Below are 115,343 nucleotides of genomic sequence, written 5' to 3'. Positions count from 1 at the left end.
CACCGAGGAGATCGACTTCGGCGAGCTGCACGTGTTCGTCGGACCCGACTTCGTCATCACGGTCCGGCACGGCGCGGCCCCCGACCTCTCGGCGGTCCGCCGCCGCATGGAGGAGACGCCGGAGCTGCTGCGACTCGGCCCGGAGGCGGTCCTGTACGCCATCCTCGACGCGGTCGTCGACGGCTACCTCCCCGTCGTCTCCGGCGTCCAGAACGACGTCGACGAGATCGAGACCGAGGTCTTCCGCGGCGACCCCGAGGTATCCCGCCGTATCTACGAACTCTCCCGCGAGATGGTCGAGTTCCAGCGCGCCACCCGCCCCCTCGTCGGCATGCTGCACGCCCTGATGGCCGGCTTCTCCAAGTACGGCACCGACGACGAACTCCAGCGCTACCTCCGCGACGTAGCCGACCACGTCACCCACACCAGCGAACGCGTCGACGGCTTCCGCCAGGCCCTCACCGAGATCCTCACCGTCAACGCGACCCTCGTCACCCAGCAACAGAACGCGGAGATGCGGGCGTTGGCGGAGGCGGGGTTCGAGCAGAACGAGGAGATCAAGAAGATCTCGTCGTGGGCGGCGATCCTGTTCGCGCCCACGCTGGTGGGGACGATCTACGGGATGAACTTCACCCACATGCCGGAGCTGCGCTGGGGGTTCGGATACCCCTTCGCGATCGCACTGATGGCGGTTGTCTGCACCAGTTTGTACGTCATCTTCAAGCGGCGGGACTGGCTCTGAGCAATCGCCTCACGAGCGCCCGCACATCCGGCTCAGCGGTGCGGGCAGCCCGGGTTCGGACAGCCCGGTGGCGGGTCCTACGTCCGCTCCTCCTCCTCTTCGTCGCGGGGCACCAGGGCGCCGTCCAGCCAGGCTGTCGTCAGTTCGACGCGGGAGCGGCGGCCGGTGCGCTGGAAGAGCCGGGTGAGGCGTTGTTCCACGGTCTTCTCGCTGCAGGCCAGGCGGGCGGCGATCTGACGGTTGGTCGCGCCTTCACCGACCATCGTGATCAGTTGTACGTCCTGCTCGCTCAGGCCCGGCCGGGCCGGGCGGCGGGGCCCTGGCAGGCCGTTGCGTTGAGCCGTACCGGACAGCGGGGTGCGGCCAGGGCCCGCTATGCCCAGCCGGGCCGTCTCCCGTGCGATGTCGGCCAGCCAGGGCTTGGGGTCGGTGTCGAGTTCCGCCAGGACGCGGGAGCACTCCAGGGCCAGTGGGAAGTCGCCGCGCCCGCTCGCGGACGTGTGGGCCGCTCGCGCGCTCTCCGCGTCCCGGTGCACCACGCCTCGCGCCAGAAGCAGCGCCTCGTACGCCAGGGGAGAGCCCGTCTCGTCGTGCAGAGCCGCCAGTTCCCGTACGACGCGTCGGGCCTCCGGCCGGTCGACGTCGAGACCGCCGCCGGGACCGCCGTCCGGACCGTTGTGCGGACGGCCGTTCGGACCGTTGTGCGGACGGCCGTTCGGACCGTTGTGCGGTCCGTTGTCCAGGGTGAAGCGCAGGATGCGCAGCAGGAGCCGTTCCGTGCCTGCTGCCAGGCCGGCCTCCTCCCGCGCCCGTGCCACATCCCGCCAGGCGCCCTCCAGGGCCTCGTCCGGGCGTCCCGACCAGGAGCGGACCGTCAGGCGGACCCGGGCGGCCAAGGGGTGGGCGAGCGTGTCGGGGATCAGTTCCAGCCAGCTGCGGGCCCGTGCCAGGTCGCCCCGGAAGCAGTGGATTTCGGCTGCCAGGGCGCGCACAGCCGGGTGACCGGCAGTGGAGGCGGGGTGCGTGGCGCGGGTTCGGGCCTCGATGCGTCGGGCTGTGGACAGGGCGGCGTCCCAGTCGCCCGTGTGGTAGGCGAGGACCATGGCGTGGTGGCGGGCGGCGGCGCTGTTCCCCGTGGCGCGGTAGCGGTCGCCGAGCACCGCTCGGAGGCCGCCTGCCAGGTCGCCGTACGATGCGGCTGCCCGCAGCCGGAGTTCGCCCGCCCCGTCCAGCGCCTCCGGGGGCAGGGCACGGCGGGCGCGGTTCCACAGGGTGCGGTTGCCTGTGGCTGCGGACAGCAGGCGCAGTTCGGCCGGGGTGGGCAGCGACGCTTCGGAGGTGCGGGCCGGTGTCGCGGTCGGAGAGGGGGCAGGTGGAGCCTCCGGGCCGATTCCGTACCGGCTTGCCGCCGCGAGCAGTTCGGCGGTCAGCGCGCGGTGGCCGGGGGGATCGGCCGGGAGGGTGTGCTCGTGCAGGGCGGACAGGGTCCAGGCCTGCGCGGTGAAGTGCAGAGATGCGGTGGCCTCGGCGCTGTGCCGGTCGGGCCGGGCGGCGTCCGGAGCGGTTTCCAGGGCCGCGCGCAGGGGTTCCTCCAGTTCCAGGACCTCGGCGTGGGCCGCGCGGGCCAGACCCAGCGCGGCGGCCCGGCACAGTACGGCAGGGGTGCGGGGGTCGTCCGGGGGCAGGCGGCGGAGCGCCGATGTGTAGGCGCGCAAGGCGCGGGGCTGGTCCGCGCGGGTGTCCTTGCGGGCGGCGGCGAGGAGCAGCGGGATGGCTGTGGCGTCCTCCAGGGCCTGGCCCGCGGCTGTCACGTGGTCGGCGAGCCGGGGGTGGCCGGTTCCTGCGGCGGCCGGGCCGAGGCGGTCGACCAGTGGTCGTATCACGGCCGCGTGGAGTGCGGGGACCGTGCGCGAGGGGTGGCCGGGGTTGGGCAGGGTCAGCAGTGCGGTGGCCAGCGCGGGCACCGCGAAGGCGATACGTTCGCCCCGGTCGCGGTCCAGGGTGAGTACGCCGCTTCGGAACAGGGCGTCCGTGGCCTGGGCCGGCGTCCCGGTGTGCGAGGCGCCGGTGTCTGTGCCGGTGGCTGTCAGGCGGTGCAGGTCGGGCAGGAACAGGTCGGCGCGGTGGGTGAGGTGGGCCAGGGTGGCTGCCGCTTCCGTCACCGTGGCGCCGGGGTGAAGGCGTCCCTGCCGGCTGAGTCGAATCAGGCTGAGACGGATCAGGTCGGCGGCGTGTGCGGTGACCGGTAAGGGGAGGGTGACAGCACCACGGGCCTGCGGGGGACCCAGTCGGCCGTCCACCTCCGGCAGTGCGGCGCTGTCCGCCAGGTCGGCGAGGAGGGCCAGGAGGGCTTGGGGGTTGCCCGCCAGTGTGCCGAGGTCATGGGTCACCGCTTCGACCAGTTCCCGTTCCACAGGGCGGCCCAGGCGACGCTCGACGAGTGCGGCCACGGCTCGGGGATGCAGGGGCTGCAGGTCGAGGACTTGGTCGACCGCGGCAAGCAGGGGCGTGCCGCTGTCCTCGCGGTGAGTCGGCGGGTGACCAGGTGCGTGCGGTGGCCCGGCGGCCAGTACCACCGGCAGGCCCGCCGGGCGGAACACCCGCAGCAGCAGTGCGAGGGCGGCGACCGTCGCGGGCGGCAGCCGTTCCATGCCGTCGCCGATCAGAGCGAGCGGGGATCGGTGGGCGGCGGTCGTCAGTGCTTCGCCCAGCGCGGCCAGGACGGCGAGCGCGGCGGGTGAGGCCTGGGGATCCGCGTGGGGCGCGGGGCGGTCTTCGGCCAGTCGTGACCGGGCGCGGCGTACGGCGTTCAACCGGGCCGAAAGGCGGGTGTCACGGATCTTCGCGAGGAGCCCGCACACCGCGTCGGCGAGCGGTCCGGCGGCGACCGCCGCCCCTTGCTCGTCCCGCTCACCGGGGTTCGGCGGCCCGTCGGTGCTCCAGCCCTCGAAGGCGTCCGGTACGGGCAGTCGCAGCACGCGCACACCGTCACCCACCGCCGCCGACCGGGCCGCCTCCAGCACCGTGGTCCTCCCGGAACCGGGTCCGCCGGTGACGAGCAGGGTGCTGGGTTCGGTGGTGGCGCGCAGGACACGGGCGATCGCGGCGATCTCGGTGTCCCGGCCGATCGGACCGGAGTGCGCCACGGGCAAGGGGTTCGGCGGCACGGCGACTCCTCGCTTCGTTCGTCGCTTCCTTCGCCCGGACAGCCGGGCCTCGCCGTTCGATCTCCGACGGCGTCCCACGACCAGCGGGGATCGCGTGGCGGTCCCTGCCGTTTACGCACCGGGCGCAGCAATAATTGCAGTCGCCCTTAAGGTCCGGTCGACCGGGTTTGCCCTGACGGGGAATCGGCCTGCCAGGCAACCTACGCGGCACTAGGAGAGCACGGACTGTGGCAGGTCGGAGAAACACCGAGTTGGTCCCTGGCGGCACTGCCGCCCGGCTGGACCATTCGTACGAGCAAGTGGTCGGCCGGGATGAGGAGTTGAGGGATGTCCAGGCGCGGCTGAGGGATCCTGACGGGCCGCGTCTGGTCGTCGTCCGGGGTGAACGGGGCGTGGGGCGGAGCGCGTTCGTGCGCACGCTCTGCGAGCGGCTCCGGGCGGAGGGGGTCGCGGTGCTGCCGCTGGCCTGTGCGGCCGGGGACACGGAACACCCTCTGTTGCTGGCGTTGCGTCTGGTCCGGGCGCTGCCCATGGCGCGGTCGGCCGGGCCCGGCCCCGGCCCCGGGCCTGGGGTGCCGGGGGCCGGGGCGCCGGGGGCCGGGCGTGGCCGAGGCAGGGTGCGGTCCGACACGGATGCGCTGGCCGCTGTCGAGGCGGGGGATCCGGTGGCGATGGGCCTGGTGCTCGGTGCGGCAGCCGCATCGGGGCGGGCAGGGGGTGCACGGCCGGCGGTCGTGGTGATCGAGGACGCCGAACATGCCGACGCCGACTCCCTCGGCCTGCTGGGCGGAAACGGCGGCGACGGTCTCCTTCCGCCGGACGTCCGACTGTTGGTCACCGTCGTCGAGCGTGGAGCGGCGTGCGAGGGCGGGACAGGCGTCGGGGGCGACGGCGGGGTCGAGGGCGAGGTCGAGGTCGAGGTCGAGGTCGAGGGCGGGGTCGAGGGCGGGGTCGAGGCCGAGGTCGGCAACGCGTCGGCCCGGTCGGGGAGTCGGCGGCCCGTGGAGCGGCTGGCGGGCGAGTTGTCCTCGTACTCCCTCGTGCTCCGGCGGCTCGGTGAGCCGGAGGTCGCCGCCATGGTGGCCGGGCGGTTGCAGGCGACTCCGCAGCCGGATCTGGTGCGGCGGGTGCACCAGTTCGGCCGTGGTGTGCCGGCGGCGGTCGACGCCCTGCTGACCGGGTGGGTACGGGAGGGCGCGATCCGGGTGGCCGACGGCCACGCCTTCCTGAGCGTCCGCGTTCCGGTGCCGCTGCTGCCCGACGACCACCCGCTCGTCGCGGAACTGCGGGCGCTCGGTGAGCCGTACGGGACGGTGGCCGGGGCGCTGAGCATCCTGTGGCCGCTGGGCCGGGCGGCGCTGACCCGCACGGCGGCGGTGACCGGGCTGTCCGCCGAGGAGACACGGGCCGCGCTGCGTGCACTCGGCCGCGCGGGGATCGTGGCGGAACTGAAGGAACCGGCGCGGCCGGAGGAGGGCGCGGACGGCTCGGAGGGGCCGTGCGACGGTGGTCGGGGCGTCCGGGGCTGGATGTTCTGCCTGCCTCTGGTGGAACACACCGTCCGGGAAGGGCTCGGGCCGCTGGAGCGGGCGCGGCTGTCGGCTGCGGCGGTGTCCGAGCTGTGGGGTGAAGGGGCCGGGGGCGAGCGCCTGCCCGCGGAGGCGGGCGGCGGCAGCCTGCTGGCGGAGGCCGATGCGGTGACCTATCCGGCCGACCGGATCGCGGACGCGGGTGTGCTGGTCGACCGGGGGCGGGCCGTCGACGAGCTGGTACGGACCGCGGATCGGCTGCTTCCCGATGTCCAGGGGCCGGTCCTGCTGCGGTACCTGCGGGCGGCCCTCGACCTGATCGAGGATCCTGGGGCGCGCGAGCACATGCTGCTGCGGTACGCGAAGGCCGCCTACGTGGTCGGCGACTACTCGCGCGCGCGGGCCACGGGTGAGGAGATCCTGCGCGACCCCGCCGACAGCCTCACCGATGACCTGCTCCAGGACGTCGCCCTGCTGCTGGTCGCGTCGACGGCCGCCTCGGAGGACTGGGCGCAGGTGTCCCGGATGGCTTCCGCGCACTGGTGGCGGGACCTGCCGCTGCCCCCGATAGCGGCCCTGACGGGCCAGGCGCTGGCGCTCGGCAACACGGAGCGGTGGCTCGAGGCGCGTGATCTGCTGGCGCGGACCGAGCCGATGTGGCGGACCGGCACCCGTGAGCAGTGGAACCCCGAGTGGTTCCGGGTCTGTGCCGAGTGGGTGCTCGGACGACCGGAGCGGTTCCGGCAACTGATGAGCGCTCCGTACGGGCCTGACATGACGCTCGACTCCAAGCACGCTCTCAGCATGGCCGCGGCCGATCAGCTTCTCGGCGCCCGGGATCTGCACGGTGCGACGCGACTGCTGGCCTTCCGCGGTCTGTCGCCGGAGTGGATGCCTCCGTACACCCGCTTCCTGTGGCTGCACCTTCAAGGGCGTTGGGACGAGGCGCTGGCGGTCGCGCGCTGGATGCTGGCGAACCGGCAGGCGTTCAACCCGGCGCCGAGCCACCATCTGCTCCCCGCCCGGACGGCCGCCATGCTCCTGGCCAAGGGGCGCGCCACCAGTGCGCGACGGCTGCTGGACAGCGCGCGCAACCTCCAGGAAGGGCCGCTGGAACTCTTCCTGGACCAGGCCGAGGCCGAGGTGCTGCGTGCCCTCGGCGAGACGGGCGAGGCCGAGCGGATCCTGCGCCGCGCACTGGCGGTGGCGGGCGAGCGCGGACATGCCTACGGCACCGACGAGTTGTGGGCCCTCCTGGCCGAACTCCTTGCGGAGGCCGGGCGGGTCCCCGAGGCGGCCGACGCGCTGGCGAACCTGGAGTCGCTCGCGGAGCGCACCGGGGGCGAACGGACCCGGTTGTTGTGGTGGTTGACGTCGGCGCGGGTCGCGGCTGCGGGCGGCCCCGGTGGTCCTGGCGGTGGACGGGAGTGGTTGCCGGCCGCCGTGGAGCTGGCCCGCGCGCGTGAGCAGCCGTTCGAGACGGCGGTCGTCCTGATGTCCGCCGCCCGTTCGGGGACCGGCTACGAGGAACTGCTGTACGAGGCGTACGACCTGTTCGGCGAGGTCGGTGCCGCACTGTGGCGATTCCATGCGCGTACGGCGATGCGCGAGGCCGGGCTGGCCGTGCCGGGCCGTCGGCAGGTGACCGTCGAGAACGAGCAGTTGCTCGCCACTCTGATCACGGAGGGCCTCAGCAACCGCCGGATCGCCTCGGTGCTGCGCGTGAGCGAGGACGCGGTCGCCAACCGGCTGACGCGGCTGCTGAGCCGTACCGGACTGCGGTCCCGTACGGAGGTGGCCACTGCGGTGCTGACCAGCAGTGCTCCGGCCTGGCCGGCGCGGTGAGCCTGTCGGGTGGCAGAACTCGCGCCAGGTTTCCCTATTCCTTGGTGCACGGGGGGTATTTGCCTACCGATCATGGGGCGGGAACATGACAGCATCGGCCTCCCGTTGCTCAGACTCCCCAACCATGACATCTGTGACATGTGCGATATCCGTGCCCTTCACTAAGCCTGATGTCGTGCCGTCACTCTGGTACCCAGTGGAGGGCGAATGCCCCGGTCGGCGCCCACACTCACCGTTCGGGTGGCGATCCACGCCCCCGATGCCGTCATACGTGCCGGACTGGCCAACCATCTCCAGTTCGACCGGCGGATCACCGAGGTTCCGCCCAGCAGAACCGGCGAGGCCGACGTGACGGTCGTGGCGGTGGACTCCGCCGACGCCGGCACCCTGGACGTGCTCGCCGCGCTGTCCGACCGCCGTGAGTCACGCTTCGTGCTCGTCGTCGGCCGGCAGTGGCAGACCAACATCTTCACCGCCGTGGACCGGGGGGTACGTGCCGTGGTGTGGCGGGACTCCTTCACCCCCGCCGCGTTCGTGCGGGCGCTGATCACCGTCGCGGAGGGCGGGGGCAGCTTTCCGCCGGCCCTGCAGGGCGCACTCATGGAGCAGGTCCAGTGGACCCACCGCGAAGTCCTCACCCCGCACGGCCTGACGGCGTCGGGTGTCACACCGCGTGAGGCGGATGTGCTGCGGCTGATCGCGGACGGCAAGGAGCTGTCGGAGATCGCGGAACTGCTCTCGTACTCCGAGCGCACCATCAAGTACATCCTGTCCGGTCTGATGAAGCGTCTGGAACTGCGCAACCGCGCGCACGCCGTGGCCCACGCCATACGCTCCGGCCTGATCTGACCCGGCACACCGGCATGTCCTGCCCGGTGTGCCGACTCGGACCGGTTGGGCTCAGGTGAGGTCACGCCAGGTCAGTTGACGATCCACTCGTGGTCGTCGGTGGGGCTGCACGGGTAGACGCCCAGCCGGGTGTCGGGGCCGCCGGAGCCGTCGGCGCCCCACACCTCCAGGCACATGCCGTTGCTGGCCTTGTTGTGGATCCAGTACTGGCCGTTGGCCCGGCTCTCCAGCCACCACAGCTGGTTGTCGGCGGTGGTTCCGGTGCAGGTGCCCTCCCTGACGTGGGTGCGCATGGCGACCGCGCCGGTTCCCGGGAGGTCCATGCACAGGCCGTCCTTGACGTTGCGGATCTGGAAGACGTCCGCCCCGTCCGCGCCCGCACCCTTGTAGCGCACCTCGAAGTCCCACATCTGGTTGTCGACGGTGCCCCGGTAGCAGTACTCCTGGAACACCCCGGCGCCGAGCTTCCCCTTGGCCGAGCCGCCCAGGTCGGCGCACATGCCCGTGCTCGCGTTCTTCAGCATGACGTTCTTGCTGTTGGCGATGTCGACGGCGGGCTGCGCCACCACCTTGGGGGACGAGGCCGCCCTCGGGGTCCGTGACGCCGTGGTCGTCGTGCCGGAGGCGGAGGTGGACTTCTCCGTCCCGGTGGCGGCGGGGCTCTCGCTCTGGCTTCCCGGCTTGTTCCGGCCCGTGTCCGTGGAGCCCGCACCGCCGGCGCTCGTGGTCGGAGTGGGGCTCACGGTCGGTGACGCGGTGCCGTAGGCCGGTGTGGGCGCACCCGGTCGGAGCTCCTTCGGCAGCACCACACCGGAGGCCGGTTCGGTCTGCTCGGCAGACCGGTCGTCGTCATCCCCGCCGATGAAGAGCAGCGGTACGGCGAGCAGCAGCGCGCCCAGGATGCCCGCGCCCGCCAGCAGGGCCTTGGCCGGGCGGCCGGAGGGCGGCTCACCGTCGTCGCCGTCGGCCCCGACGCTTGCGGTGACCTGCGTGTCGTCGTCGGAGGCCGATGCCGCGGCTGCGGTCGATGCGGTCGCTGCGGTCGGGGCAACTGATCCGACCGGGGCGGCCGACGCGGCTGCCGCCGCCCCGGACGTCTCGGACCGCCCGCGCTCCCGGCCGACCGAGGCCCCGGGGGACGACTCGGACGACTCCCCCGCCGGGCCGCCGGACCGGGCCCCCGACGGAGCCGGAGTACTGCCGGACGTCCCTTCCGGAACGGACGCCCGGGACGCCTCCTCCGAGGAGGCGGAAGGGGAACCGGAGGCCTCCGGCGGCATGAGGGACGCATCCGGCTCCCCCGGTGCGGCGGGCACCGCGATGGCACGGCGTACCGCGGGGACACCGGGTCCCGTGCGCTCCTGACGAGGCATGTCGTCTCCGTTCTCGGATCTTCAGTCGGCGTGCGGCGCCGTACGGGGCGCCTGCGGGGTGGTGTGCGCCGGGCCGATCGGCCCGTGGCACAGGCCCGGCCAGGCGAAGGCACCGGGCGCGGGGGATCGGCCGCGCAGCGTGTCGTCCAGCCGGGCGAGCACGGCGCGGTCGGCGTCGTCGAGTTCGGGACGCTGCGGGAGGGGGTCGCCCGGGGCGCCCTGGGCGTCGGGCGGCAACTCGCGGAGCATGATCAGCGGGGCCGGGCCGGACCGCCGTAGGTCGAGCACGCGCAGCCGGGTGCCCGGCGCGAACAGCACCTGTTCGACGGCCGCTGCGTTGCTCGGGCGGTCGGTCAGCTGGCGGACCCGCCGCCCGGTGGCGGACCAGATGACGTACTGCGGCCCACCGGGAAGCGGTCCGCCGAACCCTACGGGTACGGCGCCCAGCGGGGCCGGGTCGCGCAGGAGGGCGCCGGCGACCAGGCCGTCGAGGGGCACGTCTCCGGCACCGTGCACGGCGACACCCCGGTAGGAGGGCAGACGGCGGAGCGCCGAGGCGAGGCAGGCGACGTAGGGCAGGAGGCGTTCGTCACCGGATCGCAGCCCCCGGACGACCGCTTCGGGGGAGAGCGGGCCGTCCGGGGAGTTCAGGTAGATGTGCAACGCGATCACATCGGCGCGGGCGGCCTCCTGCTCCTGGGCGCGCAGAGCGGGCATCCGGATGAGGGCCCGGGCCACGGCAGCCCCGTGCCGCTCCCACACGTCCTCGGCCAGCTCCCGGAACGCCCGCCGCTCGTCCTCGGTGCTGATGTGCCCGGGGTGGAACGGGACGGTGGGCCCTTCGGGCGCGGGCAGCCGGGACCGCTCCGGCAACTCACCGGCCGTGGGCGGACGTTGGCGCTCGGGCAGCTCGGTGGGCTGCGACATGTGCGGCCCACGGGAGGAGGCCGGATGAGCCTCCCCGGCCCCTGCCGAGGGCGACGGCGTGGTCGCGGTGCTCGGGGCGGGCGCGCGCCGGGCTTCCGCCGGGTCGCTCCCCTCCGGCCGCACCGGGGACGATCCCGGTACGACCGGCGGCGCAGGCGCCTCGGCGCGCTCCGGCGCCGGCGCGGCGGCGCGGTTGCGGGTGTCCGTCGCCGCTACGGGGGCGGCGGCGGGTTGAGCCGCCTGTCCGATGCCGGCCAACGGCCCATCGGCTGCGGTTGGTTCGGAGGGTTCGGAGGGTTGCGGCGTGGTTGTGGTGACCCGGACGGGCGGGAGTTGAGGTTCCGCTGCCTCCGGGTGCTCCGGAGCGCCCGGCGCCGGCGCGGCGGCGCGGTTGCGGGTGTCCGTCGCCGCTACGGGGGCGGCGGCGGGTTGAGCCGCCTGTCCGATGCCGGCCAACGGCCCATCTGCTGCGGTTGGTTCGGAGGGTTCGGAGGGTTGCGGCGTGGTTGTGGTGACCCGGACGGGCGGGAGTTGAGGTTCCGCTGCCTCCGGGTGCTCCGGAGCGCCCGGCGCCGGCGCGGCGGCGCGGTTGCGGGTGTCCGTCGCCGCTACGGGGGCGGCGGGTCGTGCCGACTGGTCGATGCCGGCCAACAGCCCGTCAGGCGCGGTGGGTTCGCCGAGCGGAGCGGGCGTCGGGAGCTGAGACTCCGACGGCTTCGGCGGCTCGGTGCGTTCCGGGCGTTCCGGGCGTTCCGGGCGTTCCGGCGTGCCCGGCGTCGGGCGGGAGGGGTTTCGCTCCGCGCGGAGCGGCCCGTCGGGTGCTGGGTGCTCCTGTTGTGGGATACGCCTCTGCGGTACGGGGGCAGCCGGCCGCACGGGAGGTTCAGGCTCGGCCAACGGCCCGTCCGCTGCGCTGAGTTCGGCAAGGACCTGGCGCGCGGCACCGGCGAACGGCGGCCGGGCGGGGGTGGGCGCGGCGGGTGCCGTTGCCCTTGGGGCGGCCGGAGCCATGCCGGACGGCATGCCCTCGGCCGATGCGGCAGCCCGTACCGCCTGCTGGGCCGGATTCCCCCCGGCCTGGGGCAGCCGGGCCGGCTCCTCGGTCGGTGCCGCCGCCTGGGCAGGCGAACTCCCGGCCGCCGCCGTTGTCCGGCCGTGCGGGTCCCCCGCCGGTGCCGGCGTCCCGTGCGGATCCCCCGCCGATGCCGTTGTCCGGCCGTACGGATCCCCCACCGGTGCCGGCGTCCCGTGCGGATCCCCCGCCGATGCCGTTGTCCGGCCGTACGGATCCCCCGCCGGTGCCGGCGCGGCGTGCTGAGCACCCGCCGGTGCTGCCGCCCGGGCAGACGTGCCCTCTGCCTGTGCCGCTGCCTGGGCGGGCGGAACTCCGGTCGGTGTCACTGTCCCCTGCGGATCCCCCGGTGGTGCGGCCTGGCCGCTGTGCTGGGCACCCACCGAGGCGGACGGGCCGCCCTGCCGGGCCGCCGCCGGTGCCGCCGGGCCGCCTTGTCGGGCCCCCGCCATCCGGCCCTGCTGGGCACCTGCCGGTGCCGTCAGGCCGCCCGGCTGAGCCGCCCCCGCCGCCCGGCGCGGGGCCGGGAGAGGCGGGGCGGTGAAGCGGACGGCGCGGATGCCGTGTTCGGCCGCCATACGTCGGAGTTCGACGCCCCCGTCGAGGCAGGTGCCCCGTATGTACAGCCGTACCCGGCGGCGGACGTCGGGCCACAGCGAGGTCAGCACCCGGGACAGCACGGGCCAGAGCGAGGCGTCGAGTTCCTCCCCGGGGCGGCCGATCTCGATGGTCGGGCTCTCGGCGTCCACCGGCTGGTGCACCGGTGAGGGTTCCCCCTCCGTCCCGGAGATGTACAGCCCCGCCCGCGTCACCGTCGCCTGCCAGTGCTCCGACAGCCGCACGACGCCCGTCCCCGTCTGCTCGCCGGTCACCGGCGACTCCCAGCGCAGCAGCCGCGGCGTGGGGACGGTGCCGTCCTCCGCCGGGGGCAGGCACATCACCGAGTCCACGAAAGGCCGCCACTTCGGCTCCCCGTCGGCGCCCACCAGCACCGACCGCACCGGCGCGGCCCCGCCGCCGGCCCCGGGGCCGAGGAACGGCAGCCCGGTGTACACCACCACTCCCGCGCCGAGCCGCTCGGCCACCGCCTGCCCGGTACGCAGCACGTCCCGTGGGCCGCCCGGAGCCAGCCGCACGGTGGACCGTACTGCCGTGGGCAGTTCGCCCAGCAGATCGCTCACTTCCCCGCCGAGGATGTCCTCGTCCTCCGGCATGCCCAGCAGCACCAACGGCCCCCGGGGATCCACCGGGACGGCGTAGCACAGGTCTCCCGGACGCGGGGCGGCCGCCTGCCCGGAGCGCGCCAGCACACCGGCCGGGATCGGATCGATCAGGTAGCCGCCGTCGGTACGTGCGGGCAGTGCCTCCACGGCGGGCTGCCAGTCGGGTGCCGGCTGGCGGGCGCCGAGTCGGTCCGGCTCGGCGCCCGGCGCGAACCGCCACCAGCTGCCGTGCGCGAAGAGCGTGCCACCGGGCACCACGAACACGGGGCCGTCCGGCGCGATCACCGTCAGCTTCCAGCCGTCCGCGAGACGGCGGGCCAGCGCCGGACGGTCCGGACGGCCGCCCCCGGTCCCGGACATGACGAGCCGGACCGTATCCACGCGGTCGTCGCGCAGCACCGAGAGGAGCGTGCTCAGCCGGGCCCACAGCCCGGCGGCCCGCGTCGCGCCCGCCCCGGCGACGACGGTCACGGTGTGCTCGGCCTCGCCGGCCAGCGCCCGCACCAGGTCGGCCAGGTCGGTGGGATCCAGCGTGTCGTCGTCGGGGGTGCGCAGCAGCCGCAGGCCGTCGTACTCCTCCACCAGCAGCCCGTCCCCGGCCCCCGGCCCGGCCGCTCGCGGCGACTCCGCCCCGGGTACGGCGGGCACCTCGCGGCGGCGCTCCCTGCCCTGGCCGAACCAGCGCGACCGGCGGCCGCTCCGGGTCACCGGCGCACTGCCCGGAACCGGGACAAGGCTGCGGTCTCACTCATGATGGCTCGTCACCTTGGGTGGTTGCGGGAGGTGTTGTGAGGTACGGGAGCCTCGGTGTCGTCGCCGGCGGATGGGGCAGGCGGGCATGAACACCGGCAGCCTAGGGAGCCAGGGCGGCGGCGCACCGGCGCACCGGCGTGTGATTGCACCTGGGGCCACCCAACTCTGCCCGCCTCGGCGGTGGCCGCCGGTTGATCACGGATCAGGCGCCAGGAAGGTTTTCCCGAGCCGCGCGTGCCCGCGCTGCACGAGGGCGGTGGTCGCCGTCTGTCCTGCGGGGCAGTCCGGTGGATCAGTTACCCCATGCACTCGGTGCGGAGGCGGGCTCGGCGGGGGGCTCGGAGGCGGGCTCGGCAGGGGGCCGGACGTCGTCCTCTGCTATGCCGAAGTCGAAGTCGCTGAGGTCGAGGTCGAAGTCGGTGGCGGCGTCGTCGGCCGAGGTGGGCGGGTCGTTCGCGAGGGCGCCGCTCTCCGTCGGCACCCTCGACGTGGCTGCGGTCGCGGCTTCCGCTTCGGCTTCCGTTTCGGCTGCCGCCACCGCTGCCCGGAGGGCGTCCGTGTCGACGACCATGCTCACCGTCGCCGACGGGTTGACGCACAGGCTGTGGTCGGCGGGCAGGCGGTCCAGCAGGTCGGGGGTCTTGATCAGCTCGAAGGACAGCTCGCCGTAGCGGTGCAGGAAGGCGGGGGAGCTGAACGCCAGGATGACGGCGGTGCCATCGGGCTTCGCGGCGGAGACCGGGGTGCCGTCGAGGGCGACGAGGACGGCCAGTTCGGCGGTGGCCAGTTCGCGGGTGACGGTCTCGGCGGGGGCGTAGCCGGTCGTGGCCAGTTGGATGGCCGCGTCGATCACGTCCAGGGGTTCGGGCCAGCCGTGTGCGTCCGGGGACGGCTTGTACGCCTCGTTGTCCTGCCACTCGATGATCTCGCCGTCCAGGTCGGTGCGCCACTGCCCGACCACCGCCCACTCCGGCGGCTGACCCTCGCCCCGCCAGGTCGGGTCGACGTAGTAGAGCCAGTGGTCGGGGAGGAGCTTGGCCGCCTTGACGAACTCCTCGGGCGGGGCCGGGTCGATGGCGGTGGTGGCGTCGGGATCAGTGGCGGTGGCGGTGGCGGTGGCGGTGGCGGCGGTCGCGTCGGCGTCGGTGGTCGGCGTGTCGGTGGTGGGCGTGTCGGTGGTCGGCGTGTCGGTGGTGGGCTCGCTCATGGGTCCTCGGGTTCTCGGGCTGTCGGTCGTCGGGTCGTCGCTGGTCCAACCGGGCATCGGGGTCAGGGCGTCGTGGCCGGCTCGCTCCCGTCCGTCCGCTTCGCCAGTGCCGCCGCCAGCCCTTCCATGGCCAGCACCATGCTCACCGCGGCCGAGCTGTTGAGGCACAGGCTGTGCCCCTCGGGAATCCGGTCGAGGACGTCGGCGATCCGCACCAGCTCGAAGCCCAGCGGCCCGGTCCGGTGGAGGTGGCCCGGCGAGGTGTAGACCGGGACCACCGCCGTGCCGTCGGGGGCCGACGCGCGTACCGGCTCGCCCTCCGCCGTGACCAGCATCGACACCTCGGCCCCGGCCAGGGCGGCGGTGACGTCCGAGGCCGGGCCGTAGCCGGTGGTGGCGAGCTGGATGGCGCGGTCCACGTCGTCGGTGGGCTCGGGCCAGCCCCGGGCGCCCGGCGACGGCCGGTAGTCGTCGTTGTCCACCCACTCGACGATCTCGCCGTCGGCGTCGGCGCGCCACTGGCCGACCACCGCCCACTCGGGCGGCGGGGCCTCACCGCGCCAGGTGGGGTCGGTCAGGTAGAGCCAGTGGTTCGGCGCGGCCTTGGCGGCCCGGACGAAGTCCTCCGGCGGTACGGGGTCGATCGCGGGTCCGGCTGCGTGGTCGACCGGGGCGACCGGGGCGGCGGGGGCTTCGCCGTTGGACTCACTCATCTTGTCCTCGTTCGCTGTGCTCGATGTGCCTGCTGTGCCTGCTGTGCTTCCGTCGGGAACGCCACGGCACGTCATCCTCCGGCCACGGCAGGCCCGGGCCACGGCCGCGGGACGTGGGGCGGGGCGTCCTCGGCGAAGTGTGGTGCGCCGGGCAGCGCCACCTGCCAGCCTCCGTCAGCAGCGGATCCGGGCTGCGCGGTGAGCACCGTACGTCCGTCCCCGCTCTGCTCGGACAGGTGCGTCGGGACATCGGTCCACCACACGGGACGGCCCAGGTACAGCGCCAGCCACTCCGCCAGCTCGTCCATGCCGGGCCCCCGACCGTAGAGGGCGAGGGGAACGTCCGGGTGAAGGCGCATCAGGGCGCGGTCGTTCCCCATCACCTCCCGGTACTCGGTGCCCGGGATGCGCAGCGTCCAGCCTTCGAAGGTCACTACGACATGGTCCGGCTTGTCCTCGTCCACCACGACGCCCACCGGATACGGGACCCGAGGCCACGGCGCCTCCACCAGGCCGGCGGACGTGTGGATCTGCGCCAGGTTCACCGGCTTCCGCTCCGCACCCGTGAAGTCACGGCCGTACCCTTTTTTCACCTCGGTCTCAGCCTCAGCCTCGGTCTCAGCCTCGGTGTCGGTGTCGGCGTCGGCGTCGGCGTCGGCGTCGGTCATGTCGGTATCGGCGTCGGCGTCGGCGTCGGTCATGTCGGTATCGGTATCGGTCATGACCGAGGTGACCGTGGTGATGGCGGTGGACCCGAGGATCCCGTTCCGCTCCAGGTGGAACGCGGCCGCCACGTCCGGGTCGGTGGCGTCCCGCCCCGCCGCGAACGCGTGGGTGAGCAGCAGCCGCAGGTTGTCGAGTTCCCATTCGTCGACGTGGAGGGTCGAGCCCAGATGGAGCACCCGTACGGCGAGTTCGTTCAGGTTCGCACCGGGCTCGTCCAGCACCTCCCCGGCCTTGACCCGCGCCCAGAACATCCGTGACCGCTCCGGCTTCCGCACCGCACGGGGACCGGAGAGCCCCAGGGCGTGGACGGTCTCGCCCACCATGGCGTCCGTATTCACCCACTTGGCAGCCTCCAGCACCGCCTTGGGCAGCGTCACGAACTCGGACTCGCTCATCCGGGCCGGGGGCAGTTGGGCCGCGCGCCGGGTGGCCCGCTCCGCCGCCGCGGCGGCCAGCACCTGTACGGCGACCTCCTGGTCCAGCCCGAACCCGCCGGCCTCCGGACGTTCCGCCACCACCCGTTCCAGCAGATCCAGTGTCAGCGGACCCGCCTGCGCGAACGCCGGGTCGGCCCGCCACATCTCCTCCACCGCCGCCACCCCGGACAGCAGCTCCCCGAAGTCGGAACGGTCCTGCACCCGGACGCCGAACACCGACTTCAGCGCCCGCACCAGACGCAGAGTCCGCGCCCGGAGCCGCGCCCGCTCCTTCTCGGTCAGTGGGCCGTCCCCGACGTGCAGCCCGGCCGACCGCGCCAGCGTGTCCAGTTCGGTGTCCAGCGGCTCCGGCCGGAACAGCAGCCACACCCGGTACCGCCCACTGGCGTCGGTGTCCAGGTACCGCACGTACTTGCCGTCCTGCGCGGCCATCCGCTGCGGGCCCTCGGGAGCACGCACCCAGCGCCGCGCCTGGTTCGCGATCTCCTGCCCCACCGCGACCTCCGCCAGCGGATCGGGCACGAACACACCGGTCAGGGCCGGGCTTGCGGTGTCGGGGGCCGGCAGGGCACGGTTCCTGGGGGTCCCGGACCAGCAGATGCCGAGGTCGATCCAGTGCTTCTCAGACAGATGGGACGTCTTCCACGCCGCCCACCGGGCCACCGTCCTCTTGGGGACTTTGCGTACGCGGAGGCGGCCGGTGGCCCTGTCCCGTACCACCAGGTCGACGTAGTCCGGTCCGCCGTGCGCGGTCACGCGGTGCGCCGTCTCCTCGGAGAGCGGTTCGTCCTCAGGGCCCGGAGTCGGCAGCGGGCGCTCCGGGCTCACCTTGTCCAGGGCGCTGTTGTAGTGGACGAACGTCGTCGCCCGGCCGCCATAGTCCTCCTCGAAGCCGTTCGCGTACTCCTTCGGTGGGAACGAGGCGTCGCCGATCAGCACGTCCGTCGACTCGTCGACGATGGGGAAGGACACCACATCGGCCCACCAGCCGGGCATGCGGTCGTCGAGAACGGGCCCCTCGCCCGGCCGGATCGAGACCCAGGCGCCCTTGGGGACTCCCGGCCGTCCGGTGACCGTGTCGATGCCGGCCGTCGTGTTCAGCCCACCGGTCCCACCGGTCCTACCGGTCCTACCGTTCCCGTCGGCCCGCCGGGTGACCCGCACCTCGCCGCTGTGCACCCGCAACTCCAGGCCGGAACGCTCCGCGAGCCGCTGGAGCCGCTCGCGGTGGCGGCCCAGGAAGGGGACTGCCAGCACGACCAGGGTGCCCGGCTTCAGACGCGCCCGCGCCAGGTCCGCCGCCACCAGCTCGACGAACTCCTCCAGTTCCACGTCCTCCGTCGTGCCGTCCACCAGCTGCACCACCACCCTGCCGTTCCGCTCCTCGCCCCCGACGACGTACAGATCCTTGTCCTTCGGCCACGGCGTCGCCCGCCGGGGACCGGCGAGGACGGTCAGCGAGCCGTCCGAAGCCGGTACGAGGACATCGCTTCCGGCGGTGTCCAGTTCCAGGCCCCCGATGGCCTCCATGACGTCCGGACCCAGCCAGTTGAGACCGTCGATCCGGTGTCCCCCCACCGTGAACCAGGTGCGCCGGGCCCGCCCCGTCGCGCCCAGCCCTTCGAGGCGGTACGCCCCCAGCTCCGCCACGCTTCCCGCCCGTCCGGCCTGCTCGGCCGCCCGGACCAGCTCGAACAGCCGCGTACGTGCGGCTTCGTCCACCCGCGCGCCGGCCGGCAGACCCAGGACATGGCGGGCCACCACGTCCACCCGGAGCGGACCGCTCCGGAACCGCCGGTCGCGACCGCGCAGCACGTCCAGCGTCTGGAACGCCGCCGCGTCCCCGGGCAGGGCGACCGCGACCGTCGCCCACCGCGCCAGGTCCGCCTGCTCCACGCCGACGAGTCGGGCCGCCTCCTCGGACGGCCACTCGGAGTGCTGCCGGGTGATCGTGAAGTCCGCTACGTCCAGGGGCTGTTCACCTGTGGGCAGGTCCTGCTGAAGCTTCTCCAGCGCCTCGCCCAGGAGGCCGGTGAACTCCTGGTGCGCGTTCCGCGCCCGCTTGGTGCCCTCGGCGTCGGTGCCGTACCCGGTGATGTGGGCGGGCGGGAGCGCGACATCCGCCCGCCGGTTCCGCAGACCGGCCAGCGCCATTTCGTACGCCAGTTCCCGGACGGTCTGCCGCGGCTCCCCGAGCAGATGCTCCGTGCCCTGGGCCCAGAACACCACGGGGGTCAGCTCCCGGAGTGGCCGCAGCGGCCTGTCCTCGGGCCGAACGGCCGGTGGCGGCTCGAACGGCGCGACCGGCGCGACCGGCTCGACCGGCGCGATGAAGATCCGTGGAGCAGCCCCCTCCAGGCCGGGCATCCTCGGACCGGGCATCGCCTGCCCCGACGACGACGCCCGGGGCGCCGGCCGCCCGGACGGCTCCCACTCCATCGCCCCGGATCGGGCTCCGGATTCAGCGCCGGGCGCAGGCGCCTCGGACGCAGCTCCGGCGTCGGACGCATCGCCCGGCGTGGAGCCCTCCGGAGGTCCCCCCGGAGGTCCCTCCGGGGTGTCGAAGAAGGGGGCGAAGCCCTGGTCGTCGTGAACCCCCAACCTGTTGCGCGCGGTCGCGAGGTGGTTGGCAACCGTCTTGGCCTTGATCTTGAGCATGCGGGCGATATCCGGGATCGCATACCCCTGGTGGGCGAGCTTGACGACGCGCTTCTGTGCCTCGGTGAGTTTGGACAGGTCTCCGGGCGAGGGTGCCTTGCTGGGTCCCGACGACGCCTTGCTCGGGAACCCGAACCGCGCGGCGAGTTCCTGGCGCTTGTGCGCCCCCTTCGCCGCGGTGATGCCCAATTTTTGGTAGACGTTGGTGAGGTGCCATTTCACGGTACTGAGCTCAAAGCCCGTGGTTGTGGAGATCGCCTTGCCGCTGTGCCCCCGGGCGGCGAGTCTGGCGATCCTGTACTCCGTGTCATTGAGTTCGCGCAGTTCTCCGGGCAAGGGCGCCCTACCGGTTCCCGACGACGTCTCCGCCACCGCCCCCTCTGCCGCGGGCACGCCGTCCCCGAGCCCCCTTCCGCCCGGTGCCGGTGGTGGCACCGGGAGCGGGGCATGCCGGACGGACCGCGGCTCGACCGGAACCGCCTTCTGCCAGATCTCCGCGCCGACGGGCGCTCCGGTGAGCACGGTGAGCACGGTGAGCACGGGGAGACCTCCGTCGGCGGGGTCGGACCATACCGTGGGGAAAGGGGTCCACCACACAGGATGGCCGGTCAGCCGCGTCGCCAGCCGCGTGGCCAGCTCCGCCGTGCCGAGCCCCGGTCCCGAGAACAACAGGAGTACGGGAGTGTTCGGGTCCTGGCCCGTCAGAGCGGGGTCGTTCGCCGTCAGCGCCAGGAACTCGTCGACCGACAGGTCCTCCGTCAGATCCCCGAAGGTCAGCCGGAGACGGTCCGGATCCCGCTCGTCCAGCGTGATGGTCACCGGGTAGGGAGCCGGCGTGTCCACCTGGCCCGGGCCCGGGTCCTGGTCCTGGTCCTGGTCCTGGTCCTGGTCCGGGTTCCGCCACGGCGCGAACTCCATACCATCGGGGGTAAGGAACCGTGCCAGATCCACCAGCGGGGGCTGGTCGCCCACGAAGTCACGTCCGCGCCCCGGGACTCCGTCCTGGACCGTGTGCACGGCAGTGGTCCCGTAGGCTCCGCGCGCCTCCAGGTCGTACACGACCGCCGCACCCGGGCCGGACACCTCCCGCCCCACCAGGATCGCCCGGGTCAGCAGCTTCAGTGCCTGTTCGCGGCTCATCCAGTCGGGCTCGATCCCCGGATCCATACGGAGCAGTCGGCTGACGAACGCGTCCTCGTCCGCCCCGGCCGCCTCCAGGACCTCCTCGGCCCTGGCCCGCGCCCCGAACATCCGCGACCGCTCCGCCGCACCCACCTGATCGGGACCGGACAGTGACAAGGCGGCCACGGCATCGTCTTCCGCCGCGCCCCCGTGCAGCCATTCGACAGCTGCCTCCCAGGCCGTGGGACTTCCCGCCCACCCGGCCGCTCCGGCATCCCGCACCAGCCCGAAGAGCATCCCCCGCGCGGCGTCGTCCATCGGTGTGCCGTCCGTCAGACGCAGAACACGACGGGCCACCGCGGCCAGGTCGAACGGACCACCACGCAGCTCGACGTCGCGCGCGCGCAGCACATCCAGCCTCGCCACCGCCGCCGCTTCCGGGGTGAGGGTGAAGCCGACCGTAGCCCCCCGCATCAGCTCCTCGTACGGCACACCGGCGAGCGCGACCGCGGCATCGGACGGGCGGTCACCACCCGGCTCCGCATGGACGGTGAAGTTCTCCGCGCGCAGCCGCGGCGCATCCTCGGGGAGACCCTGCTGAAGAGTATTCAGCGCGTCGTCCAGACGGCGGATGAAAGCCCCGGTGGCACGCTCCGTACGCAGCAGACTCATGTCATGGCCGTGCTTTGTGCCGCCGTACCCGGTGATGTGGATCGTCGGGAGTGCGACCCTCGCGTTCCAGTTCCGCAGACCGGTCAACGCCGTCTCGAACGCCTTTGCCTCAAGGCTGTTCTGTCCCTCCCCGGACACGCGGTCCGTGACGGGGTCGAACTCCACACCGGTCAGCCCCGACAGCGCCCGAAGCGGCCCGGCCCTTCGCGGATCAACCGGATCCGCCGCCGCTTCCGGGGGGAAGGCGACCTCGACCGTCACCTGCCGTGCCGACACCGCGGGTGGCACATCGGTGAGTTCGGTGGAGGGCCGGAGACCACTCCACCCCGGGGGGATCATGAAGTCCGCCGCGTGCAGCCTCGGCACGTCCTCGGGCAGCCACTGCTGAAAAGTGGTCAGCACATCGTCCAGATAGCCGGCGAACACGTCGGACGTGGACTGCGCACGCCGCATACCACTGCTGCTGTAGCCGTAAGAGGTGATACGGACCTCCGGCCGCGCACCTCGAAGACCGGCCGCCGCCACCTCGAACGCCAACTCCTTGAGGTCCCTCTGCGCCTTCGGGAACATCGTCTTGTAGTCCCGCCTGAACTGCGCCGCGACCAGCCGCCGACGCGCCGGGAGCGGGGCGGCCGTCGGCGGATCGACCGGCGCGGTGAACGCCGGACTCGCGGCAGCGTCCTCCGGGCCGGACTCCTCCGGGTCGGACTCCTCCGACCCGGACTCCTCCGGGTCGGACTCCTCCGGACCGGGCATCGACGGCCCCGGCGTCACCGGCCGCTCCGACGACGGCCCCGCCACCGGTGTCTCCACGGGCTCCCACTCCATCGCCCCAGCCCCGGACGCACCCTCCGGTGCGGAACTCTCCGGACGTCCCTCCGGGGTGTCGAAGAAGAAGGCGAGTTCCTCGCGGGAGTTGATGTCCAACTTGACGTACGCGCTCCAGAGGTGGTTCGAGATGGTCTTGATCTCTATGCCGAGTTCATCTTTTATTTGCTTGTTCGACAGTCCCGCGGCGGCGAGTTCGGCGACCCGCAATTCAGCATCGCTGAGTTTGGACAGGTCTGCGGGCGAGTATGTCCTCCCGGAGTTCGCCGCCGCTTTCCCCGAACGGGGGCGTCCATCCAGGCTCTCCAGCAGGAGGGCGACTTCCTGGCTCCTGGCCGTCCGACTTCCATGGATGTCCCATTTCTCGTACACCTTCGAGATATGAGTGTTGGCGGTACTGACCTTGATGCCCATTGCCTTGGCGATCGCCTTGTTGTCGAGCCCCTTGGCGAGGAGTTCGGCGGCCTGGCCTTGTGCCTTGCTGAGCTTGGGCAGGATCCTGGGCAAGGGTGCCCCACCGGTTCCCGGCGACGTCTCCGCCACCGTTTCCTCCGCCCCCGCCTCCTCTGCCGCGGATGCCTCCAAGGCCGCCAGACTTTCCACGGGCCCGGCCGCTTCGGCAGTCCGTACCAGCCTGAACAGCTTGTCCCGTACGTCCGCGTCGACCAGCGCGTCCTCCGGCAGACCCAGAACACGACGGGCCACCGCGTCCAGATCGAACGGGCCGCCACGCAGTACCTCGTCATCCCGGCGCAGCACATCCAGCGTCGCCACCGCCGCCGCGTCCCTGGCGAGGGTGATCCCGACCGTCGCGTGCATCGAGAGCTGCTTGGGCGACATACGGAGCGATCCGGCCACGGCAGTGGACGGGTGTCTGCCACCCGCCTTCTGGAAGATCCCGAAGTCGGCCACGTTCAGCCGTGGCGCGTCCTCGGGCAGAGCCCGCTGGAGAGTCCTCAGCGCAGTGGTCAGACGGGCGGTGAATTCCTCGAACACACTCGCCGCACGCGCCGGACCACCCACAGCAGCCGTGCCGTAACCGGTGATGTCGATCGTCGGCAGCGAGACCTTCGCCTTCTGGTTCCGCAGACCGGCCAACGCCACCGCGAAAGCCGGACTCGCAAGGTCACTTCTCGCTTCATCCGTCAGGCGCAGACGGGAGATCCTCGCCAGCATCAGCGCCGGCAGCGCCCGAAGCGACCCGGGCAGGCGCGCATCGACCGGTGCCGGATCCGGGGAGAGGGTGACCTCGACCGTCGCCGACTGCGCCAGCGTCTTACGCGCCATGCGGAGCAGTTCGACATCGGCGCGGGGCGGGTTGTTCTCCCCCGCATTCCGGGAGATCGCGAAGTCCGCCACGGTCAGCCGTGGCGCGTTCCCGGCCAGAGCCTGCTGAAGCGTGTCCAGCGCCTCGGCCAGATGGCCGGTGAATTCCTCGAACACACTCGTCGTGCGCTCCGTGTCAGCACGGTTCTTGCCATAGCCGGTGATACGGACCGCCGGCTGCTGCCCCCGCAGACCGGCCGCCGCCACCTCGAACGCCAACTCCTTGAGGTCGCTCTTCGACCGGTCCAGCAGCAACCCGCGGACTTCCCGCACTCTCTGGAACTTCACGGCGATCAGCCGCCGCGCCGGAAGCGGGGCGGCGGGCGAGCCGCCGGGAGAGCCGGACGCGTCCGGGCCCGGGGGGGCCGGGGCCAGGTCCGAGTCCGAGTCCGAGTCCGAGTCCGAGTCCGAGTCCGGGTCCGAGTCCGAGTCCGGGTCCGAGTCCGGGTCCGAGTCCGGGTCCGGGTCCGGGTCCGAGTCCGGATCCGCCGGGTCCGGGTCCAGGTCCAGGTCCGCCAGGTCCAGGTCCAGGTCCATGTCCATGCCCGGGTCCGAGTCCGGGTCCGGGTCCGGGTCCGAGTCCAGGCCCGAGTCCAGGTCCGAGTCCGAATCCGGGTCTTCCGGGTCCATGTCCGGCAGGTCCATGCCCGCGCCCACCTCATCGGGACCGGACAGCGGCAGGGTGCCGACGGCCTGGGCCTCCGTACCGCCCCCGGGAAGCCTTTCGGCAGCCGCTGCCGAGGCCGCCTCCAAGGCCGCCAGACTTTCCACAGGCCCGGCCGCCTCGGCATCCCCCACCAGTTCCAGCAGCTTCCTCCGCGCGGCCTCGTCCACCGGCGTGCCCTCCGGCAGCCGCAGAACACGACGGGCCACCGCGTCCAGGTCGAACGGACCGTCACGCAGCTCCCGGACACTCCCGCGCAGTACATCCAGCGTCGCCACCGCCGCCGCGTCCGGGGCGAGGGTGATCCCGACCGTCGCCTGGTCTATCAACGTCGCGAGCGGTACGCCGGCACGCGCGGCGGCCTCCATGGAGGGCCACTCTCCCCCCGGCCGCTCGGAGATCGTGAAGTGCTCCGGGCGCAGCGGTGGCACATCGTCGGCGAAACCCTGCTGAAGAGTGTCCAGCGCATCGCCCAGAAGGCGCTTGAACTCCTTGGACACGCGCTCCGCACGCGTCCTGCCACCATCACCGTGAACCTTTGCGGTGCCGTACCCGGTGATGTCGGCCGGCGGCAGCGAGACCTTCGCCTTCCGGTTCCGCAGACCGGCCAACGCCAGCCCGAACGCCAGCTCTTTGAGGGTGCTGTCCCTCTTCCGGGGCAGTCCCCGGTTGCCGACCAACGACACAGGGGTCAGCGCCGGCAGAGCCCGAAGCGGCACAGCCCTTCGCGGAACCGGATGCGGCTCCGCATCCGCGGAGAAGATGACCTCGACCGCCCCCTGCGGCTCCGACTCCTCCGGCGGCACGAGTCCGGCCACCTCGGGGGAGGGGCTCGGGCCACCCGGAGACGCGTCGATCGTGAAGTCCGCCGCGCGCAGCCGTGACACATCGTCGGCGAAACCCTGCTGAAGAGTGGTCAGCGCACCGCCCAGAAAGCCGGTGAACAGATCGGTTACGCGCCTCGCACGCTCCTCGTCGAATCCGTTGGCGCCGTACCCGATGGCAAGAGTCCTCGGCAGCGCACCCCGCAGACCGGCCGACGCCACCTCGAACGCCAAGGCATCGAGGTCGTTCTTCGCCGTCAGGAGCGGCTCCCTTCTGTCTCCGTGCATGAACTGCACCGCGATCAGCCGCCGCACCGGAAGTGGGTCGGCCGGTGGCGGGTCGACCGGCGTGCCGCCGGGGGACCCGAACGCGTCCGGGCTCAGGTCCGAGGCCGGGGGGGCCATGTCCGGCTCCGGGTCCGGGGCCAGGTCCGCCGGATCCGGGTCCAGGTTCAGGTCCGCCATGTCCAGGTCCGGGTCCAGGTTCAGGTCCGCCATGTCCAGGTCCGGATCCGGGTCCAGGTCCAGGTCCGCCAGCTCCGGGTACAGCTCCAGAGGCACCCTCAGGTCCAGGCCCGGGTCCTCCTCCGCGTCCCGACGCAGGGCGGCGTCCAGCTCCAGGTCCAGACCCAGGGCCCGACCCAGGGCCGCGTAGTCGCCGACGAGCCCGGTCGCCTCCGGGGTCGGCGCAACGGGCGCGTCGGCCCCGGTGGCGGGCACGTTCCAGCGCTCCCGGAGGCCCAGCCCGAGCCGGAGGTCGTCGGCGAGACCCGCTGCCGACCGCAGCGAGGTCTCCGGGTCCGGTCCGCCCGCCAAAAGGTGATCGGCGACCCGGCGCACTGCGTGGTGGAAGTCGCTCCCGGCGTACCGGGAGTCGGCCAGCACCGCGTGCGGCTCCCGGGGAAGCACCAGGAAAACGGCGGTGGTCCAGGCCCGGGTGAGGTCGGTCTCCACGGCACGGGCGGGCGCCGCGCCCCGGAAGGCGTCGTACGCCGATTCCCACAGCCGCCGCGCCGCGTTCGCCGCCGCCGCGTTCAGCGCGTCCGTCCAGGCGCCGGACCGTGTCATCAGCACGCGGGTCAGGTCCAGCGGCGACAACCCCTGCTCCGACAGCTGCTCGTCGTCGCGCATCACCGGCTCGGGGGCCGGCAGCGGCTGACCGGGCGGCAGGTCCGCCTCGGTCAGCTCCCGCGCGATCCACAGACGCTGGTCGGCGTCCCTCGGTACGGTCGGCACCTCGGCCGCCCCGTCGGCCTCGTCGACACCCCGCGCCGCCGCCAGGGTGTCCAGCGGAACGCCCAGGGCCCACAGTCGTGCCTCGGTGTTCTCCAGCTCCGTACGCGCCCACTTGACCCCGCCCCAGGAGTCGTCCAACAGCATGGTGTCGCCTTCGGCCTGCTCCACGGCCGCAGCCTCGGCGAGCGTGGACCAGGCCTGCGTGTGCTCGTCCCAGGCGTCGGCGAGGTCGATGGCGAGGTCGTCGGGGAGGTCGTCGGCGGGAGCGGCTCCGGTGGGGTCGACGGCGTCCTCGCCGCCGGGCGCGGGCAGCTCGGGATACGCGGGTACGGGCGGCACCTGGAACGCCGGCGCGGCGTCGTCGTCCGCCGCCAGGACCATCGGCGAACCCCCCGGTTCGTCGGCGGCAGGCGCCTGACCCGCCACCACGGGCGCCGGAGCCGAATCCCATGCCCGCACGGCGACATACCGGGGCGTCAGATCGAAGGGGCCCGGCAGGTCCAGGGGCGTACCGACCTCATCCGCGGCCGCCACCAGCACTTCCGGCAGCGCTTCCCACAACGGTGGCGTGTCCTGCCCGAGCCGACCGAAGTGCGCGTCGACCAGGGCCCGCAGACGATCCCAGGTCAGCAGGGGCAGCGGCGCATCGGGCTGGAGGGCCTTCCGCCGCTGGTCCAGCGCCTGGAAGCCCCGCAACAGGGCCTCGAACGCCGGCTTGTCGTCCTCCAGCATCGGCCCGTACACCAGCCGGACCGCCCACCACCACCGCTTGACGGCGTCCGCCTGTTGCCGGTCACCGGTCAGCCGCTCGGCCCACTCGGCCAACTGTGCCGACGTCGGCAGCGGACGGGCGCCGGCCAGCGAGTCGAAGTCCGTCAGCCGAAGGGAGGTCGTCGGCACCGGCCGCCGCTCACCGTGCTCGTCCACCTCCTCGTCCGTCAGCTCCTCGACACGCGAGCCGAACGTGATCTCCATGCCCGTGGCGGACGCCCACGACCACCGGTCCCACCTCTCGGCCAGCACCCAGGCGGCGATCGGCCACTCCAGCGGATCGCGGCCGTACGCGTGCGGGCCCGCCACGTCCGCGCCCAGCACCACCACGTGCGTGTCACGCGGCGCCGCCGTCAGCGCCGGAACCTGCGCGAAGAGGTACTCCACCACCCCCTCGTAGCGGAACGCCACGCTCGGATCGTCCTGGTTCCGGGGCCGCAGCTCCGCCGAGGTCCCGTCCCCGTCCAGACCCACCAGGAACACCTGGTCGAACGGCGCCTTCCGGTAGGTCTCCACCGCGGACATCTCCGAGCCGTCGGGCGACGGCTCCCACTGCTTCTCCCTGAGGTGCGTCACCTCCGGCAGCAGGCCGTAGGTCCCCGACGACCCGACCCACTCCCCGTCGCGCCGCGACGACACCCCCACCGGCTCGTCCGCCGCATTCCGGTGGGTGACGTGCCACAACCGGTCCACCGGGACCATGGACTCGTCCAGAGCCGCGATCTCGGGCTTCCACTCGATCACGTCCGGCGCCGGCGTCGGTGCCGTATGCAGGAGCCGCAGCCCCCGCCGCGCGTTCTCGACGGCCTGCTGGAAGCTCGTGCGGTCGGCACCGAGCGGCACGGACCCGTTCACCAGCAGCTCGTCCGCCCGCTGCACCAGGGCCTCCAGCCGCCGGTACGCCGGATCGGGGTCGGTCGACCACCGGGTGTGCCCCAGGGCGTGACGGCCCAGCGTCGTGGCCAGTTTCAGCTGGTCCGCCAGGTTCAGCAGCCGCAGGGGTGGAGCATCACCCACCTGCGGCACGCCGGTGACGGCCATCGCCAGGAGACCGGCGAACCGCTGGACCAGCGGATCGGCCAGAATCCGCTCCACCGACCGGCGCAGCACCTCGGGCGACAGCGGCACCCTGGTCGCCACCGCCCGCGCGTACAGCCCCTCGCCGAGATCCGCCAACTCCTGGCCGGACTGCTTGATCCGGTCCTCGGTGATTCTCGTGCCGTCGAGCGTGTTCGCCGGCAGCACGTCCACGATCAGTGGGACCGCCAGCCGCCCGCCGCCGGTGTCCAGGCCCGGGAGTTCCGGGACGCCGATCGACTCGTACGGGCCGATCCGATTCCCCTCGGAAGTGTGCCCCGTCAGCGCGGCGGTCAGCTGCGCACGCGGGGTCGGATCGTCGCCGACCGTGTCGTCGACGAACGGGTACGAGACGGCCCCGCCCGGCCGGTGGAGCTGGGCCAGACGCGCCAGTACATCTGTCAGCACCTCCTCGGCGATGGCGCTGAGCCTGTCGTGGTTGGCGCCGAGGAAGGCCCGCGAGCCGTGCTCGCCGGGCCTCAGCGCCCGCCTGACGGCGTCGAGCGCGGACCGGGGTGCCGTCGGCTGCATGCTGCTGATCGGCACCCAGTTCTCGGGCGCCAGCGCGAGCGCGGCGTTGACCGGCTTGGCGCCGATCCGGTTGAACACCGTCCAGGTGTATCCCCAGAGCTCGTCCACATCGGGGACGGCGGACAGGAACGGGACGAGTTCCGACGGAACCGCGCCGCGCCCGAGGTTCATGGCGCCCACGAACTCGCCGACGGCCCGCTCCCCGAACTCCCTCCCCGCCATGAACAGGGGAAGCAGGTCCGTGTGCGGCGACCCGTCGACGGCCTGGCTCAGGACCAGCGCGCGGCCCACCGCGGGGGTCCCCGACGAGAAACGCGTGGCGGAGAGGTTGTCGTAGTCCAGGGCGGGGGGATGGACGGTGGCCGCCTTGCCGGCCTCGGTGACCTCCCAGTCCGGGAGACCGCTCAGCAGGTCCTCCAGCGAGGTCGCGCCCTCCCCGACCGTGCGCGCCAGCCGGTCACGGACCTGCCCCCGCCGGACCTCCGCCTCCACCAGGGACTGCCGCGGCTCGCCCGGGACCGAGGCCGCCGGATCGACGACGACCTCCGGGACGTACGAACTGACCTCCGTGAACCCCGACCCCGCGAGCGACGGCGAGGCGATGTCGACGAGCCCGCCGGTGGCGGGGTCGAAGTGGAACGTCGCCTCGCCCAGGACGACCTTGACCCCGGGCCCTCGCGCCAGCACCGCCCTCCGCAGATCGGGCTGCTCCCCCGGCGGGGTGCCGAGGCTCCGCAACAGCCCCTCGGAGACCTCGATCTGCGTCGGATGGCGGTACTTGACCCCGGTGCCGACGCCCGCGTACGCGTCGCGCACCGCCCCGTCCAGCAGCGCGTGCGCCGTCGACGACGACTCCGCGAACGGCGGCAGCAGGTCCGTCACCACCTGCCCGGACGGGTCGATCACCATCGCCCGCGCGTCGAACAGGGTCATCTCCGGCGGCTCCGACAGCACCCGGTGGTCCTTGTCCCGCGACACGTCCACCCACACCACGCCGTCCGGCAGGTGGTACGCCGCGAACGCGTGCCCCAGCCCGTCCTCCGGCCGCCGCCCCGGCTCCGCCGACACCGACCCGGGCCGCCGCGCCAGCACCAGCGCCACCGACCCCGGCCCCGCACGCTCCACGTCCCGCAGCGCGTCCGCCACCGCGTCCCACGAGCCCACCCGGTCCCATCCGGGGCCCGCCACCAGGCCGGACGCCGCGCCGGCCATGTGCAGCGCCGAGTCGTCCACCGAGCGGCGGCCCGCCGTGAAGGCGTGCCGCACGGCCATCCGGCCCCACTGGCCCTGGAGCAGCGCGTCCCGGAACTTGCCCAGCAGCGTCAGGCACCGGCTCACCGGCGCACCTTCCGGCGGCACCACCAGCGCCAGGTCGTCCACCAGCGCCTTCAGCCCGACACGGTCCAGCACCTCGGGAGCGGACTCCGGGTCGGACAGGGCGCGCGGGCGGGGCAGGCCGTCGAACTCGGCGAAGGCGGGGGTGTACGGGTCGCTGTCGTGCAGCGCTCCGTAGGACGGGGCGGCGTCGCGCCGGTCGTAGGTGCGCCGGTCGTCGTCGTACAGGTCGGTGTCGTCCGAGTCGCCGTCGTACGGGTTCTCGGCTGGTGCCGGGGCCGGGGTCGGGGCTGGTGCCGGGGCCGGGGCCGGGGTCGGGGTGTCGTCCGGGGGCGGCGTCGGCAGGACCGCCGGGGTCGAGGTCGGGGTCGGGGCCGGGGTGGTGCGGTGGTTGTACGGGCCCTTGGGGTTGCGGGTGCCCTCGGGCAGCGCCGCGAGGAACTCGTCGCCGCGCTCGTACACCGTCACGGCGTTCTCCGTGTCGGCGCCCGTACCGCGCGCCGTACCGAACGTGTCGATCGTGCCGTTCTCGTGCACCAGGGTCAGATGGAGCTCCGCATCCTGGGCGAGGCGTTCCGCCGCGAGCAGGGCGGTGGGAGCGTCCCACCGCCGGGCCGCGACCAACTGGGCCCGGACGAGGGCCTCCTGGTGCTCCCGGGTCAGGGTCAGGGGCAGGGGCAGCCGGCCGCCGCTGCGCTCGAACCTCCGCCGCTCGGCAGCGGTGAGCACGATCCCGGCCTCCGTCAGCTCCTCGGCGCTGAAGGTGGCCCGGGGGTCGAGCAGCGCCGTGTCGGGCAGCGGCCGGTCGGACGGCCGGGACAGGTCCTCGGGCGCGTACTCGCTGTTGTCGGGCCTCCGCAGCCCGGCCCCGTTCATGGCCATGGCCACGGCGGCGTAGAAGCGGTTTCCGTCCACGGGTGGCGCGTCGAGCCGGTAGGTGTGGCCGTCGGGGTCGGTGAGCCGGGCCGGGTCGGAGGCGGAGTCGAAGACGGGTGCGGGTGCGGGCGCGGTGCTGTCGGAAGCAGTGTCCTCTGCAGTGCTCTCTGCCGTGTCCTGTGCGGTGTCGGTCGACTCCGGCCGCAGCCACGGCCGTCGGGTGTGGGCCGGCAGCGGCCCCCGCTCGGCCGGTTCCGCGGGCGGGGTCGCCGGGGCCGGTGTGACGGGCGTGCCCTCGGGCTCCGGGACGGGGTGCACCGCCTGGTAATGGCTGTCGGCCAGGTGCAGGACGACCTGGGGGACGGCGGTGAGGTGCTGGTCCGGGTCGGGGCCGTGGTCGTGGTGGAGTCCGTCCTCCGTCACGATCCGGATGCCCGGGTTGCCGGGTACGGGGAGCCGGGCCGCCAGCGTGGGCCACAGGTCCGCCGCACCGTGGTCCCAGCCCAGGTCGCGTTCGGCGTCGGCCGGGCGGAGGAGCTGGGCGACGGCCAGCGCCTTGCGCAGCGCGGGGCTCAGCGGCTGGTGCGTGCGTTCGGGGGCGTCGCCGGCCGAGTCGGGGATGACGCCCAGGGCGTCGAACTCGCGGCGCTGCGGGGTGTCGGTGCCCAGGTCGAGCCCTGCGGCGGCGAGTTCCTCGGCGGTGAAGGTGTCGGGCCGGTCCGGGGTGACGCGTTTGAGGAGCGGCGAGTCGTCGGGGACCCCGTCGAGTTCGGTGGCGACGGCCTCGCGCAGCTCCTTGGCGGTCTCCCCGTAGCCACGGGCCTCGGCCAGGGCGTGGAAGAAGCCGTTGCCGTCCCGGTGGACGTCGATGAGGCGGTGGGTCCGGCCGTCGGGGCCGGTCAGGCCGAGGGGGCGGGTGGTGTCGCCGACGTCGATGGTGACACGGCTGTAGACCGGTTCCCGGGGGGCCTCGGCCTCGGTGTCGGGGTCGGGGGTCGGCGCGACATGCGGGGTGACCGTGGGTTCGGGCAGCCCGGCCCGGGTCACGGCGGGGGCGGTGGTGACGGTGTCCGTGCCGGTCGTGGCCGGGGTGGTGTCCGTACCGGTCACGGCGGGGGCGGGGGCGGTGGTGTCCGTGCCGGTGCCCGGCGTGGTGCCCGTGCCCGTGCCCGTGCCGGTCGTGGTGCCCGTACCCGTATCCGCATCCGTGCCCGTGCCCGTGTCCGCCGGGAGCTGGTGCCAGCGCGTCAGCCGGTCCGTCTCCCCCCGCACCCGGTGGAACTCGTCGGCCGCCGTCTCGGCCCGCTCCCGCTGCGCCGCCGTCTTCTGGAGCCGGGTCGCCAGGGCCGACGCGGCCGTGGCCATCGCCCGGGCCGCCGTGTCGGCCGACTCCTTGGCCTCGCGCATCCGTTGGTCGGCGGCTGCCCGCCGATCCGCGCGCGCCCGGTCGGCCGGGACGAGCAGCCGGGCGAGCTCGTTCCGCCGTACGGTGGTGATCGCCTCGGTCGCCAGGACCAGCTGCTTCCGGGCCCGGTCGACCCGGGCCTCGGCGGCGGTGACGGCGTCGGCGAAGCCCTTGGCGAGCGGGCCGTCCTCGCCCTCCGGGGCGGGGGAGGTGACGAGGAGTTCGAGGAGCAGCGCCTCCCCGAGCTCCGTACGGGCCCGGGTGACCAGGTCGGCGGCGGCCCGGAGCCGGTCGGCGAACCCGCCGGGAGGGTCCGTGACGGTGCCGGCGGCGGGCACCTCCACGGGCGTCGCCGCTTCGGCGGCCCGCACCGCCAGGTCGTACGCGCGTTCCGCCGCGGTGTACTCCGTGCCCAGCGCCCGCTGCGCGTCCCTGCGCCTCCTGCGGGCCACCGCCATGGTGGCGACCGCCCGTTCGGCGGTCTCCCGCAGCTCGGGGATCTCGCGGCGCAGCGCCAGGTACTCCGCGTCCGCCTCCGTCCACGTGGTGGCCGCCTTCGTGACCTCGTCCCAGGCCTCGCCGACCCGGGTGGGGAAGTTGGTGTCGGTGATCAGACCGAGGTTCCGGGCCATGTCCTCGCGGATCCACGCGACGACCAGGGTCTCGGCCTCGACGGCGCCCGCCTCGGGCTTGCGGCCGAGGGTGCCGCCCAGGTTGTTCCGGAGCCAGGTCGGGGCCTTGCCGTCCTTGAACTGCCGGTCCACCTCGGCGACGGCCAGCCAGGTGGTCGGGACGGCGAAGAGGAAGGCCCGGCTCCGCGCCGGCTTGATGTTCTCCTGGTACGCGGTCTCCTGGCCCACCGCCTGGCCGTCGTCGTCGGCGGTGTCGGCTCCGGTGCCGTTGACGACCGGGTTGGCCGCGCCGATGGCGTCCGACCGCAGGATGGGCGTGCCGCCGATGAGGGTGTTCTGGGTGGTGCCCTGCGAGCCGTCGGAGGCCGTGCTGTACACGAACTGCTCGGGCGCCTCGAGGCCCGTGTCGTCGGCGACCGCGAGCAGGGTGGCCGCGGTGAGGTCGGGGCGGGTGTAGAGGGCGACGGCGGAGGAGGCGTGGTCGGTGAAGGTGTTCTCGGTGAGGCCGTCGATACGGTAGCCGCCCCACGCGGGGGAGGTCTCGTGGAAGAACGCGCTGAGCGGGCCCGGCCCCGACGCGTCCTCCAGCGCCTGGGCGGAGGCGGTGCCCTCGGCGGTGAGCGGGGTGCGCATGGCCTGGACGAGCGCCTGGCCCAGCTCGTCGCCGGTCAGCTCGCCGTCCGCGCCGGCCAGCCGGTTGTCGTACGCCTTGCCGAGCGCGACGGTGGAGGCGGCGCGGACGCGGTCGTCGCCGACGACGTCGCGGACGAGGATGCCGTTCGCCGGTATCTGGAAGGGGCGGGTGGTGCCGTCCGGGTGGGGGACGGCGGCCCAGGCGGTGAGGGCGGCGGCGGGGTCCTGGGCTCGCAGGGGGTTGGCTTCACCGGTGAGGACGGTGAGGCGGGGGGCGGGGAGGGTGGGTTCCGGGGGGCGCAGGGGGTCGGGGGCCGGGTCCGTGTCCGTGCCGGGGCCGGTGTTCGTGCCGGTGTCGCCCGTGCCGGTCTCCGTGCCCGTGCCGGGGGTCGTGTCCGTGCCGGTGTCGCCCGTGCCGGGGGCAGTGTCCGTGCTCGGCAGGGTGCCGGGGCGGATCAGGCTCACCGGGACGAGGTCGGTGATCGAGCCGATCTCCTCGTCGACGAGGAGGCGGTGGCGGGGGTTCGGCGTTTCAGCCTGCCCGGCGTTTGAGGGCACGCCCGTAGGGCGTACTGGGGGGTCCGGGGGACGAAGTCCCCCGGTTTCGGGAAGGGGCGGGGTGGGGTGAAGGCCCGCCGCAGGCGCCCCCGCCCGCACCGGCCCCGCAGGCGCCTCCCCCCGCTTCGTCCCCACCTCCAGCGTCACCCGCAACCGGTACCGCGTCCGGAACTCCGCGTGCGGCCCCTTCGAGACGGCCCGCCAGTTCTTCGCGTGCGTCGCGGACTGCTCCGCGGACACCTGCTGCCGCGTCGAGCCGGTCTCCTGGAACGACGGCCCGGCCGCCGGCGCGATCGCGTTCCCGGTGTGGACGTTCTCGGTGATGAGGGTGCCGATGTCGCTGCCCCGGTTCTGGCTGACGCCGGTGGTGAGGACGGTGGTGGCGACCCGGCCGTCCTCGGTCTCGGTGCCCGGCCACAGGCCGACGAACTCCTGGCCGCCCTCGTCCGGTACGAGCTCCGCGCGGACCCGCACCGAGCGGCCCCCGATCCGGATGGTGCGCCAGCCGGGGCCGCCGACGCGGACCGGCACGGAGGCGCCGGAGCCCCCGAGTTCGCGGCGCAGCGCCCGGGTGATCCGGCCCGACAGCAGGTGCTGGACGCTCTCCCGGCCCGGGTCGTCGATGCCCAGGTTCCGGAGTTGCTTGTCGATGTTCGCCAACACCTTCGACGCGTCGAGGGTGTTGACCGGATACGCGGCGAACGGCCGTGCCCGGAACCAGTCGTGCTGGCGCCACGGGCGGCGGTCGTACTCGGGTCCGGGGCCCAGCTGGTCGTTGAGCAGGCCCAGCCGGTGCGCGACGCGCTCGGGCAGGTAGCCCAGCCAGCCGCCCGGCACCGACTGCCTTCGGCCGGCGGTGCCGTAGGGCACGCCCGGCATATAGCGGCCGAGCGACCGCAGCAGGCCCGTGGTCCGTACCGACGCGGCGACTTCGTGCGCGGCGTCGCCGGACGTCAGGACGTGCATGCCGCCGATCACCAGGCCCAGGCCCGAGGTGACCGAGCGGGTGGTGGTGACGGCCCGGCCCCGGGCGCGCTTCCAGGGCCGCAGCACGAAGCCGTAGGTACCCACGCTCGCCTCGGGGTGCGAGTGGCCGTACAGGAAGGTTCCGCCGACCTGCTTGAAGTGCGTTCTGATCGACGAACCCCCGGCCTGCGTCGACGACTTGACCACGGTGGTGGTCGCCACCGGCACCGGTCGGCCCAGTGCGCGCAGCCGGGTGACCCGCACCTGGTGGACGACGGTCGCCAGCCAGTCGACGTACGGGCCCTTGCCCCACAGGCCGGTCACCCGGGAGCCCATCGGGCCCGAGGCCTGGTCGAACTCGGCGGCCAGGTACTGCGGCCGGTGGGGCCGTACGGAGGCTTCGTGGGCGGGCGCCCCCGGCTGGGTCAACTGCCAGGCGCCCTTGGGGTTCTCGCGGCGCAGCAGCCGGTCGCCGAAGCCCTTGGAGGCGTCCCGCAGCACCAGGTCCGGGAGGCCGGGGGTGCCCCCGGTGGGCAGCACGGCGAGGGTCTCGTGGGGCTGGCCGTGCAGCCGGCCCGGGGACCGGTCCGGGTCGGTGGGCCCCGGCCCCGCCTCCCGGTCCTCGTCGGTGAGCAGGCCGGTGGTGAGCCGCCGGGCCCTGGCCGGGTCCAGCACGGTGGTCTCGGCCGGTCCGGTGGGCCGGTACGGGTTGACTGCTCCCTCGGCGTGCGGGTCCTTGTCCGGGATCTCGGCGTCGGCGACGCTGAGCAGCACCCGTCCGGTGATCGGGTCGCCGGCCGTGCCGCCGATCAGGTCCACGGGGGGCTGCGGCCAGAACCCGAAGAGTTCGGTGCCCAGCACGCCGAACGTGATGCCCCGGAGGAGCCCCCGGAACCGCCAGTAGCCGTTGGAGCTGACGGTCAGCCGCAGGTCGTAGGAGAAGAGGTGCGAGGGCGCCGGGCGCGCGTGCTCGGTCTCGTACGAGGCGGTCATCCCGTACGCGGTGTTGTCCTGGCGCGTCCTCCCCGCCTGGAAACCGGCCTGCGTGGTGACCGCGTTGGCCGGGCGGCCCTCGCTGTCGGTGGCCGTGTTGCGGGAGGAGAGGGTGAACTCGAAGCCGGCCTCGGCGGTCTGGGTCGCCTGCCGGGAGCCGTCCGCCCTGCTGGTGCCGATGACGGTGTGGGTGAGGCCGAGGTCGTTCTGGGTGCCCTCGTAGCGGCGGCCGGTCAGTTCCACGTCCAGCCGGATGCGGCGGTACGTGTGGGTGATCCGGCCCGGCTCCAGCAGGGCCAGGTCGAGGCCCAGCGGGACGGCCTCCTTGAGGTTGCCGGCCAGGGTGTGGTGTGTGAGGGCGTTGATGACGGTGGTGGTGTTCTGGAGGACGGCGTTGTAGACGGAGATGCTGCGGAATTTCTTCGGGTCGCCGAGGTCGGTGAACCGGGCCACCATGGTCGGGTACTTGGCGGCCAGCGTGGTGAGGACCTGGTCGGTGGCGGCGTCCAGGAAGGTGACTTCCCGGGCGGGGGCAGGGGCAGGGGCGGGCGGGTCGGTGGGGAACAGGACGTCGAGGTTGGCCGGGTTGGCCGGGTTGGGCGCGTCGGGGTCGGCGGGGTCGGTGACGGGCGGGTCGATGGCAGGCGGGTCGGTGACGGGCACGTCGGTCGCAGGCACGTCGGTGACGGGCCCCGTCTCCGCCACCGCCACCGCCACCGGCACCGGCACCGGCACCGGCACCGGCACCGGGTTGGTGTACCGCCCGTCCGCGTGAAGGAACTGCTCCACCCGGCTCCCCCCGAGCGTCTGCGGGTTGTCCTGGGTCAGGAAGGCCGGGGCGTACGGCTCCGCGCCGCTCGCCCCGCGCAGGGCGGTCCCGTCGTCCCAACCGGCCAGCCGCCGCGCCTCGGTGACCGTCATCCGGTCCAGGCTCCACGTCACGAACCGTGTCGGCTCGGGGTCACCCGTCTTCTGCACGTAGACGATCTTCTCGACCTTGTACTCGACGGTGGGCACCTCCTTCGCGGCGCCCATCGACTTGTCGGCGGCCGAGCCGCCGGTCATCGTGGTGCGCCCCGAGGTGTGCCCGTAACGGGCGGTGGGGCCGAACTGGGCCCGCAGCCGGGCCGACTCCCAGCCGAAGATGTCGCCGAGCCAGGCCAGCGGGTTGGCGGTGATCGAGGGGCCGCCGGCAAAGGCCACCTCCTTGAACCACGCCTTGGTCTGCTTGCGCTCGTTCTTGATCGTCGTCTGGCCGATGTTCCAGATGGCGGCCCGGTCGCTCTCCTTGGCGGGTACGGCCCTGCCGGGCTCGACCCGGATGGTGAAGGCGCCCAGCGGGGTGCGGTGCCTGTCGTCGGTGTGCAGCGGCTCGCTCACCACCATCGACCTGCTCAGCCGCTCCGACATCCGCTTCATGGACTCCGGGGTGAAGAGCTTGTCGAGCGCGGTGTGCGCGGTGGATTCCGGCACGACGCCGAGCCGGCCCACCGCCCAGGCGTGGACGTGCTCGACGGAGGCGAAGCCCTCGGTGCGGACGAGGCGGTAGTCCGAGCCGGGCCCCAGCCGCATCTCGGCGGGGGCCCGCAGCGGGGGCTTGGTCCACTCGCTGGTCAGGCTGTCCGGCAGGCGCAGCCCGAGACCCTTGCGCACCCCGAACCCGGAGGTGTACTCGGCGAGTCGCTCCAGCGCGGGCCGGGCCCACCAACGGGTGCCGAGGACACCCGGGCGGGCCGGGATCTCGTGCTCGTTGTCGGCGACCCGGATGTCGAAGTACACGTCGTCCAGGTGCAGATGGGAGCCGTCGGCGTGCCGCGTCTCGGCCTGGCTCGTCACCTGGTCGTGGGCCACGAAGACGACACCCCGGTGCCGGCCGACCCGCCCGGTGCCCCGGCCGAACGGGGCGACCGGCCAGGACGGCGGGCCGAGCGGGATGCCGGGGCCGATCTGCCGCGTCTCGGCGACCACCTCGGCGGTGCCGGTGGTGGAGACGAGGCGGTGCGCGCTGTCGACCTTGACCGCGTTGGTCGCGCCCGCCGCGTTCTCGCCGTCCGAGAACCGCTCCCAGTCCGCGTATGTGCGGGCCTTGACGTACAGGACGCGGACCCGGCCCGACTCGGTGGTGTACGTGAAGCGGTGGCCCTCGGGCTGGAAGAAGGGCCGGGGGTCGGACCTCAGCGCCTGGCGCAGCCGCTCGTCCAGCGTGCCGACCGGCGCCCCGGGGCGGCGCCTGCGCTTCCGTACGGGCTGCTGGTTGGGCCGGGTGTCCGGGGACCCGTCCAGCCGGGCGAGGATGGTGTCCGCCGTCTGCTCGGTGCCGCGCAGGACGGCGTTCTCCGAGCCGATGACGAACTGTTCGGGTTCGGGGTCTGGGTCGGGGTCGGGGCCGAGCTCGGCGAGGGTCTCGGTGACGGCCTCGGTGACGGCCTCCGCGTCGGTGCCGGTTCCGGTCAGGGCGGTCAGCGGCAGCACGTCCACCGGGTCGACGGGCAGCGGCAGCAGCCCGTCCAGGTAGCCGGGCAGCCGGCTCCCGTCGCTGAAGACACTGGGCCCGTGCCCGGCCCCCGGCGGCAGCATCCCGAGGTCCACCCGGGCCGGGCGGCGGGCCTCCAACTCCTCGTCGATCCGGTTGCCGGGGGCTTCGGGCACGGTACGGGCCGGGGGCGTGGCGGGGGTGCCGTCCTCGGCCGGGGGGGTGACGGTGATGGCGGGTACGGGTGGGGGCGGAGGCGGGGGCGCCTGCGGCGGGACTGACAGTTCAGCCTGCCCGGCGTTTGAGGGCACGCCCGAAGGGCGTACCAGGGGGTCCGGGGGACGAAGTTCCCCGGTTTCGGGAAGGGGCGGGGTGGGGTGAAGGCCCGCCGCAGGCGCCCCCGCCGACACCGCACCCGTACTGACCCCCACCGCGCCCGACGACCCGTGGGGAACGCCGGTCGCGCCCGGACCCGCCCCGCCCCGGGGGGACAGCCGGTTCCAGACCGGGGCGACGTCGCGCCGCGTGGTGTCGATCCTGGACGGGACGTCCGGGTCGTCCGGGTCGTCGCTGTGCAGGTCGAGCAGGTCGTCCGTGGAGATGATCTCGCGGCCCAGCCTGACCATCAGCTTGGGCGCCAGGTCCGGGTTGAACCAGCCGAGTTCAGGTATCCCCAGCACCAGCGGCACGCGCAGCGGCGTGCCGAAGATCCGGGGGTCGCGGGCCAGCAGTTCGACGTACTCGTCCTCCAGCACGTAGTACCAGGGCCCGCCCGGCTTCCGGATCCGCAGCCACCCGTTGCCCAGGGCCTCCGCGGTGGCCAGCAGCGCCGACCCCCACGGCGTGTCCGCGAGGGCGGGGTCCGTGGCCTCGGGGGTGGCGGACGGCGCCAGCCACTTGTCCAGGTTCACCCGGCGGGCGAGGTCCGACCCGGTGAGGTTCCGGCCGCCCACCGTGCCGGTGCCGGTGATCAGGGTGTCCGCCCCGAGCAGGCCCTCGAACTCCAGGTGGGCGGCGGCGAGCGCGTAGACGTTGTACGGGTCGCGGCCGGTGGCCAGGGCCTTGGCCACCGTCAGGCGTGCGGCTGCGGACTGCTGGGGGTCGGGCTGTTCGAGGTGCAGGAGCCGGGTCTCGAAGGTGGGCACGTCCGGCTGGCGTTCGTACACCTCTTCGGTTCGGACCTGGGTCCAGAAGTACTGCGAGCGGTGGAGGCTCGTGACCTCGGGCACGGTGCTCCGGTCCAGGCCCAACACCGCCCGGATGTCGTCCTCGTCGGGGTTGCCGTACTGCTCCGCGACCCGGAGCACCAGGGGCGGGGAGACGAAACCGGCGGCGAGCGCGGGATCCGATGCCGCCGTCGCCGCTCGCCAGACGGTGAGGGCCCGGCTCAGGGTGTCCCCGAAGTCCCCCTGATCCAGCGCGGACGGCACGTTTCTGCCTTGGCGTTCCTGGTCGGCGCGTACGACCCGTTCCAGCAGCTCCATGGTGAAGTGCGGGGCGGCGGCGGACAGGTCGAGGTCCGCGCGCCGCATCAGCTCCACGGCGCCGATGGCCTCCAGCAGGTACGGATAGTGGCTGAGGGTGTCGACGTTCTGCCCGAAGACCTCGCGCAGCGCCCGGACCAGGCGCAGCGCTGCGTCCAGATCCTCGTCGGAGACCGGGCCGGTGCCGGTGTGCAGCCCGGCGGTGCGGGCCCGGTCGGCGAGTTCGTCGGGCAGCGGCTCGGGCCAGCGCTTCTGCCTCCGTCCAGGCCGGCCCTCCACATCGGTCTCCAGCGCGTGAAGGTGGCGGCCGTTCCCGATCATGGTCCAGCCGGTCCGGTCGCCGTAGTTGTCCATGCCCAGGCGGGTCTTGTTCGCCGCGTGCTGGCTCCCGGTGACGGTCGCCAGCCGGTCGAGGACGAACGGGGCGGGCGCGGCGGAGTGGCTCCAGTCGGGGCTGTAGGGCAGGTCGGAGGCGGCGTCGTTGAAGCAGAGGCCGTTGAAGATCTCCTCGATGGGCTCGCCCCGGGCGGCGGCTGCTTCGCTCTGCTCGATGAGCCTGCGCACGCTGGGCCGCCGGCGCATGGCTCCGGCGTACTCCTCCATGGGGACGCTGATGACGCTGCCGTTCTTCAGCGGCACCCTGGCGTAGCCGGGTGCGCCGTGGGCGAACCAGGAGAACTTCGCGTTCGGCGGGAGGCCCACCGGGCCGCTCACCTCGCCCGTCACGGGGTTGTAGTCGTACCTGCCTATGAAGGACCCCAGGTGGCGGTAGTGGTCGTATCTCTCCTCCAGTTTGGGTTCGTCCGGCTTGAAGGAGGCCCGGCCGGTCTGCTGGTGGGTGGTGGAGACGATGGTGCGGGTCAACCACTGGTCCTCCCACCACTCGGGTACGTCGTCCGGGTCGGGGTCGCGCAGATCGTCGGGGTGGACGGGGAACCAGTCGCCGATCAGGTTTCCGGGTTCGCTGTAGGAGGTCAGGACGAGGCGGCCGGTCTGCCCGGCGGTGGTGCCTGTGCCTGTGTCGGCCGGTGCGGGGCGTGGTGCCAGGGGGCCGCTGTTGACCCAGAGGGTCTTGCCGAGTCGGTGTGCTGCCTGGCGTACGGGGAGGAGTCCGCCGTCGCCGGAGTTGGGCCAGGCGAGCAGGATGTCCGTGATGTCGGGCCGGTTTTCGAGTTCGACGAGGAGGTATTCGGCGACTTCGGCCATGGTCATGGGGCGGTGTCCGCCGCCGGGCCAGGGCACGTCGACGTGGTCCTGGCCGCCGGTGGAGGCGGCCAGGGTCAGGGGGGTGCCGTTCCAGGGGGCCTTGGTCGGTGGGGTGGTGGGTCCGCCGGGCGGGTCCACGATCCGGGTGGTGTCGAGGTCGAGGTCGGGCAGGTCGGTCCAGTTGCGGCCGGGTCCCTCGGCGCCGTCGAGCGTGATCGGGCGGCCGGTGGTCTCATCTCCGGTGGTACGGAAGTGGTGGGCGCCCAGCGCGGCGAGGTTGCGGGCGCGGCCCTGCTCCTCGGCGTCCCTTACGAGGGCGGTCAGTTCGGCCCGTACGGCGTCGTCCACCACGGTGTCGGCGGGCAGATGCAGCACCTGCCGAGCCACCACGGCGACATCCAGGGGGCGTTGGCCGTGCTCCGGGTCCTGGGACCAGAGCCGGTCCAGGACCGTGCGGACGTCGGTGTCGAGGGCGCTGCCCGAGTCCGCGGTGGCCGGCACCCGCGCGTCGGCCGTCCCCCCGGCGAGGGTCGCCCGGGCCATGATCTCGCTCAGGGCGTTCGGGTCGGACGGACCCGACGAGCTGTGGGAGAACGCGCTGTCCGGCACGATCGGCGCGTCCGTCATATCGGTGTCGTGCGCGCCGCCGTCGGGCAGGTCGCTGTCCTGCTCCACCTCGGACACGAAGCCGCCGGCCTGCCCGAGCAGCGGCAGCGCCTTCGCCGCGTCCCTGGCCAGGTTCAGCACCCGCTCCCGCGTCGCCTCGTCGAGTGCCTGCGGGTGCTTGTCGGCGCTCACCCGGGCGGAGCTGACGACGACCCGTATCAGCCGGGTCAGCCGGGCCCGGGTCTCCGGTGCCGGCGGGGAGCCGAGTGCGGCCAGGGCCAGGGCCTCCGCGACCGACTGGGCCTGGACCGGCGTCAAGGGGGGCCGGGCGTCCCCGCCGGTGGTGGGCAGCAACCAGGTGGTGGCCATGGCCAGGAACGGTGCGAAGGCCCGCACCACGGGGTGACCGGTGATCCGGCCGACCGCGTCGCGCAGGGCGTCGTCGGTCAGCGGCTCCCGGAACCGCACCGCCCGCTCGTACAGGGCGCGCGCCAGCGCCGTCAGTTCCGTGACGGAGTGCTGGAGACTCTCCTGGGTTGCCAGGTTCGCCCCGGTGAGGGCCTGCCGGATCTCCATCAGCATCAGTTCCACGGCCAGGTGCCCCTGGTCGGTGTCCACCTGGCCGTGGCCCTCCATGCCGGTGGCCTTCAGATGGACCTCGGCCGCCAGCTCCGCCTCCCGGGGCAGCCGCGCGCGTATCTCCGGCAGTCCGGGCAGTGCGTCCAGCCCGCGCAGCGCCGCCGTGAGGTACTCGCCGACGGTCAGCAGGGGGCCGGGCACGTCGAGGAAGCCCCGCAGATCCATGGCCTCCCCGTGCAGGATGCGTTGGTGTTCGTTGACGAGGTTCCGCAGGGACTGCTCGAAGTTGCCGCGGATCCGGTCGTGTTCCCGGTCGAGGAACGCGCGGGTGCGCGGACGGAGGGACTCCAGTACCCCGGGGCGGTCGGGCCGGTCGGGATCCCCCGTCAGGAACGTCCGGGACGCGCCGAGGAGCGTGTTCTTCAGCAGATCGTGGTCGTGGACCGTCGCCAGCGGCCTCGCACCCGCATGTCCGAACAGCAGCCAGCCGTATCCCCAGACCTCGTCGACGTCCGCCAACACGGAGAGGAACGGGACATGGGCCGGGACCACCTCCGCGTTGCCCGTCACGTCCCGTACGAAGGCGGCGGCCATCCGCGCGCCGAAGAGCCGGCCGGCTCCCATGATCTGGACGAGCCGGGGATTGACGAGCCGCTTCATCGCGAAGTCCTGGAGTGCTCGCATACCGACCGTCGGCACGCCGAGCGTGGCCTGCGGGAACAACAGGTGCTCGGCTCCGGTGACGTGCGGCGGCAGCAGGAGCCCTTCGGCGGCGGGCTCCGTCCGCCAGCCGATGGAGGCGAAGATCTCGGCGACCGACCAGGGACGGTCCTCCTGGTGGGCTCTGGCGAGTGCCGCGTGACCGAGCGCCAGTTGGGCCAGCAGGACCTCGGGGGAGGGCCGCCGCTCACCGGGCAGCACTTTCGCCGGGTCGAGCACGAACTCCACGACCGGGCTCAAGGTCATCGGGGGGTTCGGCCAGTTCTCGGACACCGCCCGGTGGCGCTCCGCGTACCAGCGGTTGTCGGCCCCCAGGTGGAAGAGGGCGTTGTCCGTGACCGCCTGGATCCCGGGGGCGGAGGCCAGCAGCCGCTTCGGCTCGGAGTGGGTCTTGATCAGGTACTCGGGCGCTGCCCCGGGGACGGGTCCGGTGCTGCCCGTGAGGATGACGAAGCCCTCGGCGGCCGGTGTGGTCTGCCAGCCGGCGGAGGCGAGAATATCCGTCAACGTCCAGTCCTGGGGCTGCCGGTCGGCTTCGGCGAGCGCCGCGTACGCCCGCGCCAGCAGGGCCTGCTGCTGCCCGGGGGGAAGCTCCTCCGCCGGATCGGGTACGAAGGTCACGACGGGGTATTCGGCCTGCGGCGGGTCCGGCTGCTCCGGGGACTGGGCCAGGTTCCGGTCCTGGTACCAGTGGCCGTCCGGCCCCTGGAAGAACAGCCGGGTGGCGGTGACCGCCTGGAGGCCGGGGGTGGTGGCCAGCAGTGTGCCGGGGGTATGCGGGATCATCAGGAAGTAGCGGGACTCCGCCTCCAGGCCGAGGGCGCCGTAGTCCCGGCGGGCGGACGGGTTGAGGTCGATGACGCTGTGGGCGGTGGAGGAGGACTGGGTGAACGGCGGCAGTGGTTCCTCGACGACCCGGCCGGTGGCGTCGAGGACCACGAACCGGGCGTCCGCCGCCGAGATGCCGGGCGGGGTGTAGGGCCGCTGTCGGTCGGGTGCCTGGAGTTCGACCCAGACGGGCGTGTCGCTGCCCCGGCCGTCGGCGGTCAGCGGCTGGTAGGCGGCCCAGCCGTGTCCTTCCTGGCCGCCGGGGCGGCGGGCGAGGATCAGGGCGACGGAGCCGGGGCCCTGTGCGCGTACGGCGTCCAGCACGCGGGTCCAGGAACCGGCCGGCTGCCAGCCCGGGCCGGGGGCGAGGCCGGCTTCGGACGGGTCCTGGAGCAGGACGGACTCGTCCAGGCTCCGGGCGGGGCGGACGCCTTGCGGGAACAGGGCGTCGCGGAATGCGCGGAGCAGGGGGAGGCAGCGGAGGGGTGGGGCGGGGGTGGGGGTGGTGCGGGTGGGTGCGCCTGCGGCGGGCTGTTCCCCTACCCGCCCCTTCCCGAAACCGGGGGCTCCGCCCCCGGACCCCCGCGCCTCAAACGCCGGCGAGGCTGACAGAGTCAGCCTGCCCGGCGTTTGAGGGCTTTCGGGAAGGGGCGGGGTGGGGTGAAGGCCCGCCGCAGGCGCCCCGCCAGCCACCCCCGCCCGCCCAGCCGCCACCACCCCCTCGACCAGCGCCGTCAGCCCAACCGTGTCCAGCACCCGCCCACCGCCGGACGGCAGCACCGTCGGCCGCGAGGTCACGGCGGACAACGTGACCGGAGCCGTCGGGACGCCGGCCGGGGTGCCGGGCCGCGTGCCCGGCCGCGTGCCCGGCGTGGGGCTCGGCGGCGGGCTCGGCGTGGCGCTCGCCGGGACCAGGGCGTTCGGGTGGCTGAGGTGGTGCCAGGGCCCGGCCCCCGGTGCCGTCAGGTCGATGACCGCCGGGTCCGGGCCGCCGAGGCCGTCCCAGGTGACGTCGCCGTCGGTGTAGTCCACCGGCCGGCCCAACCCGTTGAGCAGCTTGCCGGGCAGGTCCGGGTTGAGGAGGCCGACCCCGGAGATCGCCAGCAGCAGCGGCACGCTCAGATCCTGGGAGAACACCACGGGGTCGCGGGCGAGCAGGCGGACGAGCTCGTTCTCGGACACGGTGTACGACGGGCCGCCCGGGTCGCCCGGATCGCGCAGCCGCAGCAGCCCGTTGCCCAGGGCCTCCCCGGTGACGACCAGCGGCACGGGGCCCGAGCGTCTCTTCCACGGGGCCGGGGTCCTGGCGGTGGCCGAGGTCCTGACCATGGTCGTGTCGACCCCGTGGGAGAACTCCGTACCGGTGAAGTTCCGTCCGCCCGACGCCTGATCCGTTTCGGGGATGAAACTGCCGTCGCCCAGGAACCCGCTGTCCTGGAAGTAGAAGGCGGCCAGCGTGTCGAGGTCGCCCGCGTCGTGCCCGGTGGCGATGGCCATGGCCACCAGCGTCCGGGCCTCGGCGGACCCCGCCGGGTCCGGTTGCGCGGGGGCCGGGCGGTGCAGGATCCGGGCCTCGAAGGCGTCCCTGTCCGGCTGGCGTTCGTACACCTCCTCGGTCTGGACCTGCGCCCAGAAGTACTTGGACCGGTGGACGCTGGTCACCCGGGTCGACGCGTCGAGGCCCAGCACCGTACGGACGTCGTCGTCCGCCGGACCGGCCGGGTCCATCCGCCCTGCGACCGCCAGCACCTCGGGCAGGACCACGAACGCCGAGAGGGTCGAGCCCCGGGTGTGCCAGGCACGCGACGCGTCGCTCAGCGCCGTCTCGATGTCCTGGGCCGTCAGCGGGCCGGGGGCGGCGCCCGATGCGGCCTTGTGCACCTCGGCGACCCGGTACAGCAGGTCCATGGTGAAGTGCGGGGCGGCCAGGGACAGGACGGGGTCCGCCCGCCGCATCAGTTCCAGCGGGCCGGCCAGCGCGAGCAGCGCCGGATAGCCGGGGTGGAGGTCGATGTCGTCCCCGAAGACCTCGCGCAGGGCGCGCACCAGCCGCAGCGTCTCGTACCGGTCGGTGTCGGAGACCGGCCCGGGGTCCTGGTGCAGCCCCGCCGTCCGGGCCCGGGCGTCCAGCTCCGCCCCTTCCGGCTCCGGGTGGCGATCCCGTGCCCAGCCCTGTGCGTCCTGCACGTCGGTGAAGGCCAGGGCTATGTCCTCCTGCGTACCTGTCGTGGCGATGGCGTTCGTCCGGTTGCCGCCGTTGGCAACGACCAGGCCGGACCTGTTCGCCAGGACCTGTGTGTCGGGGATGTCCTCCAGCGGGTCGAGGGTGAACGGCGGGGGCGCGGCGGCGTCGGTCCATCCGGTGGGCAGGCTGGAGCCGGCGTCGCTGAAGCAGGGCCCGTAGTACAGCCTGCGGCGCGGGAGGCCCCTGGCGGTCTCGGCCTGGCTGAGCGCCATGAGGTCCCGCACGCTGCGCCGCCGGAGGAGCACGGGGATGAACCTTTTTCCGGGGACCAGGATGCCCCTGCCGTCGGACAGCGGCACCCTGACCCCGTGCGGCCTGCCGTGGGTGAAGAAGTAGTAGTCGGCGTGCGGGGCCCACTCGGGTGCGCCCACGAACTCCCAGGTCGCCGGGTTCCAGTGCATCTTGGTCGTGATGCTCTTGTAGTTGCGGAAGTGCCTGAGGCTTATGGCGACCTTGTCCTCGGTGGGCTGGAACGCGGTCCGGCCGTGCCGCTGGTAGGCGGGGTCGACGAGGGTGCGGGTGCGCCACAGCGGCTCCCACCATTCCGGCCGGTCGGCGGGGTTCGGGGGGCGGTAGTCGGTCGGCAGGCTGCGCACCCAGTCGCCCAGCGGCTCGCCGGGCCGCTCCAGCCCGGTCAGGTACTGTTCGCCGGTCACCGGATCGGTCGTCTGATCGAGCAGACCGCTGTACGACCAGACGGTCCGCTGCGTGCGCCAGGCCAGCAGTTCGACGAATTCCAGGCCCAGGTCGCCGGAGTGGGGCCAGGCCACCGCGAGCGACACGCCGGGGGCCAGCTTCTTCGCCTCGACGACGAGGTACTCGATGACGTCCTCGATCGGCACGGTCCGCCGGCCGCCGCCGGGCCAGGGCACCTGGACGCTCCTGTGGTCACCGCGATCGCCCAGCGCCATCAACGGCGTGACCGTCCACGGGGCCCGGGCGTACGTGACCGTGCCGTCGAGCTGCTCACTCCCCACCAGGTAGGTGGAGACGTCCTTGGTGGTGGAGCCCCAGTTCAGGCCGGTGCCGGTGCCGCCGTTGAGCGACAGGACGGGGAGCTTGGCGGTACGGAGGTGGTGGGCGCCCAGCGCGGCGAGGCTGGTGGCGCTGCCCTGGGCGATGGCGTCCCGTACGAGCGCGATCAGCTCGGCCCGGTCCGCGTCGGTCACCTCGGCGTCCGGGGGCAGATGCAGGACCCGGCTGGTCAGGGCGTCCGGATCCAGGGGGCCCTGGCCGTGGAGCGGGTCTTGGGACCAGAGGTTCTGAAGGACGGCGGGCAGGGGGTCGGGGGTGGGGTGGGGTGGGGCGGACGTGACGGGGGCGGACGTGACGGGGCCGGGGCGGGGGGGACGTTTTTCAGCCTGCCCGGCGTTTGAGGGCACGCCCGAAGGGCGTACCGGGGTCTGGGGCGGAGCCCCGGTTTCGGGAAGGGGCGGGGTGGGGTGAAGGCCCGCCGCAGGCGCCACCCGCACCGCCCCGATCCCCGCCCCGGCCCCCGCCGGCCCGTGGGTGATGACGGTCGTGACCGGGTTCGCCCCGGTCCCGGGGCGCAGCTCCCGCCAGCCCCCGGCGGTCGCCGAGGTGGTGTCGATCCGGAACGGGGAGTACGGGTCGTCCGGCTCGTCGCGGGTGAGGTCGAGCGGCCCGTCCGTGAACACGACCGGGCGGCCCAGCCCGGCCAGCACCTTCCCCGGCAGCGCCGGATTGCGCAGGCCGAGCTCCGGGATGCCCAGCACCAGGGGAACGTCCAGCTCCTCGCCGTAGATCTCGGGGTCGCGGGCCAGCAGTTCGACGTACTCCTCCTCTGACACCTCGTACCAGGGCCCGCCCGGCTGCCGGACCCGCAGCCGTCCGTTGCCCAGCGCCTCCGCGGTGGCCAGCAGCGCCGACCCCCACGGCGTGTCCACGAGGGTGGGGGCCGGGGATCCGGGGGTGGTGGACGGCACCAGCCACTTGTCCAGATTCACCTCGCGGGCCTGGTCCGGCCCGGCGTGGTCCCGGCCGCCCGCCGTGCCCTCGCCGGTGATCAGGGTGCTGTCCCGGAGCAGGCCTTCGAACTCCAGGTGGGCGGCGGCGATCGCGTCGATGTTGTACGGGTCGCGGCCAGCTGCCAGGGCCTTGGCCACCGCCCAGCGTGCGCGGCCGGATGCGGAGGGGTCGGGTTGGGCGAGGTGCAGGATGCGGGCCTCGAAGGCGGGCACGTCCGGCTGACGTTCGTACACCTCCTGGGTCCGGACCTGGGTCCAGAAGTACTTCGAGCGCTGGGTGCTCGACAGCGCGGGGGCACCGCTCGGATCCATGCTCAGTACCGACAGGACATGGCGGTTGCTGGGGCTGCCGAGCTGCCGCGCGACCTGCATGACCAGGGGCATGGGCGCGAAGTGGGAGAGCTTCGGAGCCGGTGGGGGTGCGAGTCCCGCCGCCACTGCCGCCGCCGCGTCCGCTGCCGCCTGCCGCTGGGTGGCGAGGGCGCGCGTCAGGGCGTGCCGGTAGTCCGCTGTTGTCAGGGCGGTCGGTGCGGTGTTCGTCCGGACCTGGTGGTCGGCGCGCACGACCCGTTCCAGCAGCTCCATGGTGAAGTGCGGGGCGGCCCGGGACAGGTCGAGGTCCGCACGCCGCATCAGCTCCAGGGCACCGATCTCGGCCAGCAGCGTCCTGTATCCGGTCTTGCTGTCGATGTCCTGCCCGAAGACGTCGCGCAGTGCCCGGGTCAGGCGCAGCGCGGCGTCCCGGTTCGCAGGGGAGACCGGACCGGGGTCGGTGTGCAGCCTGGCGATCCGGGCCCGGTGTGCGAGTTCGGCCGGCTTCGGCTCGGGCCAGCGCTTCTGCCGCCGCCCCGGCCGGCCCCGCACATCGGTCAGCAGGCCGTGCAGGTAGTCGTTGCCGATCTGCATGGTCGTGGTGGGCCGGTCGCCGATGGAGTCCATGATCAGACGGGTCCGGTTCGCCGCGTGCTGGGTCGGGGAGACGGTCTCCAACCGGTCGAGGACGAACGGATCGGGAGCGGCGTCCCCGTCCACCTCATGGGGCAGGTCAGAGGCGGCGTCGGCGCGGCAGGGTCCGATGGACATCTCCAGCGGCGTTTCGCCCCGGGCGACGCGTGCTTCGCTCTCCTTGGTGAGTGAGCGCACGCTGGGCCGCCGTGACAGGGCCCCGGCAAAGCTCTTCGCGGGCACGGTGATGACGCTGCCGTCGTCCAGCGCCACGTCGATGCCCTCGGCGCTGCCGTGACCGTCGTAGAAGTACTTGGCCTTCGACGGGGGGCTCAGTCGGCCGACCACGTGGCCGGTCACGGGGTTGACGTGGAACGTCCCCTTGAAGTCCCGCAGATGGCGGTAGTGGTGGTACCTGTTCTCCAGGCCGGGCTCGTCCGGCGGGAAGGACGTCCGGCCGCCGCTCCGGTGGTCGGTGGAGACGATGGTGCGGGTCGCCCACCTGGCCTCCCACGGCTCGGGTACGTCGTCCGGGTCGGATTCGGAGCCGGAGTCGGATTCGGAGTCGAGGAGTTCGTCGGGGTGGACGGGGAACCAGTCGCCGATCAGGTTTCCGGGTTCGCTGTAGGAGGTCAGGACGAGGCGGCCGGCGGCCTGCCCGGCGGTGGTGTCTGTGCCTGTGTCGGCCGGTGCGGGGCGTGGTGCCACGGGGCCGCTGTTGACCCAGAGGGTCTTGCCGAGTCGGTGTGCTGCCTGGCGTACGGGGAGGAGTCCGCCGTCGCCGGAGTTGGGCCAGGCGAGCAGGATGTCCGTGACGTCGGGCCGGTTTTCCAGTTCGACGAGGAGGTATTCGGCGACCTCGGCCATGGTCATGGGGCGGTGTCCGCCGCCGGGCCAGGGCACGTCCACGTGGTCCGGGCCGCCCGAGGAGGCGGCCAGGGTCAGGAGGACTCCGTCCCAGGGGGCCTTGGTCGGCGGGGTGGTGGGTCCGCCGGGCGGGTCCACGATCCGGGTGGTGTCGAGGTCGAGGTCGGGCAGGTCGGTCCAGTTGCGGCCGGGTCCCTCGGTCCCGTTGAGCGTGATCGGGCGGCCGGTGGTCTCATCTCCGGTGGTACGGAAGTGGTGGGCGCCCAGCGCGGCCAGGTTGTGGGCGCGGCCCTGGGTTTCGGCGTCCCGTACGAGCGTGGTCAGTTCGGCCCGTACGGCGTCGTCCACCTCGGCGTCGGCGGGCAGATGGAGCACCTGGCGGGCCACCACGGCGACGTCCAGGGGGGGTTGGCCGTGCTCCGGGTCCTGAGACCAGAGCCGGTCCAGGACCGTGCGGACGTCGGCGTCGAGGCCGGGGGCCGAATCGTCGGCGGCCGAGTCCGAGTCCGAGTCCGAGTTCGACTCCGAGCCCGACTCCAGGTCCGAGTCCGACTCCAGGTCCGAGCCTGCGGCGAGGGTCGCCCCGGCCAGGATCCCGCTCAGGCTGTTCGGGTCGGACGCGTCGGACGGGTCCGGCGGGCTGCCGATGGCCCCGTAGTCGCGGCGGGCGGAGGGGTTGAGGTCGAGGATGCTGTGGGCGGTGGAGGTGGACGGGGTGAACGCCGGTTGCGGGTTCTCGACGACCTGGCCGGTGGCGTCGAGGACGACGATCCGGGCATCCGCCGCCGACAGGCCGGGCGCGGTGGTGAGCCACTGCCCGTCGGGCGCCTGGAGTTCGATCCAGACGGGCTCGGCCTTCCCCCGGCCGTCGGCGGTCAGCGGCTGGTAGGCGGCCCAGGCCTGTCCTTGCTGGTCGCCGGGGCGGCGGGCGAGGATCAGCACGACGGAGCCGGGGTCCTGCGCGCGGAGAACGTCGAGCACGCGGTCCCAGTGGCCGGCCTGCTGCCATGCCTGGCCGGGGGCCAGGGAGGATTCGGCCGGGTCCTGGAGCAGGACGGACTTGTCCAGGCTCCGGGCGGGGCGTACGCCCTTCGGGAACAGGGCGTTGCGCAGCGACCGCAGCAGCGGCAGGCAGTCCAGCGCGTCCGGGCCCGCCCAACGCGCGATGGTGGCCAGCTGGTTGATCAGGTTCAGCAGCCCGACGGTGTCCAACGGGCCGGGGGCGGTCGGGGGCGTCATCGGCTGCGGGTGTACGGCGGTCGCGTCGGCCGGCACGAGGGCGTCGGGGCCGGTGGGGTCGGCGGGACCGCTGTCCGTGACAGCCGTGGCATCGCTGGCCGGCCCGGTGGCGGACGGGTGGACCGTCGACCGCGGCGGTGCGGTGGACACCGTGCCCGGAGCCGACGGTGCGGGCGACACCGTGTCCGGAGAGGCCGGTGCGGCGGCCACCGTGCCCGAAGCCGGCGGTGCGGCGGCCACCGTGTCCGAAGCCGGCGGTGCGGCGGACACCGTGCCCGGAGCCGCCGGCGCGGCGGACACCGTGTCCGAAGCCGCCGAGGCGTTCGTCGGCAGGCTCTCCGGGGTGTCCGGATGCGCGAGCTTGCGCCAGGCATCGGCGCCGGGTGCCGTCACGTCGATGACCGCCGGGCCCTTGCCGCCGCGGCCGTCCCAGACGACCTCGTGGTCGGTGAACAGCACCGGCCGGCCCAGCCTGTCGAACGCCTTCGCCGGCAGGTCCGGGTTGAGGACGCCGACCCAGGAGATCGCCAGCACCAGCGGCGCCTTCAGCGATTTACCGAAGATGACCTTGTCGCGGGCGAGCAGCTCGACGAGTTCGTCCTCGGGCACCGTGAGCGCCGGGCGGCCCGGGAGGCGTATCCGCACCAGCTCGTTGCCCAGGGCCTCTCCGGTGACGACCAGCGCGGGTTCGGTGCTGCCGGCGATGTGCCACGGGGCCCAGGCCATGGTGCCGGGCGCGACCTTGACCACGGTGGCGTCGACCCCGTGGGGGAGGGACGTGCCGGCGAAGTTCCGCCCGCCCCCCACCGTCGGTGTGGCGAGGATTCCGCTGCGGGCGCTCATGAACCCGATGGAGTGGAGGAAGTGACTGGCCAGCGCGTGGACGCCGTACAGGTGGTGCCCCGTGGCCACGGCCCTGGCCGTCAGCGTCCAGGCCCGGGCGGACCAGGTCGGATCCGGCCGGTCGGGGGTGGGCTGCGGCCGGTGCAGCATCCGGGACTCGAAGGCGCCCCGGTCGGGCTGGCCGGCGTACACCTCCTCGGTCCTGACCTGGACCCAGAAGTACTGGGACCGGTGGAGGGTCTCCACCCTGTCCGCCGGGTCGAGGCTCAGCACCGTGCGCAGGTCGTCGTCGGTCGAGCCGGGCGGGTGCAGCCGCGTGGCGAGCGCCATCACGTCCGTGATGTCCACGAACCCGGAGACGGGCAGGCCCGGCTGCTGCCAGAGCCGCCACGCCGCGTGGTTCAGCATCGCCTGCACGTCCTGCGCCGTGAGGGGGCCGGGCGCGGCGCCCGACGCGGCCTTGTGCGCCCTGGTGACGTGTTCCAGCAGGTCCATGGTGAAGTGCGGGGCGACCGGGGCCAGAACGAGGTCCGCGCGCCGCATCCGTTCCAGGGAGCCGATCGCCGCCAGCATGGCCGGGTACTGGGGGTTCAGGTAGGTGTCCTGCCCGAAGATCTCGCGCAGCGCCCGCTCCAGCCGGAGCGTCTCCGCCCGGTCGGCGGCGGAGGCCGGCCCCGGGTCCCGGTGCAGCCCCGCTGTCCGGGCATGGGCGTCCAACTCCTCCCAGGTCGGCCATGGATGGAGGTCCGGGGCACTGTTGTGCCGATCCTGCACGTCGGTGAACCCCGCGAGCAGGGTCTGGCCCGGCCTGTTGAGGACGGCGGACATCCGGTCGCCCCCGTTGGCAATGATCAGGTCAGACTTGTTCGCCAGGTACTGCGCGTTGGAGATGCCCGACAGCGGGTCGAGGGTGAACGGCGGAGGAGCCGCGCTCTGGGTCCAATGGTGGGGCAGGTCGGAGACGGCGCTGCCGAAGCAGGCGCCGAAGTACATCCTGAGCCGTGGGAGGCCCATGGCGACGGCGGCCGCGTTCCGCTCGATGAGGGCGATCACGCTGTTCCGCCGGACGAGTCCGTCGATGAACTGCGGTCCGGGGAGCTGGACGGTCCTGCCGTCGGTCAGGGGGACGCTGATGAGCCCCGGGGCACCGTGTGCGAAGAAGGCGTAGTCCACCCATGTGAGCGGCTGGGACCCGCCCACCAGTTGCGAGGTCGCCGGGTTGTAGTGGACCTGGGTCGGGTTCTCCCGGAAGAGGCGGTAGTTCTTCATACGATGGTGGAGACCGAGCTCGGTGAGATGGAACGCCGACCGGCCGTGCCGCTCGTGGTCGGTGTCAACGAGGGTGCGGGTGCGCCACAGCCGCTCCCACCACTGCGGCGGGTTCGCCGGGTCCGGGGCGCGGTAGTCGGTCGGCAGGCTGCGGACCCAGTCGCCTATCGGGTTGTCGGTCAGCGCCATCGCGGTCAGGAACCGGCGGCGGGTCGTCCGGTCGGCCAGCACACCGAGCGGACCGCTGTGCGACCACACCGTCCGGTTGCTGAGCCAGGACAGCAGCTCGGCCGCCGCCAGGCCCAGGTCCCCGGAGTTGGGCCAGGCCAGCACGATCTCCACGTCGGCGGGCAGCGCTCGCGCCTCGACGACGAGGTACTCGATGGCCTCCTCGATCGGCATGTTCCGCCGGGCGTTGCGGGGCCAGGGCACCTTGACGTGGGTGGAGTCACCCTCGTCGCTCAGCGCCACCAAGGGCGTGCCCGTCCACGGGGCGGGGCCGACCGTCAGCAGGCCGTCGGCCTGCCGTCGGGCCACCATGCGGGTGTCGAGGTCGCCGGTGGTGATGCTGCTCCAGTTCACGCCGGCCCCGGTGCCGTTGTTGAGCGACAGGACGGTGCCGGCCCCGGCGGTACGGACATGGTGGGCGCCCAGCGCGGCGAGGTTGTTGTCCCGGCCCTGTGCCACGGCGTTCTGTACGAGGGCGGACAGCCGCGCCCGCACGGCGGCGTTCACGGGGGCGTCGGCGGGCAGGTGCAGCACCCGGCGGGCCACGGCGGCCAGGGCGGCCGGGTTCCAGGGGCCCCGGCCGCGCACCGCCTCCTGGGCCCAGAGCACGGCGAGGAGTTCCAGTACGGGGTCGGCGGCCGGGGCGGGTGCCGGTGCCGGGGGGCGGGATGACCGGCGCCGGGAGCCCCGGGGCGGGGCGAAGGTCACGGGTCTGGACGTCACGGGTCCGGACGGTGCGGGGGGTGCGGGGGTTGCGGCGTCGGCCCGGGTCGCCCGGGCCAGGATCAGGGGCAGGGTGTTCGGGCGGGCGGTGCCCACGGCCGGGTCTACGGCCGGGGTTTCGGCCGCGCTCGTGGCCGGGCCCTTCGCCGGGCCCTTCGCCGGGCCTTCGGCCGGCGCCGACAAGGTGTAGGGATGGACGGTGCTGGAGGGATTCTGCCCGACCTTCGGGTCCAGTCGGGTCCAGGTCGAGGCGGTCATGGGCGTCGTGTCGATCCGGGACGGGCCGTTCGGCCGGTCACGGAGCAGGTCGAACGAGTCGTGCGTGAACCAGATCTCGCGGCCCAGCACGGCCATCAGCTTGGGTGCCAGGTCCGGGTTGCGCAGGCCGGCGCCCGAGATCCCCAGCACCAGCGGCACGTCCAGGGGCCGGCGGAAGATCTCGATGTCGCGGGCCAGCATCTCGGCGTACTCGTCCTCGGACACGTCGTACAGGGGTCCGCCGGGCTGCCGGATCCCCACCCGCCCGTTGCCCAGGGCCTCCGCGGTGGCCAGCAGCGCCGTCGGACCCCACGGGGTGTCCACGGCCTTGCGGTCGGCGGACCCGGGGGCCGACGGCACCAGCCACGTGTCCAGGTCCACCCGGTGGGCGAGGTCCTGTCCGTCCGGGCCCGGCCCGGTGTGGTTCCGGCCGCCCGCCGTGCCACTGCCGGTGATCAGGGTGTCCGCCCCGAGCAGGCCCAGGGACTCCAGGTGGGCGGCGGCGAGCGCGTCGACGTTGTACGCGTCGCGGCCGGTGGCCAGCGCCCTGGCCACCACCCAGCGTGCGGCTTCGGAGTGCTGGGGGTCGGGCTGCGCGAGGTGCAGGATCCGGGCCTCGAAGGCGGGCCGGTCCGGCTGGCGTTCGTACACCTCCTCGGTCCGGACCTGGGTCCAGAAGTACTGCGAGAGGTGGACGCTCGTGAGCTCGGGCACGGTGTTCGGGTCCAGGCCCAGCACCGACCGGACCTGGATCTCGTCGGGGTTGCCGCGCTGCCGCACGACGTCCATCACCAGGGGCAGGGGCACGAAGGCGGAGAGCTTGATATCCGGCGGCGGTGCGACCCCCGCCGCCGCTGCCGCCGCTGCCGCCCGCTGCCGGGTGCCGAGGGCCCGGCCCAGGGCGTGCCGGAAGTCGCCCGTCGTCAGGGCGGAAGGCACGGTCCCCGTCCGGAGCCCGACATTGGCGCGTACCACCCGTTCCAGCAGCTCCATGGTGAAGTGCGGCGCGGCGGCGGCCAGTTCGAGATCGGCCCGCCGCATCAGCTCCACGGCACCGATCGCCGCCAGCGCTCTCGGATAGACGGCGTTGGTGTCGACGTCGTCGCCGTAGATCTCGCGCAGCGCCCGGACCAGGCGCAGCGTGGCGTTCAGGTCGGTGTCCTGGACCGGGTCGGGGCCGGTGTGCAGCCCGGCGATCCGGGCCCGGTCGGCGAGTTCGGCGTCCGTCGGCTCCGGCCAGCTCGTCCGCCGCTCCCCCGGCCGGCCCCGCACGTCGGTCGCGTCGGCGGTGACGTAGTCGCCGTTGTCGAGGCGCGACAGCATGCTGGCCCGGTTGCCGTTGGAGTCGATCCTGAGGTCCAGGATGTTCGCCACGACCTGGCTCCCGGAGACGGTCTCCAACCGGTCGAGGACGAACGGAACGGGGGCGCCGTACTGAGACCACTCCCACGTTGTGGGCAGGTCCGTGCCGGCGCCGGTGTAGCAGAGGCCGACGAACATCTTCCGGGGCGGCTTGCCCTGGGCGACCTCCGCCGCGCTGATCTCCCTGAGCCTGCGCACGCTGGGCCGCCGGCGCAGGCCACGGGCGTAGTTCGCGATGGGTACGACGACATCGCTGCCGTCGGTCTGCGCCGCCGTGGCTGTGCCGGGACCGCCGTGACCCCACACGGAGTAGTCCACGTCCGTCGGCAAAGGTCCCGCAGGGCCCGTCAGCGCGCGGGTCGCGGGGTTCCACCGGTACCTCGCCACGAAGTCCGGCAGATGGCGCAGAAAGTCGTATCTGCTCTCCAGGTCGTTGTGGGCCGTTGAGAGGGAGGCCATGCCATGGCGCTGGTGGTCCTCCGAGACGATGGTGCGGGTCGCCCAGTTGGCCTCCCACGGCTCGGGCACGTCGTCCGGGTCGGGGTCGAGCAGTTCGTCGGGGTGGACGGGGAACCAGTCGCCGATCGGATGCCCGGGCGCGCTGAGAGCGGTCAGGACGGGGCGGCCGGGCTGCCCGGCGGTGGCGTCGGGCAGCGGCTCCACCGAGAGGGGGCCGCTGTTCACCCAGACGGTCCTCTTGGTAAGGCGTGCCACCAGACGCGGCAGGAGGAGACCGAGGTCCCCGGCACCTGGCCAGGCCAGCAGGATGTCCACGTCGGGGGGCAGCCCCTCCGCCAGCACGGCGAGGTACTCGGCGACCTCCGAGAGCCCCATCCATCGATGTCCCCCGCCGGGCCACGGCACCCTGACCCCGGTCGGCCCGCCCACGGTTCCCAGCAGGGTCAGGGGGGTCTTCTTCCACGGGGCTTTCTTCTCCACGGGGGGCTGCCCCGTCGGCCGGTTCACCACCTGGGTGATGTCGAGGTCGACGTCGGGCAGGTCCGTCCAGTTGCGGCCCGGCTGCTCGGCGCCGTCGAGGGAGATCGGCCGGTCGGTGGTGGCGCTTCCGGTAGTACGGAAGTGGTGGACGGCCAGCGCGACGAGGCTGGTCGCCCGGCCCTGCTCCACGGCGTCCCGTACCAGCGCGAACAGCTCCGCCCGGATGGCATCGTTCACGGGGGTGGTCGTGGTCAGGTGCAGGAGGGAACGGGCCAAGGTGTCCAGGTCCATCCCGGGCCCGGGGTACGGGGCCTGGAGGTCGGACAGCACCTTCAGCTCGGCGGCGGAAGCGGCGGCGAGGGCGGGGGAGAGGGGGCCGGCGGGGGCCGGGGCCGGGGTGACGGGGGTGGCTCCGGCCAGGATCCGGTTCATCGCGCGCGAGCCGGAGGGGCCCGGGGCGCCGTCGCTGTAGGTGTGCGGCTCCGTCACGGTGCGGGTGGGTGCGCCTGCGGCGGGCTTGTCCCCCACCCCGCCCCTTCCCGAAGTGACACGTGCGGCTCCGCCGCGTGGCGGGGCCAGCCCCGGACCCCGCTCCTCAAACGCCGGAGGGGCTGGTTTTTCAGCCTGCCCGGCGTTTGAGGGCACGCCCGAAGGGCGTACCGGGGGCCGGGGGGCGGAGCCCACCGTTTCGGGAAGGGGCGGGGTGGGGTGAAGGCCCGCCGCAGGCGCCCCACCCGCACCCGCAGGCGCCCCGGTCGCGGGCAGGGCCCCCGACGCGGTGGGCATGGGCCGCGCGGGGCCCGGCTCCGGCGCCGGCGCGGGGGCGAGCGCCGGGAGGGCCCCGATCGCCCCGGCGATCGACGCCGGGCTGCGCGGGTCCAGCCCGGCCCGCTGGGCGAGTTGGCGGGCCAGCTCGGCGGGCGTCGCGGCGAGATCCACCGTGAGGTACGGGGCGACGACGGCCGGTACGAGCGTGACGTGCAGCAGGTCGCCGTCGGGCAACTGGATCGCGGGGGTGTGGAACAGCGCGTCCACGCCGTCGACCAGGTTCGACCACGCGGTGTCCCGCTCGGCGTCGGTCATGGTGCCGTCGGTGGCCCCGGTGCCGCCGGAGACGAACGCCACCTCGATGGTCAGGTCCGTGACCGGCTGCCCCTCGAAGACGAAGCGCCGCACCTCGAAGGAGGCGGAGCCGTGCTGCTCGGGCGCCACTGCCGAGGGGACGTCCGCCGGGGTGTCGGCGGTGGCGCCTTCTGCGTCGGGCTGCTGCCAGGCGTGGTCGCGTCGCACCGCGTCGGCCTGGGCGCGGGCGCTGTCCCAACCGGGCGGGTTGTGGCCGGCGGCGGAGCTGCTCGGGAGAGTGGCAGGGGTGACGGCGGGTGCGACGGCCGGGGCGTCGGCAAAGGTGTTCTCGACGTCGGACTCGGACTCGGACTCGGACTCGGCCCCGGGCTCGCCGTCGGTCCGGTCCTGCCCGTTGTCGCGCTGCGCCGGGTCGGTCTGGCTGCGGTTGGTGTCCACTCCGGTGGCTGGCTGGCCGGTGGCGGGGCTGTGCGGGGTGGTGGCGGGCGTGGTGGCAGGGGTGACGGCGGGAACGTCCGCCGGGGTCTTCTCGGCGTCGAACTCGTCCTGCCAGGCGTCGCGTTGCGCCGGGTCGGTCTGGGCGCGGTTGCTGTCCCATCCGGTGGGGGTCTGGCCGCTGGTGGGGATGGCGCCCGGGGTGGTGGCGGGCGTGACGGCCGACGTGTGGGCCAGGGGCGTGCCGGACGCGTTGGGCACGCCGCTCGACCCGTCCTCGTACGCCTCGACGAACGCACTCTCCGGGCGGAACGGCGAGACCCCGGTGGACAGGACGGACCGCGAGGCGCCGGCGGTGTTCAGGGCCGAGGAGGGCAGCCCGCCGGTGGTCTGGAGCGGGAGGGAGCTGTTGAGGCCGACGGGGGTGGTGGTCCGGTTCGGGAGCCCGTCGGTGGCGGAGGTGCGGTCCGGGCGGACGGACGACGACGAGCCGTCGGATCCGTTCGAGCCGTTCGAGCCGTCGGTGCGGTCGGTCCGCTCCGTGAAGCCGTTGTTCGCCGAGCCGCCGCCGCTCGTCGGCACGGCGACCGGCGGGGTCTGAACGGGCGGCGCCTGCGTCGGCGGGACCGGTGTCGGCAGCGGCGTGAGCACCGGCGGAGTGGTGCGCGAGCCGCCCGTGGCCCCGTCGGGAAGCTGTCCCGCGTTCGCCGGCGGCACCGAGCCGGCGCCGGAACCGAAGCCCGATCCGGCCCCGTTGACACCGTTGACCTGGTCTACGCCGCCGTCGGAGCCGTTCCGGGTCCGGTCGCCGCTCCAGCCGTTGTCCATGTTGTTGCGGAACGTGTTCTCGTCGTTCACCCCGCCCGGCGGGATGTTCGGCGGGAAGAACTTGGCCCGCAGCGCCAGCGCCCCGCCGGCGAGCCCCCCGGCGACCACGTCGCCGATGGCCCCGCTGGTCGTCCCGTACAGCACCGTCCCCCAGTCGAAGGCCCACTGGCCCTCGAAGCCGTTGAAGAGCGTCTCCGCGACCCCCTCGCCGAGGCCCTCGGCCGCGCCGCTGATGCCCACGTCCACCGCCCAGCCGGGCGCGTTCCTGATGTCGAACCTGCTGTTCGGGCCGCCGCCGGGGGTGGGCAGGTTCACGTCGAACTTGCCGAGGTCGCGGGGGAGGTCGGTCTTGAAGAACCTGGCGCCGACGTTCTTGAAGAAGTTCCCCAGCGTCGAGAACACACTGATGACGCCGCCCGCGATGGCGCCGAACGCGAACGACTTGACGACGGCGAGCCAGTCGACGTTCTTGAGCCGGCGGTCGTCCGGGTTGAGCCCCATCTGGAAGAGGTTGACCCCGAGGGTGATCATGGCTTCTTGGATGCCCTCGACCAGGCTGGGCCCGATATGGGTGAGCCGGGTCAGCCGGTCGATGATCATCAGGATCGTCAGGGTGGTCCGGGCCCGCAGCAGCCACGCCTGGGTCAGGGACGTCCCGCCGGTGAAGAACGCCATCGCCGTCAGGAACGCCATCTCCGCGAGGAACATGATGCATTCGGCGAGGATCTCCCACTTGGCCTGCTGGACGTTCTGGGAGATGCCGACCTGGCCGTCGGCCGCGTCGTCGAGGCTCTTGGCGAACATCTCCAGGTAGTCGACGCCGCTCCCGTTGTTGCCGGTGAGGAGGGAGAGGGCCTCCACGTACGGATCGGCGACGCCCGGCGGGAGGGCCCGCGAGGCCTCCTGCACATGGGTGTTGAGCATGTCCCGGAAGCGGCGGAGCCGGCTCGCGAGATCGGTGTAGACGACACGGCTGTCGAACGCGAGGTTCTCCCTGGTGGTGAGGGGAGTGACGCCCAGCGTGTACTTCAGGAGTTCCGCAGCCCAGGGCGGAAAGTTGATCTCCTCCATGTCCGACAGCCGTGCCCTCTGTTCAGTGCCGCGTGTCGGAGTCGGAGTCGGAGCCGTAGCCCGAATCGGAGTCGAGGTCGTCCATCGCGGAGTCCGCCCGGGACCGCTGGCCGCGGATCTCGTCCTGGGCGTACTCGCTGGTGCCCCTGATGCTGTGCATGTTGCTCAGGGTCGAGTCGATCACGCCGACGACCGCCTGCTTGGTCGGGTCGCCGACCGCGCGGATGCCCTTGTTGCGCTCGTCCCAGCCCATCTGGAACTGCTGGGACGGCCGGTCCGTGCCGTCACCGGTCCACGGCGAGAAGAGCCGTACGCCCGCCTCGAAGTCGTCGAACATGCTGACCACCTCCTCGCTCATGCCCCGCATCTCGTCGGTGCACCGCCCCAGCCTGGGGAGGTCCGCCCTGAACGGTTCTCCGACGCTCATGCCCTGCTCCTGCCCGTCCGGTCGTCCTGGTCGTCGTCCTCGTGGATCTCGTCACGCAGCCGGTCACCGGCCGAGCGGGCGCCGCCCCGGGCGGGCCCGTCCACCGCGTCCGCCCCGAAGATCCCCTCCCAGTCGACCGTGATGCCCCGGCCCCCGGGGATCGCCGGATTGGCCCCCATCAGCGGGCCGAAGGTGTCCATCACCTGACGGGTGACCTTGGTACGGGCCTGCTCGGCGGCCTCCAGGACCGAGGCGGACAGCTGGGTGGCCGTCATGCCCTGGTACTTGTTGTCCAGGAACTTCAGGCCGGTCAGCTGCCCCTGCGCCCCGACCGTGGCCTCCACGGCGCGGTCCCGGGAGCGGGCCGTCGCGGTGGCGTTGCGCAGCCCGGCCTCTGCCTTGGCCACGGCGGCCTGGGTGGCCTCCAGGTGGGCCATGGCCTCAGCTATCTGCTGGTTGATTCCCTCGGTCACCGGTCGTCGCTCCTCTGGTTCACCTGCACGCCTCTCGGGTTCGCCGACACGCTCACCGGCCGATCACGGCGGGCGCGCCGCCCTCGTCCGTGCCCCACACGTCCTCGTCCTCCTGCACCCAGGTGTCGCGCACGCGGTCGCCGCTCTCCGTCTGCTGCTGCCCGGGACCGCCAGATCCGCCGCCGCCCATCGGGGGCATGAAGGGGGTGCCGCCGGACGTGGCCACCGTCGCCTCGCGCTCGTCGAAGCCGCCGTTGCTGCTCCGGGACGCGGACCGGGCGCGGTTGCTGATCGCCCCGTCGCTGTCGATGACGTTGCGGACCCGCTCGCCACTGCCCTCGCCGCTGCCCCCGCCGCCCCGGGGGCTCTGCATGCCGTTCAACGGCATGCCGCCCATGGGCATCTGGGACTGCTGCTGCTGTTGGGCGGCGGCTGCGGTGTTGCCGGCCAGGTAGTCGGAGGCCGAGTCGCCGTAGGCGGCGTTGTCGTACAACTCCTCCTCGTACGACGGAAGTTGAGCGGTGGTGTCCTGGTACTGGTAACCGGAGCCGCCGTTGTTGAGATACCCGGTGGTCGAGTTGCCGTTCGGCTCGGTGACGGTCGTGACGCCGGAGTCCGGGTCGACCGTCGCCTTGCTGCCGTCCGGGTAGTCCGTCACCACCTGGCCCTGCGAGTCGACGTAAGTGCGGCTGCCGTCCGGGTTGTTCAGTACCTCGTCCGCGTTGAGGGGGCCGGTGACGGACTGGCCGTCGGGGCGGATGACGGTGGAAGTCTGCAGGTCCGGGTCGACGATGGTCTTCGTACCGTCGGCGAAGTCGGTGATCACCCGGCCCTGGCTGTCGATGTACGAGGTGCTGCCGTCCGGGTTGGTCAGCGAACCGCTGCCGTTGACCGGGCCGTTGACCAGGTTGTCGGCCGGGTCGTTGAGCGAGCTCTCGTAGCGGCTCTGGTAGTCCTCCTGCGCCTGGAGCTGCTGCTGCCGGTACTCGTCCTCCCGGGCCTGCGCCTCGGTGCGGATCGTGTCCTGCTTGGCTTCCTGCCGGGCCTGTTCGGCCTTCTGCTCGGCCTGCTCCTGGTCGTACCTGGCCTGGGCTTCGGCCTCCTTGGCGTCCTGCCTGGCCTCCTGCCGTGCCTGTTCGGCTTTCTGCTCGGCCTTCTCCTGCTCGTACCTGGCGTCGGCCGCCGTCTGCTGGGCCTCCTGCTTCGCCTCCTCCTCGGCCTGCTGGGCGTCCTGCTTGGCCTCCAGTCGGACCTGCTCGGCCTTCTGCTCGGCTTCCTGCCGGACCTGCTCGGCCTTCTCCTCCTGGTACCGGGCCTCCTGCGCGGCCTCCTGCTCGGCCTGCTGGGCGTCCTGCTTGGCCTCCAGCCGGGCCTGCTCGGCCTTCTGCTCGGCCTCCTGGCGGGCCTGCTCCGCCTTCTGCTCGGCCTGCTCCCGCTCGTACTTCTCCTCGGCCGCCTGCTGCTCGGCCTTCTGCTCTGCCTCGGCCTGCTGCTGCTCGGCCTTCTGCTCCGCCTCGGCGGCCTCCTGCTTGGCCTCCTGCTCCGCCTGCTGGGCCGCCGCCTCCTTGCGGGCCCGCTCCTCGTCCTCCCGCTGCTGCCTCGCCTGCTGCTGCTGGAAGGCGAACTGCTGCTGCTGGTACGCCGCCTGCTGGGCGGCGGCCTCCTCCTGCTCGGCCTTCTGCTCGGCCTTCTCCTGGTCGTACCGTTCCTGGGCCTCGGCCTCGGCGGCCTTCTGCTCGGCCTTCTCCTGCTCCTGCTGGGCGGCCTGCTCGGCCTCGGCGGCGTCCTGCTTCGCCTGCTCCTGCTGGTAGCGGGCTTCGGCGGCGGCCTCCTGCTCGGCCTGCTCGGCGTCCTGCTCGGCCTGTTCCCGCTCGTTCCGCTCCTCGGCCTCGGCCTCGGCGGCCTCCTGGTCGGCCTTCTCCTGTTGGTAGCGGGCCTCGGCCTCGGCCTCCTGCCGGGCCTGCTCCGCCTCCTGCTCGGCCTTCTCCCGCTCGTACTTGGCCTCGGCCTCGGCCTCCTTGGCGGCTGCCTCCGCCTCCGCTTCGGCCTTCTCCCGCTCGTACTTCTCCGCCGCCGCCTTCGCCGCCGCCTCGGCCTCTTCCTTGTCCCGCTTGTACCGCTCCTCCGCCGCGGCCGCCGCCGCCGCGGCGGCTTCCTTGTCCTTCTTATACTGTTCCGCCGCCGCGGCCGCCGCCGCCTCGGCCTCTTCCTTGTCCTTTTTATACTGTTCCGCCACCGCGGCCGCCGCCGCCTTGGCGTCCGCCTCGGCCTTGGCCGCCTTCGCGTCCGCCTCCGCCTGGTCCTTCTTGGCCTGGTCCTCCTGCCAGTCGGCCTTCAGCGTGTCGCCGGTGGTACGCGTGCGGATCTCACCGATGTCGAAGGTCTGCGGACTCCACGCGTTGTGCACCGACGTCAGGATGTCCTTGGCGGGGACGCTGAGATGCTCGGTGACGCCCGCCTGCCAGAGCTGCACGGCGAGATCGCCGATCTTCTTCCAGGTGTCGAGACTGTCCAGCCGGCCGAAGTCCTGCGTGCCGAAGTCCAGCTTGGCGTTCTGGGAGAAGCCGCCCTTGGTGTAGTAGTCCTTCGTCGTCGTCCAGTTGCCGTCGCCGTCGCTCGTCGTGCTCGACGTGTAGCCGATCTTCATGATGTTGTGGTCCCACACCCAGTCCGCGAGCTCCAGCAGCCGGTCCATCAGCCAGCGCAGCGGATTGCTGTAGTTGCGCTGCCAGTAGTCCCAGGCCCAGTAGAGGTCGTCCATCCCCTGGTGCAGCGCCTTGCGCGCCTCGCGGATCTTCTGGCCCTGGATCGAGCCGCCGGCATGGCGCACGGTGTCCTCGGCGTACCCCTCGTACACCCTGGCGATCTTGTGGATGAGGTCCTGGAAGACGCCGGCGGCCGTGCCCTGCCAGGCGTTGTTGTCCTCCGTGCCGATCCACTGCTTCCATCGCTCGGTCTCGTCGGCGGACCGTTTGAAGAAGCGGGCCAGCCGGTCGAAGGAGTCGGCCACCCCGTCGAAGGTACGCAGCACGACCGACGCGTCGGCCGGCACGTCGATGCCGTCCCAGTAGAAGCCGTACGTGCCGTTGTCGGTGGCCTCGTCGTCGTCGTAGTTGAGCGCGGTCTTCAGCGCCAGCCCGCCGGCGTAGGAGTACTTCACGAAGTTCTTGTTGTCCCAGATCAGGTCGTCGTCCTTCAGACCCAGGCGTTCCTTGTACTTGCTCTTGACCTCGACGCCGGTCCGGACACCGCCGTCCGCCGGGTCCGAGGAGCTGCTGATCAGCAGGGTGATCCGGGCCTTGTAGTACGCGACCTCCGAGCCCTCCCCGTCGTCCCCGCCCCGGGTGTAGAAGGGGATGACGAAGTCGGTCTTCGAGATGTCGGCGCCCACGTTCTCGCTGCGCCAGTCGAGGTCGTCGAAGTCGACGTAGGTGACGCTCTTCTGCTTGGTCAGCTCGACGAGCATCAGCGGAATGCCGTGGTTGCCGATCCACTGCTCGAAGACGCTGGTGCGCTTCGGGAGCGGGGAGAGGCCGGTGAGCAGCTCCACCGCCCGGTGCCACCAGTCGTCGGTGTCGGTGAGGTCACGGATGTACTCGTCGTGGAGGATGTTGAACGTCATAGTTCGTCACCCCCACCGGTCATGGTGGACAGGTCGTCGTCGACGTCGATGAAGACGTCCACCATCTTCTCGCCGTTGATGGAACCGAGGTTGCCGTCCTGCGTCTTGAGCAGCGAGTGGACGGTGTCCTCCAGGCCGTCCTCGATGTCGCCGAAGAGCCGGATCTGGAGCTTGAGGATCTCGTCGACCTGGTCGATCATCCCGGTCACCGAGCTGATCAGGTGACTGGAGCTGAGCAGCACGCTGGCGTCCCCGGCCATGCCGCCGATGGCGAAGGGCATCTTGGCGCCGGCGATCGGGGAGGTCGAGTCGTGCTTCGCCTCGGCCGAGTGCCAGGGCAGGGGCAGGACGCCGTCCTCGTTCGGCTCCTTGAGGACCTTCTTCACCGACTCCTTGAAGGGGCGGACCTCCTCGGTGAGGAACTGCTTGACCGCCGTCTTGTCGAGCTTCACCGGAGTCTTGCCGGAATCCGCCATGTCCTACGCCCTCGTCTCCGTCATCCGCCCGGCCATCGACCGTCGATCACCCGCCGGCGGCCCGCCCGGCCGCCGCGCACAGCACACGGGCGATGGCCCGTACGGTCGCGGGTCACCTGGCCAGCGGTCACCCGGTCACCTGGTCACCTGGTCGCCGTACGGACAGCCGCCCCCTTCGCACGCACCCTTACGGGTGTCAGCGCCCGATACGGACGCCCTCCCAGCTCTGGGTCAGCGCCCGCTCGGTCCGCTGGTAGTTGTCCGAAACGTCGGTCAGCAGGCCGGAGTGACTCTGCAGCAGCTGCCGCATCTTCTCGACAGCCGCGTGCCAGGAGGCCTGCTTCTGGTCGTACACCGACCGGTCGTCGCCCTCCCAGCTGTTCTTGAGCTCTGTCAGCTCGGAGTCCAGGTCGGTGAGGATCTGGGAGATGGCCCTCGTCTGCTGGATCATGTCCTCAGCGGCGTTGCTCATGCTGGCGTAGTCGACGTAGATGAATCCGTCGTTGTAGTCGGCCATCTTCTTCCTCGTCTCGCGCGGTGGGGGAGGCTGTGGGCTGTGGTCGGTGGCTGCCGCTGCCCGGTCAGCCGCTGAGTGCGTCGAAGACCGACTGCGACTGGTTGTACGCCTGGTTGACGGAGTCGTTCGCCGAGCCCTGGGCGATGCCCTGCTGCTTGAGCGTCTCGTTCAGGGTGTCGATCATGTCGCGCAGGTTCCGGGAGATCACCTCGGCCTGCTCGTCCCAGAGCGCGAGCAGCTCCTGGTACGCCTTGCCGTCCGATCCCTGGTGGCCCTTGGCGAGGTTGAGCTTGGTGTTCTCGAGGTCCTGCCGGCGGGTCTGCACACTGGTGAACGCCATCTCCAGGGCGTTGATGCCGTTCTGGGTGGCGCGGACCTCGGACTGCTGCAAAGTTCCCACAGGCTGTTCCTCCGGATGTCGTCGGCGCCGGACGCGGGGGCCCGGTGTGCGGTGGTCTCCGGGCGCGGACGCTGAGGCCCGGCCGGTCCAGACGTACGTCCGACGCTAGAAGGCGGCGGGCGACCGCTGAAAGCCCGGGGCCACGCGCTTGCACCTGCGGCCGCGCAGCCTTGCACCTGCGTGCACTTGCGGGCTCCGCCCCCGACAGCGCCCCGGTTTCAGGACGGGCGGGGTGGGGTGAGGCCCTCCGCAGGCGCCCCCTACGCACCCGGCCCGCACCCGCGCCCGCCACGGAGCTCAGGCCCCGGGGCCGGCCCCGCACGGCGGGGTCGTCGTGCTGCTTCGGCCGAGCGTCGCGGCCTCGGGGCTGAGGTCCGGCCCGGTGGGCACCATCGCCAGCAGGGACGAGGGAAGGTCCTGGGCCTGTGAGGAGGTGTAGCCGAGCGCGGTGAGCGCATCGGCCGACGGGACGCGGTACTTCATGCCCGTGTCGGTCACCAGGTACAGCGTGGCACCGATGTCGGAGCCGTCCGCGCCCAGCGCGTGCACCAGGGCCCCGCCGCCCGGCGGCACCGTGATCCGGCCGACCGCGACACAGGCCGGCGTGAACCACTCGGCCGGGCCCTGGGCGGTGGGGCCGAGCCCGTCCGCTTCGACCAGGGCGACGCTCACCCGGGTGCCGGACCGCCCGGACTCCACGGCGGCGCAGGCCGTCAGGTCCGCCGTCAGCGCCACCGGCTCCGGCGGCGTGGCGGGCAGCGCACCCCCGGATGCCGCCCCCGCCCCCGCCGCCCCCGCCCCCGCCCCCGCTCCTGCCGTCGCATCGGACTCCGGAGCCAAGTGCCCCGCCAGCGTGGTGGATTCAAGGGACACCGCGGTTGCCGTACGGCCCCCGTAGACCTTCGCCACGGTCTCCGGGTCGCTCAGCACCAGCGCGGCGGCGGTCGCGGTGAGCGGAGTCAGGCCTGTCGCACCCAGCAGGTAGTACCGCTCGGTGGCGCCGGGCGCGGAGACGGTGAAGACCTCGCCGACCCGCGTCGGACGGCCGCCCAGTTCGGGCCCCGGGCCGCCACGCCCCGGCACCGCGGGCGGGGTCAGGTCCGGTCCCGCCGACAGGGCGTTGAGGAACGCGGCCGACACGGCGACCGGCTGGTGCGAGCCGTAGCCGAGGGCCTCACGGACATTGCCCTTCCGGTCCAGCCGGAACCGGCTGCCCTGCCACACCAGATAGGTCTCCCGATCGGGCCCGGTCACCAGCAGTCCCTGCCGCTCGCCGAGCCCGGTGCCGGTGATCCGCCGCGCCACCCCGAGCGTGGCGGCGGTGTCTCCCGCCAGGGAGCCCGAGCACACCTGCCAGGGGGCGCCGTCCAGGGCGGCGGCCCCGGGCAGTACGTCCGGAGCGCCGGGGATGCCGACCGGCATCCCGCGCGGCGTGTCGGCCAGCGACGCCTCACCGACGTTCACGGTCTTCAGCTCGGCGCCCACCAGCAGCCGCGCCGAGGCGTAGTTGCGCACCGGCCGCAGCCGACCGTCGAGGTACAGGTAGCGCGACCCGGTGCCCTTGCCGACCACCAGGGTGCCGGCGGCACGCCAGGAGTCGCTGGTGCCGGGCTTCAGCAGCCCGAACACGAACGAGCCGGCGGAGATCAGCACGGCGACCACGATGCCGATCGCCACCCCCCGGTTGGTCCGGCCCTGCGGGCTCTCCGGGGCGTCCGGATCGGCTCGCAGCATGGCCGAGGTGAGCCGGCCCATGACGAACATGTGCGCCATGACCTGGTCGCGTTTGGTCTGCACGAGGGGACTCCGTCCGGGTCAGGTGTGGGGGGTGGGGCATTTCGGCCTCGTCGGCGTTTGAGGCGCAGGGGTGCGGGGCTGCGGGGACGGACCCCCGCGAACCGGGGTCTGGGGCGGAGCCCCGCACGCGGCGGAGCCGCACAGTGCCTCGCCGGGAAGGGGGTGCGGTGAGGTGAGGTGCAGCCCGCGCAGGCGCCCCCTCCCCCACCTCACGCGTTCAGCCCCCGCAGGGCCCCGTACACACCCAGCACCCACAGCGCCAGCGGCAACAGACTGATGGCCGCGGCGGAGTGCAGGATCTCCCCGGCGCGGCCCCAGTAGGGCACCAGCCGCCGCCCCGGCACCGTCCACGACGTGATCGCGGCAGCGGCGGTCGCGGCGAGCAGCGCGCCGGCCGTCAGCAGCCGGCCGCCCGGCGAGGCGCCGCCCGCCTGCTCGACGACCAGCAGCAGCGCCCCGGCGATGCCGGGGACGACCAGGAACAGCCGCTGCCACACATTGCCCAGCCCGCGCCCGTGCAGCACCAGCAGCAGGGACAGCGCCACCACCATGGTGATCTCCGGCAGGCCGTCGTGCCCGGCGAGCAGCACCAGGCAGACGGCGCAGGTCACGCCGGTGGCGCCGTACAGGGCGCTCATCCAGCCGTCGGCGAGCACCGCGCGCGCCGAGACCACCGCCGTCGGATGGGGTTCGATGCCTTCCTGGAGTTGCTGGGCGTTGGTCGGCAGCGGCGGCATCCGCAGTCCCGACATCCGGAAGGCCAGTGAAGGCACGAACGCCCCGAGCACCACCGCGACCAGGGCGACGATGCCGGCCACATGGTGCGCCGGGAGGTCCGCCGCCGACATCAGGACCCCGGCGAGCACGCCGAGTACGGCGATCACGGCGAGGGCGAGGAAGAGCGCCGCGAAGCTCGCCACCGCCGCCAGCGCCAGGATGGCGCCGCCCGCGCCCGCCGCGCAGGCGGCGAGCAGCCGGAAGCCCAGCGTCTCGGGCCCGTGCGGGCCGGTCAGTGAGCCGCCGGGCAGCAGCCAGCCGGCCACCGCGAAATACGGGCTGACCATGCAGCCCAGGGCCGCGGCCGCGCCCGCGTCGCCGACCGCGCGGCTCGCCGAGGCCGCTCCGGCGAGCAGCAGCAGCCCGCCGCCCGCCGCGCACAGCGCCCGCAGCCACCCGGGTCCGCCGGGCAGGGCGATCACCAGCAGGCCCACCGCGAGCAGTGCGACGGCCACACCGCGCAGCACATACCGGCTCACCTCCGGGGTCCAGCTGTACGGGCGGCCCCGCATGGTGGTGGAGATCCCGTCGACCAGGTCGTCCAGGTGCGCCTCGGGCAGCGCGTCGACGCGGGGCCGCAGGTAGACGGTCTCGCCGTCGCGCAGGTCGTACGAGTCGAGGGTGCGTTCCTCGTCCAGCGGTGCGCCGCCGAGCCGCTGGAGTATCCAGCCGCCGTGGTCGATGCCGGTCTCGCCGAGGTCGGCGCCGCCGAAGCCGAGCACGGCCGGCAGCAGGTCGGCCACCGGGACGTCGGCGGGCACCGCGAGGTCGATGCTCTTGCTGGGGGCGCGCACGGTCAGACGGCAGAGTCCGGCTGTCTGGTTGTCCGGCATCGGGCAGGCTCCATCAGGGCAGGCTCACGCTTCTCCCGGGTCTTCCCGGCTTCCACGGATGATTCGTCGGCTTTGGGTGACTTCAGTGTTTTTGGCGGTTTGGTGGTTCGATGAGAATCGCCCACAGTCCCGCGTGTCAACCAGCCTTGTACGAAAGGGCAATTCGGGGCCTGGGTGGCACAGGCACCTTTCGGGATGACGCACATTAGCTGGAGTGGCGCCCGCCCCGTGCACCGGGCTCCCCGCTGCCTCTCTGCCTTCCCGAGGAGACTGTTCGTTGAGTGTGGTCCTGTTCCGCAGACCGGCCCGTCGGCGTGGCCCGGAGATGCCCGAGGGCGAACTGAGCCTCCAGGAGCCGCCGACCCTGCCCGAGGTGGTGCCGGACAGCTCGGCCATCTGGACCTATCTGCCGATGGCGCTGATGTCGGTGTCGATGATGCTGATGTTCATGCGGCCCGGCAGCACGGGCTCCAACAGCAGCTTCATGTATCTGGCAATGGGCCTGATGGTGCTGTCGTCGGCGGTGATGATCATCGGCCAGACCATGCGGAAGAACAGCGAACGCAAGCAGCGTCTGAAGGGCGAGCGCCGCGACTACCTGCGCTATCTCACCCAGACCCGGCGCAAGGTACGGGCCACCGTCGCCGAGCAGCAGCACGCCCTCGCCTGGCGGCACCCGCCGCCCTCGGCGCTCTGGTCGATGGCGGGCACCACCCGGCTGTGGGAACGGCGGCCCCAGGACGAGGACTTCGGCGAGGTCCGGGTGGCGGTCGGCGACCAGAAGCTGGGTCTGCGGCTGACACCGCTGTCGACCAGCCCGGTGGAGGACATGGAGCCGCTCACCGCGCACGCGCTGCGCAGTTTCATCCGCGCCTACGGAACCGTCCCCGACCAGCCCATCGCGATCTTCCTGCGGGCCTGGGCGCGGGTGCTGTTCCGGGGCGACGCGGAAGCCGTACGGTCCCTGGCCCGCGCCATGGTGGCGCAACTGGCGGCCTTCCACGCACCGGACGACGTGTGGTTGGCGCTGTGCGTGTCGGACGAGCGGCGGGCGGACTGGGAGTGGGTGAAGTGGCTGCCGCACAGCCTGCATCCGCAGGAGCACGACGGCGCCGGCCCGGCCCGGATGATCGTCTCCTCGTTCAACGAGCTGGAGGACCTGCTCGGCGCGGAGTTCCTGGAACGGCCGTCGTTCGACCCGGACGCGACGTCCGGCCGGGAGGAGCCGTTCACGGTGATCGTGGTGGACGGCGGCGCGGTGCCCACCGGACATCGCGTGGACGGCACCGGCTTCCGCAACACGGTGGTGCTCGACCTGGGCGGCGCGCTGTCCTGGCGGCCGGGCCGGGTCACACTGCGCTTCGAGGTGACCGAGGACGCCTTCGACCTGGTCCGCACCGACCGGGAACGCAAGGAGCAGATGGCCCGGCTGGGCCGCCCCGACCGTTTCGGGCCGCGCGGCGCCACCACGCTGGCCAAGCTGATCTCCCCGTACCGCCTCGGCCTGGGCGGCGACGTCTCCGAACCCCTCTCGGGCGACACCGAACTGACCACGCTGCTGGGCATCCCCGACCTGCACCGCCACGACCCGGCCGAGCTGTGGGCCCGCCACACCGGGCCGATGCGGCTGCGGGTGCCGATCGCGGTCGGGGTCGACGGCACGCCGGTGGAACTGGACATCAAGGAGTCCGCGCAGGGCGGCACCGGCCCGCACGGCATGCTCATCGGGGCCACCGGCTCCGGCAAGAGCGAACTGCTGCGGACGCTGGTCCTGGCGCTGGCGCTGACCAACTCCTCGGAGACGCTGAACTTCGTCCTGGTCGACTTCAAGGGCGGCGCGACCTTCCTCGGCCTGGACGAACTCCCGCACACCTCGGCGGTCATCACCAACCTGGCCGGTGAGGCCGCGCTGGTGGGCCGGATGAAGGACGCGCTGCACGGCGAGCTGATCCGCCGTCAGGAACTGTTGCGGGCCGCCGGGAACTACACCTCCGCGCTGGACTACGAGAAGGCCCGCGCCGCCGGAACACCGCTGGCCGCGCTGCCCAGCCTCTTCGTCGTGGTCGACGAGTTCAGCGAACTCCTGGCCTCGCACCGGGAGTTCATGGAGCTCTTCGTGATGATCGGCCGCCTCGGCCGGTCCCTGGGGGTCCATCTGCTGCTGGCCTCGCAGCGCCTCGACGAGGGCCGCATGCACCAGCTGGAGAGTCACCTCTCGTACCGCATCGGCCTGCGCACCTTCTCCGCGATGGAGAGCCGGGGCGTGCTCGGGGTGCCGGACGCCTACGAGCTGCCGCCGCAGCCGGGCAGCGGCTTCCTGAAGTCCGGCGTGGAGGCACTGGCCCGGTTCCGCGCCGCGTATGTCTCCGGGCCGTACGAGGAGCGTGGGGGCAGCGCCAACCAGGCCCGGGTGGCGAGCCAGTTGGCGCCCTGGACCGCCGGCTGGGTGGTGCCCCGGCAGGCTCCCGAGCTCGAGCCGGAGCCGGAGCCTCAGCCGGACGAGGGCGGCGAGACCCTGCTGTCGGTGGCCGTGGGCCGGCTGCTCGGCTCGGGCCCGCCCGCCCACCAGGTTTGGCTTCCGCCGCTGGACCTGCCGTCCACCCTCGACCAGGTGCTGCCCCCGCTCACCCCGCACCACGACCTCGGCCTGACCACCGTCGGCTGGCCCCTGCGCGGCAAGCTGAACGTGCCCATCGGCATCATCGACCGGCCCTTCGAGCAACTGCGCGACCTGCTCACCGTGGACCTGTCCGGAGTGGGCGGGAACGTGGCCATCGCGGGCGGCCCGCAGAGCGGCAAGTCGACCCTGGTCCGCACCCTGCTCACCGCGCTCGCCCTCACCCACACCCCGCTCGAAGTGCAGTTCTACTGCCTGGACTTCGGCGGCGGCACACTGTCCGGGCTGGCTGAACTCCCGCACATGGCGGGGGTGGCGAGCCGGCTGGACACCGAGCGGGTGGGCCGTACCATCGCCGAGGTCACCACGTTGCTGGCGGCGCGCGAGCAGTTCTTCCTCGACCACGGCATCGACTCGATGGCGACCTACCGCAGACGGCGGGCGGCCGGCGAGTTCCCCGACCAGACGCACGGCGACGTCTTCCTCGTCATCGACGGCTGGTCCACCGTGCGGCAGGACTTCGACCGGAACATCCAGACGTTCAGCGCGATCGCGGCGCGCGGGCTCAACTACGGCATCCACCTGATCGTCACGGTCGCCCGCTGGGTGGAGCTGACCGCGGCGGTACGCGACCAGGCCGGCACCCACCTGGAACTGCGGATGGGCGACGCCATGGACTCCGAGGTGGACGCCCGGCGGGCGGCCACCGTGCCGCGCATCCCCGGACGCGGCCTGACCCGGGAAGGCAAGCTGCACTTCCTCACGGCCCTGCCCCGCATCGACGGCGTGGAGGAATCGGAGGACCTCACGGACGGCGTCGCGGCGCTGGTCTCGGCGGTCAAGGAGTGCTGGCCGGGCGAGGCCGCCCCCCGGGTCCGCATGCTGCCCGCCCTGCTGCCCGCCACAGAGCTTCCGTCCCCCGAGGGCGACTTCCGGATGCCTCTCGGCATCGAGCAGGAGCAACTCTCCACCGTGTGGCACGACTTCAGCGAGAACCCGCACATGATCGTGGTCGGCGACATCGAGAGCGGCAAGACCAACACGCTGCGACTGGTGGCGCAGGCGATCACGGACCGGTACTCACCGGCCGAGGCCCGGATCATGCTCGTGGACTACCGGCGCGATCTGGTGGAGGCGATCCCCGACGCGTACCGGCTGGGGCACGCGGTCTCGATCGACGCGCTGAAAGACCTCACGGACGGGGCCGCCAGGGCGGTGGCCGCCCGCGTGCCGGGCCCGGACATCGCGCCCGGCCGGATGCGGCTGGCCGACTGGTGGAACGGGCCGAGGCTGTTCATCCTCGTCGACGACTACGACATGGTCGGCGCCGGCCCGATGAACCAGCCCTTCGACCCGCTCCTCAACCACCTCGCCCTGGGCTGGGAGGTCGGCCTCCACCTGGTGGTCGCCCGCTCCGCCGCAGGCGCCGGCCGCGGCCTCGGCGAGACCCTCCTGCGCCGCCTCCAGGAGGTCAACACGCCTGTCCTGCTGCTGTCCTGCCCCCCGTCCGAGGGCTACGTCCTCGGCAACGTGAAGGGCCAGAACCTTCCGCCGGGGCGGGCGACGCGGATCGCTCGGCGCAAGACGGTCCGGATGCAGACGGGGCTGGTGGACAGCGCACCGGGGTCTTGACCGGGTGGGGGTCGGTACGGGGTGCGCCTGCAGGGGGGTGGTACGGGGTGCGCCTGCGGGGGGGGGCGGTACGGGGTGCGCCTGCGGGCGGGCGGTACGGGGTGCGCCTGCGGGCGGGCGGTACGGGGTGCGCCTGCGGGGGGGGGCGGTACGGGGTGCGCCTGCGGCAGCCGTACCCCCACTCCCCCGCGCCCCACCTACCCGCACACCCGTACCCGCACCCGCACCCGCACCCGCACCCGCACACCTACACCCCACACCTCCACACACCCGCACCCCACCTACCCACCCGCTGCCCGCCACCCCCTGGCCCGCCCTCTCGGCAGAACAACGGCTCCGGCCGCCACCAGCACCACCACCCCCACCGCCGCCCCCGCGACCAGCAGCGCCCGGCTCCGGGGCCCGGCCGGAGCGGAGGCCACCAGTACGGCCGGCCCGGGGCTGGGAACAGCGCCCCGGGAACCGGCACCGGCAAGCACGGCCGACAGCGAGGCGTACGCATCCAGCCGGGCCGGCATGGCCGGATACGCCACCGACGTCAGCCGGTGGGCCGCCTCCGCCGCCGACAGCCCGGGGTACCGGGCCCGCACCAGGGCCGCCGCCCCGGCCACCTGCGCGGCGGCGAAGGACGAGCCCGAGCCGATGAAGTGCCCGGTCCCCGCAGGCCCGACCCCCACCACCGAGTCGCCCGGCGCCGCCAGATCCGCGCCCGCCACCTGCGGCGCGTCCTCGGGGCGGCCCCCGTCCGGGCCGAAGTCCAGCACCGACACGACCCCCGGGGCAGCGGCCGGCCAGTACGCCGACGCGGCGGGCGCCGTACGACCCGTGCCGGGGTCCACGGGCAGCGTGTCGGGCGCGACCGGCGCGACCACCAGCGCGTCCTGCCGCGCCGCGTGGGCGACGGCGGCCTTCAGTTCGTCCTCGCCGGCCGCCAGGGCCTGGCCGACATAGATCACCCCGGCGCCCTGGTCGGCGGCCGTACGGATCGCCGTCGCCAGCCGGGTCGGCGTGGTGGCGCCCCGTCCGTCCGTGCCGCGCACCGCGAGGATCCGGGCCTCCGGAGCGAGCCCCGCCACCTCCGTGCCGTCCTGGGGGGCGGCGGCGATCAGCCCCGCCGCGAACGTCCCGTGCCCCACACAGTCCGTACCCGCCTCCCCGACCGCCGTGACCCGGCCGGAGAGCGCGGGGGCGGACGTGCCGACACCGGTGTCCACGACCGCGACGGTCACCCCGGCGCCCCGCGAGAACTGCCACACCCGGGTCAGGCCCAGTGCCTGCCGGGTCCACGGGGCGTCGGCGGCCCGCTCCGTGGACGGCTCCACACACGCCCCGCCCGCCGGGAGCGCGGAACCCACCGCGGGCAGCCCCACCTCGTCGGCCGCCAGGGCCGGTCCCCCGGCCGCGACCGGCAGGGCGGCGGTCAGCACGGTCAGCAGGGCGGCGGCCATCAACCGAGCCACCGGGGGGTGTCGATCACCAGCACGTCGCATGGCGCGCATGCTACGCGAGGCCCCGCCGTCCGCCGTTCCGGTTGTCCGCAGGGGCAGAATCCGCTGCTGAAAGGGGCAGTCCGGGCCAACGGGCAGCCCCTGCGGGGGGATCCTGGCAGCTGGTGCCCGGGGTCATGTGACCTGCGCTGCGGACATCTCCCCGGCCGCCCGCAGCATGTCCGCGTGCCCGCGCACCCGGCCGTACCCTTCCTTCCGTGTCCCCGGCCACGGGCGAGCCCGGCGACTGCGCCACCCACCAGGAGGTCCTTGCGTGTCACGGCAGTTGCTCACGGTCTCGGCGGACCGGCCGGACGACTTCCGGACGATCGGCGAGGCCCTGGCCAAGGCACGCGCGGGCGCCGTGATCCGGGTCGGCCCCGGCCGCTACCGCGAGAACCTCACCATCCGCACCCGGGTCACCATCAGCGCCGACGGCGACCCGGGCAGCGTGGAGATCTGCCCCCGCAAGGGCACCGCCGTACTCCTCGTCGCGGACGCGGTGATGCTCACCGACCTGACGCTGCGCGGCGGCAGCGAGGACCTGCCGGTGGTCGACGCGCCCCGGGGCCAGGTCGCCATGGACGGCTGCACGGTCGTCGGCTCCGGCTGGACGGCCGTCATCGCCCGTCAGGAGGGCTCGGTGGCGATGCGCCACTGCCGGGTCTCCAACCCGGAGGGCGCCGGCTTCGTCGACACCGCGCCCACCGGCAGCGTCATCGACGACTGCCGGTTCGAGAACCTGGGCACCAGCGCCGTCGTGCTGGGCGAGGAAGCCCGTACGACGGTCCGCGACTGCACGATCCGGGACGCCCAGGCCAACGGCGTACTCGCCAACGGCGAAGCGCAGGGCCTGGTCGAAGCCTGCGTCATCTCCGGCACCGGGAAGCCCGCCGTCGCCCTCGAAGGCCGCTCCGCCACCCGGGTCGTCCGCACCACCGTCCAGGACACCTCGGCCGGCGTCTACGTCACCAGCGCCAACCGCCCCGCCCTGGAGGACGTCACCGTCACCGACACCACCGGCCCCGGCATCTTCCTGGCCGCCGGCGCCGACCCGGAGCTGCTGCGCTGCCGTACCAGCAGGACCAAGGACAGCGGTCTCGCCGTCACCGAGCGCTCCCGGGGCACCTTCCAGGACTGCGCGTTCGACTCCGCCGCCGCATCCGCGATCCGGGTCACCGGGTCGAGCGCGCCCCTGCTCAGGGGCACCGTCGTACGGGACTGCGCCGACAGCGACGGAGCGGTGCTGCTCACCGGCAGCTCCCATGCGGAGTTCGAGGACCTGACCGTGGTGGACCCCGCCGGCACCGCCGTCGCCGTGCGCTCCGGCGCAGACCCCCTCCTGCTGCGGGTCAGGATCACCGGCGCGGGCGGGCACGGTGTGGAGATCACCGAGGACGGCCGGGGCCGCCTGGAGCAGTGCATGGTCATCGAAGCGGGTGCGGCGGGGCTGCGCACCGCCGACGGCGGCCGGCCCGTGGTCCGGGATCTGACCGTACGTGACGCCACCGGGCCCGGTGTCTCCGTCGGTGACGGCGGCCTCGGCGCCCTCACCGACTGCGAGGTGCACGGCGGCCACGCGTCCGGCATCGCCGTGGAACGCGGCGGCCGGCTCACCCTGACCCGGGTCCACGCCGACGGCGCCGGAGCGCACGGGCTGCTGGTCGGCGACGGCGGCCGGGCCGAGCTGGACGGCTGCCGGATCAGCCGCAGCACCGGCGACGGCATCCGGGTGGACAGCGCGGAGCCCGTCTCGGTGGTCGGCTGCGTCGTCCAGGACAACCGGGGCGCGGGTCTGCGCCAGACCCGGCCGGGTGAGCGGCTCACCGTGGAGCGGCTGAGCAGCAGCGGCAACGCCCTCGCCGACGAGTGGGGCGCCGCCGTCACCGGAAGTGGGCCGAGCACCGTCGGCGACCACAGGCCGGCCGCGCCCGTCGGCCCGCTGGACGAACTGGAGGTCCTGGTCGGGCTGGCCGACGTCAAGCGCCAGGTGCGCACCCTGGTCAACCTCAACGAACTCGCCCAGCGTCGCGCCAGACTCGGCATGCCCACCCCGCCGATGAGCAGGCACCTGGTCTTCTCCGGCCCGCCCGGCACCGGCAAGACCACCGTCGCCCGGCTCTACGGCGGCATCCTCGCCGAACTCGGCGTGCTGCGCTCCGGGCACCTGGTCGAGGTGTCCCGGGCCGACCTGGTCGCGCAGATCATCGGCGGTACGGCCATCAAGACCACCGAGGCCTTCGAACGGGCCCTTGGCGGTGTGCTGTTCGTCGACGAGGCGTACACGCTGCTGTCCGACAGCGGCAACTCCGGCGCGGACTTCGGCCGGGAGGCCATCGACACCCTGTTGAAGCTGATGGAGGACCACCGCGACGACGTGGTGGTGATCGCCGCCGGCTACACCCAGGAGATGGGCCGCTTCCTGTCCTCCAACCCCGGCCTCGCCTCCCGCTTCACCCGCACCATCGACTTCGCCAACTACTCGGTGGACGAACTGGTCACCATCACCCGCACCATGTGCGAGACCCACCGCTACGAACTCGACCCGCACACCTCGGACGCGCTCGCCCGGCTCTACGAACGGATGCCGCGCGACGCGACGTTCGGCAACGGCCGCGCCGCCCGCAAGGTGTTCGAGGAGATGGTGGACCGGCAGGCGTTCCGGCTGGGCTCCATGGACTCCCCCGCCGAGAGCGACCTGTCGCTGCTGCTGCCCGAGGACGTCGGAGAGGACAGCGCCGCCGACGCGGACGCGGGCCCCGACTCCGCGCAGCTGCTGGCCGAACTGGGCGCCATGATCGGCCTGTCCGCCGTCAAGCGTGAGGTGACCGCCCTGGTGAACGTGCTCACCGCCGCCCGGCACCGGCGGGCAGCCGGCCTGCCCACCCCCACCGTCGGCCGGCACCTGGTCTTCTCCGGCCCGCCCGGCACCGGCAAGACCACCGTCGCCCGGATCTACGCCGACCTGCTGCGCTCCCTGGACGTCCTGCCCAAGGGCCAGCTGGTGGAGGTGGCCCGCGCCGACCTGGTCGGCCGGTACGTCGGACACACCGCGCAGCTCACCAAGGAGGCCTTCGAACGGGCCCTGGGCGGTGTGCTGTTCATCGACGAGGCGTACACCCTGACCCCCGAGTCCGCTGCATCGGACTTCGGCCGGGAGGCCGTCGACACCCTGTTGAAGCTGATGGAGGACCACCGCGACGAGGTGGTGGTGATCGCCGCCGGCTACACCGAGGAGATGGGCCGCTTCCTGTCCTCCAACCCCGGCCTGGCCTCCCGCTTCAGCCGGACCGTCGAGTTCGAGCACTACACCACGGACGAACTCGTCGCCATCATCGGCAGGATCGCCGCCGGCTCCGGCTACGACGTCGGCTCGGACACCCTGCGCGCCCTGCACGCGTACGTCGACGCCATTCCCCGCGACCGTTCCTTCGGCAACGCGCGCACGGCCCGCCAACTGATGGACGCGATGACGACCCGGCAGGCCGGTCGGCTCGGCGCCATGGCCGTCCCGGGCCTGGAGGACCTGCGCACCCTGCTCCCCGAGGACCTGCCCGGCCAGGACCTGGCAACCGCCTGAGGGGTGGCGCCGGCATTTTCGGCCTGGCCGACCACTCGACCCCACGGCGGCCCTCCCCCCCCTCTCCCCTCTCCCCACGTAAGTCGGCCGACAGTGCAGAGAACTGTCAGTTTCCGCGCCGCGAGGGGCAGGACCGGCCGGAAAGCACCCCAGACAACTGGGATGTCCGAGGGCCGGAACCTCGTACAGAATCGGTCCGCGGGTGCCGCTCAGCTGTTCGACAGCGGGACGGTCCGGTAGTCCGACGGTTCGGTATCGCGCCGTCCGAGAGAGCCACCAGTGACCGGAAGGCTCCATTGACCACTACAGCGTTTCGTCGAGCAACGATCCGATTCGCCCACATGAACGCCGGGGAACTCGTCGACCGGTCGTTCGTCGCGGCCTCCACGGCAGTGGACCGGGAATGGGCCTGGGGTGGGTCGCGCGGTGCGGAGATCCGGGTCTGCGTCATCGACAGCGGAGTCACGCCGGATCATCCCGAGATCGGCCCCCTGGAGGGGTCGTACGCGGTGGAACGCGTCGGGCAGGACGCCGCGGACGACGGCGGGCCGAGCTACCGGATCGTCCCGGACGACGAGGGGGACGCCGCCGGTCACGGCACCGCGTGCGCGGCGATCATCCGGCGGATCGCGCCGGACGTGAGCCTGACCAGCGTACGGATCCTGGGGCCGCGGCTCGCGGGCGACGGCAACGCGCTGCTGGCGGCCCTGCGCTGGGCGGTGGCGGAGCGCTTCCATGTCGTCAACCTCAGCCTCTCCTCACGCAAGGGCGACTTCAAGGCCTCGCTGCACGACATCGCGGACGAGGCGTACTTCAACCGGGTGGCGATCGTGGCCTCGGCGCACAACAGCCCGGTCCGCAGCTATCCCTGGATCTTTCCCTCGGTGATTTCCGTCGGGTCGCACGAGATCGCCGACGCGGAGCGCATCGAGGTCAGTCCGCAGCCCCCGGTCGAATTCTTCGCGGCCGGTGTCGGAATCGAGGTCCCCTGGGTGGGCGGCGGCCGTTCGTTCCTCTCCGGGAACAGTTTCGCGACCCCGCATGTCACCGGATTCGTGGCCCGCATCCTCGGAAAGCATCCGCATCTTCCGGTGAGCGAGGTGAAGCACGTTCTCGCCTCCCTCTCGGACAACTTCACCGACGCGTCCGACCCGCCCCGCGCCCCCACCCCGGTCACCGCTTCCGCCGTACCGGACCCGCCCGACGAACCCGCCCGGTCCGACGCATCCGACGCATCCGATGTATCCGATGTGCCCGTCTCATCCGCCCCATCCGTCTTATCCGCCCCATCCATCCCATCCGCCGAAGGAGCCGGCCATGACGAATCCGGCGCATGACGCCCCCCTCAGCGGCCCTCCGTTGTCCCGGCGCGACGAGGTGTTGCGCTCGACCGTACGGCTGGCCCGACTGATCTTCAGCGCTCCCGCCTCGTCGGTCTTCCTGCACGACGCGGCGGGCGAGGCACTCGTCCTGGAGGCGATCTCCGACCCCCGGGAGGACAGCCTGGTGGGCTGGACCATCCCCGACTACAGCGGCATAGCCGGGTGGGTCTTCCAGAGCGGGGAGGCGGTGATCGCCGACGACCTCGACAACCACGCGCAGTTCAACCGGGACTTCGCGGCCTCCACCGGCCGGATACCGAAGGCCATCATCGCCGCGCCGCTGGACACCGGCGGGTCCGTCTTCGGCGTTCTGGAGGTGCTCGACCCGGTGCTGGGCCCGCGCGGCACGACCGCCGGCCTGGAGCTGGTCTCGGAGCTGGCGCGCCAGTGCGCGGCGGCCCTGGCGCTGGCGGGCCCGCTGCCCGGCCCCGCCGGACGGCACGCGGCGGCCGCCGAACGGCTGACCACCCTGGTCGCCGACCTGGCCCGCACCGACGACCCGAACGCCGCGCGGACGCTCGCCTCGCTCGAGGAGATCGCCAGCGCCCTGTCATCGAGAAGGGGGTGATCCCATGCACCTGCTGGAAATCGGCGCCATCCGCAACAAGCCCGCCGCCGGCCTCTATCTGGCCCTGACCCGCCGCTGCCCGCTGTCGTGCGCCCACTGCTCCACCGACTCCTCCAGCACCAGCGAACAGCATCCCGAGACGCCGTTCCGCCGGCTCGTGGAGTCCTTCGACCACGAGACCCGCCCGGACCTGCTGCTGATGTCCGGCGGTGAGGCGCTCCTGCGGGCCGCGCTCGTCGCCGACCTGGCGCGCACCGCCCGGTCCGTGGGCTCCCGTTCGTACGTGCTGTCGGGCATGTGGTTCGCCCGGGAGAACCGGCGGCTGCCGGCCCCGGTGTCCGCGGCGATCCGCGAGGTGGACCACTTCGCGGCCAGCCTCGACGAGTTCCACGAGCGCGAGGTGGGCCGGGCCGACGTCTTCCGGACGATGCACCGCATACGCCAGCTGGTGCCGCAGGTCAGCTTCCAGCTCACCGGGCGCGGGGACGACGATCCCTACCTCCAGGGCCTGATCGACGATGTGCGCCGTGAGTTCGACGACCAAGTGCCCATCCTGGTAGGCACCTTGAGTCCGATCGGCCGCGGGCGACAGCTCGGCGGGCTGACTGCCACGCCCTCCTCCGGCGTCCCGGTCGCGCCCGTCGACCCGTGCGACCGGATCACCTGGCCGCTGGTCACCTACGACGGCACCGTCTACGCCTGCTGCAACCAGGACCTGGTGGAGCGGCGCGTGCCGGAGCACCTGATCCTCGGCCACGCGTCCCGCCAGTCGTGGCCCGAGCTGCGCGAGGAGTTCCTGCGCCGGGAGCTGTACCGGGCGCTGCGCGTGCTCGGACCCAGCTTTGTGGCGAGCCGGTTCTCGGACGGGCCGTGCGACAAGGGCATGTGCGGCAACTGCGTCGCGCTGTCCGGCGACGCCGCGGCCGAGCGGAGGGTGACGGAGTACCTGCGCACCGACTCCGGGCGGCAGGTGGAGGCCGCCGCCCGCCAGTTGGTGGAGCAGGTGGACGGGACCGCCTTCTCGGACCGCCGCTCCGGCCGCTACGGGGGCCTGGTGTCCCTGGGATGGGAGGCGGGCCGTGAACAGCCGTCCTACGCCCGCTGACACCGAGGCGGCGCGCAACCGCCCCACGCTGGCCGACACCGAGGCGATGCGCCGCCGTCGCGGTGAGTCGGTCCTGCTGTACATCACCGACCAGTGCCCGGTCGGCTGCGCCCACTGCTCGGTGGACGCCCGCGCGGACGGCGGCCGGGTCGCCGACTGGGAGGCGTTCCACGACGTCGTCGCCGGCATCGTCGCGCTGCCCGGCCTGCGGTCGGTGGCGGTCTCCGGCGGCGAGCCCTTCGCCGAGCAGCGGGCGCTGCCGTACGCGATCGGGGCGTTCGCCGACGCCGGGCTGGACACCGTCGTCTTCACCAGCGGGTACTGGGCGCGCGAGAACGGCTCCGCGCCCGGCTGGGTGCGGCGGCTGCTGCCGCGGATCTCCACGCTCTTCCTGAGCACCGACGGCTTCCACCAGGGCGGCGTGTCGAACCACCGGTTCGTCGGCGCGCTGCGCGCGGCCCACCGGGCGGGCTGCCGCATCGTCGTCCAGGAACTGGACACGGGCGACGGCGCGCGGGCGGCCGAGGGGCTGCTGCTGGAGGCGCTCGGCCCGCGGTGGGCCGACGAGGCGGAGACCAAGCTGATCACCCCCCTGCGGTACGGGCGGGGCTCGGGGGTCTTCGCCCTCCAGAGCCGGCACGAGGTGGGGGCACTGGCGGCGTGCACCCTGCTCGGCTCGCCCACGGTCCGCTACGACGGGGTGGTGATCCCCTGCTGCAACGAGGGGCTGATCACCGGTCACGGGCCGTCCGCCCTGCGTGCCCCGACCCGGCGGCCCGAGGGCGTGGCGCGGGCGCTGACCGGGTTCCGCAACGACCCGCTGCTGAGGGTGGTGGGGCGCCTCGGCCCGGGGGCGGCGGCCGACCTGCCCGGCTTCGAGGCCCTGCGCGAGGAGCGTTTCGAGAACGTCTGCGGCGGCTGCTGGAAGGCGTACGACATCGCGGGCCGCCCGGGGCGGGCCGCAGACTCCGTGACGGCACTGGGCGTGGCCCTGAGGGAAGGCGGATGACCGTGGAGGAGCAGACGAGATCCCGGGCGCTGCGCCACAAGATCGGGCTGCTGATGCCGGCGGTGGACGCCGCGTCCCGGCGGATGTGGACCCATCCGCACAGCGACCAGGTGTACCTGGAGTGGCTCAAGGCGCTGCACGGGACGATCCGGGCCACGGTGCCGCTGATGCTGGCGGCCGTCGAGCAGTGCACGGCCCGTCAGGGCGACCCGGTGGCCGATCTGGTGGGCCGCTACCTGGCCAAGCACGTCCGTGAGGAGTACGGGCACGACCAGTGGGTGGCCGACGACTACGTGGTGGCCGGGGGTGATCCCGAGGCGCTGCGCACGACGCTGCCGGGGGCGGCCATCGCCTCACTGGTCGGCTCGCAGTACTACTGGCTGCGCCATGTGCATCCGGTGGCGCTCGTGGGGCACATCGCGGTGCTGGAGGGCAACCCGCCCAGTCCCGGGCTGGCCGCTGACCTGGCGGTGCGGACCGGGCTGCCGGACGAGTCGTTCCGCACCATCGCCCGGCACGCCCAGCTGGACGTGCAGCACCGCGACGACGTGCACCGGCTGATCGACCGGCTGCCGCTCGACCCGGCGCAGGAGGAACTGCTCGGTGTGAGCGCGCTGCACTCCCTGAGGGGGCTGATCGAGGTGATGGAGGACGTCCTCGGCCGGGTCCACCGGCGCTCCCCGGTGGCCCTGGCCGGATGAGCCGCGCGCGGGTTCCGGGCCCGCTGGCGGGCCGCGACTTCCGGCTGTTGTACAGCAGCACGGTGGTCTCCGGTCTGGGCGACTGGCTGGACCAGGTGGCGCTGCTGGTGCTGGTCACCACGGTCTGGCACGGCGGCGCGGGCGACCTGGCGCTGGTGGTGGCCGCGAGCATGCTGCCGCTGCTGGCGACCCCGTTCCTGGCGGTGCTGGTGGACCGTCGGCAGTCGCGCCGGGTGCTGATCTTCACCGACCTCGTGCAGGCGGGGCTCACCCTGGGCCTGGTGGTCGTCCCCGGGGTGTACTGGGCGGCCGGGCTGGTGCTGGTCCGTTCGGCGCTGGGCTCGGTCGGCGGGCTCGCGGGCCAGATCCAGCTACGGGTCTCGGTGCCGCCCGACGGCGTCCAGGCCGCCACCGTGCTGCTCCAGACCGCGATGCAGTCGGTCAAGATCCTCGGGCCCGCGCTCGGCGGTCTGCTGGTCGCCCTCATGTCGCCCCGGGCCGTGTTCGCGGCCAATGCATGCACGTTTCTCGTCGGGGTGATCACCGCCCGCGCCCTGCGCACCACGTCGTCGCCTTCCCGGAATACAGATCTGCACTATTTCAAAGAGCTGAGAGAAGGATTCCAGCACGTTTTCGGATCACGCCTTCTGCGTTCCCTGCTGTTCGTCATGTGCAGCCTGATGTTCGTCGTCTTCCTTTACGATTCGATGGCCGCCCTGATCGTGCCGGCACTCGGAATGGGCACGTCCTACATCGGCTACATGGTGTCCGCCGTCGGCTTGGGCGGGGTCGTGGGTTCGCTGCTCATGGGCCGTTTCGCGGCGCGGCTGCGGCCTTTCCTCACCATGGCGGGGTCGGTCCTGGTGATCGGCTGCATCATCGTCGTCATCGGATTCGCCATTGTCCGAGAAATACGTATTGACTCCGCCGTATGGCTGTGTGTTATTTTCCTTCTGGGAATCGCAAGTGCCGGAATCCTTGTCACTTTCCCCAGCGTCGTACATTCCGAGACGCCGGTCGAACTGACCGGCCGGGTATGGGCGCTCATGAATTCCGTGCCGGCCGTGCTGAACGTACTGGCCCCCGCGCTGGCGGCGGCCCTGGTCGTGTGGACCGGGCTCGGAAGCCTGCTGCTGATGGCGGGCGCCGCCCTGCTGCTCACCGCTGTCGTGGTCGCCGTCCGGCTCGGCGACGTACCGCACACGGCGCCGCCGTCCGGCGCGGACGACGGCGCCGGCCGGGCCGAGGAGCCGACGCCCGGCCCTGCCCCCCTGAACTCCGGTGCGCCGCACCGGGAAACCAGAGCCCCGTGCGCGAGACGCGCAGGCTCGTCAACCGAGGAGATCACCATGGCAGACAAGATCGACAAGCTGGCCGAGGCCGGTTTCTCCGTGACCGACGCCACCGACGCCCAGCAGGCGGTGCTCAAGTCCCTCACCGAGGACGAGGTCAACGTCCTGCTGAGCGTCAAGTCCCGGGTCGAGGCCGCGGGTTCGGACGTCGAGGGCCACTCGGTCTCCGACCCCAGCGGCGGCTACCTCTGGTAGTGCCGACCCTCGTACGGGGATCGGCCGCGGGCCGGGTCACCCACCCGGACCGGTGACGTCTGGGCCGTAGCACAGACCGGGTGGTTCACGACGGGGCAAGCGTCGTGAACCACCCGGCTGCCGCTCAGTGAACGGGGAGGACAGCATGAGCAAGCCCACCGGTCCCATCGTAACCACCGTGAGCCTGTGCACCGGCTGCGGTGTCGACAACCCGTCCGCGGCCCGCTTCTGCATGGCCTGCGGGGCCGAGATCGGCCCACCCGCCACTCCCGCCAGCGGTCTGCGCTTCGTCTCCGTCATCTTCTGCGACGTGGTCGGCTCCACCGGACTGGCCACCTCGCTCGAACCCGACCGGTGGGCGGCCGTCCTGGACGGCTACTTCTCCCTGGTCGGCTCGCTGGTGGAGCAGTACGGCGGCAAGGTGGAGAAGTTCATCGGCGACGCGGTCGTCGCCGTGTTCGGCGTCGAGGGGCACGGCGAGTCGGCCGCCGCCGCCGCCGTCTCCGCCGCCACCGCCATCGGGCACCGCACCGGCGAGTACGCGCGGGGCCTGGGCGAGCTGCTGCTGGGCGACTTCCCGGTGCGGTCCGCGGTCGCCTCCGGCCATGTCGCGGTCAGCGGCCGGACGTCGAGCTTCGTCATCGGCTCGGTGCTCAACCGGGCCGCCCGGCTCCAGCAGTACGCCCCCGACGACGGGGTGATCGTGGACCTGGCCACCCGGCTCCAACTGCAGGACCACTTCCCGCTGCGGGCGATCGAGCCGGTCGCCGCCAAGGGCTTCGCCCAGTCCGTCCCGGCCTGGATCGTCGGTCCGGCCGACGCCCCGGCCCCCGGGACGGGCACCGTCGGACGGACCGACCTGGTCGGCGAGCTGGCCGCCCGTATCGGCGCGGCCGCCACTGCCGCCGGCCCGACCCTGATCCTGATCGGGGGTCCCTCCGGGGTGGGCAAGTCCCGGCTGGTCGCCGAGGCGCTCGACCACTGCACCGGCCTGGCCACAGCCGTCCTGCGCTGCCCGCCCGCCGGGACCGGACTGGGCCTGCTGGCCTGCTGTCTGTTCCTGGAGGAGATCGAGAACGCCGCACGGCAGGGCCGCGACAAGGTGGACGTGACGGTGCAGCTGACCGGCGCCTCCACCCGCGCCGAGCAGGCCCCGGCCCAGGACCGCGGCGAGCTGGGCCGCGCGCTCACCGCGGCACTGGACCGCCTGCGGGGCCCGCGGCCCCTGCTTCTGGTGGTCGAGCACAGCGAGTGGACCCCCGGGGCGCTGGCCGACCTGCTCGACGAGCTGACCGCCGCACCGGGGCGGCCGGTCGTGGTGCTACTGGTCGGGGTCTCCGCCCCCGAGGCGCTGGCCGACCGCGGGGACCACCGGCTCACCGTGCCGCCGCTCAGACGGCCCGACGCTCGGCGGCTGGCCCACCGGCTGCTCACAGCGCAGCACGACCCGTCCGCCGCCGACCACTCCCGGTCCCAGCCCACCGGCACCGGGGCCCCCGGGCACGACCCGGCCTCTCCCGCCCTCCTCGCCCCCGACTCCGCCGCCGAGGAGATCGCCTTGCGGGCCGGCGGCATCCCCCGCTACATCGAACAGATGGTCGTCCTGCGGCGCTTCGCCCAGCCCGGCGACGACTGGGCGCCACCCAGCGCGCACGCCGCGCTCGGCGCCCGGCTGGACCGACTGGACACCGACTCACGGGAACTCCTGGTGCTGCTCGCCGCCGCCGGCCGGGACCTGTCCCTGGAGGACCTGGGCGCCCTGATGGCCCCCGACAGGGTCGCCGTGGCCGTGGCCGACCTCCTCGAAGCCGGGCTGGTGGAATCCGCCGACGCCCACAAGGGCCGCCTGGCCCCCGCCTTCCCGGTGGTGGCCGAGGTGGCACTGCGGCGGCTGACGCTCTCCGAGACCGCCGACGTGCACGCCAGGCTCGCGCGCTCCCTGGAACCGGTGGCCGAACGGCGCCCCGCCGTCGCCGAGTTGCTGGCCGGGCACTGGGAGGCGGCGCACACCGCGTTGCGCGGGGTGGAGCCCGGCTCCGACCGGACGGCCCGGGCCGCCGAGTCCGCCGTGACCGCGTTCGGCGTCGCCGCCCGCTTCGCCCTCTCCCGTGGGCGACCCGAACTGGTGCTGACGCACACCGGACGCGCCCGCGCGCTGGCGGAGGCGGACCGCGCGCAGGGCCACGACCTGGACGTCCTGGAGGCGTACGCCCTCGGCAGCCAGGGAATGCCGCAGGCCGCCCTGGAACGCGTCGAGCGCGTGCTGTCGGACCCGGGCCGGGCCGCCCCGGCCGCCCGGATCCACGCCCGTCTCAACTCGCTGTATTCCCGCACCTATCTGACCGGCGACGCGCCCGCCGTACCGGACGATCCGCACTACCTCGCCGCGGTCGCCTCCCCGGAGCCCGAGGCCCGGGTCGGGGCGCACCTGTACGCCGGGCTCCAGTCCCTGCGGGCGGGCGACCACCCCGCCGCCGAGCGGGCGCTGCGCTCCGCGCTGCGGTCGGCCGACGGCGCCGGGACCTGCCTGGGCCTGACCGAGGTCTACGCCAACCTGGCGATGGCCCTGGTCAACGGCGACACCCCGGTCCCCGCCGCACTCGCCGACTGCGAGCGGCTGCACCAGGAGGTCGCCGGTTCCCGGCTGCTGGGCTCGGCCACCGGCGTCGCGCTGGCGCTGGTGCGCCACATGTCCGGCGACCGGGCGGCGGCCGACTCCGCGATGGACGAGGCCGAGGAGGTGCTGCGCGATCTGGGGCAGGGCACCGGGGCCGCGACCATCGCGGGCTGGCGTGCCGTCCTGGCGGCCCGGTCCGGCGACTGGGGTGCCGCGGCCGACTGGTGGACCGCCCAGGACGACCGCTGCGCCGCCCTCGGCATGGTCCGCCAGGCGTCGCTGTCCGGCCTCCAGGCCGAGCTGGCCCGGGAGGCGTCCGGCGAAGGGCGGTCCGGCGGCGCGCGGGGCGGGTCGGCGCTCGACGAGGTGGCCGTTCCGCCCTCCGAGGCCTGGGCGGAGTACACCGTCGCCCTGCAGGCCCGCGCCGTACGGGCGTTGCGGGCCGACGACCCGGAGCTGGCCGCGACGCACCTGGACGCCGTGGTCCGGCATCTGGACACGGTGCGCGGCAGCGGCGCGGTGATCACACCGCTGCTCTGCAGCGCCGTCCTCGCCCGCCGTACCGGCCTCCCGGTGGCCGGGCGGGCGCTGACCGCGCTGCGGCGGGCGATCGAAGCCAAACAGGACCTGGGCGTGCGCGCCCCGCAGCCATAGCGGTACGCGTGCGCGCCCCGCAGGCACAGCGGTACGCACCGCCCCACCGCACGACCCGTTCCCCGCGAGCGAACTCCGAGAAAGCAGCCGCCCGTGCGCGTCCTCCTGCTCTACGCCAACCCCCACCAGGTCCTGCCGGTCGGCCCGTACGGCTTGGAGATCCTGCGGGCCGCGGTCGCCGAAAGCGGACTGCCGGTCGAGGTGTTCGTGTGCAACCCGTTCCTCGAATCGCTCGACCACACCGGCCTGTTGACCGAGGTGCTCGACCGGACCCGGCCCGACCTCGTCGCCCTGTCGATCCGCAACATCGACAACGCCGTGGTCGCCTGCGACACGGCGCCCGGCGCGGACGGGCGGTGGATCGACGTGGTGGACTACCTGGCGCCGATCGCCGAGCTGACCGGGACGCTGCGCGCCTGGGACCCCGGACTGCCGGTGGTGGCGGGCGGCGCGGCGTTCACCTCCTGCCCGGTGGAGGTGATGGACCGGCTCGGCCTGGACCTCGGCCTCGCCGGTCCCGGTGAGGCCGCGTTCACCGCCCTGCTGGCGCGCGTGGTCGCCGACGGCGGCGCCCGGGGCGTGCGGCAGGCGGTCGCCGAGACGCTGTCCACGCTCCCCGGCGGGCTGGTGCGCACCGCCGACGGAGTCCTGGGTCCCGGCCTGCGGCCGCGGCCCGACGTGGTGTCCCGGCCCACTGCCGCGCTGCCGCAGATCGCACCGGAGTACGTGCTGTTCGCCAAGGCCCGGGGCATCCCCACCGCGCTGCGCAGCCACGCGGGCTGCCCGCTGCGCTGCTCGTACTGCGTCGATCCGCTGAACGTCGGCAGGGTGGACGCGCGCCCCGCCCAGGCCGTCGCCGCCGAGGCGGAGCACTACGTCGAGCGGTACGGGCTGACCCACTTCCACCTGGCCGCCCCGGAGGTCAACCTGCCTTACGAAGGGGCGCTGACCGAGGTGTGCGAGGCGCTGGCCGGAAGCCGCCACGGCGAAACGATCAGCTGGCACGGCTACTTCAACGTCAGGCCGTTCTCCGAGCGGCTGATGGACGCCCTGATCCGGTCCCGCTGTGTGCGTCCGAGTTTCTCGGTGGACGCCTTCGACGACCGGATGCTGCGCGGGCATCGCAAGAACTACCGGATGTCCGACGTCGAGGACACCTTCGGTCTGCTGCTGCGCCGTCGGCCGGAGTGGATGGACGTGCAGATCGGGGTCCTGTTCGGCCAGCCCGGTGAGACGGCCGGCACCCTGGAGAACGCGATCCGCCACATCCGCCGGCTGGCCGACCGGGGCGTGTCGGTGGGCTACTCCTGCGGGCTGCGGGTCTACCCGCACACTCCGCTGGCCCGCACCCCCCTCGACCCCCGGCACCTGTACCGGGCGGACGGGCCGCTCTCGACGACCGGCGCCGCCGAACCCCGCACCGTCCCCGCGGCCGACCTGCTGACACCGCTGGTGTACTGCGAGCCGATGCCGCCCCGGGAGCTGGCGGCCCACCTCGCCGACCGGCTGTCCGACTGCCCCGGAGTCACCTTCATCGACGAGGGGCCGGTGAAGGAGGCCCGGCAGCCGGACTGGCTGCGCCCCCTCAACGTGGCCACCGTGCACCTCGCGCACGGGCGTTCGGGGCCCGCGGCCGAGATGCTGCGGCTGGTGCTGGGCTCGGGCGACAGACGGGCGGCGGGCATGACGCGGCGGCTGCTCCAGGAGGCGGCCGCGCGACCATCCGTCCCGGTGGGCGCCGGGGGCGTCCGGACCGCCGCCGTCTGACCTGGCCCGCCCCGCCTTCGCGCCCCGCCCCCTCCCCTGCCGTACCGCCTTCCCCCATCCACGGAGGACACCATGGAACTCACCTGGAGGACGGATGACTTCGCCGTCTTCGACGACTTCCTCGCCCCCGAGGCCGCGGCCTCGCTGTGGGAGCAACTGCGCACCGAGGACTACCACTTCGTGCACGGCCGCCGGGACGGGTCGTGGAACAAGGTCTACGGGCTGCTGGACGGCAGTCCCCTCAGCGGGCCCGGCACGCTGAACGACCCGGAAGGCCACTTCGCGGGACGCTTCGCCGACCACGCTCTGCACCCCTCCGGCGGGGCGACCGACGCCGTGGTGAAGCAACTGGCCGAGGAGGCAACCCGCATCGAGCCGTGGACCGGGCGGTTCGGAACGGACTGGCACGCCTTCACCTGCCGCCCCTTCCTCTACCCGCAGGGCTCCGGACTGGCCTGGCACGACGACTCCGGCGACCGGGCCGCCTCCTTCGTGCTGTACGCGCACCCCGAGTGGCAGGCGTCCTGGGGTGCCGAACTGCTCGTCTCCGGCGGAACGCCCGGGGCGCGGCCGGCCGACCAGAACGCCCACCTCACCTCGCGGGTCGGACACTTCGTCGCCCCGCGCCCCAACCGGCTGGTCGTCCTGCGGTCGGGCGTACCGCACATGATCAAGAAGGTGGAGCCGCACGCCGGGGACCGGGTCCGGGGCTCCGTCGCGGGTTTCTTCCTGCGCCGCCCCGCCGAGCGGCCGCACTGACCGGGGCCGTCCCGGCACCCGTCCGCCGCCGGGACGGGCCGTCCCGCCAAGTACGGTCGTCCCTCAGACCCGGCCGTCGCCGGGCTCCGCCGCGGGCAGGTCCTCCCCCGCGCCCCGGGCGCGCCGGGCGGCCGCCTCACGGACGGCGATCACGTCGATGAGGTCGCTGACGGTGCCGAGCGCCTCGGAGGAGAGCCCCACCGCGCGCAGTGCCACACTGCGCACCCCGGCGTCCCGCAGGGCGCCGAGGAGTTCGATCTCCGCGGCGATCTTCGCACCGTGCTCGTCGTCGAAGAAGTAGGCGACCGGGACCTCGAAGTAGTCGGCCAGTGCCTCCAGATGGCGCTTGGTCGGGTTGTTCCTGCGCCCGGTGCGCAACTGCCACAGGTACGTGGTCGAGAAGGACACCCCGGTGGCCTCCCGGCACGCGGCGGCGACCTCCTCATTGCTCAACGGCAGGCCGTCGGGCCTGCGGGCGAGCCGGAGAAGTCCGTCGATCTTCCGGCTCAGTGACGACGGCGTGGGTTCCGTTTCGGCCACCGCCTACCCCCTTCTGTCGCCGCCCTCCAGTACGCCTACCCGCACAGGTGAAAGCAAGTCCGTTGATTTTCACTGTAGTTGACACCCCCGGAGTCGGCAGCCATGCTGAGGTGGTCAACGGATATGAAAACTGCGAAACGGCTATTCATCTCAGCTGAACCGCCTGGCTGTCCCCGCCCGCCTGGGTCCACCTCCCGGAGCTGTCCTTGACGATCCCCGTGCCCTCACCTGTGAAGAACGCCCGACCGTCCGCTCCGCGCCCGCCCACCGCATTCCCCGCCGACATGGTCGGGCGGGACGGCGAGATCGCCGCCCTGTCGGCGCTGCTGACGGATCCGTCGACCCCCGGAGTGCTGCTGACCGGTGTCCCCGGTGCGGGCAAGACGCGGCTCGCGGCCGAGACGGCCGCCGCGTACAGCGCGTCGACCGGCGCCACCATCGTGCGCGTGGAGGCCGCGGCCGAGCCATCCGCAGACGGCACGGACAGCGCGCTCGGCCTCCTCGCCGCCCTCACCGCCGACCGGGACGCGGGAGGGGGCCGGCCGCTCCTGCTCGTCGACGACCTCGACCGCTCGGACCACCACCGGCTGCTGCGGGCCTGCGCGGTCGCGTCCGTCGTGGTCCTCGGCACGGCCCGCCAGCCCCCCGCGGCCCACGGCCTCGTTCCCTTCCCGGTGGACCCGCTGCCCGTGCCGCTCGACTGCTCGGCGCTGGATCTCGGCGCACTGGCGCGCGTGCCCTCGGTGCAGGTGTACCTCGCCTGCCTGCGCACGATCAACCCTGCGTTCTCCCTCCAACTGCACAACCAGCAGGTCATCGCCCGGACCTGCGTCGAGGTGGGCGGCAACCCCGGCGCGCTCTGCCGCACCGCGCGGGTCGCCGCGCTGGAGAGCCCCGAGGTGGCGTGGGCCTCGCTGGGCGGCCGGACCGTCCCGCACCCGGTCCACGCCGAGGACGGCGACACCTCCGCGGCACCGGGCGGCGATCCGCGCAGCGCCCCTCCCTGGGCCGCCGACGGGCCGTCGATCCGGCTGCTGGCGCACTGCCAGGTGTTCAGCGGCGGCTTCGGCCCCGAGGCGCTGCGCCACATCACGGCCGTCGCGCCGGAGGAGTTCTCCTCGGCGCTGGAGACCCTGCTGCGCGGCCATCTGCTCACCGCCTCCACCCTGCCGTCCGGCCGCCTGGACGGCACGGCCCGGTTCCGGCTGCGGCTGCCGCCGGACGGACCCGCGCGCCGCCTCCCGCCGCCCGAGGACACCGCGGCCCGGCTGGCGCACGCCCGCTACTACGCGGACCTGGCCCGCGCCGCCGCCGACCGGATCGTCTCGGGACACCAGCGCTCGGGCCTGATCGCCTTCTGGAGCGAGGAACGCAACCTCCGCACGGCACTGGAGACGCTGCTCCGCCACGGGCGAACCGGCGAGGCGCTCGACCTCATCGACGGCATCCGCGTCTACTGGCGGGCCACCGGCGGCTGGAGCACCTGGGCCGAGGGGCGCCCCCTCCTCCCCGACCCGTCGTGGACTGCGGCCGGCCGCCGCGACCGGATCCGCACCGACCTGCTGCTCGCCGAGGCGGGCATCCTGGCGGGCCAGCCCGAGGCTGCCACGGACCTGTTGGACCGGATCACGGCGGATGCCGCCCGGGCCGCGGGGCTGTCCGCGCGGGTGACACGGCTGCGGGCCCTGTGCGTCCTGGCCGCCGACCCCGGCCGCGGCACTGCCCTGCTCGTCGGGGCGGCCGACCGACACCGGTCCGACGGCGACCTCCACGAGGCCCGCTATGTGTCGCTGGAGGCCGCACTCGCGGGATTCCGTCTCGGCGACACGGTGGCCGCGGCGACCACCGCGATGGAGGTGCTGGCCGCGGCCCAGCAGGGGCGCGACACGCTCGTCGTCGGCGCCGCCCTGCTCCACCTGGCCGTCTTCGCGGCCGCGGAGGGACGCGCGCAGGCCACGGCCCACTACTGCGAGCGGGCCCTGTCGGCCCTGCGCGCCCTGGGCCCGACGGCCGTCCTGGGCGCCATCGCCACCACACTGGGCAGCCCCGCCCTGCCCGACGTCGTCGAACGCGCCACCGGCACCGCCCACGGTCTGGGGGCCTTCCACACCTGGCGCGGCGCGTTCCCGGAGGACGCGGGCACGCCCGACTTCGCCATGGCCCGGCTGGAGGAGCCGGTGCGGGAACTGCTGGGCGAGGCCGCCTTCGCCCGCGCCCTGGTCGAGGGCTCGAGGGCGTCGCTCCCGGACCTCCTGGCCTCCCTCGTCCCGGCGCCCGCCCCTCCCGCCGCCACGCCCGCGGACCTCTTACCCCCGGACACCCGAACCCGGATCGGGCCGCTGACGCCGCGCCAGACCGAGGTCTCGCGCCTGGTGGCGGCCGGTCTGAGCAACCGGCAGATCGCCCACCGGCTGGCGATCTCGGAGTGGACCGTGGTCAACCACATCCGGGACACGATGAAGAAGCTGGGCTGTTCCTCCCGAGTGGAGATAGCGGGCTGGATGCACCACTCCGGCCTGCGCCCGTCACCGGAACCGCCCCTGTTCCTCCGCACGGCCCTTCCTCCGTCCGCCCCCGCCCGGTCCGGGCCGACGCTCATCCCGTCCTAGCGCGCCACCCGGTGGCGCATGTGCTCCACCAGCCCGGCCACGGTGAACGCCTCCGCCACCTGGACCAGCCACGCCGCCTCCTCCTCGACCGAGCAGTCGGCCGGGTAGGCGAGCGCGACGTCCTGGTCGCCGGGGTCACCGGGGTCACCGGGGTCACCGGGGCCGATCCTGGCGGATTCCAGTGCGGCGGCGATGACGGCGGCCTCGGCCATCGCCGCGCGGCCCGCGGGCGGCACGGGGAACCGGTCCAGCGCCGCGGCCGACAGCGCGCGGGCGTCGGGGGGAACGAAGGAGCGGAGTTCCAGGTAGCCGTCCCGGATCTCGATCACCCGGCGATAGAGAGCGAACTCGGAGCGGTGCAGGGAGAACAGACGCACCGACGGCCAGCCCAGGTCCAGGGCCGTCCCGGGAGAGACGGCCCGCAACGCCGACCACAGCGGCTCCAGGGCACGGTAGGTCCGGTAGGCCCGCAGCCGCCGCCCGACCGCGGTGGTGACGGAGACCCAGCTCGCGGCGGTGCCGCCCAGGACGCCCAGCACCAGACAGCACAGACCGAGCACCCGGCCCACCGGGTCCAGCCCGGCGCCCTGCCGGTGGTCCACGGCCATGGTGACGATCGACGACACGCCCCACAGGGCCCAGACGAGGCCCACCGTGGCACTGGCCGTGATCAGCCGCAGGCCCGTGCGCAGCGCGCCCGGACCCAGCCCCCGGGCGTACCGGTGCACCGGGACCAGGAACACGGCCAGGCACCACAGGCTGTAGCCGGTGAAGAGCGTGTCACAGGAGGCGAGGAGCACCGCTCCGGTCCCCTCCGCGAGAAGCGAGCCGTGCCGGGTGCGTACGCAGGAGGAGAGGAACAGCACCGCGTACAGCGCGGTGGCCGAGAGGGTGACGCCGATGTGCAGCCGTCCGGTCAGCAGGCGGGGCCGGGGCAGGCCGATTTCGATGACGGCCAGCGGGAGGAAGGCGAGGGCGGCCATCTCCGTCTCGCGGCCCAGGAGGTGGGTCAGCCTCGGGAGCCACGGCCACAGCCACTCCAGGTACGTCGTCGGAGCGGCCAGCAGGGCCATCGCCGCGGCCATGCAGAGTCCGAAGCGGCACAGGCAGCGCACCGCCAAGGGCGAGTCGCTTCCGGTGCGCAGCAGACGCAGTTCGTAGCAGCCCAGCCACAGCGCGGCGACGGCCGGGAGGTACGCGAGCAGGTCAGACACGTGGCCGCTCGGGGCGGCGGGAGGGTGCCCCGACGAGGGTTCCGGCCCGTCCGTGGTCCCGTCCCGGCGCGGACCCCTCCCTCAGCACGCGGTGCAGGATGAGAGAAGCGAGCAGTTCTGCCTCCTGCTCGGCGGGCTCGGCGTACACGGCGCGGCCCAGGACCCGGCGCACCAGGTCGGGGGAGAGTCCGGGCAGCAGCGCGCGTACGCCCGGCGCCTCGGGGGCGGGCGACCGGTCGTGCCCGCAGAGCAGGTGGGCCGCCTCGTGCAGGAGGATGTGCTGCCTGTGCAGTGCGCTGGTCCCTGGGGTGCACAGGATGTAGTCGGCGTGGTCGGTCGTCACCAGCAGACCGCACGGGATCCCCGCGTCCACCGCGACCGGCAGGACCTCGATCGGGCGGCCACGCCGTTCGGCCAGGAGGGCCAGGAAGGTCTCGGCGTCGAAGGGGTCCGGCAGTTCGAGCCCCTCCGAGAGGCTGCGAACCCTCCGCCACAGGCGTCTGTGCGACCGATCGGTGAGCATCAGGGACCCCTCCCACCGGACCGGCGCCGCCGCTCCGCGTCTGCTGCTGCCGTCGAGCGGCCCGGCGACCCTCCCCCGGACCGCTCCGACATCCGCTCTAAAGGATCACCTCAACGACTAAAGCATATTTTTTGATAGTACAGGCATCCAGTCGTGCGCCGACAGAGCGCATATCGCGCTCCCGTTGCGCGCCTCCCGCCCGCCCGAACGACACCGCGTGCGACCCACGAGATGCAGCCGACGGACACGCTCCGCGCGGCAAGGGGAAGACGGTCAGCCACGTTCATGCCGCGATCAACTCCCGCAATGCGGCGCCCGCTTGGTACGTGGAGAGGCTGCGCGTGGTTCGCGGAGAAGCTGCGCGATCGCCCCGATGGCGATCGTATGCGCCATTTGTATGCCGTCTTCAAGCGGAAGGACCGGCTCTGAGCAGCGCCGGCCTCAGGGGGCGATCTTGTCCAGGCGAGCAGACAATGGGGCGTGAGGGACCCTGTCGCGGCTGTAGCGGGATGTGCGGTTCTGCGGTCTGGAGGTCGTGGGACATGGGACCAGTGCGGCCATGACGATCGAAGAGCAGACTCCCCCGGTCCCCGCGTGCCTTCCCGTCGAGGACCTGAGTCGCCGACCCGGGCCGGCGGAGCGCACCGATCCCGCAGGGCCGCCGAACCTCTCGTCACCCGACTCAGGTGACGAACTGGCGTCCATCCGGAACATGGTGGCGCGGCTGAGGGCCGCCTACCCCTCGGTCGACGCGGTCACCGTCGAGGTGACGGTCAGGACCGCGTACGACTTGTTCCGCCAGGCCAGGGTCCGAGCCTACGTCCCGATCCTGGTCGAACGCCGATCCCGGAGGGTGCTCACTGCCGCCTGCCGCACCGCTCCGGGTCAGGCCGTGGACGGCAGGGCCGCCCCCGAGACGCGCCGTGCTCACCCCCGACCGGAGAAGGACCGATCGTGATGTCGGACGAGAGAGCCGAACGCATCGCGGACTTCATCGGGCCGCTACGGGTGAACCCGGGGGCGACAGTGCGCCTGGAGCGGGACTTCGATCCTCGCCACAAGGCCGGTCTGAGGAAGCGGGACGGGATCGAGCTGCTGCGGACCGGGGTGTCGTTGCCGGCCGAGTACCAGGAGCGGCTGACCGCCCAGGACACGTACGGCGTACTGCTCTGTCTCCAGGCAGCCCGTCGCCCCGCCGCAGGTTGCTGTGGATCCGCTTCCTCAGCCGGAGACGTCCGTCAGCATCCGCCACCCCGGCGCGTAGTTGCCGTGCAGGACCAGTGACGCCGCCCCGACCGCGCCCACCGTCTCGCCGATCACACTCTGCTCGACCGTGACCGCCCGGATCGCTCGGGCGACGGACGTGCGGTTGACGGCGGCCTCGACCTCCTCGCGGATGATCGGCTCGATGCCGCGCAGTGCCTCGCCGCCGAGGACGACCCGGCTGACGTCGAGCAGGCTGGCCGCGCTCCGGGCGGCCTCGCCGATGCGGCGCGCGGCACGGCGTACGACGTCACAGGCGTCCGGGTCGCCCGCGCGGGCCGCTCGGCGCAGCGCCTTCCAGTCGTAGTGCACGGAGTCGGGCGTGCCGGTGAGACCGATGCGTTCGGCGGCGGCCCGGCCGTGCAGCCGCAGCAGGTCGTCGATGATCGCGGGCGGGCTGACGTACGGGCCGAGGCAGTCGGTGGCGCCGCAGTGGCAGACGCGGTCGCCCGGTTCCACGGCCATGTGGCCGAACTCGCCGGCGTTGCCCGAATCGCCGTGCAGGACCGTGTTGTTGAGGACGATGCCGGCGCCGACGCCGGTGCCGAGGTAGATGAAGAGGAAGCTGCCCGCCCGGTCCGCACCGCCGATCCAGTGCTCGCCGATGGCGGCGGCGGTGGCGTCGTTGTCGAGGGCTACGGGCAGACCGGTGGCCTCGGCGAACATGTCCGCCAGGGGGACGCGGCCCCAGCCCGGGAAGTTCGGCGGGGAGACCACGGCGCCGGAGGCGCCGTCGAGGGGTCCGGGGGCGGCGATGCCGAGGCCGAGCAGGCGGGTGCGGTCCACGGCGCTGCGGTCGAGGAGCCGCGCGGTGGCGCGCGCGATCCGGTCCACGACGTCCGCGGGGTCGCCGGGGTCGGCGAGGCGGAGTCGGCGGCTGCCGATCACGTCGCCGGCCAGATCGACCACCACGATCACCGCGGCTTCGGGGTCGAGGTGGACGCCGACCGCGCAGGCCCCGTCGGCTCGGATGGTCAGCAGGGTGCGGCGCTTGCCGCCGCTGGAGGGGGCCTGGCCGGATTCCGCCACCAGGCCGGCGTCGAGCAGCTTGCGGACGACGTTGGAGACGGTCTGGTTGGTCAGGCCGGTGAGGACGGCGAGCTCGACCCGGCTCACCTGCCCCGTGGTGCGGATGGCGTCCAGGACGACGGCCTGGTTGTAACCGCCGACCCGCGGCAGGTTCGTACCACTGAGCGTCGTCACCTGTCGGTCACCCGCACCCCTCACGTCAGCCCCGCTCTCCCTGTGGCCCTCGTGGTCGGAGCACCGTCGGAGGGCCCGCCCATGGCCAAAGTTAACATGTTGGAAGCATTGACTTCATCCATCAAATGGATTTAGCTGACGCCCATCAGATCCGGCCATCTGGCCAGTCAGCGCAGGGCGGCGCCGAACCCGGGGCGGCACCCGGCCTGGCCTCACCGTCGAAATACTCGCGGCTTTCCCTCAGGTTTCGTGTCCCGGAGGAACCACTGTGCGCTCGAGAATCGTCACCGCCGCGGCCCTCACCGCCGCCACCGCCCTGGCCGTCACCGGCTGCGGGTCGGGCTCGTCAGGAAGCTCGGCCAAGTCCATCAGGGTCGTCTACTGGCAGAACCTGGACAGCACCAACAAGCTCCAGGCCAACTTCCTCGCCTCGATGGTGAAGGAGTTCACCAAGGCCAACCCGGGCACCAAGGTGACCCTCGTGCCGGTGACCGCCTCCGAGAACGACTACTACACCAAGATCCAGCTCATGATGCGCTCCCCCTCGACGGCGCCCGACCTGGTCTACGAGGACACCGCGCTCATCAACTCCGACATCGCGGGCGGCTACCTCAAGCCCCTCGACGCCTACACCGCCAAGTGGAGCGACTGGTCGCAGTACGCCAAGGCCGCCAAGGGCGCGGTGACCGGCGCCTCCGACGGCAAGGTCTACGGCGTACCGGACAACACCGACACCCGGGGGATCTGGTACAACAAGCAGCTCCTCCAGAAGGCCGGGATCTCCGTGCCCTGGCAGCCGAAGACCTGGGCCGACGTGATCAGCGCCGCGAAGAAGATCAAGGCGAAGCTGCCCGATGTGACACCGCTGAACCTCTACACCGGCACAGCCGGCGGCGAGGCGTCCTCCATGCAGGGCTTCGAGATGCTCCTGTACGGCACCGCGGCCGGCGACAAGTCGCTCTACGACGCCTCGCAGAAGAAGTGGGTCGTGGGCAGCCAGGGCTTCAAGGACGCGCTGGACTTCGTGCACACCGTGTACAGCGGCGGCCTCGGCCCGTCCAAGGAGCAGGCGCTGGGCGCCAACTTCGGCACCACCGTGGGCACCGAGCTCATCCCCGAGGGCAAGCTGGCGATCGACATCGACGGCTCCTGGATGCCCAACAACTGGAGCTCCTCCGCCGCCAAGCCGTGGACCGAGTGGCAGTCGGTGATCGGCACCGCGGCGATGCCCACCCAGAACGGACAGGCGCCCGGTCGTACGAGCATGTCCGGCGGCTGGGCCTGGTCCGTCCCGGCCAAGGCCAAGAACCCCGACCTGGCCTGGAAGTTCCTGTCGGGCACACTCCAGACGAAGACCAACTCCGCGCAGTGGAACGCGGCCAACGCCACGATCGCGGTCCGCACCGACGTCGCGTCCGACACGACGTACCTGAACGCGGTGCCGACCAACAAGTTCTTCACCGAACTGGTCGCCGACACCCACTACCGTCCCGGACTGCCCGCGTACAACCAGGTCTCGACCGCGATCCAGAAGGCGATGGAGTCCGTGACGACCGGCCAGGCCTCGGTCGACAAGGCCGCCTCGACCTTCGATAACGATGTCAAGGCGGCGGTGGGCGACGACAAGACGGTCGAGGGCACTTCGTGACGGCCCTCGCCCCGGCGCCCCGCGGGACCGGCGGTCACCGCCGGTCCCGCGGGGCCCCCGCCCCCGCCGTCCGCGCGCTGCTGCGCGGCCTGCCGACGCTCCCGGCCGTGCTTCTGCTGGCCGTGTTCCTGGCCGGCCCGATCGCGTACTGCGTGTACTACGCGTTCACGGACATGCAGCTCACCGGGGCCTCCGGCACCAGCTTCGTCGGCCTGGACAACTTCACCAGGGCCCTGAAGGACGCCGACTTCCTCAACGCGGTCTGGCTGACCCTGGTGTTCGTGGTCGGCTCCGCCGTGATCGGCCAGAACACGCTCGGGCTCGCCCTGGCCGTCCTGATGCAGAAGGCCACCCAGCCGGTACGGGCGCTCGTCAACGGCGTCGTCATCGCCGCGTGGGTGCTGCCCGAGGTGGTCGCCGGCTATCTGATGTACGCCTTCTTCTACGACCAGGGCTCGCTCAACTCGCTCCTGGGCGCACTGCATCTGCCGGAGCAGAACTGGCTGTACACGATGCCGATCCTCGCCGTGTGCCTGGCGAACGTCTGGCGCGGCACCGCGTTCTCCCTGATGGTCTTCACCGCCGCCATCAACGACGTGCCCCAGGAGCTGGTGGAGGCCGCGGAGATGGACGGCGCGGGCCCCTGGCAGCGGCTGTGGCGGGTCGTCCTGCCGGTCATCCGGCCCTCGATCCTCACCAACCTGATGCTGATCACGCTGCAGACGCTCTCCGTCTTCGGCCTGATCTACACCATGACCCGCGGCGGACCCGGCAACAAGAGCGAGACCCTGCCGATCTTCATGTACCAGCAGGCCTTCCAGAACAGCCTGATCGGCTACGGCACCGCCATCGCCCTGGTGCTGCTCGTGGTCGGCGCCCTGTTCTCCGTCGTGTACATCCGGCTGCTGAAACTGGAGGACGACTGATGGCCGCCGTCGCCACCCCGCCCGCCGCGACCGCCCGCCCGGTCCCCGTCGTGTCCCCCTCCCCGCGCCGGCGCCGCGTCCGGCTCGGGCGCGTGGCGATCAACCTGGTCCTGCTCGCCGTATCGGTGCTGTACGTCCTGCCGTTGCTGTGGATGGTGCTCGCCTCGGTGACCGACGCCAACAGCTTCCGGCTGAAGTGGCCCTCGTCGCTGACGCTCGACAACTTCGACGCGGTCCTCGACGTCGACACCACCTACCGGCCGATGCTCAACAGCCTGCTGCTGTGCGGCTTCGGGACGGCGGTGACCGTGGTGGTGTCGGTGCTCGCGGCCTATCCGCTGTCGCGCTATCGGTCCCGGGTACGGCGGCCGTTCCTGTACACGATCCTGTTCTCCACCGGGCTGCCCATCACCGCCGTGATGATCCCGGTCTACAGCATGTTCGTGCAGGTGAACCTGATCGACTCGATGCCCGGCACGACCCTGTTCCTGGCCGCGTCCGCGCTGCCGTTCGGGATCTGGCTGATGAAGAACTTCATGGACGGCGTCCCGGTCGTCCTCGAGGAGGCCGCCCGGATCGACGGCGCGAACACCATGCAGGTGCTGTGGCGGGTGGTGCTGCCGCTGATGCGGCCCGGTGTCGTCGTGGTCACCGTCTTCACGTTCATCGGCATGTGGGGGAACTTCTTCGTCCCCTTCATCCTGCTGCTGTCCCCGGAGAAACTCCCCGCGTCGGTCAGCGTGTTCACCTTCCTCAGCGCCCATGACCAGACGCAGTACGGGCAGTTGTCGGCGTTCTCGCTCCTCTACTCGCTGCCCGTCGTCCTGCTCTACCTGCTGCTGGCCCGCAAGCTGGGCGGCGGCTTCGCGCTCGGCGGCGCCCTCAAGGGCTGACTCCCCCCACCTGTACGGAGAAAAGGCACCTCATGCACAACGACCGTGACGTCACCGAACAACGGCTCGCCCGTGTGCTCAACGAGCGCATCCGGCCCGTCGTCCATGCCCGGTCCGTCCCCCTCGACGTGGAGGTCTGGAGCGTCCCCGGCGAGCCGGTCCCGGTCCAGGAGGGCCTGACCGCGCCCTATCGGCCGGCCAGGGTCGGCGAGTGGTGGGGGCCCGCCTGGTCGACGAGCTGGTTCAAGGTCAGCGGCACGATTCCCGCGGACTGGGCCGGCGAGAGAGTCGAGGCCGTACTGGATCTCGGATTCGCCACCCACTCCGCCGGCTTCTCCGCCGAGGGGCTGGTCTATCGGGCCGACGGCACCGCGGCGAAGGCGCTGAATCCGCGCAACACATGGCTGCCGGTGACCGAACAGGCAGTGGGGGGCGAGGAGTTCGTCGCCTTCGTCGAGGCCGCGGCCAATCCCGTCGTCATGCACACCGCTCCCGGCGAACTCACCTTCGGCCCCACGTCGGTGGGCGGACGGGCGCCGTGGCTGGGCGACCCGGCCGCGGACCCCGGCGAGCCCCTGTACCGGCTGCGGCGTCTGGACCTCGCCGTCTTCGACCGGGACGTCCATGAGCTCGTCCAGGACCTCGACGTGCTGAGCCAGTTGATGCCCGAGCTGTCGCCCGACTCCCCGCGCCGCTGGCAGATCCTGCGCGCGGTCGAGCGGGCCCTGGACGCCGTCGACCTGCAGGACGTCAGCGGCAGCGCGGCCGCCGCGCGGGCCGCCCTCGCTCCCGTCCTGGCGTCGCCCGCGCACGCGAGCGCGCACCGGATCTCGGCGGTCGGGCATGCGCACATCGACACCGCCTGGTTGTGGCCGCTGCGCGAGACCGTGCGCAAAGTGGCCCGCACGGTCTCCAATGTCACTCAACTCATGGACGACTACCCGGAGTTCAGGTTCGTCATGTCCCAGGCGCAGCAGCTCGCCTGGCTGAAGGAGCACCGGCCCGAGGTGTACGCGCGAGCGCAGGAGAAGGCGAAGTCGGGGCAGTTCCTGCCGACCGGCAGCCTGTGGGTGGAGCCGGACACCAACATCAGTGGCGGCGAGGCCCTGGTGCGCCAGTTCGTCCACGGCAAGCGGTTCTTCCTGGAGGAGTTCGGCGTCGAGACCGAGGAGATGTGGCTGCCGGACACCTTCGGCTACAACGCGGCCCTGCCGCAGCTGATGAAGCTGGCCGGGGTGCGGTGGTTCCTGACCCAGAAGATCTCCTGGAACACCACCAACAAGTTCCCGCACCACACCTTCTGGTGGGAGGGCATCGACGGCACCCGGATCTTCAGCCACTTCCCGCCCGTCGACAGCTACAACGGTGAGCTGTCCGGCGCCGAAGTCGCGCACAGCGTACGGAACTTCCAGGACAAGGGCGGCGCCAACCACTCCCTGATCCCCTTCGGCTACGGCGACGGCGGCGGCGGCCCCACCCGTGAGATGCTCGCGCGCGCCGCCCGGCTCGGGAACCTGGAGGGCTCGGCCCGGATCGAGATCGAGGGCCCTGCGGACTTCTTCCGGCGCGCGCACGACGAGTACGAGGCGAACGGCGGCGCGCCCGTGTGGTCCGGGGAGTTGTACCTGGAGTTCCACCGCGGCACCCTCACCAGCCAGCTCGCCACCAAGCAGGGCAACCGGCGCAGCGAACACCTGCTGCGGGAGGCGGAGTTGTGGGCCGCGACCGCGGCCGTTCGCAACGGGCAGCCCTACCCGTACGACGCGCTGGACCGGCTGTGGAAGACGGTGCTGCTGCACCAGTTCCACGACATCCTGCCCGGGACGTCGATCGCCTGGGTGCACCGGGAGGCGGAGGAGACCTACGCGGCCGTGGCCCGGGAACTGGAGGAGCTGATCGGCACGGCCCAGGGGGCGCTGGCCGGGGAGCCCGACGGCACGGTCGTCTTCAACGCCGCACCGCACGCCCGTGGCGGTGTCGCGGCGCTCGGCGCGAGCCCGCGCTCCGAGGCCGTCGACGCGCCGGTCGCGCCGGCGCCGGACGGGGACGGGTTCGTCCTCGACAACGGTCTGGTCCGGGTCGTGGTGGACGCCCGCGGCCTGATCACCTCCGCCTACGACCACACGGCCGGCCGCGAGGCCCTGGCGCCGGGAGCGGTCGGCAACCTGCTCCAGTTGCACCAGGACTTCCCGAACCAGTGGGACGCCTGGGACGTCGACGTCTTCTACCGCAACACCGTTCACGATCTCACGGACGCGGAGTCCGTCACCGCGACCGCGGACGGCGTCCGCGTCGTGCGTGTCTTCGGCACGTCGCGGATCGAGCAGACCCTGACGCTGCCGGCCGGTTCACGCGGACCCGTGATCGACACGGTCGTCGACTGGCACGAACGGGAGAAGTTCCTGAAGGCGGCCTTCCCGCTGGACGTACGGGCCGCCCATTCGACCGCCGAGATCCCCTTCGGGCACGTCGAGCGGCCCACGCACACCAACACCAGCTGGGACGCGGCCAAGTTCGAGACCTGCGCCCACCGCTTCCTGCACGTCGGCGAACCCGACTGGGGCGCCGCCCTGGTCAACGACTCCTCCTACGGCCACGACGTCACCCGTGACATCCGCCCCGACGGCGGTACGACGACCACGGTCCGCCTCTCCCTGCTGCGCGCCGCCCGGTTCCCCGACCCCGACCAGGACCAGGGCGCCCACCGGCTCGGCTACGCCCTGGTGATCGGCGCCGACGTCGCCGACGCGACCCGTGAGGGCTACCGGTTCAACCTGCCCGAGCGCGCGGTGCCGGGAAGTGCGACCGTCTCCCCGCTGGTGTCGGTCGACCACGCGGGGGTGATCGTCGAGGCGGTCAAGCTCGCCGACGACCGCAGCGGCGACATCGTCGTCCGCCTCTACGAGTCCCGCGGCACCCGCGCCCGCGCCCGCCTCACGACCGGCTTCCCGCTGGTCTCCGCCACCGCGACCGACCTCCTCGAACGCCCCCTCGACGACCCGACGAGCCACCGTCACACCGAGGAGGGGATCCAGTTGACACTCCGCCCCTTCCAGATCCTCACCCTCCGGATGCGTCCCGCGGCGGGAAGCCGACAGCACGGGTGACGCCAGGCCTCGACACCGGAACTGAACAGGAACAGGAACCTCGCCCAGGCAAGCACCTCCAGGAACGCCGTCCTCTCCGGATCGCCAGGCTCTCCGCGGCTTTCCCCGAGGTAGGGACCGTGCGCCTCCGCGTCACGGGCGGTGCCCGAAGTCCGGGTCCGGCATCGCCCGTTGAGCACCACAGAACGACGACTGCCGCACGTACCGGCGCAATCGGAACAGACGGTCCCCGCCGGCAGCACGGTGCTGGTGGACTTCGCGCCGTCCGGCGACGCACGGCCGCGGCCGGCGCGGACGGTCGCCGGCGGCTGGTTCCCGGTCCGGCCCGCATCCGGCGACACCGCGGTCCTGGAGCTGGAACCGGGAGGGCCGCCCTGGGCCGCCCGCCGGGCACGTCCGGCGGCCCTGTTCGCGGGCGACGGTTCGCGGCCGACCGAGGTGAGCGTCTACGGCCATCCGCGCCCGGGGCTCGGCGACGGGGTGTGGGTCGAGGTGACCGCGACCGGGCCCGGCGGGCTGCTGGCGCTGCCCTTCCTGGCCCCCGAGAAGGTGGGCTCCTCCGTCCACGCCTACGCGCTCGCCGAGCGGGGCAACGCGCAGCGCGTCGAGACCGCCGCCGCGGCCCGGGGCAGGCGCGGGGCCCGCGTCACCATCGGCCCCGGCGTCATCGTCGCTCCGCCGGCCCTGGACGAGCTGTCCGGCCCGCGCAAGGAGTGGTTCGAGCACGTGCGCGAGGTGTGCGACGCCGAGCGGTTCGCCGCGTCCGACGAGCTGACGACGTAGCGGCGGCAGGTCTCCGGACACGGCGATGAGCGTGCCCAGGTGCTCATGGGGTGGGCCCCGGACTTCCCCGGGGCACCCCATTTCGTGCTTGTCGGGCCCGGCGCACCGGCGTTCCCCGTGGCGAGCGTCTGCGCAGGAGAGCCGCGTTCCGGGGTGTGGCAGGGCCCCCCACGCGGCTGTCCCACCCGTCACAGGGTTGCCAGACTGGAACGCATGGCACGTGAGCAGCGCAGTGGCAGCAATGGCGGCAGTGGCGGCAGTGGCGGCAGTGGGGAACTGGGCCGTTTCCTGAAGGCCCGCCGGGCCAGGGTGACCCCCGCCGACGTCGGGCTCCCGCAGGGACCCGGCCTGCGCCGGACGCCCGGCCTGCGCCGCGAGGAGCTGGCGACTCTGGCCGGGGTCAGCATCGACTACTACACGCGCCTGGAACGGGGCAGGGAGACCAACCCCAGCCCGTCCGTCGTCGACGCCCTCGCCGCCGCGCTGCTGCTCGACGAACCCGAGCGCCGGCACCTGCGCGACCTCGCCGCGTGCGCCGCCCGGGGCTCCGCCCCGGAGCGGGCGTCCGGCGCACTCGGCCGGGCCGTGGATCCCGGTATGGAACTGCTCCTGGAGAGCATGCGCCCCAACCCCGCCCACATCGTCAGCCGCGCCATGGACCTGCTGGCGTCCAACCCCGGCGGGCTGCGGCTGATGGCCGGGCTGGAGGCCTGGCCGCAGGGGCAGCGCAACATCGTGCGCTACGTCTTCCTGCACCCGACCGCCCGTGTCCTCTTCGAGGACTGGGAGAACCAGATCCGCGGCTGCGTCGCCCGCCTGCGCACCCTGGCCGGCGTCGAACCGGACGCCCCCGACCTCACCGGCCTCGTCGACGAACTGCTCGCGAAGAGCCCGGACTTCGCCCGCCTCTGGGAACGCTACGACGTCAAGGGCCACAGCCGCGGCCGCAAGACCTTCCACCACCCCGACGCCGGCACCTTCACCCTGGGCTACCACTCCTTCCAGGTGGACGGAGGCTCCGGTCAGCGCATGGTCGCCTACCACGCGGCTCCCGGCACTCCGGAGTACGACGTGATGGTCCGACTCGACCGCGCCCCCGACCGGGACCGGGACCGGGAGCCGGCCGTGGCCGAGGTCGAGACCGCCGCGCGGGCGTCCGAGCATCACTGACGCATCACTGACGCATCACTGACGCGCCCGCGTCGACCGTCGCTCACGGCCGTCCGCTCACGGCTTGACGATGACCTTCAGTGCCTCGCGGTCGGCGATCGCGCGGGGGTGACGTTGTTCGGTCGTACGGGGATCGACCCGGTCTGTTGGGTCAGCGGGTGCTGCTGCGCGGTGCGCCGTACACGGCGTCGTCGACCTTCTCCAGCCAGGTGGTCTCGGGGCCGCCGTCCGGGCCGGGGCCCTCCCACATCGCGAGGTGGGTCATGAAGTGGTCGGCGGTGGCGCCGTGCCAGTGCTCCTCGCCCGGCGGGGTGTGCACGGTGTCGCCGGGGTGGGCCTCGACGACGGTGCCGTCACGGGTGCCGATCAGGGCGACGCCGGACACGATGTGCAGGGTCTGGCCCATGGCGTGGGAGTGCCAGTCGGTCCGGGCGCACGGCGAGAAACGCACCATGTTCGCGCGCATCCGGGACGGCTCCTGGCCTGCGTAGACCACGTCGAACCAGACGTCACCGGTGAACCAGTCGGCGGGCGCCTTGACGGTGGGCTGCTTCTTGAGGATTTCCACGGGGTACTGCTCCTTGCTCTCGGCCCTGCTCTCGACCACGCGCCGCGGCGACGAGGAGGGCGGGCTGCCGTGACTCCCAGACTGCCCCCGGACGCGCCCGCATGGCAGGCCGCACCGTGCCGGGGAATGACGTTCCGGGGTCTGACAGGGCCCCCACCTCCCTGCCGTGCGTGGTCGGGACGCGGTGACACCGAAGAGTGTATGGAGGATTTGCCTGCCGAGGTCGGAAATCACGGAGGAAGTACCTAGGACATGGCGACCGAGATGGAGGTTCGTATCCGTTTCGGGCCTACTGGTTGGTGACCATGAGAGGCATCGCCGATGCTGGATGCGGGTTCAGCGCCGTCACACGATCAGAAAGGCCACGTCCGAGTGGACCGCTCCGTCGACTTCTTCCGCACCGCGTCCCCCGTCGACATCACAGCCATGCTGTTCGGTCAGCCCGAGTACACCGACTGGCTGGACGAGAGCATGTCGTGGAAGAGGACCTGCCGCATCGGCGACCGGTCGTAGCAGCGACGACGACGTCCACGTACACCAGTCCCTCTTCCATGACGGACCCCACTGCACCTTCATGGACATGCCCCGGGACGTGCGCGGCTTCGTCTGGACGGACCGGGTCGAGCGCGAGCTCGCCCCGGTCGGCGTGTCCACGTCCCGCGGCTACAGCCATTGCTTCCGCAAGATGCGCTCTCTCGCCGTGCTGAACGTCGCCGACGACGGCGTCCCGCGGTCAGCGCTGCTCGCAACCGAAACCACAGCAGTCGGCAGTCGGCACTCAGCACTCAGCACCACTCAGAAGTCAGCACCTCACCACTCAGCACCACAGCAGTAACCGATCGCGGCCCACCCCGCCGCAAGGGAGATCCCCCCGTGAACGTCATCACCACGCCCGTCAGACCGGCCGTGGCGGACCGGCGCGCCGTCACGCTCGTCATGGCCTGTCTCGGCGTGTTCGTCGCCTATCTGCCGATCACCACCGTCGCGGTGAGCCTGCCCGCCGTCCAGCAGGCGCTCGACGCGACGACCGCCCAACTCTCCTGGGTCCAGGACGCGTTCGTCCTGCCCATGGCCGCGCTCATCCTGACCGCCGGCGTGTTCGGCGACGTCCACGGCCGCAAGAAGGTGTTCCAGGCGGGCCTGGCCTGCTGCGCCCTCGGCGCGGGGATAGCGCTGAGCGCTCAGTCGGTCGAGGTCCTCTGGATCGGACAGGCCGTCTCCGGGCTCGGCGCCGCCGCCCTGCTGCCGACCACCCTCGCGCTGATCAGCCACGCGGTCCCCGACCACCGCGAGCGCGGCAAGTTCATCGGCCTGTGGGCCACCTCCCTGATGGCCGCGCTGGCCGTCGGCCCCCTGATGGCCGGCGTGATCCTCGACCACGCCGACTGGCGCTGGATCTATCTGCCGACCATCCCCGTCTCGCTGATCGCGGCCGCCTTCGCCGCCCGGCTGCTCGGCGACTCGCGCGCGCCATGGGGGTCCCCCCGCTCGAGCGAAGCCGAGCGTGGGGGAGGCCGCCGCCTCGACTGGCCCGGACAGATCACCGCCGCCCTGGCCGTCACCGCCGCGGTGTACGGCGTCATCGAGGGCGGCGCGGGCTCCTTCACCGACGTCAAGGTCATGGTCGCCCTGTTCACGGCCGCCGCGAGCGCCGTCGCGTTCGTCCTGGCGGAACGGCGCAGCGACAGCCCCATGTTGGACCTGACGCTCTTCCGCAGCCCGGCCTTCACCGCCACCGCCCTCGTCGCCATGATCAGCTTCCTCGGGCTGATCGGCTTCTTCTTCGTGCTCAGCCTGTACTTCGGCATGGTCCAGCAACTCGACACGCTCCAGGCCGGGTTCCGGCTGCTGACGGTCACCGCCGCGGCCATCCTGGCCGGAGCGCCGGTCGGGCGACTCATGCACAAGGTCTCCGCCCGCGTCCTGATCACCGGCGGCCTGCTCGTCGTAGCCGCGTCGCTGCTGTCCCTCACCACCCTCGACGCCGACACCTCCTTCGCCTCCGTGGCCTGGCGGCTGGCCCTGCTGGGCCTGGGCATGGGCGCCGTCATGACGCCGATGACGGCCACCGCCGTCGCCTCCGTGCCCTACCAGCTCGCGGGCATGGCGGCGGCCGGCAACAACGCCTTCCGCCAGGTCGGCGGCGCGCTCGGCCCCGCCGTCCTGGGCGCCCTGCTCACCACCCGGGCCCTGCACACCCTCCCCGGCCACCTCGCCGACGCCGGCCTGACCGAGGCGGCCCGGCAGCCCATCGTCGCGGCGGCGAAGGAGGACGGCCTGGGCGCGGTCGCCCAGCTGAGCCTCGGCCCGGACACCGGCCGCGCACTCGCCGCCCTGGGCGAGTCCTTCCTCGACGGCATGCGCCTGTGCCTGCTCACGGCCGCGGCCCTGACCCTTCTCGCCGCCGCCTGCTCCGCCGTCCTGCTGCGCCGCCCCCGGGGAGCCACGACAGCTCCCTGAAGACGGCCACCCCCGGAGTACGACCGCTCCCTCACCGGTCTCGGAACGAGCCACCGAGTTGGAGTTCAGGAAATTCGAGTTCAGGAAGGAGGAGGACCGACGTGACGCTCACCCCACCCCAGGAGCAGCCCGTGCGGACCACGTCGCGCAAGCCCGCCCCCACCACGCCTCACTGATCGTCAAGGACGAGGACCGGACCGGCATCGTCGCGGTCGTGGCGGGCCGGTCCGAACTCGTCGGCTGCCTCATGGCCCAGCGCCTCCGGCGGGGCAGGGCGGGGTGGGGCGCGGCGACGCGACGCGACGCGACGGTCATGATCGCCCACCGTCACACGGCCGGTCGGGCGGCGGTGCCCCGGACCGCCGACCTGCTCGTCGTCGCCGCCGGGGTGCCGGGGTGCCGGGGTGCCGGGGCTCATCGGCCCCCGCGCAGCCTTCTGTGTCAGCCCGCGCTCGTCCAGGCGTCCGGGAGGGGCGCCAGCACCGCGGCGACCACCGTGTGGGACGAGGTCATGACGTCGACCACGAATCGCAGGCGTCCGACGCCGAGTCGGCGCAGTGCCGGACCGTGGTCGGCGGCGACGACGAGCGAGACCGCGAGCAGCAGAAGTCGCCACAAGGCCATCACCGGGCGGCGTAGGACGCGGGGCAGCTCCACCAGGGAGGCGTGCAGTCGCTCGCAGTGGAACGGTACGTGGCGCTGCTCGTCGGACAGGATGCGCCCCGCCACCTCCGCGGTGAGCGAGTCGTCGGCGCCGTCGCGCAGGGCCCGGTAGTAACGCAGCGCCACCACTTCCGCGATCATCAGCACCAGCAGTTCCATGCGTAGACCCATGAGCCGCCGCAGCCGTACGAAGACCGTGTCGCTCCAGTGCCCGGTCAGCGTCGGTACGCCCCCCGCGGCCAGCAGCCGAGCCAGTAGCCGGGCGTGGTTCTGTTCCTCGGCGATGAAGAGCCGGACCGCCTGCGCGTAGTCGGCGTCGCCGGCCTGGTCCGCCTTGCCGACGAGGTTGGCGCCGTCTCCGTCCTCGCCGACCTGGAAGCGCTGGATGCCGGCCCACACCGCCGGATGCAGCGTCGCGCTCCGCCCCCAGTCCGGGTCCCCCTGGACGCGCCTGCGCTCTCGCTCGTCCTCGAACCGTCTTGTCCACTTGGCGAAGCCGTCCGTATGCACCCGGTCCCCCCTCTTCGGGACACGGCCGCCGTGTCCCGAAGAGGGACGACGCGGGCGGACACCGAACCGTTCCACCGCCGCCAGGCGCCCACGGCCACCCCTTCACCTGTCTGTACGGGATTGAGTCGACGGCGCAGGAGGTGGCGGCCGTCGGGGCGACGATCGCCTCCTGGTCGGACCGGAGCTTCGGGTCGGGCGCCTCGCGCCACTCGACGGTGCGCCGGGCGACATAGGTCAGCTCACGCATCGGCCTTCTCCCCCTTCCCTCTTGCCCTGCCGAGCGAGGGCGACCAGATCGGCGTAGCGGACGACCGAGCCGCCCGCGCCCCAGGTGCCGTCCGGCTGCTCGTGCACCAGCACCCACACCCGCAGGGCGTCGTCCGGGGAGAGCCCGGCGGCTTCGAGTACGACCGTGGTGGCGTCCCCGACCAGTCCGGCCTTGCGACGCTCGGACAACGCGCCCTCGGGCAGCGTGACGTCCACCAGGAGCTATAACGATCGTTATAGCGGTGTCGACCGCACCTCGACCGCGCCCCGTTCGGTCGGCCGGGCCAGGCCCGCCGTCCACTTCTCCTCGATGCGGCCGACCTTCCACACCAGCAGGGCCACGGCCCAGGTCGCGAAGAACAGTCCGACGACGACGTAGCCGATGATGTTGAGGTCGAGGCCGGAGACCCAGTCCCAGAACGCGCCGTGCAGGTCGGCCTGTTCGGCGATGAGGCCGAGGAGTTCGACGGTGCCGATGAGAAGCGCGACGGCGACCGACAGGCCGGTGATGGTGAGGTTGTAGTAGACCTTGCGGACGGGCTTGGAGAAGGCCCAGCCGTAGGCGAAGTTCATGAACGAGCCGTCGATCGTGTCGAGCAGCGACATGCCGGCCGCGAACAGGATCGGCAGGCAGAGGATCGCGTACCAGGGCAGGCCGGAGGCCGCGCCCGAACCGGCCAGGACCAGCAGCGCGATCTCCGTCGCCGTGTCGAAGCCCAGGCCGAAGAGCAGGCCCAGCGGGTACATCTGCCACGGCTTGGTGATCGACTTCGTCAGGCGGCCCAACAGGCGGTTCATGAAGCCGCGCTTGTCGAGCTGCTTCTCCAGGGCCTCCTCGTCGAAGTGCCCCGAGCGCATCTGGCGGAACACCTTCCAGATGCCGGCCATGATCACCAGGTTGATGATCGCGATGACGTAGAGGAACGTCCCGGAGACCGTCGTACCGATCCAGCCCGTGACGCTGTGCAGCTGGGAGTCGCCGTTCTCGACCGGGCCGGCCAGCGCCTTGACGCCGAGGGAGAGCAGGAAGGCGAGCGCGAAGACGATGCTGGAGTGGCCGAGGGAGAACCAGAAGCCGACCGAGAGCGGGCGCTGCCCCTCGCTCATCAGCTTCCGGGTGGTGTTGTCGATGGCGGCGATGTGGTCGGCGTCGAAGGCGTGCCGCATGCCCAGGGTGTAGGCGGTGACGCCGATGCCGATGCCGAAGGTTCTGGCGCCCAGGTCGTAGTGCTCGGGCGCGACGATCGCGATGAGCGTGAACCAGCCGATGACGTGCAGCGCCAGGATGAAACCGACCATCCCGCCGACGTTGACCCACTCCTTGCGCGTCATCGAGGTGCGGAGACGGCGCCAGGCGGAGGAGGCGGAGACGTCAGGGGCGGTGGGCATCGGGGAGGGCACGGGGAGGGCGACTCTCTTTCGCGGGGAGACTGCGCCCTCCACCCTGGTGCGGGGCTCCCGTACTTGCAACCGATGTGCAGCAAAGCTCCGGGCAGGAGTGGGTCAGCATCGAGAAAAGCCTCACCCCTCCGACTCGAACCGATAGCCCATCCCCGGCTCGGTGATGAGGTGGCGCGGATGCGAGGGGTCCGCCTCGAGCTTGCGGCGGAGCTGGGCCATGTACACGCGCAGGTAGTTGGTCTTGTTGCCCTGCGCGGCTCCCCAGACCTCGTGCAGCAGCTGCTTCTGGGTGACCAGGCGGCCGGGGTTGGTGACCAGGATCTCCAGCAGATGCCATTCGGTCGGGGTGAGGCGCAGGTCGCGGCCCGCGCGGGTGGCCTTCTTGGCGAGCAGGTCGATGGTGAACCCGTCGGTGGCGACCAGCGTCGTCTCGGGAGCCAGCGGCACGTCCTCGGTGCGGCGGACGGCGGCCCGCAGCCGGGCCAGCAGCTCGTCCATGCTGAACGGCTTGGTGATGTAGTCGTCGGCCCCCGCGTCGAGCGCGGCGACCTTCTCGTCGGAGGCCCGGCGCGCGGACAGGACGAGGATCGGCGCCCGCGTCCACCCGCGCAGCGCCCGGATGACGTCGACGCCGTCCATGTCGGGCAGCCCGAGGTCGAGCATCACCACGTCCGGCCTGCGGGCGGCCGCCAGCCGGAGCGCCGTGGCCCCGTCGGCGGCCGCGTCCACTCCGTACCGGCGGGCCTGCAGGTTGATCACGAGTGCCCGTACGAGCTGGGGGTCGTCTTCCACGACCAGCACCCTGGTCATCAGTCGCCCTTGGTCAGTTCCTCGAGCGCGATGTTGAGTTCGAGGACGTTCACCCGGGGCTCGCCGATGAAGCCGAGGGTGCGCCCCTCGGTGTGGTTCTTCACCAGCTTCTCCACCTGCGCGACCGAGAGGCCGTTCCGCTCGGCGACCCGGTGGACCTGGAGGTCCGCGTAGGCCGGGGAGACGTCGGGGTCGAGGCCGGAGCCGGAGGAGGTGACGGCGTCGGCGGGCACGTCGGCGGGCTTGACGGTGTAGCCCGGAACCGAGTTGTCCTTGATCACGGCCGCCTTGGCGGCCGTCACCCAGGCGATGAGGTCCTTGTTGTCGGCCGAACGGTTCGTCGCGCCGGACAGGATCAGCTTGTACCGGGTGTTGACGCTGTTGGCTCCGAGGCCGTTCTGCGGACGGCCCTGGAACCACTTCAGGTCGGGCTCCGGGGTCTCCTGCCCCTTCTTCAGCGGCAGGTTGTACGCCTGCCCGATCAGGGACGAGCCGACGACCCGGCCGTCCGCCTTGATCTCGGAGCCGTTCGCCTTGCCGTTGAACAGGGCCTGGGCGACGCCGGTGACGGCCAGTGGGTAGATCACGCCCGTCACCAGCGTCAGCACGAGCAGCGCGCGCAGGCCGGCCCAGAGCAACCGGGCTGTGTTCGATACCGAGTTGTTCATAGTGGATCAGCACGCTTTCAGGGAGTTACAGCCCGGGGAGGAGGGAGAGGAGCAGGTCGATCAGCTTGATGCCGATGAAGGGGGCGATCAGGCCGCCGAGGCCGTAGATCCCCAGGTTGCGCCGCAGCATCCGGTCCGCGCTGACCGGCCGGTACCGCACGCCCTTCAGCGACAGCGGCACCAGCGCGATGATGATCAGCGCGTTGAAGATCACGGCCGACAGGATCGCGGAGTCGGGGCTGGCCAGGTGCATGATGTTCAGCTTGTCCAGGCCCGGATAGACGGCCGCGAACAGCGCCGGGATGATCGCGAAGTACTTCGCGACGTCGTTGGCGATGGAGAACGTCGTCAACGCGCCCCGGGTGATCAGGAGTTGCTTGCCGATCTCGACGATCTCGATGAGCTTGGTGGGGTTGGAGTCCAGGTCCACCATGTTCCCGGCCTCCTTGGCGGCCGAGGTGCCGGTGTTCATGGCCACGCCCACGTCGGCCTGGGCGAGCGCCGGCGCGTCGTTCGTGCCGTCGCCCGTCATCGCGACCAGCTTGCCGCCCGCCTGCTCCCGCTTGATGAGGGCCATCTTGTCCTCGGGGGTGGCCTCGGCGAGGAAGTCGTCGACGCCGGCCTCCTGCGCGATCGCCTTCGCCGTCAGCGGGTTGTCGCCCGTGATCATGACCGTCCTGATGCCCATGCGCCGCAGCTCGTCGAACCGCTCCCGCATGCCCTCCTTGACCACGTCCTTGAGGTGGATGACCCCCAACACCCGTGCGCCCTCGGCGTCTTCGACGGCCACCAGCAACGGGGTGCCGCCGGCCGCCGAAATACGGTCGGTCAACTCCGTCGCGTCCTGCGCGACTTCACCGCCCCGCTCCCGCACCCAGGCGAGCACCGAACCGGCCGCGCCCTTGCGGATCCTGCGTCCGTCGACGTCCACGCCCGACATCCGGGTCTGCGCGGTGAACGCGATCCACTCGGCTCCGGCCAGTTCGCCCTGGTGCCGCTCGCGCAGCCCGTACCTCTCCTTCGCCAGTACGACGACGGAGCGGCCCTCGGGGGTCTCGTCGGCCAGCGACGACAGCTGGGCGGCGTCGGCCAGTTCGGGCTCGGTGGTCCCGCGCACGGGCAGGAACTCGGAGGCCTGCCGGTTGCCGAGGGTGATGGTGCCGGTCTTGTCGAGCAGCAGGGTCGACACGTCGCCGGCGGCCTCGACCGCCCGGCCGGACATCGCGAGGACGTTGCGCTGCACGAGCCGGTCCATGCCCGCGATGCCGATCGCCGACAGCAGCGCGCCGATCGTGGTCGGGATCAGACACACCAGCAGCGCCACCAGCACGACCATCGTCAGATGGGTGCCCGCGTAGTCCGCGAACGGCGGCAGGGTCGCCACCGCCAGCAGGAACACGATCGTCAGCGAGGCCAGCAGGATGTTCAGCGCGATCTCGTTCGGCGTCTTCTGCCGGGCCGCGCCCTCCACCAGGGCGATC

At 72.9% G+C, this 115,343-nt stretch carries 50 protein-coding genes and 2 pseudogenes (2 of these 52 cut by a window edge); 26 read left to right on the top strand and 26 right to left on the bottom strand.

Annotated features, from left to right (window positions below; all coding sequences use genetic code 11):
- On the top strand, positions 1–742 hold the 3' portion of the coding sequence (locus OG562_RS33865) for a magnesium and cobalt transport protein CorA (RefSeq protein ID WP_266404810.1). 416 nt of this gene lie to the left of the window's left edge; only the last 742 of its 1,158 coding nucleotides appear in the window; its start codon lies off the left edge, out of view; it ends in the stop codon at positions 740–742.
- 77 nt (positions 743–819) lie between these two features.
- Here OG562_RS33865 and OG562_RS33860 read toward each other — a convergent pair whose 3' ends face one another.
- On the bottom strand, positions 820–3,909 hold the full coding sequence (locus OG562_RS33860) for an AAA family ATPase (protein ID WP_266404807.1): 3,090 nt from the start codon (positions 3,907–3,909) through the stop codon (positions 820–822).
- Positions 3,910–4,136: 227 nt separating this feature from the next.
- Between OG562_RS33860 and OG562_RS33855 the strand changes: the two genes are divergently transcribed.
- Together OG562_RS33855 and OG562_RS33850 are read left to right on the top strand one after the other, a co-directional pair.
- Positions 4,137–7,283: an AAA family ATPase gene (locus tag OG562_RS33855; RefSeq protein WP_323187582.1), complete on the top strand. Its 3,147-nt coding sequence runs from the start codon at positions 4,137–4,139 to the stop codon at positions 7,281–7,283.
- 240 nt (positions 7,284–7,523) lie between these two features.
- Complete coding sequence (locus OG562_RS33850; protein ID WP_266404805.1) at positions 7,524–8,132, top strand: response regulator transcription factor; 609 nt, start codon at positions 7,524–7,526, stop codon at positions 8,130–8,132.
- A 71-nt stretch (positions 8,133–8,203) separates the two neighbouring features.
- Here OG562_RS33850 and OG562_RS33845 read toward each other — a convergent pair whose 3' ends face one another.
- The 13 genes from OG562_RS33845 to eccD all read right to left on the bottom strand — a co-directional run bounded on the left by OG562_RS33845 (position 8,204) and on the right by eccD (position 69,211).
- Positions 8,204–9,505: an RICIN domain-containing protein gene (locus OG562_RS33845; RefSeq protein WP_266404802.1), complete on the bottom strand. Its 1,302-nt coding sequence runs from the start codon at positions 9,503–9,505 to the stop codon at positions 8,204–8,206.
- Positions 9,506–9,526: 21 nt separating this feature from the next.
- Entirely contained in the window at positions 9,527–13,435 is a 3,909-nt protein-coding gene (locus OG562_RS33840; RefSeq protein WP_266404800.1) for a hypothetical protein, read from the bottom strand.
- 337 nt (positions 13,436–13,772) lie between these two features.
- Positions 13,773–14,687 carry a type VII secretion system-associated protein gene (locus tag OG562_RS33835; RefSeq protein WP_266404797.1) on the bottom strand — a complete coding sequence of 305 codons (915 nt, stop codon included), beginning with the start codon at positions 14,685–14,687 and terminating at the stop codon, positions 13,773–13,775.
- Between the two features lie 62 nt (positions 14,688–14,749).
- Positions 14,750–15,400, bottom strand: coding sequence for a type VII secretion system-associated protein (locus OG562_RS33830; RefSeq protein ID WP_266404795.1), 651 nt, complete (start codon positions 15,398–15,400; stop codon positions 14,750–14,752).
- A 71-nt stretch (positions 15,401–15,471) separates the two neighbouring features.
- Positions 15,472–59,889 (bottom strand): lonely Cys domain-containing protein, encoded by a 44,418-nt coding sequence (locus OG562_RS33825; protein ID WP_266404792.1) that lies wholly within the window; start codon positions 59,887–59,889, stop codon positions 15,472–15,474.
- A gap of 22 nt (positions 59,890–59,911) precedes the next feature.
- Positions 59,912–60,316 carry a hypothetical protein gene (locus OG562_RS33820; protein ID WP_266404789.1) on the bottom strand — a complete coding sequence of 135 codons (405 nt, stop codon included), beginning with the start codon at positions 60,314–60,316 and terminating at the stop codon, positions 59,912–59,914.
- Positions 60,313–60,789: a YbaB/EbfC family nucleoid-associated protein gene (locus OG562_RS33815; protein WP_266404786.1), complete on the bottom strand. Its 477-nt coding sequence runs from the start codon at positions 60,787–60,789 to the stop codon at positions 60,313–60,315. The genes OG562_RS33820 and OG562_RS33815 overlap by 4 nt, the downstream gene beginning before the upstream one ends.
- A gap of 52 nt (positions 60,790–60,841) precedes the next feature.
- Positions 60,842–64,411: an AAWKG family protein gene (locus OG562_RS33810; RefSeq protein ID WP_266404783.1), complete on the bottom strand. Its 3,570-nt coding sequence runs from the start codon at positions 64,409–64,411 to the stop codon at positions 60,842–60,844.
- Positions 64,408–64,887: a type VII secretion system-associated protein gene (locus tag OG562_RS33805; RefSeq protein ID WP_266404780.1), complete on the bottom strand. Its 480-nt coding sequence runs from the start codon at positions 64,885–64,887 to the stop codon at positions 64,408–64,410. Before OG562_RS33805 ends, OG562_RS33810 begins: the two co-directional genes overlap by 4 nt.
- A gap of 196 nt (positions 64,888–65,083) precedes the next feature.
- Positions 65,084–65,404 (bottom strand): WXG100 family type VII secretion target, encoded by a 321-nt coding sequence (locus OG562_RS33800; RefSeq protein WP_266404777.1) that lies wholly within the window; start codon positions 65,402–65,404, stop codon positions 65,084–65,086.
- A gap of 64 nt (positions 65,405–65,468) precedes the next feature.
- On the bottom strand, positions 65,469–65,744 hold the full coding sequence (locus tag OG562_RS33795) for a WXG100 family type VII secretion target (protein WP_266409664.1): 276 nt from the start codon (positions 65,742–65,744) through the stop codon (positions 65,469–65,471).
- Between the two features lie 357 nt (positions 65,745–66,101).
- A complete protein-coding gene (gene eccB / locus OG562_RS33790; protein WP_266404774.1) occupies positions 66,102–67,601 on the bottom strand; it encodes a type VII secretion protein EccB in 1,500 nt (499 codons plus the stop codon).
- 209 nt (positions 67,602–67,810) lie between these two features.
- Entirely contained in the window at positions 67,811–69,211 is a 1,401-nt protein-coding gene (eccD, locus tag OG562_RS33785; RefSeq protein WP_266404772.1) for a type VII secretion integral membrane protein EccD, read from the bottom strand.
- Positions 69,212–69,494: 283 nt separating this feature from the next.
- Here eccD and eccCa point away from each other — a divergent pair, with 283 nt between their 5' ends.
- Positions 69,495–73,460 (top strand): type VII secretion protein EccCa, encoded by a 3,966-nt coding sequence (gene eccCa, locus OG562_RS33780; protein WP_266409662.1) that lies wholly within the window; start codon positions 69,495–69,497, stop codon positions 73,458–73,460.
- A gap of 281 nt (positions 73,461–73,741) precedes the next feature.
- Here the strand turns inward: eccCa and OG562_RS33775 are convergent, their stop codons facing one another.
- Positions 73,742–74,950 carry a S8 family serine peptidase gene (locus tag OG562_RS33775; protein ID WP_266404769.1) on the bottom strand — a complete coding sequence of 403 codons (1,209 nt, stop codon included), beginning with the start codon at positions 74,948–74,950 and terminating at the stop codon, positions 73,742–73,744.
- A 271-nt stretch (positions 74,951–75,221) separates the two neighbouring features.
- On the opposite strand from OG562_RS33775, the gene OG562_RS33770 reads away from it, so the two are divergent.
- From OG562_RS33770 to OG562_RS33725, 10 genes are all read left to right on the top strand, one after another.
- Entirely contained in the window at positions 75,222–78,527 is a 3,306-nt protein-coding gene (locus OG562_RS33770; RefSeq protein WP_266404766.1) for a right-handed parallel beta-helix repeat-containing protein, read from the top strand.
- 341 nt (positions 78,528–78,868) lie between these two features.
- Positions 78,869–79,864, top strand: a complete 996-nt coding sequence (locus tag OG562_RS33765) for a S8 family serine peptidase (protein WP_266404764.1) — start codon at positions 78,869–78,871, stop codon at positions 79,862–79,864.
- Positions 79,845–80,477 (top strand): GAF domain-containing protein, encoded by a 633-nt coding sequence (locus tag OG562_RS33760; protein ID WP_266404762.1) that lies wholly within the window; start codon positions 79,845–79,847, stop codon positions 80,475–80,477. The genes OG562_RS33765 and OG562_RS33760 overlap by 20 nt, the downstream gene beginning before the upstream one ends.
- A gap of 4 nt (positions 80,478–80,481) precedes the next feature.
- Complete coding sequence (locus OG562_RS33755) at positions 80,482–81,582, top strand: radical SAM/SPASM domain-containing protein (RefSeq protein WP_266404760.1); 1,101 nt, start codon at positions 80,482–80,484, stop codon at positions 81,580–81,582.
- Positions 81,557–82,591 carry a radical SAM protein gene (locus OG562_RS33750; RefSeq protein WP_266404757.1) on the top strand — a complete coding sequence of 345 codons (1,035 nt, stop codon included), beginning with the start codon at positions 81,557–81,559 and terminating at the stop codon, positions 82,589–82,591. Before OG562_RS33755 ends, OG562_RS33750 begins: the two co-directional genes overlap by 26 nt.
- Positions 82,588–83,292, top strand: coding sequence for an iron-containing redox enzyme family protein (locus OG562_RS33745; protein WP_266404755.1), 705 nt, complete (start codon positions 82,588–82,590; stop codon positions 83,290–83,292). Before OG562_RS33750 ends, OG562_RS33745 begins: the two co-directional genes overlap by 4 nt.
- Complete coding sequence (locus OG562_RS33740) at positions 83,289–84,839, top strand: MFS transporter (RefSeq protein WP_266404753.1); 1,551 nt, start codon at positions 83,289–83,291, stop codon at positions 84,837–84,839. Before OG562_RS33745 ends, OG562_RS33740 begins: the two co-directional genes overlap by 4 nt.
- A 145-nt stretch (positions 84,840–84,984) precedes the next feature.
- The gene (locus OG562_RS33735; protein ID WP_266404750.1) at positions 84,985–88,110 is read left to right on the top strand and encodes an adenylate/guanylate cyclase domain-containing protein; all 3,126 of its coding nucleotides are present in this window, start codon (positions 84,985–84,987) and stop codon (positions 88,108–88,110) included.
- A 93-nt stretch (positions 88,111–88,203) separates the two neighbouring features.
- Complete coding sequence (locus OG562_RS33730; RefSeq protein WP_266404748.1) at positions 88,204–89,877, top strand: radical SAM protein; 1,674 nt, start codon at positions 88,204–88,206, stop codon at positions 89,875–89,877.
- 72 nt (positions 89,878–89,949) lie between these two features.
- Positions 89,950–90,636 (top strand): 2OG-Fe(II) oxygenase, encoded by a 687-nt coding sequence (locus OG562_RS33725; protein ID WP_266404745.1) that lies wholly within the window; start codon positions 89,950–89,952, stop codon positions 90,634–90,636.
- A 63-nt stretch (positions 90,637–90,699) separates the two neighbouring features.
- On the opposite strand, the gene OG562_RS33720 is transcribed toward OG562_RS33725, so the two are convergent.
- A complete protein-coding gene (locus OG562_RS33720; RefSeq protein ID WP_266404743.1) occupies positions 90,700–91,176 on the bottom strand; it encodes a helix-turn-helix domain-containing protein in 477 nt (158 codons plus the stop codon).
- 206 nt (positions 91,177–91,382) lie between these two features.
- Here OG562_RS33720 and OG562_RS33715 point away from each other — a divergent pair, with 206 nt between their 5' ends.
- The gene (locus OG562_RS33715) at positions 91,383–93,785 is read left to right on the top strand and encodes a LuxR C-terminal-related transcriptional regulator (protein ID WP_266404741.1); all 2,403 of its coding nucleotides are present in this window, start codon (positions 91,383–91,385) and stop codon (positions 93,783–93,785) included.
- Here the strand turns inward: OG562_RS33715 and OG562_RS33710 are convergent.
- Both OG562_RS33710 and OG562_RS33705 read right to left on the bottom strand, forming a co-directional pair.
- The gene (locus OG562_RS33710; protein WP_266404739.1) at positions 93,782–94,999 is read right to left on the bottom strand and encodes an MAB_1171c family putative transporter; all 1,218 of its coding nucleotides are present in this window, start codon (positions 94,997–94,999) and stop codon (positions 93,782–93,784) included. The genes OG562_RS33715 and OG562_RS33710 overlap by 4 nt on opposite strands.
- Entirely contained in the window at positions 94,992–95,522 is a 531-nt protein-coding gene (locus OG562_RS33705; protein ID WP_266404738.1) for a ParH-like protein, read from the bottom strand. Before OG562_RS33705 ends, OG562_RS33710 begins: the two co-directional genes overlap by 8 nt.
- A 559-nt stretch (positions 95,523–96,081) precedes the next feature.
- On the opposite strand from OG562_RS33705, the gene OG562_RS46340 reads away from it, so the two are divergent.
- The gene (locus OG562_RS46340; RefSeq protein ID WP_368084023.1) at positions 96,082–96,480 is read left to right on the top strand and encodes a three-helix bundle dimerization domain-containing protein; all 399 of its coding nucleotides are present in this window, start codon (positions 96,082–96,084) and stop codon (positions 96,478–96,480) included.
- Complete coding sequence (locus tag OG562_RS33700) at positions 96,480–96,806, top strand: hypothetical protein (protein ID WP_266404737.1); 327 nt, start codon at positions 96,480–96,482, stop codon at positions 96,804–96,806. The genes OG562_RS46340 and OG562_RS33700 overlap by 1 nt, the downstream gene beginning before the upstream one ends.
- On the opposite strand, the gene OG562_RS33695 is transcribed toward OG562_RS33700, so the two are convergent.
- Positions 96,744–97,988: an ROK family transcriptional regulator gene (locus OG562_RS33695; RefSeq protein ID WP_266404735.1), complete on the bottom strand. Its 1,245-nt coding sequence runs from the start codon at positions 97,986–97,988 to the stop codon at positions 96,744–96,746. The genes OG562_RS33700 and OG562_RS33695 overlap by 63 nt on opposite strands.
- 268 nt (positions 97,989–98,256) lie before the next feature.
- Here OG562_RS33695 and OG562_RS33690 point away from each other — a divergent pair, with 268 nt between their 5' ends.
- The 6 genes from OG562_RS33690 to OG562_RS33665 all read left to right on the top strand — a co-directional run bounded on the left by OG562_RS33690 (position 98,257) and on the right by OG562_RS33665 (position 106,515).
- Entirely contained in the window at positions 98,257–99,636 is a 1,380-nt protein-coding gene (locus OG562_RS33690; RefSeq protein WP_266404733.1) for an extracellular solute-binding protein, read from the top strand.
- A gap of 77 nt (positions 99,637–99,713) precedes the next feature.
- Positions 99,714–100,562: a carbohydrate ABC transporter permease gene (locus OG562_RS33685; RefSeq protein ID WP_266409660.1), complete on the top strand. Its 849-nt coding sequence runs from the start codon at positions 99,714–99,716 to the stop codon at positions 100,560–100,562.
- A complete protein-coding gene (locus OG562_RS33680) occupies positions 100,562–101,455 on the top strand; it encodes a carbohydrate ABC transporter permease (protein WP_266404731.1) in 894 nt (297 codons plus the stop codon). Before OG562_RS33685 ends, OG562_RS33680 begins: the two co-directional genes overlap by 1 nt.
- A 32-nt stretch (positions 101,456–101,487) precedes the next feature.
- A complete protein-coding gene (locus OG562_RS33675) occupies positions 101,488–104,562 on the top strand; it encodes a glycoside hydrolase family 38 C-terminal domain-containing protein (RefSeq protein ID WP_266404728.1) in 3,075 nt (1,024 codons plus the stop codon).
- Positions 104,563–104,733: 171 nt separating this feature from the next.
- Entirely contained in the window at positions 104,734–105,345 is a 612-nt protein-coding gene (locus OG562_RS33670; RefSeq protein ID WP_266404726.1) for a hypothetical protein, read from the top strand.
- A 213-nt stretch (positions 105,346–105,558) separates the two neighbouring features.
- On the top strand, positions 105,559–106,515 hold the full coding sequence (locus OG562_RS33665) for a helix-turn-helix transcriptional regulator (RefSeq protein WP_266404723.1): 957 nt from the start codon (positions 105,559–105,561) through the stop codon (positions 106,513–106,515).
- A gap of 151 nt (positions 106,516–106,666) precedes the next feature.
- Here OG562_RS33665 and OG562_RS33660 read toward each other — a convergent pair whose 3' ends face one another.
- Positions 106,667–107,083 carry a cupin domain-containing protein gene (locus OG562_RS33660; RefSeq protein ID WP_266404720.1) on the bottom strand — a complete coding sequence of 139 codons (417 nt, stop codon included), beginning with the start codon at positions 107,081–107,083 and terminating at the stop codon, positions 106,667–106,669.
- Between the two features lie 372 nt (positions 107,084–107,455).
- On the opposite strand from OG562_RS33660, the gene OG562_RS33655 reads away from it, so the two are divergent.
- The 3 genes and pseudogenes from OG562_RS33655 to OG562_RS33645 all read left to right on the top strand — a co-directional run.
- Positions 107,456–107,596, top strand: a complete 141-nt coding sequence (locus OG562_RS33655; RefSeq protein WP_266404719.1) for a hypothetical protein — start codon at positions 107,456–107,458, stop codon at positions 107,594–107,596.
- 423 nt (positions 107,597–108,019) lie between these two features.
- Positions 108,020–109,543, top strand: coding sequence for an MFS transporter (locus OG562_RS33650; RefSeq protein ID WP_266409658.1), 1,524 nt, complete (start codon positions 108,020–108,022; stop codon positions 109,541–109,543).
- 58 nt (positions 109,544–109,601) lie between these two features.
- Positions 109,602–109,928, top strand: a pseudogene (locus OG562_RS33645) (hypothetical protein); the annotation flags it as partial.
- A gap of 56 nt (positions 109,929–109,984) precedes the next feature.
- Here the strand turns inward: OG562_RS33645 and OG562_RS33640 are convergent.
- The 6 genes and pseudogenes from OG562_RS33640 to kdpB form a co-directional block, all read right to left on the bottom strand.
- Entirely contained in the window at positions 109,985–110,716 is a 732-nt protein-coding gene (locus tag OG562_RS33640) for a ferritin-like domain-containing protein (protein ID WP_266404717.1), read from the bottom strand.
- A 234-nt stretch (positions 110,717–110,950) separates the two neighbouring features.
- Positions 110,951–111,202, bottom strand: a pseudogene (locus OG562_RS33635) (4-oxalocrotonate tautomerase family protein); the annotation flags it as partial.
- A 15-nt stretch (positions 111,203–111,217) separates the two neighbouring features.
- Positions 111,218–112,315 (bottom strand): HoxN/HupN/NixA family nickel/cobalt transporter, encoded by a 1,098-nt coding sequence (locus OG562_RS33630; protein ID WP_323187667.1) that lies wholly within the window; start codon positions 112,313–112,315, stop codon positions 111,218–111,220.
- A 189-nt stretch (positions 112,316–112,504) separates the two neighbouring features.
- A complete protein-coding gene (locus OG562_RS33625; RefSeq protein ID WP_266404716.1) occupies positions 112,505–113,194 on the bottom strand; it encodes a response regulator in 690 nt (229 codons plus the stop codon).
- Complete coding sequence (locus OG562_RS33620; RefSeq protein ID WP_266404714.1) at positions 113,194–113,862, bottom strand: potassium-transporting ATPase subunit C; 669 nt, start codon at positions 113,860–113,862, stop codon at positions 113,194–113,196. Before OG562_RS33620 ends, OG562_RS33625 begins: the two co-directional genes overlap by 1 nt.
- Positions 113,863–113,887: 25 nt before the next feature.
- Positions 113,888–115,343 carry the 3' portion of a potassium-transporting ATPase subunit KdpB gene (kdpB, locus tag OG562_RS33615; RefSeq protein WP_266404712.1) on the bottom strand. It continues 674 nt past the right edge of the window, so the window shows 1,456 of its 2,130 coding nt (coding positions 675–2,130); its start codon lies beyond the right edge, outside the window; its stop codon occupies positions 113,888–113,890.

Origin of the sequence: Streptomyces sp. NBC_01275, from assembly GCF_026340655.1 — a bacterium.
Classification (GTDB): Bacteria; Actinomycetota; Actinomycetes; order Streptomycetales; family Streptomycetaceae; genus Streptomyces.
This window is presented reverse-complemented; position numbering and strand designations above follow the sequence as displayed.

What these genes read in the sequence shown, in the direction of transcription:
- OG562_RS33845 (WP_266404802.1), bottom strand. Translation starts at nt 9,505, where the DNA reads ATGCCTCGTCAGGAGCGCACGGGACCCGGTGTCCCCGCGGTACGCCGT.
- OG562_RS33835 (WP_266404797.1), bottom strand. Translation starts at nt 14,687, where the DNA reads ATGAGCGAGCCCACCACCGACACGCCGACCACCGACACGCCCACCACC.
- OG562_RS33830 (WP_266404795.1), bottom strand. Translation starts at nt 15,400, where the DNA reads ATGAGTGAGTCCAACGGCGAAGCCCCCGCCGCCCCGGTCGCCCCGGTC.
- OG562_RS33825 (WP_266404792.1), bottom strand. Translation starts at nt 59,889, where the DNA reads ATGGAGGAGATCAACTTTCCGCCCTGGGCTGCGGAACTCCTGAAGTAC.
- OG562_RS33820 (WP_266404789.1), bottom strand. Translation starts at nt 60,316, where the DNA reads ATGAGCGTCGGAGAACCGTTCAGGGCGGACCTCCCCAGGCTGGGGCGG.
- OG562_RS33810 (WP_266404783.1), bottom strand. Translation starts at nt 64,411, where the DNA reads ATGACGTTCAACATCCTCCACGACGAGTACATCCGTGACCTCACCGAC.
- OG562_RS33805 (WP_266404780.1), bottom strand. Translation starts at nt 64,887, where the DNA reads ATGGCGGATTCCGGCAAGACTCCGGTGAAGCTCGACAAGACGGCGGTC.
- OG562_RS33800 (WP_266404777.1), bottom strand. Translation starts at nt 65,404, where the DNA reads ATGGCCGACTACAACGACGGATTCATCTACGTCGACTACGCCAGCATG.
- OG562_RS33795 (WP_266409664.1), bottom strand. Translation starts at nt 65,744, where the DNA reads ATGGCGTTCACCAGTGTGCAGACCCGCCGGCAGGACCTCGAGAACACC.
- eccD (WP_266404772.1), bottom strand. Translation starts at nt 69,211, where the DNA reads ATGCCGGACAACCAGACAGCCGGACTCTGCCGTCTGACCGTGCGCGCC.
- OG562_RS33775 (WP_266404769.1), bottom strand. Translation starts at nt 74,950, where the DNA reads ATGCGACGTGCTGGTGATCGACACCCCCCGGTGGCTCGGTTGATGGCC.
- OG562_RS33765 (WP_266404764.1), top strand. Translation starts at nt 78,869, where the DNA reads ATGAACGCCGGGGAACTCGTCGACCGGTCGTTCGTCGCGGCCTCCACG.
- OG562_RS33760 (WP_266404762.1), top strand. Translation starts at nt 79,845, where the DNA reads ATGACGAATCCGGCGCATGACGCCCCCCTCAGCGGCCCTCCGTTGTCC.
- OG562_RS33755 (WP_266404760.1), top strand. Translation starts at nt 80,482, where the DNA reads ATGCACCTGCTGGAAATCGGCGCCATCCGCAACAAGCCCGCCGCCGGC.
- OG562_RS33745 (WP_266404755.1), top strand. Translation starts at nt 82,588, where the DNA reads ATGACCGTGGAGGAGCAGACGAGATCCCGGGCGCTGCGCCACAAGATC.
- OG562_RS33740 (WP_266404753.1), top strand. Translation starts at nt 83,289, where the DNA reads ATGAGCCGCGCGCGGGTTCCGGGCCCGCTGGCGGGCCGCGACTTCCGG.
- OG562_RS33735 (WP_266404750.1), top strand. Translation starts at nt 84,985, where the DNA reads ATGAGCAAGCCCACCGGTCCCATCGTAACCACCGTGAGCCTGTGCACC.
- OG562_RS33725 (WP_266404745.1), top strand. Translation starts at nt 89,950, where the DNA reads ATGGAACTCACCTGGAGGACGGATGACTTCGCCGTCTTCGACGACTTC.
- OG562_RS33705 (WP_266404738.1), bottom strand. Translation starts at nt 95,522, where the DNA reads ATGCTCACCGATCGGTCGCACAGACGCCTGTGGCGGAGGGTTCGCAGC.
- OG562_RS46340 (WP_368084023.1), top strand. Translation starts at nt 96,082, where the DNA reads ATGACGATCGAAGAGCAGACTCCCCCGGTCCCCGCGTGCCTTCCCGTC.
- OG562_RS33700 (WP_266404737.1), top strand. Translation starts at nt 96,480, where the DNA reads ATGTCGGACGAGAGAGCCGAACGCATCGCGGACTTCATCGGGCCGCTA.
- OG562_RS33680 (WP_266404731.1), top strand. Translation starts at nt 100,562, where the DNA reads ATGGCCGCCGTCGCCACCCCGCCCGCCGCGACCGCCCGCCCGGTCCCC.
- OG562_RS33675 (WP_266404728.1), top strand. Translation starts at nt 101,488, where the DNA reads ATGCACAACGACCGTGACGTCACCGAACAACGGCTCGCCCGTGTGCTC.
- OG562_RS33665 (WP_266404723.1), top strand. Translation starts at nt 105,559, where the DNA reads ATGGCACGTGAGCAGCGCAGTGGCAGCAATGGCGGCAGTGGCGGCAGT.
- OG562_RS33650 (WP_266409658.1), top strand. Translation starts at nt 108,020, where the DNA reads ATGGCCTGTCTCGGCGTGTTCGTCGCCTATCTGCCGATCACCACCGTC.
- OG562_RS33630 (WP_323187667.1), bottom strand. Translation starts at nt 112,315, where the DNA reads ATGACGCGCAAGGAGTGGGTCAACGTCGGCGGGATGGTCGGTTTCATC.
- OG562_RS33625 (WP_266404716.1), bottom strand. Translation starts at nt 113,194, where the DNA reads ATGACCAGGGTGCTGGTCGTGGAAGACGACCCCCAGCTCGTACGGGCA.
- OG562_RS33620 (WP_266404714.1), bottom strand. Translation starts at nt 113,862, where the DNA reads ATGAACAACTCGGTATCGAACACAGCCCGGTTGCTCTGGGCCGGCCTG.